Consider the following 115343-nt stretch of genomic DNA (forward strand, 5'->3'; position numbering starts at 1 on the left):
CTGCCACCGAATTCTCCACTTGGGGCTTTGAGTTTGACTGGCATGGGAGCGGGTTCTGGGGACCTGGCTGGCAGGACGCCTGTGTCTACGGCATCGCGCGCGGGAAAAATCTCTGGATGAAAGGCACTCCTTGCGAAGCCTATGCGGAGGTGCGGGAATATTGGAGTGACTGGGTGCAAAAATGTGTCGAGATGGGATACGACGGCGTGGACATTCGCCTGCAAAATCACTCGGGAATGGTCAGTGATTACGCCGACTATGGATACAATGAGCCTCTAGTTGAAGCCTACCAGAAGCTTCATGGTGTGGACATTCTCACCAGCCAGGCCGATCCTCTCGAGCTTATGGCCATTCGCGGTGATTTTTTCACCGAGTTCGTCGTGGAGGCGGCGGAGATCCTTCATGCCGCAGGGCGCCAACTCCAGGTGCACCTCCGGCATTGTCACGAAGCGCCGCGCCTGAGTTCCGATTTCAATGAACTGGGATTTTGGGCCATGCCAAAAGTGTGGCTGAGGGACTGGCGTCGGATTGTCGATCTGGCAGATGAAATCACCCTCAAGGACTACCATTTCAACGTCTACAACCATCAAGTCGCCGCTGGCATCAAAGAGTATGCCCGATCGAAGGGGAAAAGGGTATGGGTGCACTGCTACATTTCACAGGGGCGCGAGTTGAACGAGCCCTTTTTGCGCAAGGTTGAAGCGGACGCCAACGTGTCGGGAGTGCTGCTTTACGAAGTCGCCCATTCCGATAACAATGAAGTCAATTTCGGCTTGATCGAACAACATGGTCCCGTCGGCTATAACGTTCCGGCGGCGACTGAATTGAAACGGCTTCTTGAGCTTTTCGGATATCGCTGAACTCCCTATGGCACGTCCACGATTGGAGCGCTCTGAAGGCGCAGCTCTTCAATTCCCTGTCGACAAAGCGAAGCGCGAGACCGCAGCGGACATCTTCGGCCAGTCGCGGTGGATATGGCCAAATCGCCATCACTGGGATATCGCTAATAGCTACGCCCTTTTTCGGAAGTCATTTCAACTCGGGGCGCTCCCACTTCAAGCACCCCTTTTCATCACGGCGGATCAGTCCTACCGCCTGTTTGTGAATGGGCAATTCGTCGCTCGCGGGCCTGCTCGCGGCGTGCAAAGTCACTGGCCTTACGACGAGATCGACATCCGCAAGTACTTGAAGAAAGGGCGCAACGTCCTCGCGATCCGCGCCTACAACCCGGGAAGGAGCACCTATCAATATCTCTCAGCCGGATTTGCAGGGCTTCTCGTAGCCGCCTCGTGGGGGAAAAATCACATTGTCAGCGATGCGACCTGGAAGTCCATCCGCCAGACAAGCGCCCGTCGGGACACGATTCAGGCGAGCATGCAGCTCTTCAATCAGGAGCATGTGGATCTGCGCCTGGAAACAGGGGATTGGACCGCAGTTGATTTCGATGACAGTTCGTGGGAGGAGCCGACTTCGGATAGGGTTTGGAACGGTGGGCCTTGGTATTCCCTGGAGCCACGAGAGATGCCGATGTTGAGGGAGGAAGAGATTCCGCCAGGGAAACTGATCGGTTCAGGCCAGGGTCCATGCGCAGCTGGCTATCGCGACGTGCGGGATGTGGTGGCCTTGCGTTACCAGGAGGACCGAAGTCACTCGGCAACGTCTTCTCCGGCGGAGTTGATAAAGATATCGCCTGTCCCTGCCGGCGAATTCCGGAGTTATCTCATCGATCTCGGAAAGACGGTCGTGGGTAACTTCACTTTTGAGATTCATAACTGCCGGGGCGGGGAGATTATTGACACTCACTACTCCGAGACGATTGACCAGAATACGCTGACTCCGGATCTCGTGCTGTTGAATCACTGCCGGAACTCCATTGGGGACAGACTGGTCTGCCGCCCAGGTGACGCGGTACATGTGTTTTATCACCACTACGGATTTCGCTATCTCGCGATTACCGTCAGGGACAGCGCGGTCGATTTTCAAATCGCACTCCGCTTTCGTCGGGTCGGATATCCGCTTCAGCGAAATGGAAGTTTCCTGAGTTCAGACTCCGATTTGAATAGGATCTGGGAGACATGCGCCTGGACCCAGCAGTGTTGCTCTCTCGATGCCTATGTTGACACCCCATGGCGTGAGCAAGCTCAATGGTGGGGCGATGCGCGGGTCCAGGCATGGAACACTTTCCATCTCGACGGGGATACCCGGCTTTTTCGCCGGGGCATCCGCCAGATCGCCGAACAAACGACACCAGATGGTCTGACCTACGGCCATGCGCCCACCATGGCGCACGAGTGCGTGCTGCCGGACTTTACCTTGATCTGGATGCTCACGATCTGGGACTTTTACTGGCAGACCGGATCGACAGAGCCATTTCTTTCCCACGAAGCCCAGATACAGAGAGCGTTAGCTTACTTCCGCGGCCGGGTGGACGAGAGAACCGGCCTGATCACTTATGATGAACGTTATTGGCTGTTCCTCGACTGGACCGATATTTACCGGGAGGGATCTTCATCTGTCTACAATCTCTGGCTTCTCCTCGCTCTTGAAAAGATGGCGTTGCTCTATCGCAAGACTGGCCAGCGGCAGAAGGCGGCTGCTTTGGAGAGCTGGGCGGGGGAGCTGCGGCTGTCTCTGAGTCGCTTGATTAACGACAGGGGGTTTCTTTGCGATGGAATTGACCGCGACGGGGAATTGATCCGGAAAAGCGGCATTCACGCCCAAACGCTTGCCTTGATGGTCAAACTCAAGGGGATCAATCAGAAAAGCGTGATCTCCGATCTTCTTCTCCCGTTTATTCAGGGTAATTCGGCACCGGCATCAAAGCCTTCGGCGTATTGGATCACCTATTGTTTCTCGCTGCTGTCCGAGATGGGCTGCGGAGCCGAGATCGTCGAGTTCATCAGGAAGCACTGGCTGCCCATGGCCGACCACGGAACGACTTGGGAAGACTTCCAGCCGTGTCGTGGGGAACAAAGTTTCTCTCATGCCTGGTCAGCTCATCCTCTCTATCATCTGATGCAAACCGTGGGAGGTATCACCCAAAGCGCGCCGGCCTGGAGGGAGGTTATCTTTCGCCCACTATTTCATGACAAAAGCTGCCGTACGACCATCCCCACTCCTCACGGCAACATTCACTCCCATTGGCAAAAATGCGGAGATTTGGTTGAGGTGGAGCTGGTTCTTCCCGAAGGAATTTCTGCTCGCGTCGTCCTGCCGGGAGTAAAGAGGCAGATCAGCAAAGGAACCTCCCGCTGGCAAATTTCAGGCCGGAAACAAGCATCTCATGGCTGCAAATAGAGTCTCCACGATGAGTGTGATTTCCTGGGAGCTTGAAGGCTCATAAAGCACGTCGGGGCGATCCAATCATGTCTTGTCATTTTCAAACCCTCTTCCAGCGATATCCGGCTCTCGACTGCTGTCGGAAAGACATCCTGCAGGCATATGACCTTCTGTCCTCCTCGTTTAAGAAGGGGGGAAAGCTCATGCTTTGCGGCAATGGCGGCAGCGCGGCGGATTCGGACCACTGGGCCGGAGAGATGCTGAAAGGGTTCGGTCATCCCAGACCCCTGGCTGAGTCGGCCAGGCAAGGGATGCCGCCAGCGACGGCCGCGAACCTCCAGTGGGCATTTCCGGTGATTCCTCTCACTTCCTTTCCGGCCTTCTCCACTGCCTTTTGCAACGACGTGAACCCTGCTTATGTCTTCGCTCAACTGGTGTTGGCTCTCGGTCGGGAGGGCGATGTGCTGGCAGCTTTGAGCACCTCTGGAAATTCCGCCAACGTATGCCGTGCAGCTGAAGTTGCACGCGCACGAAAACTACCCGTCCTTGCGCTGACCGGCCAGACCGTCGGCCAGCTCCAGGAACTGGCCGACGTCTGCATCTGCGTGCCGGCAACGATTACTCCGCACGTCCAGGAGTTTCATCTGCCGATTTATCATTGCCTCTCGCTCATGCTGGAGGAGGACTTTGTGGGATTTTGGAAATAGCTCAACTGGAGGGGCAGATCCCCGCCAGGGCTTCAGCTCCGGGGTGTTTCAGAGAGAGCCTTGAAGACCCCATCAAACAACGCCACGTCGATGACCTTGTCTTGTGCCGTCCGGACGATGACCAACTGCCACTCCGGGACGATGATGCAGATATTGTTGTTGTTTCCCTGTGCGGCGAAGGTGTTGTCCGGTGCGCTGGGCCATAGCCTCCGGCCGGTCGAGTCCACGCCGTTGGTCCACCAGCTTAGCCCATAGCGTCCCGGGAGTTGGTGATACCAGTCGGCCGGGTCGTGCATGGGAGTGTGCGGCGAAACGCGCGCCACGCAGGCATGCTCGATGTACCGCTTGCTGATCAGTTCGCGACCATCCCATTTCCCGTTATTGGCAAAGAGCCAGCCCAGACGGGCGAGGTTTTCCGCTGTCATGTACATGCCGTTTTCCGGCATGCCTGCACCTCCATTGATGGGTAGTCCATCCCGGGTGTTGACGCTTTTCCATTCCCAGCCTGCGGGAGACATGCCGATGGGATCGGCGATGCGCCGCCGGAAGAGCTCGCTGAGCGGTTCGCCCGCAATCCGTGTCAGGATGTAGGCGAGGAGATCGAGCTCCTGGGAGTAATGCATCGCGGCGCCGACGGCGAAATTCGGAGGACCGGGATCGAGTGAAAGCGCCTCGAGGTGGATTCCACTGGTGAAGGTCGCCATGTGTCGCAGAGTGACCTCGGGGTAATCCCTCGCAAGGCTGGGAAGATAGCGAGCTGCCAGATCATCCGGGGAGCACCTGCCGTCGTCCCAGAGCAGGCCGAGACAGATGCTGTTTATGGACTTGGTGCAGGACCAGACATGCCCCTTGTGGCTGACGTTTTCTCCCGCCCACAGGAGATAGCCGCGGTGAACGATCATCGTCCCGGAGTTGCCTTCCGCGCCGACCACGCTCTGCAGGACTTCCAAAGCCTTCCGGACTATCTCTGGCGGAATGACGGGGGCGTCGGGCGTCGGGGTGATCCATCGTCCGGCGGGAAAGACAGGGTTGGATTGTCTGGCTGCAAGGTAGGACGGGAGAGGGCGCATGAGCGGAGGCAGAGCGGAAGCGGCGACGGTATCAGGCGAGTCCGGGAGGCGTGATGACATCATGGGGGACGGGCCGTTGGAATGATGTGGTTCTTTCAACTTCGGAAAATAACTTGCAATACATCAAACCATTGATAACAGGTAAAGGCAAGCTGGAACTCCGGTCTGGCTGACGGCGAATTTCACTTAATGAACCTCTCCTTCCAGTCCCCCCTCATCTCTCCAGCCAGCCGCCGAAGAGAGAAGCAGGCAATACTATCGTGCCTGATTGGTGCTGCGATCGGAGGCTTCGTGGACGGGAAGATGGCAGTCGGCAGATTGTCGATGTAGATGGCGGGCGAACCCAAAACGATGCTGCCGCCGGATGAGGCCGCGGCCCCGGACAAAGGGGCGAAGCTCTGGCGCGTAGGCACCCTGGTCTACACCACCGGGGGGCTCGTCGTCCTCTTTATCTGGCTGCTGGGCGGTGACTTTGCCTGGGCGATCAAGGATCGCTCGGCGAGTCAGATGGTGCTCCTGATGCTGAAGAAATTCGAGGCGTCGGACTTCCTTGCCGGGCTGCTGGTGGGTTCCCTGCCGCCTGCGATCGCGATCATCCTCGGGCCGATCATCAGCTACAAATCCGACCGCCATCGGGGGCGCTGGGGACGGCGCATTCCGTTCCTGCTCATCCCGACGCCGATCGCGGTCATCTCCATGGCGGGCCTTGCCTTCAGCCCGATGATCGGCACGCATCTCCATGAGATCCTGGGAGCGCGGTCCCCCGGGGCCAATACGCTCGTGCTGCTTTCCTTTGCCGTGTTCTGGATGCTCTTCGATTTTGCCAGCATCACGGCCAACTCGATTTTCGGAGCCCTGATCAACGACGTGGTGCCCGTCGCTGTACTCGGCCGCTTTTTCGGGGCGTTTCGCGCCCTGAGCCTGATCGCGGCCATCATTTTCAACTACTGGCTGCTGGGGAAGGTCGAGGCCTATCATGTCTGGATTTTCCTCGGGATCGGCATCCTGTTCGGGATCGGCTTTACCCTGATGTGCGTGAATGTGAAGGAGGGGGAGTATCCCCCCGTCCCGGAGGTGCCCGAGGGAGGCGCCACGGGATTTCTGGCAGCGTCCCTGGAGTTTCTGCGCGATTGTTTCGGGAAACCCTACTATCTGCTGGCCTTTGTCACCATCGCGGTCCCGGCCATCGCCTTTTTGCCCGCCAATCTGTTCAATATCTTCTTTGCCAAGAGTCTGAACATTCCCATGGATGACTTGGGCAAGTGGTCGGCGGTGATGTATTTTGTGTCCTTTGTGATGTCCTATCCCCTCGGCGTCTTGGCCGACCGCATCCACCCGCTGAAGCTCGCTCTCGCCACCCTCGTGATCTACGGGCTGGTTTCTCTCTGGGGCGGATTTTTTATCACCAATCAGACGACCTTTTTTGTCGCTTACCTGGCCTGTGGGATATTGGGCGGAGTGTGGGGGACCACCACGGCGTCGCTCGCGCAGCGGCTCTTTCCGCGAGACAAGTTTGCTCAGTTTCTCTCTGCGGCAGGTATCGTCACCTGCGTCAGCCAGATCCTGATCGGCCCGGCGCTCGGGGTGTTTCTCGATCTTTCCGGCCATGTCTACCGCCATACCTATCTGGTCGGCTTCGGCCTTACGGTGCTGTGCCTGCTGTGTGCGCTGAGGTTGTTCTCCATGTTCCAGGCGCTCGGTGGCCCGGCAAACTATCAACCTCCCCGCTGACCCCGTAGCGGCGAATTCCGCCTTACGATGCACGCTGAACGTGTCTTTCTCCCCCATGGCACCCACCTGGCCGATGCCAACGCCATCGCGTGGCACCCCGCTGAAAAGACCCCGGGGGGAATCGCTTTCGAGCCTCAACCCCGGAAAGCACTGCGTAAAAGGATGATATGCATCTGACTCCCAGTGCGGATCGTTACTTTTGAGAACATCAAACCTTTTCCCTTGACCTTCCTTTTCTCGACATCTAACCTTTGATCTCGACAGCGAGATTTCACCCCCACCGCTTATTACGATGACCACAAAATCACACTTCCCCCGCTTCGCTCGAGTGAACCAGTTGCACTCGGCGATCGTTGAGCGAATCTCAAAAGGCGTTCTTCTGGCCTGCCTGCCCCTCGGGCTAGTGGCGCAGGCCCAGGCCACTGAGATTCAGAAGGCTAATAATAGCAATGCTCTTAATCTCACTAGCTCGTGGGTTGGAGGAGTCGTTCCCGGTGCTTCGGATATCGCCTTGTTTGACAGTACAATGACGTCCACACGGTATACGGCCATCGGCGGAAATGTGAGCTTTGGCGGTATCAAGGTGACTAACCTTGGGTCGGAACAATACCTTAACGCCACTGCTGGAGCCGCGATGACGCTGGGTTCCTCCGGTATTGATATGAGCGCGGCTACGGCAAACCTGACGATAGGTGCCGTCATGGACCTGAGCGCAAGCCAGACGTGGACTGTCGCTTCAGGCCGGACTCTCTCTCTCGGCGGCGCGAGCGTAGGCGCAGGTACGATCACCCTGACCGGTTCGGGTACTTATTCCTTTACTGGGACTAGCACGGTTACTTCCGGCACTTTTGTCTCGGGCCCGCTGGGCTTGGGCACGGTCAATCTTGAGAATGGTATCCACCTTTCAGCCACTAACAGTCGGGTGATTGCCAACGCAGTAAATCTCAATGGCAATATCAGCGTGGATATGGCATCGACCAATCTATTGACCTTTAGTGGTGGAATGAATGTCGGGTCCGGCACCAGGACGATCACAATCAGTAACACCAATGGAAGCGCCACGTCCCCATCGCTCGCTTTTGGCGGTGGACTGGGATCAACGTATTCCCAAGTCACCGGAAGCGGCGTGTTGGTCTTCAAAAACGGAAATGCCTCAGAGACCCCGATGGTTTCGGTACGTCTCGGCAGCGGAAGTACCAACGACTATACGGTGATCAGTTCGGATATCACGATCGGCAGTGGGGTTTCGCTAATTACTACTTTGTCCAACACTCTAACCGCGAGCTCGGATGTGACAGTCGAAACGGGGGGAATATTGAACCTGAGCAACAATGGGGGATCGTCAGCGTCTCAAACCATTGGCTCGCTGTCTGGCGGGGGAATGGTTTTCAACGGAACGACCAATACTACAGGGACTCCGTTGGCCACGCTCACGATCGATGGCGGGACTAGCGTATCCCGCACCACGTTTTCCGGCGTGATCCAAAATGGCACCCTTGGCAACGTAGCGGTCGTAAAAACTGGCTCCAACACGCAGGTGTTTTCGGGAGCAAATACCTATCTCGGCGCTACTACGATCAACGGTGGCACTCTGTTGATTGACGGGACGCACATTCAGGCCCAGGCTCCCGCAGCTGGACTTAATATTGTGTCTTCTTATGTTGTCAACTCTGGAGGGACGCTGGGCGGCACGGGGCGTATTTCCATGTTTAACACGACGGCCAATAAAAATGCCGTGGCCGTCGCAACAGGCGGTACCCTGGCTCCGGGTGATGGCGGCACCGGTACGCTCACTCTGGACGGAGCGAATTTTTCCGGATCCGGTTCCCGCGTGCTGAATATGGCCTCCGGAGCCAAGTTCTCCTTTGACCTTGCGGGTGACGGGACGTCGGCGGATCAAGTGGCCTTCTGGAACTACGTGAACGGTGACTTGGGGCTCAACAGTAATGTGATTAATCTCAGCATCACCGGCCCGCTCGTCGAGGGCACCTATACCGTATCGCTCTTCAAGTTCTACAGCGACTCCGGGACGACGCTCACGACCAGCGGCATCACCAGCGGTCTGACCATCGGTACGCTCGACTCCTCTTTCCAGGGTACGCCCACGCTGACCTACAACTCGGCGGGTGGAACGATCGATCTCACGTACACTGTAGTGCCGGAGCCGTCCACCTGGGCGCTGGTTGCTCTGGGTCTTACCTCGATCCTCGTGCTGCGTCGTCGCAAGGCCTGCTAAGGCCGGCGACATCGCTGTCCGGGCTCTTTGGTCCCGACTTCACTCAATATGCAGGCTCTCCGATCCCGCCTCGGGCTCTCGGTGAGCCTGTTTGAGTTTTCGGACCCGCGTCTCCACGCTGGCTCACGATCCTGCATCGCAGAGAACCTGTTCCTGAATGCTTATGAAGATCCTCCCTCTCTTCGCCCTCCTGCTCGTCACCCTTGAAGCTTCTCCTGCGGCGACGATGCGGCGGGAGATCAGTCAATATGGGATCACGTGGACGTTTGACCGGGAGTATCCGGCGGGTCAGTTCGTCACCGGAGACTGGTGGGTGGTGGGGCCGGTGAAAGTGGTGGCTGTCCAGCCGCCACCCGGACCTGTGGAGGCTCATGGAGGGGAGTTCAAAAGCCGTTATGGCGCATCGGCGGTGGTGGATGATACGCGTATGCGCAATGGCTCCATGATCGTGTTGCGGCCAGACAAGGACCAGGGCTTTGATTCGCGGCTGAAAAACTATAACCCGGAGCTGTCGGTCAGTTTTCCGCTCGATCTCGGCGTGAATCGCTCGCTGATCTCCACGATCAGCAATGAGACGCTGCCCGTGCCGGTTCTCCATGAGGCGCTGATGTGGACGAGTGAAAAGCAGTCGGCGCTGGTGTTGAAATCCGCCGCAGTCCTGACCTGCCTGGCCGAGGAGCCGCCGAAGGACGCATTTCGTCCGCCTTATGCCGGCACGGAGAAACCGATCTTTGAGGCCAGCAAGCTCCGATGGGATCGTCTCCCCTCGCTCAAGCCTGTGGGCAATGTCCCGTCGTGGGAGCAGTTTGAAAGATACTTCGCCCGCCCGTGGCTCGATCATCAGGAGAGCTGGCTGTTGCAGCACACGGGGCCGAGTGAGAATCAGGTGAACTACGGACGAGAGTTTTCCCGACTCACCTCGATGGCGAGCCTCATGCTGATGCTTGACGTGCCGCGTGAGCGCAAGGAGAAGCTGCTCATCGGCTTGGTGCAGTTTGGCATCGACCTGCACGGCCTGGCGGAGACGGGGAGAAAGTGGTCCGCCGATGGCGGGCACTGGAATGGTCGCAAGTGGCCCATCCTTTTTGCCGGGCTCATGCTGGACGATCCACGGCTGGCCAAGCTTCCCGAGGGTGTTGTCTTCTCCGAGGATCAGCAGATGTATTACGGCACGGGCTGGTGCGGCCAGACGGCGCTCTACCAGATCGTCTATCACACCGGCGCGAAGCCGCCTCATGAAGAAAAAGCCCCGGAGACCTGGGACAAGGTCGACAAATTAGGCGAGGGCTATCGCATCACGGTCTCCAGCGGATTGCCGGGCACTGCGCTCGCTGTGCAGCTCATGGGGGCGAAGGCGCTTTGGAACCACGATGCGTTCTTTGATTACTACGACCGCTGGATGTCTGCCGACGATCCCTATGCGGCCAAGCGCAATGGCATTCCCCGGCCCAAGGAGGAGGGGCGTTCGCTGGACCCCTTTGTCAATGCGATGTGGACGGCCTACCGGGATAAGGTTCCTGTGCAAGGCGGAGGAAAGGATAACCTGCGCTGGGTCTGGCAGGATGGCGGGCGGCAGGGCGGTTTCGTTCCGAATCCGAAAGGTGAGAGTGCCGGTCGCTGAGGCGGAGGGCGTCCGATCCATCCGGAATCCGCCATCGTCCCGACCGATCCGGGGCTGATGCTCAGGCCAGCCCGGTTCGGTCAATACACCGGCGGAGAAGCCGGTGCTCATTCCCGGGACGGATCTGGCTGCCGGCGTAGTTGAGCAGGTTGCGCAGGAGCTGCCGGGAGAGCGGTGATGTTTCCAGGGTCTGGAGCAGGTTGAGGTGGGAGATAAAAAGCGTGCCCCGACCGATCGGAAGGCGATAAACGGCGGCTCCCCAGAAATACGTCGCCGGGCGAGTCCACATATTCATCGAGAATGCACCGATCTCCACCGTGCCACCTGCGGCGGTGACGTCATCTGCATTGTCCCAGCGGTCGCCGAGGATTTCCGAGTAGAGGCGGCCGGCCACGCAGGGTTCCCCCAGGCCGTCGAGAAGCGGGGAGCGCTTCAGGTAGGTGCTGGTGCGCATGACGGGCTGGACTCCGACGAACTGCGGCAGGAGCCAGCGGTAAAGCATCGGGGTGTCGGGGTTGAGAATCACGGCGGCCCCTCCGGTCTCGACGATGTTGCGGAGCTGGCCGAGCAACTCCCAATGGGAGTTTGCCGATGAGGCGATGGCGTTCCACTCCAGGAGCACGACTTTGCTCTTGTCGCGATGGTTGTTCCCAAACGGCTCGCACTGCACCTTGCAGGCGCGGAGCAGGTCCTCCGTGGCTGGACTGGCGAGGCGTCCCGAGATCTCGATCTCCGGGCGATCTGTTTCGTTGATCACGCCGATTTCCCGCGTCTGGCTGGAAATGGTCCGGTCGCCACAGCGCAGGGTGGCTTCCAGCCGATAGATGCCCGCCTCCTGCATGGGCTGGAGGATTTCCACCCGCGCCGTGCTTCCCGGAGGAAGGACCGTGCGATGCGATTGCGCTTTCCCGGATGGCCGGTGGAGAGTGATTTCCAGCTCTCCGCCTGGGACGGGTTTGTCGTCGCTTACGATCCGGACGGTTGCATTGAGTCCCTGCCCGGTGGCCAGCCAGGTCGGAGAAGCCTCGATCCCGATGGCGGGATCGGCGATGGCGGAGGAGAGTGCTTTGAGCAGCGGCTTGGGGCGGCGCCAGAAGTCCAGGACGCCAAAAAGCTCACCGCTGGCATCGGCCAGCTGGCATAGGCAGAAGCCCGCCACGTTGGGGTTGTTTCGGATGGCGATCGTGATGTCCGCCACCTCTCCGGCCCGGGCATGATTGACGGCGGTGATCCAGTTTTCAACGGAGCCAAACTCCTCTGCCAGTCCCGCCGCTTCAAAGCGCTGGCGGAGGGAAGCATAAAAATCGCGATGGAGACGCCAGTCCTCCAGGCCGGTTTCCTGCTCCTGCCGGGTGTAGGCATCGAGCACGCGCGGAAAATCCGGCGGCGTCTCAGCGGCGCCGTACTCGGCCAGGAAGAGCAACTGATCGCCGGAGTCGAGCCGGCCGTAATGTTCCACCGTGTCATTCGTCGGCGGCAGACTGCAGTAAACGTGGACATCCGTGAGCTTCTCGACGACATCGGACTGCGGCGAAAGGAAGCGGGATGAGTCCATGCGCGAGGTGTCATGGATCATGGTCTCGGCTCCCTGCACGGAGGCTCTCGCATAGCCGCCGGAGGTGTCTATGACGAGGCGGCTGGGATCGCTGGCGCGGGCGACATGGAGCATTCGCTCGGCGAGATCCCTCATCTCGCCCGGGGCATAGCCGAGGAGATGAAAGGATTCGTTGAACAGCCCCCACATCACGATGCAAGTCCGGGAGCGGTGCGCGGAGATCAACGCCCGGATTTCCCGGGCGATACGGCTTTCGGTCCGGGGGCCGTTGGCGATCCATCCGATGGGCGGCTCCATCATTACGAGGATGCCGAGGCGATCCGCGATATCGAGATACCACGGTTCCGCAGGCCCGAGATGGATGCGGAGAAAGTTGAGGCCCGCCCGCTTCAGGGTGATGAGTTCACGCGCGGCCAGCCGCCATGAGGCGGGTCCGGCGAGTCTTCGCGGGTAGGCGCGCTGCTGGAGGATGCCCTTGAGAACGATCGGCCGGCCATTCAGGTGAAACTGGCGGTCCCGGATGGTGAACTCACGAATGCCGAATCGCCGATGCACGATATGGGTCGAGTGCCGGGTGGAGATCGAGGCCCGGAGATCGTAAAGCACCGGGGTGTCGGGAGTCCACTCTGCCAGGCCGTCGATACGCAGGGAGAACTCTCCGGAATCCGCTGCGTCGCCAGAGAGCACTCGCTGGCCGATTTTCAAAGTGCGCCCGGATTTCGGTTCGATGACTTCAAAGAAGAGAGAGACATCCTCGGATTCCTCCCCCTTGCCAGCAGTCCATGAAATATCCAGGCGGCTGTTTTCAAAAGACGGGGTGACCGCAAGGTCGGTGAAATGCACGGGCGGCAGTATCTCCAGCCAGACCTTTCCCCACAGGCCGCCGTAATTGTAATACCAGCCTGCTTTTCCGACCGGAAGGTCGCTTTGGTTGAGGGGAGCGCCGCTCCGCAATCCATCCACCTCGTGGTTTTGCGGGGGATTGATCACCCGGACGACCAGGTGATTTTTTCTTCCGGGGAGGAGCACGTCGCTGACGTCGAAGGAAAAGGAATCGCTCATGCCCTCGTGCTCGCCGATCTTGCGACCGTTCAGCCAGCACTCGCACCAGTAGCTCACCGCTTCAAAGGTCAGCATGGAGACACTGTTCTCCGTCGCAGCCGGGGCGGTGAATTCCTTCCAGTACCATCCGGCTCCGTCATAGCCCGGCTCCCAGTATTCCCACGGCATCCCTGTGGTGACCCGGCGGGTTTCCGCAGGCGGGGCCTCCGTCCAGCCGCGCTGCCCTCCTTGATTTTCCGGATCAACCGCAAAATCCCAGAGCCCGCCAATCTCCCGTTTCAGGGCGTGAAGTTTTTCCGACGATTTCGGACTCGAGGAGAGAACTGAGGTCACTGGCGACATGGGAAGCCTGAATGTAATCACACGTGTGATGATTTTCAATGCATTTTTCCCGTAGAAGAGGGCGCTCATCTTGTGTTTGACCTATCCCCGCCGGACACCAGAACATGACCGCATGGTTTCGCTGAAACGCATTGCGGCTGAGTTGGATGTTTCCTACAGCCTCGTCTCCAAGGTGCTCAATGGCAGGCTCGGCACGACGGGGGTGAGCGCGGCCACGCGCGATGCGATCCAGAAGAAAGCGAAAGAGCTTAACTACGTACCCAACCGTCTGGCGGTGGCGCTGAAGGCGGGACGCCGGGGAGTGGTCGGGATTTTTTTCCACCACATGGGAATCCCGGGGAGTGATCTGAGCGATCGCTTGCTCAAGGGCCTAGTCGACGGACTCGAGCAGGGTTCATCCCGTATGTGGCTCCGGTACTTTACCACCGACTGCGAATTCCTCGATGCCTGTGACTCCCGGCTCAGGAATGAGGTGGACGGGCTGATCGTCGCCGGGGTGTATCACGCGGGGCTGACGGAGCGCCTGCGCGAGCTCGAGCGCCTGGGCGTTCCCGTGGTGACGATGTTTGACAACGAGCCTGCCCCCTCTGCGGACAATCCGGTCACGCGGGTGCAGGTTTCCTATTTCTCCCATGGCTATGTGCCGACCAGGCATCTGCTGGACCTGGGCTGCCGGCGGCTCGCCTGCCTGGATACGGACCAGAGCCGGACGAAGGGATTTTTGCAGGCTCACAAGGATGCCAAGGTGCGGGTCGACCGGTCCCTTGTCATTCCGTCGAAGAAATTCCTGAAAGAGGACGGGCGCAAAGCGGCCAAGGCCCTCCTTGCGGCGGGCCTGCCCGTGGATGGCATTGTGTGCCAGTCCGATGCGCAGGCCAATGGTGTGATCTGCGAGTTGATCCTGAAAGGCGTCAAGGTGCCCGAGCAGGTCAAGGTGACGGGGGTGGATAATTCCCCGCTCGCCGAGGAATGCATCGTGCCGATCACGTCGATGACATCGGAGGTTCGCAAGGCTGGCTTGAAGTCCGTGGAGCTCCTCTTTCAGCGTATCGAGGGCGTCAAAGTAAAGTCTGTCCTGATCGAGCCGAAGCTGGTGGCGAGAAACTCCACCGGGGAAACTCCCGCCAGGTCGCTGAATCGGGCTGAGTTGGAATAAGCGCTCCCGGGATGTGAATCCGCCGGGAAGCGGATGCTAGTCGACCGGGAAGGTGTCGAAGCGATACTCCGGGAGCCAGGATAGCTCGGCTTCCGTGCGGGCAACATCGGTGCGATCCTTCGCGCCCGGGCCGGCCACGAGGTAGTAGGACTCGCAGCCCGCCTGTCCGGCCTCGAAGGCGGCGAGGGCGGCTCGCCCGATGTCGCGCGGGTCGATGAACTGCCAGTTCACGCTCGGGCGACGCACGCCGTATTTGTCCTCGAGATTATCCCCGAGGCAGATGTAGGCGGGACGGAGGATGGTGATCTCAAGGCCGGCGCGGGAGTGGTAATACTGCGCGGACTGCTCCTGCAGGACCTTGGTGAGCCCGTAGATGGAGTCGGGTGCGAAGGGGGTGTCGCGTTCCAGGAACGTTCCTGCCGCGAGAGATTCCTGCACCACCGAGATGCTGGAGATGAGCACGACGCGCCTGACGCCGTGGCGCGCGGCGGCGTCGAGAAGCATTGCGGCGCCCTGCACATTGATGGCGAAGGGCAGTTCCGGGCTGTCATAGACCCCGGGTTGGCGCGGAGCCATGTGCCCGATCACGAGACCGGATACGCCCTCCATGGCGGCATCCACCGCCTTCGCATCCGTGACGGAACCCTGGATGGCGGTGGGATCGGTGTCGGGTACCCGCACGTCGAAGGGAACGGCCTCGTAGCGGGAACGCAGGACATTCACCAGGTGATGGCCGAGAAAGCCGCAGCCCCCCGTGACGAGGACGCGGGAGCCGGAGGAGAGGGAGGGCATGGACCCAAAATCTCACGCGAAAATCCGTGGAGTCAATTTTAAAATATCAAACATGTGATTAAACGGCGCGCGGCATCTCGATTGACCGGAAAAAACAAATTTATCCGGTGCGCAGATGACTTCGTTTGAGGGAAGAACGGCAAGCCGGACTCGAGTGCATCTTCGGCGCATGAGCCGGACTCCGTGACTCCCGGCAGAAGGGTGTTGTCGCCGGGAGCATGGAACCCATTTCATGCTAGCAATCCGCCATGGTTTGCGAGGGTGCAGCCGACCGAAAATCGAAAGATGGCAATTCCCCTGCGGAGGGCTTATTCTTGGACCGGAGAGCCGCGCAAATGAAGACAGTGGCAAGTGAGGCCCCGAGGGAACATTTTCTTGACAATGCTTACATGGTAAATACGTTCACCCTTAAATCACATGTTTGATATGGGGCTTCCGAGCCCCTTTCGTTTATGACGGTTTTCCCCCAGTTTCCATATCACGGACGCAAAAGCTGTCTCCACATGGTGATCGCCCGGCGGGCGTTTTCGCTCGTCGAGGTGGTGCTCGCCACGGGGCTGGTGATGTTTGCGCTCCTGGTGATTTTTTCGCTAATGCCAGCGGGTCTGGCCAGCCTTCAGGAGGCGAATCGCCAGATCGTGGAGACCGAGGTATTTGCCTCGCTCGGTGCTGAGCTAACGTCCACTCCGTTTGCCACGCTGGACTCGTATGTGACGAAGAGATTTCCCCTCTATTATGATCGCGAGGGTGCGGAGCTGACGAGCTCCAGCAACGCGGTGTTCACCGTGCGGTGCGATTTGAAAAACTCTGCCAACCCCGGGGCGGGCGATTTGCGCTGGGCCACGGTGTCGATCGGCTTTCATCGTGATCCCAGCGACACCACGGTCAAGGCAGACCGGCGGACTTTTCTGCTGGTCAACCGGGGATTCTAGAGATGAGACATCGGTGGTTCATGGCCCGAGCAGCGCGAGCGTTTACGTTCATTGAACTTTTGGTGGCGATCGCAGTGCTTATGATCGTCATGGTGGTCTTGTTGCAGATCACGGGAAAGGTGGGGGAAATCTGGCGATCGAGCAGCGGCAAGATATCAGCGTTCCAAAACGCCCGCGCGGCCTTCTCGACCCTGAATCTCCAGATCTCCCGAGCCACCCTCAACGCTTACAATGACTATGTGGACTCGTCCGGCCAGGGGAGGACGGAGGCCAATGCCGGGACATTCGTTCCCACGCGATTTGCCCGCGCCTCCGATCTCCATTTTCTCTCCGGGCCTGCGGCGCAGATCGTTCCGGGAGCCGATGCGGCCGGGAATCCCGGGGATGCGATATTTTTCCAGGCTCCGCTGGGAGAGACGGACGATACCCAGCTTGCCAGCCTGAATCGCGCGCTAAACTCGACGGGCTTCTACATCCAGTATGGCGAGGCGGATGCCTCGCTGCTTCCGAACTGGCTGAAATCGCTCTTTCCCTCAGACAAGCGGTTCCGGCTGGTGCAGTTTGTCCAGCCCACCCAGGAGCTCGGCATCTACACGGCGACAGCGGCTGGCTCGTATCCCGCCGCGCCCTCCAGCACATCAAGCTGGCTGTCGGCTTTCAAAACCCCGGTGACCGCGCAGCAGCCGCGAGCCCGCGTGCTGGCCGAGGACGTGGCGCTCCTGATCATCCGGCCCCGCCTGTCCCCCGGGGAAGAGGAGGCTGTCGCCGGATCGCTGGGCTCCACCTACAATAACACGACGCGCGGCTCGATCCTCTCGCCCAACTATCATTATGATTCCCGCGCCTGGCAGAGCGGGTATCCCTCCGGTCGGGTGCCGTCGACCGGGTCGACATTGACTCGTCCCCAGCTCATGCGCAATCAACTGCCGCCCATCGTCGATGTGGCGATGGTCTGCGTGGACCGGAGATCTGTTGCCCGGCTGGGCAACTCCTCGTCCACTCCCCCGGCGGAGTTGAAGGTGCCGTCCACCCTGTTCACCGACAGTTCCAGGCTCGACGCCGATCTCGCGGCCTATAGCCAGCAGCTGTCGAATGCCAACATCCGTCACCGGGTTTTCCGCAGCGCGGTCGAGATCCAGGGCGCCAAGTGGTCCAATAACTGATATGAAACATCTTCCAAGGCAACGTGCGTTTGCGCTCGTACTCGTCCTGATCGTCATCGTGCTGGCTGCGACCATGGCGGTGTTCTTCCTGGCGAGCGCGGGCCAGGAGCGCCGGGGAGTCGACCTGTACGGTCGGGGCAGCCAGGCGAGGCATCTTGCCGGGATGGCGGTGAGCCGGGTGATGGGGCAGATCGGCGCGGCGACAAAGGAAGGCAGCGCATCTGATCCGGTGGCCTGGGCATCGCAGCCGGGGATGGTCCGCACCTACGGAAAGAATGGAAATCCCAAGAGCATCTATAAACTCTATTCATGGGATACCGATCTGCTCAAGGCGGGGACGGGTTACAATCCCTTTACCAGCTCGGAGATGCCTCCGGCCGGGTGGAAGAACCAGCCCCAGATGTATACCGACCTGAACCAGGCGATCAATGGCGTGTATCCGATCGTCGACCCCGGGGCGCTCAATATGGTCGAGGGATTCAGTATCGACTCATCCAATGCAGCGGTGGCCGGGTCTGGATCGCAGGCGCCCATGCCGGTGAAGTGGCTGTACGTCCTCGAGGATGGCCAGATGGTGGCGGGCAGCGGCGCCTCGGGTTCCTCCGTGACGGTGACGGGTGCCTCGCCGACCAACCCCATCGTGGGGCGCGTGGCGTTCTGGACGGATGACGAGACGTCCAAGGTAAATGTCAATACAGCCAGCGAGGGAGAGTTTTGGGATACGCCGAAGTCGGCGACGCGGGACGAGATGCAGTTCGCGGCCAATCCTCCGGTGCGCTATGAGTTTCAGCGCACGCCGGGCCATCCTGCCATGACCTCGCTGAGCGCGGTTTTTCCCGAGTTGATGACGGGGAGCCGCTGGGGCAGCACCTCGACCTACCGGCAGGAGTTGCGACGTTTGTACACGCTGACCCCCAGGGTGTCGGGCGGGGTGATCGGCGGGAGTGGTGATGGCGGATCGGAGGGCGGCACGCTGCCGGTGGCATCCTATACCACTGATTACTCCCTCACGACGCTTCCGACGATTCCGTCCAAGATCACCCTGGATTCGGATCGCCTTTACGCGACGGTGGATGACTTCTGGTTCAGGCCCGATCGGAGCGCGCAGAGCGCCTTTACCAGCGCTTCATCGCCGGTCAGTGTTTCCTCCTTCGAGAAGCGCCAGTTTTTCCTGACGGCCAACAGCCGCGCTCCCGAGACCACGCTCTTCGAGACGCCGCGCGTGAGCCTCTGGCCCGTCACCTGGCCGTGGCCCTCCTCGTATTTTCGCCAGATGAAAAATCCCGCGACCTTCCGGGGCCGCAACTCGGGAGCCGCACCTTCCTCTGTCGATCCTGCGAGCCCGATCGACCAGAACCCGTGGATGACCGCGGAGGAGAGATTGCTGGCGTTCTGCGCCACGCTCAATGCGACGTCGAGTGCGCCCCTGCGCTATTATTTCCAACGGCAGAATCCCGACAGCCCGTCCCATGACTGGACAAACATCCAGCGCAATCAGCAGCTGGTGAATTACCTCCGGACGACATTCGACCGTGACATCCCGGGTTTTGGCGGAAATCTCGCCTCTCATTGGGGCTCCGGTGCGGCCGATGCCATCGCTCTGGGAACATTTGATTTCAGCCGCTCGATGATCAACCAGGTGACGATGGCGTCGACCGCCGCCAACACGGTGACGCCGGGAGCCAACGAGGTCGGCTATTCCTTCACGGGACTGGCGTCTCGCGATATCTGGATCAACGGAACTCGCAGACAAACCTACGCCGAGCCCAATGCCTACACGGTGGCTCCGCTCCATGCCACGGTGAACGGGTCGACCTACACCACCCAGGGCAGTTATCCCCGACTGACCGGCGTCTCCGTGCTCTTTTATGCCACGGCGAGGCGGTTGCCCGTGCCTCCCGCCCCGGCACCCCCGGCGCGGGCAACGGGCGGCAATCCGGAGAACGATTACTACAACCCCTTCAACTGGCAGTATCTTATCAATGCCGGTCCGACCTATGGTGGTTCCGGGGACTATCCTGTCGGCAGTCAGACGACGCAGATGCGAGCGGTGATGCTTTTCAACTTTGCGGGTCTGGCCAGCGGGGTCGTCCCTGCCGCGCCGTTTTTCTGGATCAAAGTCAAAGGGGAGTCATTCAAGGTCAATGGCAGCGCGATCAATCTGCCGTCTGCCACCGGCAGGCAGGTGCAGTGGTCGGCATGGTTGCCAAATGCGACCATGAACCCGCTTTTCTACCCCCTGTTTGACAAGGAGCGGAACACGCCGAAGGTCTTCGAGAATACGAGTTCCGCCGCGGGCTATTGGTCGCTGGTGAGTGACCCCATCACGGTCTCGCCCGACAGCCTGCAATTCACCTTCAGTGGCGAGCCGATCACCGTTGAGATTTACGCCCCGTTTTCCGACAACCTGGAGACGGATCCGACGGGCACGGCGTCCCAGCTCGTATCCTCCCAGGTGATTGATTTTGCGCAGTGGTCCCAGACGCTGCCCGTCCCGATCGCTCCGCGCTGGAATGTCCGGGACGAAGGCTCCTCGCCATCGACGCTCCGCCCGGATCCCCGGGTCACCAACTTCCAGACTCCCGAGGCGAGATCAATGAGCTGGGCGTTTACGGAGATCGCGCCAAACATTACGAATCCGACCCTGCCGATCTCGCCCGAGCAGATGCGCGATACCACCGTAGCGATGAACACCCGCACGATTCCCTATGCCTACATGGGCTCGACGGGTCTGGTGTCGCCCATTTTTGAAAACCGGGTGAAAGCTCTCTCCGGGCGAAACGCCGGGGTCTTCTTTGCCGAGAATACCTCCACGAGCCTCGACAATACGACCGTTGACGCTCCGCCCCTGGAGGGCGTGCCGCTGATTACGCCCTTTGACACGGTGATCAGCATGGTTGCCGATCCGGCCGGAGCGGGAAATGGAGATCCCAGGCTCGGCTCATCGGTGGCGTTCAAGCGCATTGACCAGGTGCTTTCCGGTTATCAACCGGACCTGGTTTTTCGAACCTCCCCCGCGGCTCCCAAGGGACCGGCCTATCCTCGTGCGACCGCCCGCGCCCAGTGGCATCAACTCGGGACGCCGGGTGCGGCGGGTCCCATGAGCACAGGCTATCGGCAGAACCAGCTCACATGGGCGGGCCCCTCCCCGGCACTCATGGCGCAAACCGGGCGCAACGGATTTCTTTCCGGGCAGTTGGGCAACCCGGGCGTGCCGCCGACGACCGAAGCCATCGTCGGAGGGATCTTTACCGCCACCGGACAGGTCAATCCCAGTTGGGACTGGACCATGATGCCGGGCAATCGCATGGATGGCGGCATGCTGGCCCGCCCGGACCAGGACTACCAGACTCTCTTCCTGGATTTCTCTGACAAAGCTTTTGTCGGCACTCCGTATTTCCTGCGCTACAGCGCCTACGGCTCCTCGGGATCGAATTACTTCTCGCCCAACAGGCAGGTGCCTTCGCCTGTCATCCTGGGTACGCTGCCGTCCTCGCTGACGACGGGATGGCAGACGCTGGCCTTTTCTCCCAATCCGGCGGCAGGCAGCAGCCACCCGGGCTTGACCAGCCCGCCGGATCATTTGCTTCTCGATCTGTTCTGGATGCCGGTCGCGGAGCCTTACCCCATCAGCGATCAGTTTTCCACGGCCGGCAAGGTGAACCTCAACTACCAGATCGCTCCGTTCAGCTACATCGTGCGCAAGACGGCGCTCCATGCGCTGCTAAAGTCCACCTGGCTGCCTGCTTTGCCAGAGTCGGCGGCCACGGACTACAAGAGCCACGCCAATATCCGCGGAGCGGTGACCAAGACGCGTTACCCGCTCAATATCAGCGAGACCTTGAAGGATTTCGACACGAGGTTTTCGTCGGGCGATGTCTTTCGCTCCGCCTCCCAGCTCTGTGAGATGTACCTGGTGCCGGAGGGGGAGACTCTCTCATCCACCAAGTCGTCCTTCTGGAATGGCAAGCGCTTCACCGCTGATAACCTTCGCGAGCAGCCGTACGACCACCTTTACTCCCGGGTCACGACGAAATCGAATACCTTCACCGTCCACTGGCGCGTGCAGTCCCTGCGGAAGTCGCCGGGGTCCGCCGCGACGGTGTGGGATGAATCCAAGGATCGCGTGGCGGCGGAACTGCGTGGGTCGACCCTTATCGAGCGCTACATCGATCCCAATGCGACGAACATCCCCGACTACGCCACCTCGACCTCGGCACAGCCCCTGGGCAACTTCTATCGCTGGCGCGTGGTTTCCGAGACCTTCTTCCAGCCCTGAAAACGCCCCATTTTCCTCTCTCGGCAGGAATTTTCCTTGCAAAATCACACGATTGATTATCTATTGCAATCAAGCACTTGGTGAGCGATGCTTTCTTCCCCCCACATGTCTTCTTCTCTTTCCAAATCGGCGGTTTTCCGTCGGCGAGCGGCAGGCTTCACATTGATCGAACTGCTGTCGGTGATGGCGATCATTTCGATCCTTGCGGTAACGACGCTGCCTGCGATCCGTGGCACGCTCGATGGCGTAACGATCAGCGGAGCAGCTGGGGTGGTCGAATCAGAGCTCTCCTATGCCCGGCAGGTCGCCATGAGTCGGAATCTCCCTGTCGAGGTTCGGTTTTATAAGCACGATGACGGCAATGGCCTGGCCTGGCGTGCCGTGGCCTCGGTGATACCATCCTCTGTCAGCGGTGCGACCGGGGACGAGTGGCTGAGCCGGGGCAAGGTGCTTCCGGGAAATGTCATTGCTGACGATGCCCAGGAATATTCCACCCTTATCTCGCTGGCTGGCTCGGCGTCGACGAACGCAGGTCCCTGGACGGCGACGGAGTCGGCCTCCGCGCCTGGCATCCTGCGCGGCAAGTCCTATGTGGGATTCCGGTTCCGCCCGGATGGCTCGATCAATCTGCCCAATGGCCAGCCATGGTGCCTGACGCTGCGCAGCTCCACCAGCCGCCAGTCCGGATCTGCCCCGGCTGACAACTACGTATCCATCGTCCTCGATTCTCTGACCGGGCGCACGATGTCCTACCAACCCTGAAGCGGGTGAGGGCTGGCCCTCGCAAATCTCATGAAGAAATCGCTAGTGATCTGCTGCGGAGCCATGCTCGCGCTTGGCAGCCCGATGAGCCGGGCGCAGGGAGGCGCGCCGGTCCAACAAGGCAGCGAACTCGTGCGGGGGGTGAACTGCGGGTTGCCGGCGGACGCGGTGCTGGAAAAGGCGACAGAGACGGTTTTCAAAGAGCCGGTTGTCATTACTGGAAAGCTACTGGGACCAGTCAAAACAACGCACAGCGAAGGCGTCGTGAAGTTTGTGAAGTGCCGTTTTGTCAATACGGGCTATGTGCCTCTCTCCGAAGGGGACAAGGCCTCGCCGGGGACGGCCTACTTTACTGTGCAGCGGGCAGGGAAGGGATCGGTCGAACTGGAGGATTGTGAAGTGCTGGGAGGCAAGAGCGTGGCGATCATGGGCGTCGACAAGATCACGCGGACCTATGTGGCCGGAGGCAACGACCTGTTCCGCCCCCCCGAGGGAGAATCGTTTTACACAGAGGTGCTGGGGGAGGGGCTCATCATGGACAGCCCTGCGTCGCATAGCGACATCCTGCAGGTCACCTTTGGCAAGGACCGCACGCCGGATAACCCGGCGGTCGCAACCATCCATCTGCTGCGCTGCAAGTTTGACGCCCGGGGCCGCGCGGGTGGGGATGGCAGGTCTCTGGATGCCGTGAACGGCGCCATTCAGCTTGGGAGTTTTGGGCCAAACACGGGAGTGACGGGTGAGATCACCGACTGCTATTTCGACGGGGGCGCGTTTTCGCTCGCCGGGGGAGATCACGGTGATGCCGGGAAGCCGATTGTCCTGCGGGGTAATAAATTCGGGCGGCTTTCCAAGTACGGCCCCATCAATCCCCGCTGGCGGGAAAATCAGGATATTGACGACTCCAATGTCTGGGCCGACACCGGCGAGCCGGTCAAGGGCAGGCAGTAGGTATTTTCGCACGCATCGATTTCATGAAAACCAAACGACACATTCTTTCTCTTTGTCTGGCGCTGCCGCTGGTGCTGCAGGCGGCCACGGCTGATCCCAAAAAAGCTGGAGAGCGATTCAAGGCCGGGGAGATTACCTGGCCGTCATCGCCGGGCGACGCCGAGATCTGCATGTGGAAGGATGACAAGATCGCGCCCGTGAGCGTGACCGTGGATGACAACTGGGCCTCCGAGGTGCCGTGGTGGCTGGAGCAAAGCGCGAAGTACGGGAACTTTCCCGTCACGTGGTTCATCATCTCGCATAAAGTCGGAGGCCGCAGCGATGGCGGCACCTGGGCTCTTTGGAGTGACGTGGTCGCCAAGGGTCACGATGTCCAGTCCCATACCCACACCCACCTCCAGACGGAAGATCCCGCCTGGCTGGGCATGGAGGGGGAATACTCGGAATCCAAAAAGATCATCGAGGCAAACATCCCCGGGCATCGCGTGCGGATGCTCGCCTATCCCGGGGGGAAAGGCATGGAGATGAACAGCGAGGAACTCGCGGCCAAGTATTATGCCGGGGCGCGGTGGGCCACTGGCACTCTGGTACCTGCGGGCGCCATCCCATTCATGGGCATACGCGCGGTCACGGAAAGCTCCTTCAACAACCCCGCGGCAAATTGGGCTGATCCCAAGCGCATCCTCGATCCCTCCGACAAGATGTATCGCACCTGGTGCGTGATGATCTACCACGGCGCCGGGGACAAGGTGGCGGATCGCCCCTTCTTCCACTGGCTGGCGGACAACCAGGATAAGCTTTGGCTCTCCCGGTTTTGCGATGCCTCCCTGTACGGGCAGGAGCGCGAAGCTGCAGCTGTGAAGGTGACGGAAAATGGACCGTCGAAGATCGAGTTTGAGCTTACGGATACCCTCGATAATGCGGTTTACGATCAGCCTCTGACGGTCAAGGTCCGCTTGCCGGACGGCTGGAAGGCCGTCGCGGCCACCCAGGGCGACCAGCCTGTGGAGGCGAAGTTTATCACCAAGGACGGCAGCCCGTACGCGCTGGTGGACGCCGTCCCCGACAAGGGCAAGGTCTCCCTGGTCTCCCGGTAAGGCAGTCTTTGGAGGTCTCGCTCATCGGCCTGAGAGAGGCTTCCTTTGCCGCAACCCGGAATTGGCCGCCTGGAAAGTGCATTGCCCAGTCCTTGGATTCCATGCGATCTCATAAATTCAGTTCTCCCGCAGGCCTTGTAGTAACACGTTTGATTTGACCTTTGAGGCCTTCCGGATGCACATTTGTCCCAACTCCATGGTTTCACTGAAACGCATCGCGGCGGAACTCGATGTTTCCTACAGCCTGGTTTCCAAGGTGCTGAACGGGCGGCTGGGAACGACGGGAGTAAGTGCCAAGACCCAGGACGCAATCCGGAAAAAGGCGCGCCAGTTGAACTACGTACCCAACCGGCTTGCCGTCGCGTTGAAGGCGGGGCGCAAGGGCGCGATCGGCGTCTTTTTTCATCACCTCGGCACGCCGGGCAGCGACCTGAGTGATCGCCTGCTCAAGGGGCTGGCGGAGGAACTCGACAAGATCGCCGTCCGCATGTGGCTGCGCTTCTTCTTTACCGATGAGGAATTTGCCGAGGCCTGCGACTCGCGGCTCAAGAGCGAAGTCGACGGTCTCATCGTTACAGGAGTGTATCACCCGGGGCTCTGGAAAAAACTGCGGGAGCTGGAGGAGAGCGGGTTGCCGGTGCTCACGCTGTTCAACGATGTGCCGGAGGGCTCGTCCGACGAGCGCGTGACGAGCGTGAGGGTCTGCTATGAGACGCATGGGTATCTCCCGACCCGGCATCTGCTGGAGCTCGGGCATCGCAGGCTGGCCTGCGTGGCTACGTTCGAAAGCCGCACCGCCGGGTTTGAGCGTGCTCATCGGGAGGCGGGCGTGCCGATCGATCGACGGATGATTATCCCGACGAAGGGATTTCTCATGGAGGATGGCCGCTTCGCCGTGGAGAGGCTCTGCAAACTCGGCCAGATGCCGGAGGGAATCGTCTGCCAGTCCGATGCCCAGGCCAATGGCGTGATCAACGAACTCATGATCCGGGGACTGAGGGTGCCTGATGATGTCAAGGTCACCGGCGTCGATAACTCGCCGCTGGCTGAAGACAGCATCGTCCCGATCACATCGATGACCTCTGAGATGCGCCGGGCTGGTCACAGGGCCGTAAAGCTCCTCATGCAAAAGATCGAGGGAAAGGCGGTCGAATCCGTCGTCTACCAGCCAAAGCTGGTGGGCCGCACCTCCACCGGCATGCCCGTACTCCGCGGAGTCGATCGCAGCCTGCTCGAATAAAATCGGCGCTTAATATCTCTCTCTCCATGGACTTGGAAAATCAGGTTGCAGTGAATCACACGATTGATTAAGGTAAGAAAATCACCCGCTTCCGGCGGGCTGGCCGCGGAGCCGAGACATCCCGCGCGCAACATCCCTCCCCCCTATGCAGACTTCCCGAACGAGCATCTTTCTGGCCGTGATCGCGGCAGGTGTGACCTGTGCCATGGCGCAATCGTTGACCTACACGCCGCAGATGAGCCCCGCGAACATCGCGCCGACCCCCGCCACGACCGCGGGGAGTGCCGCGAAAGTCTCCGGCGAGCCTCGCATGACCAAGGGGCATCCCTGCACGCTCTGGGACCAGCAGGATATCGATGATCTGAAAGGCCGGCTGGCCGACAGCAAGGAGATGCAGGACAGCCTCGCCAGGCTGAAGCGGGACCTGGACAAGTCTCTTGGCCAGGCCATCACGCCGGTCGCGCAGGGCGGCGAGCCGCCGACCAAGGAGGACTACCGCAGGCATCGGGACAGCTCCGCGACCATCTCCGACATGGGGATCGGCTATGTGATGACGGGGAATGAAGAGTATGGGGAGTACGCGAAGAAGCTCCTTCTCGAATATGCCCGGGGCTACAAGAACATGCCTCATCCCAAGGACTGGACGGAGAAGCGTTATCGCAGCGCCCAGGATGGACGTCTCACCGGGCAGTTCCTTGAGGATGGATTCTGGCTGGCTCGCGCTGCCTTCGGAGCGGACCTCATTTACAACCTGAAATCGTGGACGCCGGAGGAGCGCCAACAGGTGAAGGACTTTTTCGCCGATGTAGCCTCCCAGTTTTATCACCCTGTGATGACGGGAAACACCTACATCAACGCGACCCATAATCGCGCGGCGCTGTGCACATCGGCGGTGCTGATGGCAGGATACGCGACGGATAATGAGGATCTCGTCCATATCGCGCTCTATGGAGAGGGCGGCACGAAGGAAGCGCCGACCGGAGGCGTGCTCGGCACGCATTTCACCTCGAAGTGCATCCGCCCCGACGGGCTGTGGGTCGAGGGGGCTCCGGCCTATCAAGCGGGAATCGCCTCGTGCGGACTGCTCAACGATGCGGAGACGCTCTGGCATCACGGTATTGACCTCTACCGCTACGACAATGGTGCGTTGAAGCGGTTGCTCGATTCCGCCATCGTACTGGCATACCCCACGCCCAGGCTCGACATCCCGGCCCTGCACGACTCCGCTCCGTTTGAACTGCTCCCCGAGGCCGACTGGCAGAGCAATGAGGTGGGCATGCCGTACATGTACGGCTATCGGCGCTATCAGGATCCCGCCTACATCCCGATCGTGAAAAACGCCTCCAAGCAGCTTTCGATGACGATTCACGCCGGTCCTCCGTCGCTCTTTCCGGAGCTGGCAGATTCCTCGGCAGCGGTAAAGCGCAGCGCCGAGAGCGCCAACTATTTTGCGGTGGGTTATGGAGTGCTGCGAGTGCCGACACCCGAGAATTGGAACCAGGTGCTGATGGAGTACGGGGAAAGCGGGAGCCACGGCCATCCCTCGAAACTCGCCATCGACATCTTCGCGATGAACGAGGTGCTGTCACCTTTCCCCGGCGTGATCTTTCCGTACAACGACCCGATGGACCCGAAGTGGTACTGGACCACTCTGGCAAACTGTGCGCTCACGGTGGACGAGAAATCGCAAGTCTTCTCGGGCAATATCTACAAGCAGCCCAAGGGGACGCCGCTACCCGTGGCGGAGCAGATGGTCTTTGCCCCGGCGGAAACCATGGGAATGCAGCGGGCGTGGTCCGATACGCTCGCGGTGGACAAGATCTCTCAAGACCGGGCCCTTTTCATCACGCCGAACTACCTCGCCGATCTCTTCGCCGCAGCCGGTGACAAGGAGCACAAGTACGATCTGGCCTGGCATTTCCGGGGCAAGCTCGACGTGGGGCTCAAGATGTCGCCCTTTACTTTTCCGGAGCCGGTCAACGACGGATACAATGCCCTGGGAAACCCCACCCGTTCGGAGGTGACCGATCAGGCGTGGACGGCGAATATCACGACTCCGGGCGGCAAGGCGGCGCGGTTCTTTGCCGCGGGTGGCGCTCCCACCGAGGTGGTGGCGGCCGATGGGCACTTCCGGGTCAAGGGCAAGGATGAGTTTCCTCCGACCCTGCTGGAGCGGCGTTCCGGAGCGAAGGATGTCCTGTTCGGAAGTGTTATTGACTTTTCCTGCGGAGCTTCCGCCAGCGTCAAGGAGGTGAAGCAAAGCGGTGGTATCGCCGAGGGGTATGGCGCTCTGGAGATTCAGACCGCGACGGGGAATGACGTTTGCTTCGTTTCCTACCGTCCTGCCGGTGTTCTCAAGGCGGCTGGCATCGAGACGGATGCCGTGCAGGCCTACTCACGCATCGAGGCGGGAGCCGTTACCGCGCTTTACCTGGCCGGAGGAAAATCCCTCAAGAGCGGAGACGGTCAGATCTCCCGGAGCGAACCCGGCCTCGCCTACGTGGAGAAGGATGCGTCGGGACAGTTTATCGTGGGAAATCCTTCGCCGACAGATGCGGTCGTGACCGTCACCCTGCCTGCTCTGGCGGGACTCGTGGCGCATGAACTTCATCCCGATGGAACGACGGGAGCCTCGGTCGAAACGGGAAGCGGCAGCGGGGGCATCGAGCTCAAGCTCAAGGCCGGAGCCCGGGTGCGGTTCGCCAAAGGCTAGGTCGGCGACCAGACCCATCCGCAGATATGCGCCTCACCGGCAGGCTATCCGGACCTTGCCGGGGCGGACGATTCAGCGCGCTCTCCCCGGTTTTTCCTGCCAGGGCCAGCGACCGCTGACCTCCATCTCGAGAGAGAAACTCAGGAACGTCCGGATCACGACGATGAGGCCGAGCACGGCGAGATTTTGCAGCGTCGGGGCCACGGCCACGGTGCGGATGATGTCGCCGGCTACGAGGAGCTCCAGGCCCAGGAGGATGGCTCGTCCCAGCCGCTGCCGGTAGATCGTATAACGATCCGCTCCCTTTGGGCCGGGAGAGGGGAGGATCGCCTTCAGCGAAGCCACCAGGATTCCGACGACGATGACCAGGACGCCTGCCGCGTCGACAGCCATGCCGACTTGCTCGACGATCGATTGAAAATGCTCCATGCGGTTTCCTTAGCGAAAATCCGGGCGTCGGCACAGCTTCTCCTTCCCGGCAGGGAGCGCCATTTCGCGATGGCGGCCGTTTCCGGCCTGGAGAATTTCCGGTTGCTTCCAACCCGGGGTTGACAGGATTCCGCTTTTAATCAAACATTTGATATTGCTGTGATTGCCCAGATGCCGTGATAGAGGTATCTGAGGTTCTGGCGAAAAACTATCCCCTGGATGAAAGTCTCTCTTGCACTTCTTTGCGCGGCGGTCGTTTCGCTTCATGCGGAAACGGTGGCTGATTTGCAGCATTGGAATCTCACCGGCGGAGTGGAGATGGATTCCGCCCGCCCCGGTCCCTCCGGTGGGCCGTCGATGAAGATCCCGCCGCGCTCGACAGCATCCCTCAAGCTCCGGGACTCCGACGGGTCCGGCAAAGTCAGCTTCCTGGTTTATGACGATGGCACGATCGCGAGCCCGGGAAAGGCGCGCGCGGTGGGGCCGCGATGGGGCACGGGGGAGGCGAATGGCCGCATCTGCGTCGGGGCGATCATGTATGCCGGCTTCCTTCAGCCCGAGGGGTCGTATTGCCTGATCGATTGTCTGCCCTCCGATCGCATGGCGTGGCAGGCCATGAAGTTCCTCGGAGCGCGCGGGTCCGCTGGCTGGAAAAAATGGGAGTTCGACTTTGACCCGGCGAAAGGACTGACGGTCTCCATCGATGGGAAGGAAGTCCCGAAGCGATATTTCGATTGGAACTCGTCGCAGATCACCGGGTTCAACGCGCTCACGTTCTGGGGGGATGATTCTCCCGCGGGATCGGCCCAGACCATCTGGATCGCGGATATCAGCTATGATCTGGGGCCACCCATGACGGTGAAGCCGGGGGACGTTCCCCAGCCCAAGCCCCCTCTGCCGGTGGCCAAAGGCCCTGCGCCCGAGGAAGAGACGGAGAAATCCTCCGAGCCTCCTGTGATGGCGCGGATGGACGGTTATGCTCCGGCGACCACCCTGCTTGGAGATCTCAAGGGGCTGAAGGTCGCTCTTGCCGAGGGCTATGCCGCCCGCCATCCGCGGCTGCTGTTCTTTTCCGATGACCGGGAAGCCCTCCAGAAAAGAGCGCTCGAGCGCCCGGATCTCTGGAACGCCGTATTGGCCAACGCCGAGGGAGTGAGAGCAGAGCAGGGAACGCCCAACTCCGATCAGGTGCGCGGCGGGGCGAAATACTGGCGTGTCGAACGGATTGAATCAGCCGCCCTCGCCTGGTTTGTGACCGGTGATGCATCCTATGCCGAGGGAGCGATCCGCTGGATGGTGGCGCATTGCAAGGAGGATACGTGGGGCATTCACTACCGCCCCAACCTCGATCTCGAAGCCTCGTGGTATCTCTATCATATCGCGGTCGGCTACGACATCCTGCGCGACCAGATGAGCGAGGCGGACCGCGCCATCGTGCGCAATGGCCTGATCGAGCACGCCCGGTATGTCTACCTCGACCATGACCCGAACAAGACGGAAAAGGTCCCCTTTGATCAGAATCACACGTACATCCCGGCTGTCGCCTTGATGGCTACGGCGCTGGCCCTGATCGACGATGTGCCGGAGGCAAAATACTGGCTCACCCGCAGCTACGCGATCCTCCGCCGCTCCCGATACGTGCAGAGCGAGGATGGCTACTACTATGAGGGCTTTGGCTACTGGACCTACGCGCTGAACTGGCAGGCTCGCGGAGCGGAACTCCTGGCGCGTGCGACCGGGGAGAATCTCTTTCAGATTCCCGTCCTGCGGGACTCCTGGCTCTTCGGCCTGCACCTGAGTCTGCCCGGTACGCCGGGCGCATTCGGCATCGGGGACTCCGTAGGCTGGACCGAGGGCAAGCTGGGGCCGCGCAAGACCAACAACCACGCCATGCTCTGGGAGATCGCTGCCCAGGCGGGATCGCCCGAGAGCCGTACCGTGGGAGATCTCTACCAGCGCCGCACTCCGGAGCAGGATTATCCAGCCACCGCCTTTCTGTGGTTCAATCCCACGCCCGAGCCCAAGCCTCTCGACCAGATACCGCCCTACCATTACTTCCCCGACCACGATGTCGTGGCGTGGAGATCAGGGTGGGGGGATGATGCCACCAGCTACATTTTCCGCTGCGGCCCGCCGCTGGGGCACAAGGCGGCGGACAAGATGAAGCAGATGACCGACTGGGTGCTCAACTGCGGGCACGTCCATCCCGATATCGGCAGCTTCTGGATGTTTGCCAAGGGAGCCTATCTCGCCATCGATACCGGATACACGGCGGCAAAGTGGACCCGCGATCACAATACGCTCCTCGTCGATGGCAAGGGACAGGGACAGGACGGGACGTACTGGAACGAAAAAGGCATCCCCTACAAGGACTTCGATGAGGCGCGGATCATCAGTCAATACCTGGGCGCTGACTACGGCTTCGCCCGTGGCTCCTTCGGTTCCGCCTACCGGCGCAATGCGCCCGGCGTGGACCTGACTCGGAGCCTCGTCATGACCAAACGCTGGCTGCTTGTCGTCGACGACATGGCGGCCGACAAGGCCCGCTCGCTCACCTGGCTCTGCCATTCCATTGGGGAGTTCTCGAGGGACGGAGCCTCCTATCTCTCCCGGCAGGCGGGTGCCGCCCTCGCGGTGCTGCCCTTGTTCCCCGTGGATGCGGCTGCCGTTTCACAGCCGACCATCGTGGCGGCCGGTAATGCGCCCGGGCCGGGAAAACAGGAGCAGCGCGGCTATCAGCTCGCGATCAGCACCTCCGCACCGACGGACCGCACCCGATTTGTGAACCTGCTCGTTCCGCTCGGCCCGGATGAGCATCCCCCGGTGGCGAAGTTGCTGAAGAACGACGGTGATCTCCTGGAATGGGAGGTCCTCTGGAGCGACGGAAAGACGGAACACATCGCAGTCGATCTGGGATGGAAACAGGGAGCGACACCCGGCCCGGTCACCATCACGTCTCGCCAATGAGCGCTTCCCGCCGCCAGGGAGGGATCTTGTCTCACTCCCTGAAAACGACCATGATTTCTCAACCCCCAGCAACCAGTAACCCCGAAAGCGCGAGATGAAGACGAAGCGAACCCCACGGAAAATAGTTTCAGCCACAAGCCTCCTGCACACTGTATCCCGGATGCGAACACTGCGACTCGCATTGCTCGCGGGGATGCTGAGCCTGGGAGCAGGCCGCCTGGCCGCCCAGACTCCCATCGAGGGGGAGGACTTCGAAAACGTGAAAGCTCAGTTGGTCGACTGGAGTGCAACCTGGCAACCGGCGGGTGAACCGGCGGTCTATCGTCCGGCAGCCAAGTGGGACAGCCCCTTTACCATCGTGGCCGACTCGGCTGACGCCCATTCCGGAAACCAGGCGCTCAAATGGGAGTTCTCGGGGGAAATCCAGGGGATGGTGTTGCTGAATTTCCCGCCCTTGCAGGTCAATGCCACCGAGCTGGAACTGCGGTTTTTTGTCAAGACCCGGGGCATCGACAAGGCCGGGCGTCTGGCGGTGGACGAGGCGGACTCCTCCGGAAAGCGTCTGAAGAGCAACTGGGCCGCAGTGCTGGTGCAACCCTCCGATTCCTGGACGGAGGTCGTCTGGCGTGGGAAGGTGGGTGGAGACACCAGCCGGCTCCGGGTCTTTCTCGCCTATGACGGCATGCCCGCAGGAGCCACCGTCTGGATCGACGACATCACGGTCAAGCCGGTCCCGGGCAACTGACGTCCGACGTGTTCCCAGGGTGTCTGGGCCTGATCGGAAAGTGCGGACTTTTCCGGTCCAGCCTTTGGCGGACGGCGCACTCGAGCATGGCGTGCCTCGCGGCTAGCCGCGGGTATCCAGGGCGACAAAGCCCAGTCCCGGAATCGGGATGGAGCTCGGGCCAAAAAAGCGCGTCGCCCGGCGCGAAGGCCGTATCACATTCCCATGCGGATCAAACCCGCATCGCCTGGGTTGGCGATGGAGGTTCCTTTTGCGAAAGGCCGGTGGATGTTACAGCTTAGCCAGGAATGTCCTGCGCGCGTATCGGGTCGTCGCAGTCGCGTCGCCGGCTGCGATCAGATCGCGGAGTTCAGATTGGCGGGTTTCCGTCAGGAGGGCTTCCACGTTCTGAAGGAATGCCACGCTTTCCCGCACGGCGGCAGCACCGTCCTCCCGATAGGGATATTGATCCATCGAGTACCAGCCTGCATAGCCGGTCTCTCGCAACCAATGCAGCAGCTCGACGTATTCAACCCAATGTACCGATCCCACGATCATATCGTCGTCCCATGACCGATAGTTATCATTGAAGTGCATGTGGAAGAGCTTCTCTCCGTGATGCTGGAGCAGGACCGCGGATTCCGCCACGTTCTCCCCGGCCATGAAAGCGTGGCCGACGTCAATACATACTCCCACATTGGCGAGACCGGTTTCCTTCGCCATCAGCAGGGTATCGGCTGCCCGGGCCTGGAAGGAGAAGTTTCGGGGTTCCTTGGGCTTGTATTCCAAGGCGAAGCGAATCTCCGGGAATTCGGAGGCGATCAAGTGAATGTTTTCCGCGAGATAGGCGCGTTGGGAGCGGTAATCCGCCGTGAGCGGGTAGTCGTAACCGTCCTGCCCGAGCCAGAGATTAATCAAGGGGCAACCAATCTGCCTCGCGATGCGAGCCACCGACCGGCACTCCTCCAGCGCCGCGCGGCGGGTCTCGGCGGATTTGGCCGAGAGGCTCCCCAAACCCCATCGTCTTTGTGAAAACAGATCCGGGATGATCGAGACGCACGCCAGACCGGCGTCGTTGAGCCAGCCATCGATCTCACCGGCGTTGGCCTCGGTGATATCCCAGGTGCCGACGAGTTCTATCCCCTCGATGCCGGGTATCGCCGCAGCCTGATGGATCATTTCCAATTTGGGAACGACTTCCTTGTAGCCGCTGGGTAGAAAGCGATCACAGGTATTGCCGAGATTTCCCAGGATGACGGAATAACGATTTTTCATGAAAGTTGCCTCACTCCCTTGGGAGCTTCGATGGAAGAAAGAACCTTGCGACCATCCCTGTGCCAACTGATGCGGATCGGGCCGTCCGCTGTGGGCAGCGCACCATCAACCTTGCGCACCATGGAGGGCGGCTGAGGGTGAAAGCGGAACTCTTTCATTCCGACTCCCACCGGAACGATTCCCAGGAGGTACTTGCGGAAATACTTGAGGATGTAAGTGGAGAATGGATGGCATCGACTCCGGGTGGGGAATCGCTTGTTTTCATGTTCAGGAAAGTGTTCCCAAGCCGTCTTGTCCCCGGCCTCGATCATCTGGCTCCATTTCCGAAGGATCGTCGTAAAGATCGCCTCTGTCTCGCCATGGAGGTCGAGGAACTCGAGGACGTAAAACAGGCCCATGGGACTCCCGATGGGGAGTAAGTCGCCTTCCTCCTTTGTCAGACGCTGGAGCAGACGTTTTCTCCATGCCTGTGATCCGACCCCGTAATAAGCCAGAGCAGCATTACTGGCCGCGCTGCTAACCCTTGAGATCGAACCATCCTGATGGATGCTGTCGGCGTAGGCATCCCGCTGCGGGACCCAAAATCTGCGATGAATGGACTCCCTCAACCGACGTGCCGCATCGAGCCAGAGCCGAGCTTGTGCCGGGCTGCCAGCCAACGCCGCGCCTGCCTCCAGGGCCCCGACAAAGAGTGCCTGCTCGGCGGAGACAAAGGGACGCCCGATATCATCACGGTCCGGGTGCCAGTCAATAATATGCCAGGGTTCCTCATCCGCTGGCCAAAGCATCAAACCTCCCGGCTCGATCATCTGTAATGACTCATCCAGCCCTCGCGCAACCTGGGGAAAGACGGTCTCAAGAAATCCCTGGTCGCCCGTATGCTCGTAGAATTCCCGACAAAGCAGAATCCAGTGAAAACTGAATGCAGGGATGCGGTTATCCCATGCGCTCGGAGTATGCGAGCGGACCAGGCCCGGGTACTGTGGATCGCGGCCATATTGCTCGATCGTATTCCGCAGCAGCGGGATGTTTCGCATGGTGACGAGATCCGACATGGCGCCCAGGCGATTGTCGAAATTCCAGTTCACCGCCTCATATGTCGGACAATCGGTCAGCGTGTCGTCGGTCGATGAAATCAGTGTCTGCTCGCAGAGCGCGTAAATCGCATTGAGCATGCTGTTGTCGGACCGAAACGCCCCCTGGGGAAGGTTGCCGCAGTTGGCGGACAGCATCTCCACAGACGCGAGAGCGACGGAGTGCTCCCCTTGATGGTGAATGATCAGGTACCTGCCGCCATAGGCGAAAAAGCTCTCAAAGGATTGCCACCCATCGTGAAGCTCGTAGCGCAGCGAGTTGTTAACCGGACCGGGCCAGTTCAACGTCAAAGGAGCTCCTTGATCGATCGCCTCAACCAAGGAAAAGATCAGCGTGCTGCCTTTGTGTCCGAAGCACTTGAATGCGAGCCATCCGTTTTGCACGGCACCCAGGTCCACGATCAGGCGGATGGCGGTATTGCCGACAGCCGGAAGCAGTTTCCATCCGAGGTTGGTCCGCAGAAAGGAGTTGCTCTTCTTTTCCAATGTCTCTGCGTTGGCAACCAGATCATGAAAGTTCGCCCCCGGGGAGGTGTGCCGTGAATCCATCCTGGGAAGCGCCCCTGCGGCTATTCTCCTGGAAAGATCCTTCCCAAGACGCTTGCCGCATCTTTCGACTTCCTCCCGCGTCGTAGGGATCACCTGAAAGCCTCCGGCTCCAAACGGGTTCCGGACCGAGAGAGGTTTCGGAGCAAACGCTGCGAGGTGAGTTTCGGAAAAGTGATCATTCCCATGCACGCCCACGAGGCGGTTGGCGCCTTTCTTCAGGTTCAGCAATACCTTGGGGACGCCCGGCTCATCGCGAGTCCATCCAGAGGAAACTCCGATCAACCGGTCCTCAAGATACCACCTCGCTCCACCCGGAGCGGCCAGCCAGGCGATTGTCTGGTCTTCCTCCGAGATCAGGTCGGTCACAATGTACGCAGGAGTATCGAAGATATTGCAACGGCGCGCTTGATCCGGCGGCACCAGATAGGGCTTGGTGAGGAAACTGCAGATAAACTCCGGCAGCTTCACGACCTCGTGCGCCACGATCCTCTGCGGAACGAGAGGATACCGCGACGCCTGACGCACGGGGCGAGGAATCAGCCTGCACTCTTTGGAAACAACCTGGGCCGCCTCCCATCGGGAGCTCCCACGCTGTTGGGAGATGTCCTCGATGTTCGGCATGATCCAGCGTCGTACGGTTCGGCGTTTACGGCGGGCATCTCTCTGCACCAGAGTCTTTTCATCGCTCGCGATGTTTGCTTCGGGCAGTTGAACCTCAAATATCAGTCCCGCCTCGCCAAGGCTGTAGTTCATCGTGCCCGAGCCGAGGCTCAACACCAGAATCTCGAGCATGTTCTCTCCCGCCACCAACCACTGGCCGATATCGTAGGCGTCCACCATTCTCTCTCCCGGCGGAGATTTGGCCGGACCATGACCGAGGACGACGCCATTGAGCCAGACCTGATAATAGGCGTCGGCGGTGATCTTCAACGATGATGCACCGGGGATCTGGGCGCGAAGCCATTCCTTCGCCCCCAGTCGGAAAGCTCTTTTTGCCCGGAGATAATAATGATCGGAGAGACGGTCGCTGGTATCCCATATCCACCGCGCAGCTTTTGAGAACAGCTCCGGCGTCTCCTTGACGAGTGCTTCCTTCATCGAGCTATGGTTCCTCACCTTTTCGCAGCTTCCCCCGAGATGCAGGAAAGCAGGGCATCCGCGTAAAGCTTGTGCCCAAAATCATTGGGATGATTGACCCCGTTTCCCGTCAAGCTCCAGAATCCCTTGCGGTCCACCAGGAAGGTCCACGTCGTACGCACATCGCAGACGGCAACGCCTTTTCCCTTCAGCCGCTGCAAGGCTTTCGGATAAGTCTCCCGGATCTCGGGATTGCTCAGATTCCAGTCGGGGTTCGGAGTCATGCCATTGATGATGACAAATTCCGTTTCCGGAGAATCACGGCGGATCGTGCTGATGATGGAATGGATATTCTGGCTGAAATCCTCGGCCTTCAGGCTGGCGGAGCCGTCGTTCATGCCGAAGCCGATGATCACCAGGTCCGGCTTTTCCGCTGCCACGGAGGCCGCCTGCGCCACCCCATAGGGCGTCGACTCGCCACCCTTGGAGTGATTGGTCACACTCACGGTCGAGCCTGTTTTGTGCCCGAGCATGTCGGCGAGGCGGGTGAAATAGGGAGGTTCCCGGAAGGCATCCGACCCGGCGGAAATGCTATCACCGAGAATGGCGAGGGATACCGGCTTCCCCGCCTTGAGCTTCTCCTGCAGTTTTGGCAAAAGCGCGCTCTGATCTTCCGGCGGAGCCGGCGACCACGTCTCGTCTGTCTGGTAATCGAAACAAAGCTGCCTCTCGGGGAGGAACGCCCCGGGGGCATAGAGGAGATACTTTTTTCCATCCTTGTACCATCCGATGGCATTGCCGTTATTGGACTCGGGAAACAGCTCGGCCTCCTCCAGGCAAGGAAGACTCTCGGAACCGATGTACTCGACTCGATTTCCCGAAATCTGAAAATCCGAGACGGAATAGTCGCGGCTGCCATCGCCGGAATAAATCCGGAGCACTTTCTTTCCCGAGAGAGCCAGCATTCCGACCGGATGTCCTCCACCCGTGGGCCGGACAAAGGCCACGGGCTCTCCACGTCTCTGGCCTCCTTGCTTCCACACGGCCTCAACCACTTCGTCGGCGGCGTGTGCCACGCCTCCAACATTCACGCCCGCCGCCAAAATGACGGCGAATGACATAGATCTCAACATGCCTGGATTCATACTAGGGTTCCCAATAGGTCGGACGGTTGCTCAGGTTCTCGCCGCTGGCCTCGACATGGCCGTCTGCGAAAAGAAAATTCGAGAATACTCCATGAGCGTGATGGGCAAACTCTGGCATCCACGGCGTCTTTCCTGTTCCTGAAGCGGATATGCTGGCGATCGGCCATTCACAATAAACATGCACCTCGTAAAGCAGGATCTTTTTGGAGGGATTATTGACTTGGGCCATCTTCAGGCCACCAGTTTCTGGAGCTTTCAATAACTCGCTGTTACCGCGATAGCTGAAGGAACCCGGGGCTTCGGTGTGATTCGGGCAGTGCATGATGGTATGCGCCGCCAGGGAGGCCCGATCCGATCCCTGCTGCCAGTTCACGTAAGGAGCGACCTGGCTCCAGAACGAGGAGCTTACATTGCCGTCGACACCAATGTCATGAGTGGGCAGGCGGCCATCATTGTCAGCCGCATAGAGACCGAAACCGACTCCGGCCTGCTTGAGGTTATTCGCACAGGCAGCGGCCCGTGCATTGTCCCTGACCTTGAAAGCAACAGGAATGATCAGAATGGAAAGCGCGCCAATAATGCCGAGAGTCACGAGCAACTCGATCAGCGTAAAGGCCGATGACCTGGGGGAGGCACCCATAAGGTGGAAATATTAGTGATTTACTACGACGGAAATGAACGAGTCTGGAGAGGGGCCGCCTTGGGGATCTGTGCTCGTGAGCACCGCCCAATAGCCGCTGTCGCTCTGGATGTCCGTGCCCTCGGCGTGGCCGATGCGTAGATAGAACTCCTCCACTCCTGCTCCATCGATCTCCTTCTCACAGACAAATTTCGAAATGATTTTCGCGTCCGTCCTGGTGCCAAGGTTTTCGATCTCTTCGATCGGAGTCCAGGTTTGTCCATCCAGGCTAAAAGAAACGGCGACCTTGTCGTCACCTTCCCCGCTCTTCGCTCCGTCGAGGATGATCTGAGCCAGGCCCAGCGTGACCTTTTTGGCGCTGTACCCCGGCGGCAGAGCCACTTTCCAGATCACCCAGCTGTCGGTGGATCCGGCATCGGTCATGCACAGGCGATTGCCGTAGAGCAGGCTTACGCCCATGGCATCCCAGGCCAGGGTGTCGGGAGCGGTCGGTTCCGCGGAATAGATGGCGAGGGGCTTGGTGGCTGTACCCGACGACAACTCATCGCTGGAAAACTTGAGCTCCCGATCCAGGGTCAGGCCGCCGGCATATGCGCCGGGCAGCCCCAGGATGGCGGCCATGCAAACTGTCTGAAAATATCTGGGCATATCTTTATTTGGTTTCGAGGGGTTTCAAATCGATCGTGAGGAAAGCCACGCTGCATTTGGGAAGGAGGAGGGAATACTTATTGCCGCTCCCCGACAGGGATTTTTCCTCAACAGTCTGGAGACGGCTGCCTTTATCGACGTTTGCGGTCTTTTGGTAGATCGTCCAGGAGTTCGAGAGATTCTCACTGACCATCTGGGTCGAGACCTTGTCGGCCGCCATTCTCCCGCCGGGGCGGGATATCAGTTGGTCGAAATCCAGCTCCACCCGCAGGTCCTTCCCCAGATTTTCCGGGGGGCTCGTTTCCGGGATCTCAGCGGCATAGTTCCACAGCATGATCGTCAGCTTGTTCCTGTCGAGAGACGCGACGCCGTCGATCGCCTTGTTGGCGCTCGTCAAGGTGACACGTTCTCCAGACAACCGGGCTGCCATGTCCAGGATGTGAGCCGGGGTTTTGGGCCACGGCTGGCCGAAGACCTGAGGATTCACAAACAAGGAAGGCCAGCCCCACCCATTCGCCGCCAAGCCCGACGTGTTGGCGAGTTGCAGATCCGTAGTGACGAGGAAGATCGCTTCGTCGATCTCCTGCTCAGCCATCAGCTTGAGAAACGCAGCGCTCCATGCCGAGGCGATATTCGTGGCGTTCACATATCCGCAGGGGTCATTCTGCGTGTGATAGCTCGCCCCCCACTCCGTGATTTGAAACGGAATTCCCGGGAACGTCGCATCTCTCACGGACTTTGCCGCCTTCAGCATTTTGACAAAGGACGGGAAATTCATCGGATACTCGCCATTCAGGGACGATACGTTTCCATAGTAATGCACCCCAATGAAGTCGACGCGCAGCTTGTCCTTTGCCGCGTCTTTCAGGAACCGGTCCAGCCATTTGAAATCGCCGTACTTTTGAGTGAAAGCCCAGGCCAGAGCTGGGCCGCCGATCACGACGCGCAAACCTGGATACTCCTTTTCAAACTGCTCCGCCGCTTTCACGACGTTGGTATAGGTTTCGTAGTAGAGGCCGTAGAGCGCGGCGCTTCCCGCAGGCGTCTTCTCCGGAGTCAGTCGGCGTGCGAAGACGCCGCCGATGTCCGGTTCGTTGCCGATCTCGAAACGGGCGTTGAGGAAACCTTGATCCAGGAGGATGTACTTATAAAGCGCCCGCCAGTAAGCCCTCAGTTTTTGCCAGTCTCCGTTGAAATAAACGACCTGCCCCTCCTGCTGACCCAGGACAGAGACTCGCTCCTCGACATCCTTCGCTGTCGCCTGAAGTTCGCCAGGTACGCTTTGTCCGAAAATGATATGCGGTACGGCGCCCAGCTCCTTGCAGGTATTAAGATTCTGGTCGAGCCTCTCTGTTCCACCAGTGATGCGAAAGGTTCCATCCGGCTCAAAGATGCCGGTGACGCCATCCACATTGATACAGCGTATCGTCTTGACCCCAAATCGCTTGAGTTCCGCCGTCGTTTCAGCATTCGGATCGAACTCCCATCCGACGGCACCGGCAAGCTTCTTGAAGTGACTTAGCGAGTCATACTTTCCATTATACTCGCGGTCTTTCAAAATCGTGACCTGGACCGTTTTGCCCGCACCCTGAGGGGCTACCTCAGAGTGCGCAATGAAGCTCAGATTCATCATCGTCAAGAGAGCGCCCAGACAAAGGCTCCTGGCCATTTTCTTCATATCGCGCCGGAAAATGATCAACTCAAAGGCTCCGCTCGCACGAAGGACGCCGGAATCGACGACGCATGATGACTACGGAAAGGAGACTCAATCCCAGCAATACGGAAGTCCCGGGTTCCGGCACGGCCGTCACATCGACCACGATGTTGTCGAATCTCGCATGACCGTTCAGCCCGACCTGCTGGAGAACAAGCTGGTTGAAGGTATCATACTGCAGCCCGGGGCTGGTGCTGATGACGAGATCGCCGCCCTGATAGCCTCGCAAGGTCGTTCCATCCCAGGTCAGGGAAGCTCCCACCAGAGGCTGGCCTCCCGACTCTGAAGGCGCGTTGCCGCTCACCAGCAGCGATGTGTCCGCTCCCCCGGTGACGGTGAACAGTTCATATTTATATCCGGCAGCGGCCTGGCGAATGGTGTAGGCATATCCGTTTCCGCCATTGTCGAGCAGCTTGACTCCGAGCTGAAGAGTGAAGTCGTTCACACCCCATTCCCATCCGTAATCAAAATTGATCGTGAATGCGCTCACGATGGATGAGGAAAAGACAGTCTGGAGCTGGCTGTTTCCGCTGGTTGCCTCGGCCACATTGGAACCGTTAAAGTCTATGACGCTCCAGCTTCCTGAAACCACATTCCAGCCATCGAGGGTTCCGCTTGAGAAGTCGTCATTAACGACGACTGCGGCCTGTGCTGCGCCAGAGAAGGCAAGGACGGTTCCGCTTACGAAGCAGGCGATGGTTTTTACATAAGTACGCGTTTTCATATAGTTATTATTGGAGGGTATTTTGTTTGGAGGACTTTATGAAATCTGGCTTGTCTTTCGCCCGGACCAGCTCCCAGGCGGCTATCTCATGCGGCAGCATTTTCGTGAGTTCAAAATCCGCCCCGAAGCACCGCCCCGTAATGCGGGAGATGGGTGCATCCGACAGATTTTGCAGCCTGATGATCACAGTGCTTCCGCTTCCCTTTGTGACTCCCAGGAGCCGGATGCAGGGCTGATCGAGGTGGAACATGGAGTCCCTCGCCGGGAGCTCGGCTTCAGCGCGGGCCGCAAATGCCGGCACTGTAAGGGAAACAAGCGGGGTCTGCAGCTCGTCGGACCATCGTGCCAGTGAGTCCACGGTTGGCGTCAGCATGGCGCGAAAGACGTGCTCCCCGAGATCGGCGCACGGCTGCCATGGGCGCTCATGCCGGGCATAGTGGACATCGCTCGCGTACCGCGAAGTGCGTGCGATGGTGGCTCGGAGTTCGTCTTTCGTGGTATCAAAGCCGTAGAGAACATCGCTGGCGAAACCGATCCGGTTCTCGCCACTCCCGGCGCGCACCCACAGATTCCCGGAAACTTCCCCGCAAGCAGCACGAGCCACCTCGCCGCCCGGCACGGCATACTCTGCCCAGCCGTTGGCACCGGTCGCAGGCACGACCAGCTTCATGCGCACGCCGCGGTCGGCCAGGAGAGCCCGTCCGCTGATCTGAATGGCATCAGTCCTACCGTCGATCTGAATGGTGAGTTCGATCGTGGATCGGACATCCTTGCCCGCAAAACGAACCCACGTGGCAAACCGAAGAGGGCCGCTCTCCACCACCTCCGTCTCAACGATCGTCAGTCGCTCGATCTCTTTGGTGAGAAGCCAGGAGTCCTGCTCCTCATTCATCCCGCCCCATGCACCCCAGGTATCCTCGTAAAGACGGATCTGCATTCCCCCCGGCAGCCAGGCATTTCCCTCCCGCGTGAAATGGACGGCATCTTCACCGACGACGGCATCGCAGCGGAAACGAGGGGCTGCGGGACTCATCTCCGGCGCTTCCACGTTCGCACCCGGATCGATACCCATCTGCAGCAGTGTCCAGCCAAGGGGAGGGACGTCCACCGGCACCACGACCCGGCGTCTCCACGGGATATGGCGGAAGGAATCATGCTCCTCAGCGATGATCTGATGCGGCAGGGCCTTTCCTTGCGCGGCGTCGACGACGACGAGGGGAATTTCCTCGGTCCTGCCCTCGTAGGGCCAGAGCGGTCGATGGTCGAGGGAAACCTCCACCTCGACCTGAGAGCGGATCGCCCAGGGGTGGGGGTTCCATACGATCACTGGCTGCGGCTGGGCATGATCGGGGGGAACAGTCCATGCTCCGCTCCTGGTGTCGATGCGCCTCGCGAGTTGAAGAAGCGCGGATGTCTCCTCATCCTGCGCCTTCGTCGCGGCAAAACCAAGCTGAGCGAGTTGATCAGCATAGGCTCGTTCAATGCTGCTCCCCGGCAGGATGTCATGAAAGGCGTTGAAAAGCACAGCGTCCCAGGCATCCTTCAACCCCGTGAATCCGTCCGATGCCTCATCCGGGAGCCCGCAAAATGTCGAGGCGCGTTCGGCCCGCATGAGCTGCGCCTCGGTACGGCGGTAGGCGTATTTAAAACGAGCTACAGAAGCACTGCAGCCACGCAGGCAGAAGTTTAGCTCCCCTTCCACCGTCGGGATGGAATCTTCACCTCGCCTGTCCAGTTCCGCTCTTAACTCTCCAAAAAAGCTGTGCAGGCCGGAATGCCTTACCTCCACCTCGGGATGTTGACTGATCCACTCACGTATCTCCCGCAAGTGCCGCCGGGATGGGCCGCCCCCGTGATTGCCCAATCCGTAGAACAGCGCCGCCGTCTCGGCACCCTCCTCCTCCGCCCGCTCCAGGCAGGCATCGAGCCGCTCCCCAATGCCGGCTCGCTCGCTCGCATACCAGCCATCATGAGGACGGTAAGCCAGGATGCGCGCTCCACTGCGGGACCTCCACCAAAAGGCCTGTGAAGGAAGAGGGAATATCGCGGCTTGGGGCCGGGTGAATGCAAAGTTCTCCATGCCAGCGGCCTTCAATATCTCGGGAAGACCGGCGGAATGCCCGAAAGAGTCCGCCGCCCACGCCGTCCTCACCTCGACTCCAAAGGTCCGTCGAAAGTACTCCTTGCCGCGAATAAACTGACGAAGCATGGCCTCGGTGGAGGGGAGATTCGTATCGGGTTGAATCCAGTTGCCGCCGACAACATCCCACCGCCCCTCCTGAATCAGCCCGGCGATATCTGCGAAGAGATCCGGGGCATGCTGCTCGATGTAGCTGTAGATCGCAGCCTCCCCGCGAATAAAACGAAACTCCGGAAATTCCCTCAACAGCCCAACCATCGCCCGGCAGGTTGCGATTCCTTCATTCATTCCCTCGCGCCGATCCCACAGCCAGACGGGATCGAGATGCGCGTTGCCGATGAGGTGCAGCGTCAGCTTCACCGGAGACGCATCTTCGCAATCCGTCGTCGCGAGAGAATCGCACGATGAAGACACGTCGTTGACGGCCAGGGGGGAGGACAACATGGAGCGAATGCTGATCTATTTTGGTATTATTGTAAATACCAAAATCCAATTGAATGAAATTTCCTGCGGAACGCAAGGAATCGGCGGCCATCGTCTTCATCACACGCGATGCCAATGGATCACCATGGCATTCTTGCGATCTCTTCAGACTTCGGTTCCTCACGAAATCCCTCTTCTTGGTCTTTTTATCATGACAATGATGAGAAGCATTTATAGAGTTCCGACGATCCTGCGCTCATAGCCTCGCGTCCCACCACCTCATGCCCTTCAACGATCAAAGTCTGCTGCCCGCCTACGCACGGGTGTCCAAAGAGCTGCAGTCGCGGCTTTCCCGGATGGCCGTCGGGGCTCGAATGCCATCGGAGAGAGAACTTTGCATCGAGATGGGCGTCAGCCGAGTGACCTTGCGCAAGGCCATGGAACCATTTCACCGGGGTGGCTTCCTGGAAACCCGCCGGGGCGGCGGCACCTGGCTCGCCAAGGAGGTCACCGCTCCGCGCAACGACGCGGAGACTCCGGCGAGGCTCATCGGACTCGTCGTTCCGTCTGTAGCCATCAGCCTGCCAGCCCGCATTGTCCAAGGCGCGGAAGCCCTGGCCGCAGAGCGGGATTTTCACGTGGCACTGGCCCATGACCACGGCGACATGGACTACCAGATCAAGCAGCTCGCCCGCATGGTCGACGGCAATCTCGCAGGGATCGCGGTATTCCCCGATGTGGCAAATCTCGAGCGTCCGGTATTTCGGGACCTGATCAAGCGCATCAAGGCAAAGTCGATCCCTCTCGTCATGATCGATCGTTATCTGCCCGATATCGACACACCCAGCGTCCTTTCCGACAACGTCGCGGGGGCCTACGCGGCCACCGAGCACATGATTCTCAAGGGCCATCGCCGCCTGGCCCTCCTCTCCTTTGGCGAACGTTCCGGCGTGAGTGATTATGAGCGTCGCAAAGGATTCCTCAATGCCCTGCAGGATTATGGGATCAGGGCAAACCCCATTCATGAAGCCGCGCTAGGTGGAGTCAACCACGAGGAACTGGCCAGGAAGGTCGTCGGCGAATGGCTTGCAGCCGATGCCGCCCGAGGCGCGGTCCGCCCGCAGTTCGACGGGATATTCTGCATGCAGGATAACATGGCCTACGGAGCCTTCCTGGCGCTGCGAGAGGCGGGATTCTCCGTACCCAAGGACGTCGCCCTGGTGGGGTATGACAATCTTAACCGCGAGATTTTCCAGGCTGCCGGGCTGAATCTCACGAGCATCGATCAGCCGGCGGAAAAAATCGGTCGCCGGGCGGCAGCCCTCCTGATTGATCAGATCGAGGAACGCTCTGCAGCCCCCAAGCCCCGCCACATTTTGCTGCGACCGCAGTTGATCGTCCGGGACACCTGAGCGCCTTTCCACTGTCCTCATACGAGTACGCCCACACCAGCCCGAATCCGAAGTGCAACATTTCTTCGACCGCATCCAGGAAAAATCCCGAGACTTCTCGAAGCCGACGGTACGTATCGTCGCCTTTGGCGACAGCGTCACACAAGGCGTGATGGAACAACATGTCCTCGACAGCTCCAGTGTCTATCACCGGCAGGTGCAGATGAAGCTGGAGGATATTTACCCGACCGCCAGCTTTTCAACCTTCAACGCGGGAGTCTCCGGTGACAATGTGACGAATGCTCTCAAGCGCCTGGAGCGGGATGTCTTGAGCCAGAGGCCCGACCTTGTCCTGATTGCCTTTGGACTAAACGACTCCCTCAAGGGAGAACCGGGACTCGCCGAGTTTTCAGCAGGTTTGTCCGAGATGGTCCGCACCATTCGCAAGGAGACCGAGGCCGACATCATGCTATTGACTCCTCCTTTCATGGCCCGGAAGCCGAGCTTCCGCATCCATCCGGACCATCTCGGCATGGCGGATGCGATCATCACAATCCAGAGCACAGGCGTGCTGGAGCGGTATGCAGATGTCATTCGCGCCATCGCCCGCGAGCACAACATTCCGCTGGCAGATATTCACAAGGAATGGGCGCGGTTGGCGGCCAGCGGGCTGGACACCGACGTGTGGCTCATCAATGGACTCAACCATCCCGATCACCGGGGGCATCGACTTGCCGCCCATCTGGTGTTTCATCACCTGCTCGCCTGCCGCCCCTGAAGATCCGCACTATCCAGGCATGGGACGCTCGACGTGAGTCGCCTGGGCGAAGCTGGCCTCGATGGCAGTTTCATTTTACCTGGATAGGCGGCAATGCCATGTTGAAAATCCGCGTCGGCCCGGCGGCTTTTTGTTTTTCGGAGCGACTGCGCTGCTTGGGGCGACAAGAGGGCGATGTCAAGGAAGGTCATCCCAGGAAGAACCTCCGTGCTACCTCCAGCGGAAATCGGCTTTTTGCTTACTCAAAGGTCACGCCATGGGCGTGGCGGGTGACAAGATCGAGCTGATCCGCGTTTTGGACCCGGCGGCCGCCCAGCACGAAGTTCTGAAAGCGCACGTTTTCGATGGCATGGTCCGCGTCGTATCCCGCGATCACGCTGAGCGTGTAGCCGACGTTGGGCGCGATCTGCGTGACCGTGATGTTTCGCAGGAGGAGGTTGCGGGCGTGTCCTCGCTCGGCATCCCGGTTCCAGCGGGACCAGACCAGCCGGAAGTCTACGAGCTTGTCGTAGTGGTGCTCGACGCGGATGTTCTCCCACGTGATGTTTTCCACCAGGGCGCGGTCGCCGCTGTGAATGCCGAAGACCGAGCCGAAGTTGTGCACCGCGAGGACGTCGATGTCGTCAAACCGGACATTGCGTATGGACTCGGTACTCGTCTCGTAGCCGATCTCCATGGCGGACCCGCCGTGAATGTTGTAAAACGCACAGGAGGACACGACGACATCCTCCACGGGGTTGTTCCAGTTTTCGTGATTCTGCCCCGGGTTGTCCTTCAGGGCCTTGATGGCGATGTTGTCGTCGCCGTTGTGCAGCATGCAGCCCGAGATGCGGACTTCCCGGGAGCCGACGATGTCGATGCCGTCGGAGCTCACATCGTCGGCGATCTGCCGGACGCCGCGAACTCTTGCGTTTTCGCAATTGGCGAGCACGACCATCCAACTCGTCGGCCCCAGCATCAGCAGGTTCTCCACGGAGCAATCGCGGCAGTTTTCGAAGACGATCGACTTTAGCCGCCTGCCCTCGTGCCGGGGCCAGAAGCTGCCCTCGAAAATACCGTAGCCGCCAACGCGCACGCCCGAGCAGCCCTGCGCCCGTATCGCCCCGCTCACCACCGCTCCGGGCTCGATCCAGCAGATCTCTCCATCATTGAGGGTGATCATTCCCGCCTCATGGATGCGCCCGGCCTCAAACCTCTTCACATGGGCTCCGGCAGGTGCTTCCTGTGCCGGAGGGAGAGCGTAAAGATACAGCAGGGGAAGACCTGCGACCTCCACTTGCAGGAGTGTCGGGCCGGGGATCTCAAAACGCGCTTTCCGGTCCGTGATCTCGACGGTGATTCCGTGGCGGAGCGGACGCACCAGGACGCTCTTTACCGGCTGGGCAAAGGTGATCTCGATGGCGACGGAGCCATCGCATTCGAACGACGCATGGTGCGCCGCCGTGTGGTGCAGGACATCCAGCGATTCGCCGGAGGTCGTGATTTGAAAGACATCGGAACGAGGAAGTTCCTTGGGGTAGCGGTGAGGGAGCGGGGTCATACAGGGATTAGTTCTCGGGAAAGCGGTGAGAGGGACGTGAGGGTGAGCGTTTCCCCCGCGGGGATCTGGAGTTCCCGGGAGAAGTCAAAACAGAGAAACCCGTCCCTCAGGGTGCCGGGGTGCTCCTCGCTCCCGGCGGCCAGCACCTGGTTCTCTCCGCTCCAGGCCTCGGCCGGGTGCGCGCGCAGGCGCAGCGACCGCACCTTCAGCACGCCGGAGACAACCTCGATGGAGGCAGACCTCCCGGTCCGGCGGAACAGACCATACGACTCGCTCGTGGTGAAAAAGAGGCGGCAGTCGCCCGAGGCATCCGTGATCCTGGGGGCGATCGTCATCACGCCGTTGACCAGCGTGAAGCCCAGCGCGGCCGGAATGATGGCCCACGCCGACATGGGGCGGAAGTAGTGGCCGCCAAATTCCTGGTGATCCCAGTAGATGCCCCATCGGCGGTAGCGTTCGTCGATGTTGCGTACGATGTCGAGGCCCTCGGCGGTCATGCCTTCGTAGATGAGGAGTGAGGCAAACGCCAGTTCGACTCCGCTCCAGCATGTGTTTGCCTGGTCGACCCAGCAATCCTCCGGTACGTCGTGGAGAAAGGTGTCGCCGGGCCACTGGCAGTTGCGCAACCCCTGGTCGGGAGCGTAGTTGTGGCGCAGGATCGCCTGCAGCGACGACCGCACCCGCTCGGGTTTGAGAAAGCCGGGCAGATTGAGCAGCAGCGCCGCCCAGTGGCCGATGATCTGGTCGGTCATGCAGCCTGGGTCGGATTTGTCACCATCCACGTAAAGATCGTAGTACGTCCCGTTCCATGCGTGATCCTCGACCACCCGGGAGGCCTGCTGGAGGACGGAGCGATACCGTCGGGCGGATGCCTCGTCGCCGACGAGCGGGGCCGCAGTGGCGGCGGCGGCATAAGCAGCGAGCCACTGTGTCGCCACATAAGGGGCCACCCCGTACATGGGAAAATTATCGTACGAGCACATAATGCCCTCCATGTCCGGCAGCCCGTCGCCATTCTTGTCGCGTCGGGCGAGTCCATACTCCAGCGCCTTGACCACGGATGGCCATACCTCGGCGAGGAACTCCGCATCGTCGGCCCAGAGACCGGCGCGCAGCGCCATATAGGCGTGCTGTGCGGGCATGTCGAGCCGCAGGCCCGACGCCTCCAGCGGACTCTTCATCTGGAAGTTTTGCCGGATGGAATGAACCACCGAGCCATCGTCGTTCTGGAACCGCACGTGGGAGCGGATGACAGCGCGCTCCAGCTCGGGAAAGAGCAGCGCCGTGGCGATGCCGCCATACATCGCGACATCCATGGTCGACAGCCCCGCGTAGGCGCGGGTCGGCCCGAGCCCTTCCAGCAGCCCGAAATCGCCCCGGGAGGTGAACCAGCTGCTCGTGCGAAAGGTGTTGAGATGGGAGTTGATCTGGTCGAGCGCAAACCCCGGGAGCGTCGAGGCAAAGAAGGTGTCGTGAAAAAGGCGCGACTCGTCCCGCAGCCGCGTGATCTCCTCGGCGCAGTAGCCAGCGACTTCGGCGGCGGACCCAAAGAAGTTGCTGTAGTAGTGCCCCTCGATGAGTTCGCTCTCCGCGCCATCAGGCTGCGCTTCCGTGCCCGAGGCAGCCGCCTCCAGGTAGCCAGCGGGGCCGATGCCGGGACACCGCGCCGGGATGGCATGGCGGTTCGGGAAATCCCAGGTGGCGAGAAAGGTGTGGTCCGCTTTCTGCCCACGCTTCTCCAGGCGGAAGGCACGGCCGATGCTATTGAAGCAGTTATGGATGGCCCGCAGCTTTCCTGTCCTGGGATCGATCGCGTTGCGGGCGTCGGTATCGTCCAGATCGGGGAGGTCGGGCTGTCGCAGGAGGCGCTCGTAGTAGGGATGGGGATGCCCCCAGCCGCAGTAGTACCGCGACTCCGGGTGCAGGGAGGACAGCCCCATGCTGCCGAAGGATTCGCGGGTGCGATCCATGCCGTCGCATGACATCTCGCACGTTCTTCCCCAGGGTGCGTCGACGATCCGATTCCTCCACGTCTTGTCCGGCTCGTCGTAGCCGACCCAGTTTCTCATCGAGGAGAGCAGCAGCACGTCGACCGGCTTGCCGCAGGTGGAGCGGAGGGAAAAGTCAAAGAACGCGGCGGGCAGCGCCGAGTCCTTTGCATTGCGGGGAATGAAGGGAGACCATGCGCGCAGGGTCACCTCCAGGGGCATGTTCGCGGCGGAGTACTTCAGGTCCGCAAAGGGGAACGAGGCTTCGTAATGAATCGCATCCACTCCGCTCAGCCAGGGGAAGATGTATTGGAACTCATGCTCCTCCAGCCCTGCGACCCCATGGCTCTCCTCGATCTGCAGCAGGCACAGGCGCGGCGTTTCTCCCTCGACCTGGTATCGAATGACGAAGAATAGAGCCGATTGGGAATTCTCAAGAAAATAGGAGCCCTGGGCGATGGGGCGGTTATTAAAGATCCGCCAGTTGTAAAATTGCCCATCCTGCCGCAACTCGAACCATCCGCAGCCCAAGCCGCCCATCGCGATGCCGCTGCGGGGCTTTTGCGCGCGGGTCATTGTTACTGAATAGGCCATTTGGGTTGTTAACTATCCTTCGCCAACCAGGCAGAACCAGTGCGACGTCACGCATATTGATGCAGTGCGGAACTTTCTTTCCGGCAGGGAAAACAGAGCTTCCGCGCGGGAGGATGGGCGGCCGGGGCGGGCTGATCTTCAGGGCCGCCACGTTGTGACGTTGCCGTTCACGGCATCCATCACAAGGGTGACATAATTTGCCGGCGGCTTGGCCAGGTTGTCTCCGTCGCGTACGTCATGCAGCGTGAGAAACCAGGGGGTGCCGGGGAAGGGGGGGACATTGGCGCTCCCGTCGGGCCGGAACCGGAAAGACCACGCCTCGTACGAGGTGCCGACGCCGGAGACCGGCGGTTTCGTTTCGGAGCCCCAGGCCTTTTTCAGCGAGGGATCGGCGAGGGTGGAGAGGGTCGTGCCGGAGTCGATGAGGATCTGGGAGGGGAGTTTTTTGAGGCGGCTGACTGCGATGGCCTGGCCGTCCGTGTTATAAGTGAAAAGCTGAAATGCGCCGAGCCGCTCCTCGGTGCCCGGCGCGGAGGGGTCTTTGAAGCGGATGAGCCGTACCTCGACCTCCTGGTTCTGCGCGATGGCGGTTTGCCGGGCCAGCGAGAGCATGGAGGTGAGTTCGTTTTCAGCCGAGGAGAGAGCCGATGCTCGCTGGATGGAGCTGATCGCGGGGACGGCCAGGGTGGCCAGCAGGCCGATGAGCGCCATGACGACGAGCAACTCGATGAGGCTGAAGGCTCGGCTTCTCATGGGGTGAACCGTTTCACGTTGGCCACTCGCCAGCGGTAGAGTCCTTCCACGCTCTGGCTGCTTTGCGTTGCAAAATCCACAATCGCCGGGTCCTCGGGATCGATGTAGCGCTCGATCATCGCGGACCCCCGGTACTCGCCTGCGACGATGTCCTTGCCCTCGACCCATTGATCGACCGGCGTCGAGGGAATCTTCTTAAGGTTCTGCACGATGAAGTGCACGGTGAAGACATTCGACTTGGTCGTCACTCGCGGGTAGATCGTTGTGTAAGGCCGCTCGCGCACGTTGTCCCCGGTGAGCATGTGGTTTTCCCAGTAGGTCTTCATCGTGCCTGATGTCGCGGAGGAGTCCGTCGTATCGCCGGGCACGAGGTCGATCGAGCAGATTTCGCTCGCGGACCGGAAGATGTCACCCGCGGTGAAACGCTTGGAGAATCCCTTCAAGGTCTCGTCGGCGTTGATCTTGAAACGCTGGTCGGGATTGGTGGCTGCGTTCCAACTGCTTTTGCTGGTCGTCTTTGCGCCGCTCTTTCCGGTGATGGCGAGCATGCGCTCGGAGGCGAGCACGGCGCGCATACCGGTTTCCCTCGTGATGTAGGAGAAGGGCATGATCTGGTAGTTCATGTTAATCTTGCCCGCGGTGGAAAAGGGTTCGCTGATGGCGTAGGGCTCGACGATTGGCATCCAGAAGAGATCAAGCAGCAGATGATCGGCGGGGCTTTGCGCTCCGAAATGTTTCCCGGTGGGATCGGGCCGGAAGAGCAGGGTCTGCCACGATGCCCCTTTGGTGGTGCCCGTCGGCAGCGAGCCAAACATGCCCGGCGAAGGCAGCTGTTTGTTGGGTGAGGTGATGTTCTTGTCGGGGGGGTAGCCGTCCCAGTCGAAATACGGCACACCGCCGCCGGCGGAGGAATACGCCAGCCCCTCGTCGGCTTTGTTCAGGTACGCGCCATCGGGCGACCGGCCGAAGCCATTGTTCCAATCTCCCGGGGCATCGGAGGGGGAGCCTGTGGTCGAAGCGTAGACTCCGTTGATCTCGCCGCGGACGAAGGGATAGTAGCTCGGCTCGTTGTTCCAGACGTTCGGCGGGCTGTCGACGGCCCAGTTGATGTTTGGCACGAGGTTCCCCCCGCGGGTGGCGTCGGGCATCGGATTGCCGTTGCCGTCGCGCAGTCCATGGGCGCGTCGTGCCTCGCCATCGTAGTCTTTGTGCTTGGAGAACCAGCTCGCGGGGACATTGGCCATGTAGGAGAGGCGGCGGAAATCCCCGCCCACGTAATCGCCCGAGGACGTTTTGTCGACCAGTTGGACCGACCGCACGACATCGCCGTAGTCCGTGCTGGTAACGGTCTTGAGCGGGTCTGTCGGGTTGACATCCCGGTTGTCGATCAGGAGCACGCCGTTGTTTTGCGCCTTGCCGCCCGCTCCGTCGATGTCGGGAGCCGCCTGTTGATAGCCCAGGAGCGTGCCTTGGGCGTTGTAGTTTCCGCGCACGACGGGCCTGGGGATCGGCAGTTTCGCGACGTCGGGAAAGTTGAAGGTGTAGGTCTGGATGGTCTCGCCATCGGCAGAGCGCAAGGTCACATCAAAGGTTCCCCCCTTGAGGTTCCAGCGCGCCTTCACGGGATCGCCCCTGATCACAGGTGTGGCGGCCGAGACGAGTTCGAAGCGCCTCCGGGCATCGGACTCGCTGATGGCGTGATCCGCCAGCGCTGAGTACGAGTGGTTGCCGCCGAAGTTTCGCCGGTTGCCCTGTCCCATGGCGCGCTCGTTGGCATTGGCCCATTGCGTCACGGTGGATCCGTTCTTGAAGAAGTTGAACGGCTCGTTGGGCTGGCCGCTGACCAGCGATGCGGACTTGGCGGGATCGGCATCGGCCACGGGGAAGCAGGTGAACGTATTGGTGGCGGTGACGGTCAGCTGCAAGTTGGTAAAGCTCACCATGAAGCCCTGCATGGCGTTCATGAAGTTGAAATAAAGCGCCGCACGGAACTTGGTCTCGGTGTCCTTCGCCTGGCCGCTGGGCGGCGTCGTCGGGATGCCGACGCAGTAAAAGACGAGGAAGGCCTGGTCGATGACGGGGAATCTCCCCGCGCCCTTGGTGTCACTGATCTTGATGGGGACGACGAGGCCTGGCGAGCGGTAGGGCGAGGTGGAGGGGCTGTACCATGTGCCGCCGATCTTGTACGAGTCCGAGTAGGTGCCGCTGGTCGGCAGGTTGGGATCGTTGAGATTGCATGAGCGGATGTAGTCAAAGATTTCCGTGAGGATCTGGTCCCGCTCTCCCGAGCCGTATTTGCTGGCAAAGTTTCCGCCGAAGCCCGGGATGTTTCGCGACGTGATATCCTGGAGGTAGGAATAGAGGCGCTGGTTGCGGGGGATGCCCTGGTAGTCGTTGGACGTGCTCTTGGAGTCGTAACGCTGGAAGTAAAACGGATAGGAGTTTGATGATCCGGAGGCGCTGCCGAGGGTGGCGCACCGGGCGATGAGCCGGTCCTGGGCGGTGCGGTGATCGGAGTCGTCGGTCTTGTGAATCGGCCAGATGGCCACTCGCGGCAACCCAAAGAGATTGACCTCCGGCGCGCGATTGTTGGCCGTGAGAAAGAAGCGGGCCCGCTCCAGCACGTCGTTGGTGATCGAAGGGTCCGATCCGGCGAGATCCGGCGCGTAAAGCATCTCGTCCACGCTGCTGTAGAGGCGCTCGGTTTTCTGCGCCAGCGGAGCCACCGCGCCCGAGGTCATGGTCGTGATGACGGTGCCTCCCTCGGTGCCGCCGAAGCGGTAGCGCGGGGTGAGCTTGAGGTAACGCTTCAGCCGCGTGCTGATCTCGTCGGCTGCACTCGGGGCGATGCGCGTGGTGGCGGCGGACATTCCCGCTGGCTTGTAGTTGGTGTCGTAGGTGATGGGCACGTCGTTGATCGACGGGATCCAGGGCTTGAGCACCGTGCTGAGCGCGGTGTTTGAGGGGTGCCCCGGGTAGCGTTGAAACTCGTTCACGGTGGGGGAGAACATCGACAGCACGAAGTCCGGCGCTCCGGAGTAGTGTGGGAGGTCGTAATACGTCGCCTCCGATGCCGTGTTAATGTTTACCTTGGAGGACTCGTCATCGACCCAGTAGGCGATGCGGCCCACGATGGGATTGCTCTTGGAGGGCTGGACCGGTCCGGTGAAGGTGATCGTCCCGCTCGTGCTGTCGTCGGGATGAAGGAGCTGGCCGTTGGCCAGCACATACAGCCACCGCACCGGCATCGGAAGACGCTGGTCGTTTGGCGAACCGCCCGGGCCGACGATGCCATTGATCGTCCCGCTGGTGTAGTTGAACCCCTCGATGCTGGTGGCGGCCGCGCCTGTCTGGGCGCGAGGGTCCACGATGGGAAACTCCAGCGATTGATTCCCTCCGGATTCGGTGCGGATCACGGGGCTGTTGAGATCGACATAGACGCCTTTTTGCTTGTTCCAGTTGACCGGCGGCAGTTCATCCCCCGGCTTGAATGAGCTGCCGGGCACGGAATCCGAAGACGCCGAGTAAAGCCGGTAAAATGTGCCGGGCGAGCCTGTCGACGTGTAGGTGCGGATCATGCCCGGCTGCGACGCCCAGGATACCGCAGGAGAACCCGGGTCGCTCGGATCTGTCAGCCCCGATGTGGCCTCGCGGATGCGCGAGATGGCGATCTGCGGCACGGAGTCCGCCAACTGCCGGACGTTTACGGAATTGGCCTGGGCCGAGGACGAAAAGGTCTCGCCGGAGATACTGCTCAGGAATGAAACGGCCAGCGCGGTGACGATGAGCAGAAAGGCCAGCGCAATGATCAATGCCGCGCCCTTGCTTTGGCGGGGCCTGCGAGGAAATGTATGGGCCATATCAGTTCGACTGTTCGGTGCTCCAGCGTGCGGCTCGCACGACGACATTGGCGGTGAAGACGCGGAAATTGATGTTTTGTTTCGCGAGGTGATCCTGGAGATCCTGGAGGTCCTGCTCGACCTTGGCGGCGGCTCCGGAGCCGAAGGCGAACTTCCCGGCGAGCCCGAAGTCGGGAGGCGAGGTGCCTGTGGTCAGGCGGGCCGCGGAGTTTTCGTCGATGGCGATCATCGTCACCTGCACCACGGGGGGCAGCTGATTCTTCGGATTGATCGAGGCGTCGGTCCTGGCGTCGGTGGAGTCGTAGAGCAGCTCCGGCGCCAGACGGCTCTCCGTTTGGTCATCCTGGGACGACAACTTGGGGACAAAGACCAGGGCGATGATGTTGTCGGCCAGGATGTGGACCGGGCGCGTCGACCCGGCCAGGCTGGAGGTGAACCAGTTTCGTCCCGTGTACGACGGCTGGCCGGAGGTCTCCTTGTAGATGCTCAGGTCGTCCCGGGGTTGGATCAGCTCGTAGAGCCTGCTGCGGAACCGGGGCTGTGAGAAGGGCGGGCGCGCGGCGGTGTTGTCTCCAAACTCCACGAAGTAGCCGCAGGTATTGAGGAGGTTGTTGAGGCCTCCTCCATCCACGGTCGCATTCGGGTTTACCAACCCCGCCGGGGACTGGAAAAATATGCCGTGCGTGGACCATGTTTTTCCCGATGGCGCCGCGCCTGCGATCTTGTCCATCGGCCCCGAGAGGAAGCGTAGTTCCGACTGCCGGATGTAGCGCTGTGGGTTGGCCGGGTTGTCGTAATCCCAATAGGTGTTGAGCGTAGCTTCCGCGAGGCGGCGCGTGATGGTGTCAAATGCCTCCCGCGCGGCGCGGAATTGCTCGACCTTGGCCGACGTGCGGAGCCACACCTTGCGGGTCAGGTCGGTGATCGATGCCAGGATCACCACCAGCAGCGAGATCACCGCGACGGAGATGAGCACTTCCATCAGGCTGAAGCCTGTGGCTCTCCTCGCGTGATGCCTGCGGCAGCCGCTATCTCGTCCGCGCCACATAGAACGTGCGGCGAATGCAGGTCGCGGCTGATTTCTCGGGAGCCATAAACCCCCCGGTGGCGGGGTCCCGGCTCAGGGTGCCGGTGCCGGGTGTCTTCACGATGTCAACCACCACGGTGGCAAGGCTCGACGATGCATTGAGCTTTGCGCCCACCGCGACCTGAAATACCGGATTGTCCGCGCTCGTGCACTCGAGGCCCTGCTCGCTAAAGTAGCGGACGGGCAACTGGGTCGTTCCCGGGTGGGACGAGGTGAGCGTCGAAAAATCCGCCTGCCCCGCGTCGGCAGCTGCTCGCTGATAGATCTGCGACGTCACCGAGGTGTCCATCGCATGCTGGAAGCTGGAAAGGCCAACCGGCAGCAAACCCATGATCGGCAGCACTGCGACAGCCGTGACGGCCAGAGCAATCATGACCTCAACGAGACTGAACGCGTCGGGCGTTGGAATTCTTCTGGGGGGGCGATTCATTCTGGGGTGAATGTCACGTGCTCTCTTATCATAAACAAGGGGAGATGCACGCATATTGATGCGCTCTTTTCCTAGGCATATATGCGGGGCTCGCTGGCAGGCGGCCGACGCGGGAGAGGCTAAGTCAATATTCCCTTGCGTAAGGCGGCATGATGCTCGCGGGGCGACGGGGGGTTATTAATATATGTGTCCGGGCGAGGAATAACGCAAAGGGAGACGCTCGATGTTTGTTATTAGCTCTTGGGTGATGTCTAGCGGAATGGCGGTCGCTTTTCTTATGTCCCGGGATCGGCCGGTCTGATCGGGTCACGCCTGCCAGATTCATGCAGGGAGGTCAAAAAATGACGTCAATGCCACTGTCGCATTGTCTTGAACAGCTCCCTGCATCAATATGCGTGCACACCCGCTTGCGATCGACGGCAGGCGTTCGGATGATGTGGCGGTATGCTTATTTCCCTCAGCAGCTCTATCCTGCATGTGTTTCCCGCGAGGTGCATTCGCCCCGGCCTTGCGGCGGCCTGCCTCTTCGGTCTTGGAGCAGGCCATACCGCTGCGGCGGCTGATCTTTCCGCGGAGTATGAGTGGAAGCCCGTGCGGATCGGTGCGGGAGGATTTGTCACCGGGCTGGTCCTGCATCCGGAAGACCCCGCCATTCGGTATTGTCGCACGGATGTCGGCAACGCCTACCGGTGGGACGAGCAGGCCCAGGAGTGGTTTCCCATGGTGATCCGGACCGCCTCGGGTGGGCTGCCGGAGTCGGCCGCCGTCGCGCCGAGTCGCGGGGGCGTCACCGCCCTCGCCACCGATCCCAACGACAAAAAAGTGGTGCTCATGGCCCGACCATTCAAATTCAGCGGGGACCTGAAACTCGACGCAATCAAGGGAACCGTTTTTCGCAGTGACGACGGTGGGCGTTCCTTCGTCGGGAGCGACCTGAATGTGCCGATGAACTCCAACGGCAGCGGGCGCAACGTCGGCGAGCGGCTGGCTGTCGATCCGAACGACGGCAGGATCGTTTTCTTCGGCTCGCAAGGCGCGGGACTCTGGAAAAGCGTCAACGGCGGCCTGGCCTGGACGCAGGTGACGGGCGGCGGCGCGCCGGAGGCCAGTGCCGACATCCTCGGCGTTCGCTATGACAAGGTCGATACCCAGAAATCGATCATCTATGTCGTTCTCGCGGGCAAGGGGATTCTCCAGTCCCTCGACGGAGGGGTGAACTGGGAGGATATCACTGCGGGCAGGGACGGTGCCGACAAGATCGCGAATGTCACCGTCGACGCGCTGGGAAATCTCTACGTGCCCGTCGCGAAAAGACCGTCGGAGATGTGGAAGAAGACGCGGGCCGGGGAGTGGACATCGAGCCCGGTGAGCCTCGGCTCCTCGGGCAATTCCCTTTTGTCCGTGGCCGTGGACCCGGCCAACCCGGAGCGCCTCTTTGCCATCGGCAGCGGCGGCGCGCAGTCGAGATCCCTCGATGGCGGGAAGACCTGGGAGTTCCTGGGGAATACGTTTGTGTTTGCAAATTCCGTGGGCTGGATGCCGCAGCACGTCAATGGCTCGCCGCTCGGCTGGCGCTCCAACGGCGGCATCTATTTCGATGCCCGCGGAAATCTCTGGGCTCCGCAGGGCAACGAGGGCGTGCTCACCACGCGGCCCTCGGCTGACAACTCCGAGTCCAGGGAGCACCCGCTCCAGTGGACGATCTCGAGCAAGGGCATCGAGGAGTTTGTGGTCCAGGATGTCGTGATTCCGCCCGGCGGCGGGGATCGGGCGGTGGTGTCGACCGAGGACGCCACGGCGATCTTTGTCGATAATCCCGATGAGTTCACCGCCAGGAAGGCCACGTTGCAGGATCAGCTCATTTCGAACGGACTGGGGCTGGCTGTCTGCCCGAACGACGGCAAGTTCGTAGCGGTCGCCTCGGCGGACGTGAATCATACAAAATCGGGCAAGGATTACTCCGGATACTCGACCGATGGCGGACGCACGTGGACGCACTTTGCCTCCTGCCCGCCCGGGGCGAAGTCCGGCAATCTCGCGATCAGCCGTCGCGAGGGATGGGGCGAGGGGGAGGACCACATCGTGTGGTATCCTACCCAGAGCAAGCCGCCCTACTGGTCTCACGATGGCGGAAAGACGTGGACCATGGGCCAGGGGTTTCCCCTCAAGGAAAACGGCGCGATGGACAAGATCGCGGGCTACTGGGTCTTTGCCCTCAAGCAGCGCACGCTGGTGGCCGATCCCGCCATCGCTGACCGCTTTCTTTTGTACTTCCCGTGGAAGGGTTACTACCTCTCCGAGGATGGCGGAAAAAACTGGGCTCCCGTCCCCGATTCCAATCTGCCTGACGGCGGACATCACGCCCAGATCGCGGCCAATCCTCATGTGCGCGGCGAGTTCTGGTTTGCCGATGGCTGGGAGGGCGGGATGAAGCACGGGCTGTGGCTTTCCAGCGATGGTGGACTCACCTACAGCCGCGTGGAGGGTGTGGACAATGCCGTGACCCTCGCCGTGGGCAAGGGGCCGAACGTTCCCGGAGCGATCTATTTCTATGGCCGCCTCGCCAATGACCCGGCATGGGGTGTGTTCCGTAGCGAGGACAAGGGGCGCACCTGGGACCGCATCAGCTATTACCCCACCGGTTTGCTGGATGTCCCCTCCCGCATGGCGGCGAGCCAGGACACGGCGGGCCTGGTCTATATCGGCTTCAACGGCAACACCTGTGTCTATGGCAAGCCTCGAGGCGCGACCACCGGCAAGGGCGACTAGGCTGGCAACCTGGCGGCCCTGCGCCGTCCTCGCCACCTGTTTGATCCTGGCTGCGCCGCTCCTCGCGGAGGACAGCCCGGGGGCGCTGTATGAGGAGTCGCTACGCCCGCGATTTCACATCACCGGCCGGCAATGGGAGACGCCCCGGCTTAATCCCGCGCGGGGCGAGGAAGGGTGGCTGAATGATCCCAACGGGCTGGTCTATTACGATGGAGAGTATCATCTCTTTGCCCAGCGCTGGGCGAGGGCGTGGCTGCACTGGGTGAGCCGCGACCTTGTGCATTGGGAGGAGATAAGCCCTGCCTTCACTGAAGCCTATCGGTGGGATGGCGTGCAATCGGGCAGCGTTGTCATCGATGGGGAGAATGACTCAGGCCTGGGTCGGGGCGATGGCGTGGCGCCCATGCTTGCCTTTTACAGCAGCGGTCCGCGAGTGCAGCCCGACGGCACGCGGCATGCCACGCAATGCCTGGCTTTCAGCAACGACCGGGGCCGGACCTGGACCAAGTATGAGAAAAATCCCGTCCTGGCCGATGCTGAGCGCGACCCGAAGGTGTTTCGCTACGAACCGGAGAAAAAGTGGATCATGGTGCTCTACGCTCCGCCGGGAGGCTATGCTTGGTACTCATCGAGGAATCTGCTCGATTGGGAAAAGATGAGCTTCCTGCCGGGATTTTATGAGTGTCCCGATATGTTTGAACTCCCGGTCGATGGGGACCCCGGCCGCAAGAAATGGGTGGTGGTCAATGGCGATGGGTCCTGTTTCGTTGGTTCGTTTGACGGCACGAGATTTACGGCCGAGTCCGGGAAGCAGCGGGCGTGCTTCGGGCCGGACTTTTATGCCACGCAGACGTTTGGTGGCATGGATGACGGTCGTCGCGTGCAAATGGCCTGGCTGCGGCGTGGCTGGTATCCGGAGGAGTTTCTGTACCACCCGGAGATGCCGTTCAGCCAGCAGATGACTTTTCCATGCGAGCTCTCGCTCCGGACTCAGCACGGGACGATACAGGTATTTCGCACACCGATCCGCGAGGTCGCGCAGCTTCATCGCTCGGAGAGGACCTGGGAAGCGCGGGAGATGGCCGCCGGGCAGGAGGTGGTGCTGGCGGAGGGGCGGGCCTTTCATCTGAAGATGGAGCTGGAGATGGCCGCCCAGGCCGAGGGGGAGATACGCTTCCGCGGGCAGACGCTCCGCTTTGCGAATGGGAAGATCGGAGTGCGCGACAAGACCTTCACCTTTTTCGGCCCGGACCGGAAACCCCAGCCGCTGACTGCGCTGGAACTCCTTCTCGACACGACCTCGATGGAGGCCTTTGCCAATGAAGGCGAGGCCACCGTCGCCGCGGCTTTTGTTCCCGAGGGCGATACCCTCGCTCTTGCCTGCACCCGGGGCCGGCTGACCATCCGAAAGCTTATACTTTGGGAGATGGGTTCCATCTGGAAAAGGGCCTCCGCCCCGGCGCCGGCGGAGTGATTCCGAGCCAGATGGCACGGGCAAATACTTAGGCATCGCCCGCCGGGAATTTGGCAGCCAGGGCGCTTTCCCAAACTGGGTTCCGGTGGCCTCGCGCAATGCTATTGACTCCCGGGGAAAGTCGCTTAAGGCTGCTCGGATGGATTCCCCCAGCAGGACAGTCACGACCCGGGATGTTGCGGTCGCGGCGGGAGTGTCACAGTCCACGGTGTCCCGGGCTCTGCGCAACGATCCCCAGGTCAGCAAGGAGCAGCGCAAGCGCATCCAGGCCATCGCCAAGGAGATCGGCTATCGCCCAAATCCCTTCGTCGCGGCGTTTACCGCCCAGGTCATGCATTACCGGCGATCCCCGCGGCGTGCCGTCATCGCCTGCGTGACGTTTCATGAGAGCAGCAGCATGCCCAGCCACGTGAAGACATACCTGGAGGGGGCCAAGCAACGCGCGATCCAGCTTGGCTTCACACCCGAGGTTTTCCTTTTCGCCGATGGCGGCTACTCCGCCGCCCGCCTCGCCAAAGTCCTGCGCGCCCGCGCCATCTCCGGAGTGCTTTTCCTCAGCACGCCGTTTCTCTCCCACCTGGATATCACGGGCTTTTCCTTCGAGAATTTCGCCTGCGCGGCGGTCGATCCCACCCTGCATTTCCCGGCGATGAGCCGCGTGCAGCCCGACTATTTCCACAGTGTGCAACTGGCTCTTGAGGTGGCCGTTTCGCGCGGCTATCGCCGCATCGCCCTGACGACCACCAAGGAGGAAATCGACCACCTGGGAGACGAGTGGCTCGGTGGCTTCTCCGCCTGGAAGGAGCAGTTGTCCACGCGGCAGCCGGACTGCCGGGGCATGCTTTGCCTCGACGAGTGGGGCGAACGAAAATTTACGCGCTGGATCAAGGCCCACCGTCCCGACGCCCTGGTCAGCAACAACGGTGATTTCTTTGGCTGGGCCGAGGCTGCCGGTTTCCGCCCGCCGGATGTCGCCCACATCTCGCTCAGCGCCGATCCCAACAATACCCGGCTGGCCGGGATCAACCAGAACCACCATATGGTCGGGAGCTTCGCTGTGGACAGCATCATCGCGCAGATTCACCGCAACGAATACGGCATCCCTCTTTTCCCCATGCTCATGCTCGTGCCGGGCACCTGGCGCGAGGGAGTGACGATCCGCAAACCCTAGGCGGCATCTGCCCTCCCGGGCGGAAAGGCGGGTGCAGGGAAAACGTTGCCGGGCGCAATCACGCGGCGGAGGAGGAGTCGATATGGTCCTGGGTGGAACGGCTCGCGGAGCGCATCAATATGCGTGAGGCGGAGGTGGCGCGGGCGCGCGGGCGGGGCATATTCAGGACCCACTCCCCATGTTCCCGCGATCAACCATCGGTCTCGCTTTTGTCCTCCTTGCCGCGACGACGCGGCTGACTGCCGGGGAGCCTGCTCCGCCCGTCGTCCTCGCGAAGATTGATCCCACTTTCCGGGATGTCGAGTTTCTCGCTGCCGATCGCGCGGAGAAGATGGACGTCTATCTGCCTGCCGACGGCAAGGAACTGCGCCCCGCCGTGGTGGTGATCCATGGCGGAGGATGGTCCGGCGGCAAAAAGATCTGGGGCTATCCCGTGGAATTCGCCAAGCGCGCCGTCCCGGCCGGATACGCCGTCTTCTGTCCCGACTATCAGCTCAACGTGTTTGAGGAGGTCGAGGGCAAGAAGGTCTCCAAGCTCAAGGGGGCACCCCGGAACATCCAGGACTGCATGGACGCCGTCAGTTTCGTTCGCCTCAACGCGGCGAAATACGGAGTGGACCCCGACCGCATCGCCCTCGCGGGAGATTCCGCCGGCGGGCACCTCGCGATGCTGACCGCCTACGGGGCTGGATCGGATTCGCTCGGGCAGGGCCGCCGCTATTCCGAGATCAAACCGACCGTTCGTTGCATCGTTGATTTCTACGGCATCTCGGACCTCGAGACGTTTCCCTCCTGGGGAGCCTGGACCTTTGTCCGCAATGAAAAGGACCCGGAGGAGGTGAAGAAACCGCTCCTCCAGCTTTACAGCCCCGTCACCTATATCGGGGCAGGTTCGCCGCCCACGCTGATCGTGCATGGCAAAAATGACCCCGGGGTGACTTGGAAACAGTCGGAGGAGCTCGCCGGGCGGCTCACCGCGGCCTCCGTGCCCTTTGAGTTCATCACCCTGGAGCGCGCCACGAAGCACGCCTTCAATTTTGACTCCGACGAGGTGGACCTCACCCGCCGGACGCTCGACTTTCTCGACCGGTACCTGAAGGAGGGAGGGAAACCTTCCGCTCCCGGTCCGGCGGAGAAGGGCGGCAGCACGTCTGCTGGCGGAGGGAGCGCGCCGTGACTGCAAGGGAAATTTCCCGTCATCCGCAGCAGGTCGCTCCCCGCACGTGGCATTGCGGCACGCTTACTTACACGAAGGCGACGCTCGTTTCCCTCTTTGTCTTCCTCCTTGTCGGGAGCCTTTCGTTCAACCTGATGATGATGGTCATCCCGAGCATCCTGCCGCTCAAGCTGAAGGCGCTGGGCGCTTCGGATGTGCTCATCGGCCTGCTGCTCACCAGCATTTTCCCGATGTTCGGGATGTTCATCTCGCCCTATCTCAGCTTCAAGAGCGACTATCTGCGAACGCGCTGGGGCAGGCGCAAGCCGTTCTTCTTCGTCACGCTTCCGTTCGTCACTCTGAGCATCGTGCTGCTGGCGTTTTCGGAGGACATCGCGCGATACCTGCACGTGAGCGGCGTCCTGGCCGCACTCACCCCGGCGGGAGCCGCCGTGTTGCTGGTCAGCACCTGCATCGTGCTCTTCCAGTTCTCCGATGTCGTGATCGCGTCGGTCTATATCTACATCTTCAACGACACCGTGCCGGTCGCGCTCTCGGGTCGCTTTTTCGGGCTGATGCAGATGGTGACGGCATCGCTCGGGTTTCTCTACAACTACTTCATCTTCCAGTACGCGGAGAGCCACATGCGGGAGATTTTTCTTGGCGTTGCCGCAGTGTATTTTGTTGGCATCGGGCTGCTCTGCATCTTTGTACGCGAGGGAGAGTATCCGCCCGTCACCGGGGAGGATGAGCAGAAGACGCGCGGCTTTGCCGGTCTCAAGACGTTCTTCCGGGAGAGCTTTTCCCACAAGTTCTACTGGACGAAGTTTGCCTATGCCATCAGCCCGGCGCTGGCTGCAGCGATGTGGCCGTTCGAGATTTTCTTTTACCGGGAGATGGGGCTCACGCTCGACTATGTCGGCAAGACTGGAGCCATTGTCGCGCTGGCCGCCATGGTGGCGGCCTATTTCGCCTCCATCTTCATCGATCGCTGGCATCCCTTGAGAATCCTCGCCTACTCGGCGGTCTTCGCCGCGCTGCTCTCGCTGGGCAACTGGGTGTGGCTCTTTGTCACGCTGCCGCCCAAGGCGTTTTTCTGGCTCCAGATGCTCGGCGGCGCGCTCATCGGCGTCTTCCACGCCGCCCTGTGCAACGTGGCCACAGTGCCGCTCGACATGCGGCTGCTCCCCCGCTCGCGCTACGGTCAGTTTTGCTCCGCCCAGTCGATCGTAACGAATGTGATGAAGATGATCGCGGGCGTTCTGGTCGGCGGCTTTTTCTATATCCTCAAGACCCTCTTTTTCAACGGGTCGGATTTCGCCTACCGGCTGAACTTTCTCTGGACCGCCACGGCGAGCATCGCGATGGGGTGCGTCATCGTCAGCCTGTACCGCCAGTGGCTCGCGCTCGGGGGGGATAGGCAATTCAGCCCGCCTGCGCCGTGGTCCGAGGAGGGGCGTGAGGAGATGGACCGCCCGGGATTTGTAGGCACGCAGGTGCGCTGGCTCAAGTACGCCCTCGCCATGATCAGCGTGGTGATGGTGTGCGACGCCGTGCTCGTCGTGAGCGTCGCCGCCTGGCTGTGGGTCCATGGCTGGTCCGACGCCCTCCGGGTCTACCTGCTGGCGCTCATCCCGTTTTCCGCGCTCCTCATCTTCTGCTGGTTCCGGCTGCGCCGACGGATTCTCCTGAGTGTCGGGGACTCTCTGGCCGGGCGTACACCCCGCGATGGCATTCCGCACCATGGTGTGTTGTTTGTGAAGTCATGCGTCCTGCTGCTCGGCGTCCTGGTGAAGGTCGGGTTCGTCGTGGTGGCCATTCACAACGGCCTGCACACCGGCGTGATCGTCTTCGGCCTTAGCGCCCTCATCATCGACCTCGGCGTGATTGCGGCAGTCGCCATCCTCTGCCGCATCGAGCGAGGCTATGATCCACTGCTGGATTACGATGGCCGCAAAACGGCAGCGGAGTCGGCCGCCAACGTCATCGAGGAGCCGGTCGCGCAGCCTGTGTGAAACAATGAAAATCCTCCACGTCCTGTCATTTGCCTGTCTGCTTTCCCTCCGCGCGGCGTGGGCGTCGGACATCGTGTCCCTCCAGCCGCTCACCGACTCCATCCTCATGCTGGAGCTCAAGGACGGGCATGTGCAGTATCACCAGCGGGGCCAGCCGGTCTCCGCGGACAAGGTAATCACTGATCCCCTCGATGTCGCGCGGGCGGCGCAGCCCGGCAGCTATCGGATCACCAGCCCGGACGATCCCGCCTACAAGGATAGCGTGTCGCCGGCCGCCATCGGGCGAAAGAGCAAGGGCGTCGAGTTTGCCTGGATACGCAACGGCTGGGCCAACAACCGCGTAGTGAACACCGAGCCGGACCATGTGAAGGAACACTGGATCTATCTTCATCTGCCCACCCCGATGAAGCCCGGCATGACCTATGAAGTGGAAACCGGCGATCTGGCGAAGAACGCCAGGGTGTCGAAGCTGACCTACGATCCTGAAAAAGCCCGCTCGGAGGCGGTACATGTCAATACGCTCGGCTACGTGCCGGGCGCGCCGGAAAAATATGCCTATGTTTATCACTGGATGGGCGACCGGGGGGCGCTGACCGTGGCGGATGCGGAGAAGCGCGCCTTTCATCTCATCGACATTTCGACGGGCAAAAGCGTCTTTGACGGGACGCTGAAATACCGCAAGGGCCGCGACAACCCGGAGACCTATCAGGTCAACGACTCGCCGCCGTTCGGCAATTTCCTCAAGGCTGACGTGTGGGAGTGCGATTTCTCTACCGTCACCACGCCGGGGACCTACGTGGTCTCGGTCGACGGGGTGGGGTGTTCGTGGCCGTTCCGGATCGATGCGGATGTCTACCGGCAGGCGTTTCGCCCGGTCGCTCGCGCCCTCTATCACAACCGCTCCGGCATCGCACTCACCCGGCCCTACACCGAGTTTGAGCGTCCGGCTCCGCATCACCCGGGGCTGACCCCGGGCTTCGCGGGCAGGCTGTTTTACACGACGTCGCGATTCGCTGACTGGAGCGGAGAGAATGCCAAGCCCGCCGAGCTCAAGGCGGCCGCGAAGGGACCGCTCGACGCCTGGGGCTGGTATCAGGACGCCGGGGACTGGGATGGCTACTACTCGCACATGCGGGTGCCGCAGGAGCTGCTCATGGTTTATGAGATGGCCCCGGGCAAATTCACTGACGGCGAGCTGAACATCCCGGAAAGCGGCAACGGCGTACCCGACATCGTGGACGAGGCGGCCTGGCTGCCCCGGTACGGGCACCGCCTGCGGCAGGAGCTCATGGCCAAGGGCTATGGCACCGGCGGCCTGGGCTTGCGCGTGAGTGGAGATGGCTTTGGAAAAGATACGAAAACCCTCCCCGATGGCACCCAGGTGGGCCAGGGTTCCTGGGAGGATGTCAATCGAGAGTGGGCTGTGTCGGGAGAGGACCCGTGGTCGACCTACCGGTATGCCGGGGCGGCGGCCCAGCTCGCCTTTGCCCTCAAGCTGGCAAAGGCTCCGGACCCGGAGGGTGTGGATTGGGAAAAGGAGGCACGCGAGGCCTACGACTGGGCGGAGAAAAACACCCGTCCCGGCGATGAGGAGCCGCGCCGGCTATTTGATTCCTCCACCATCGTGCTGGCCGAGCCGCGCTCCTATGCGGCGGCGGCGCTCTTCCGCCTCACTGGGGAGAGGCGCTACGAGGAACGTTTCCTCGCCGACACCGCCGGCATCAAGTCGGGAGCGATCCTCTCCGGCGAGCGTGCCTACGGCCCCTGGGTCTATGCCCTCGGGGGCGGTCCCTCGCCCGCCGATCCCGCCACGCTCGAGCGCATCCGGGCGGCGATTTTCAAGACAGCCGACGAGAACATCCTGAATACCTCCTCGAAGCGGGCGCTGCGTTGGGGGGGCAACTTCGGCATGCCCATGCTCATCGGGCAGCAGACCACGCCGTGGGTACTCGACGGCGCTGTCGCCTATACGCTGGCCAGGGACTCGGACCCCGAAAAAGCCCGCCGTTATCTCGCCGGGCTCTACACGACGTGCGACTACTTCCTCGGAACGAACTCGCTGAACCAGACGTGGATCACCGGCGTCGGGCCGCGCTATCCCACCCAGATCTTTCACCTCGACGCGTGGTATAATGGCAAGGGGCGTTTCCAGGAGGGCCTCATACCCTACAGCCCGTGGCGCAAGGGCAAGGACCTCGGCCAGGGACCCTGGGATTCCGACTGGGCCAACAGCTCGGTTTATCCCGCGATCGACGAATGGCCGGGGAACGAGCGCTGGTTCAGCAACCGATGCTCGCCCATGGGCAGTGAATTCACCATACACCAGAACCTCGCCCCGGCCGCCGCCATCTACGGCTTTCTCTGCGAGGACAAAACCTCGGGAGGCGGGTCCCGATGAAGACACTTTCTCCCGGGAGAGGAGTTTCGCGACGAAAGTCCGCGATCTCTGCTGCCTGCCTCCTCTTCCCGGGAGGATGCCGGGCTTTTGCGGCGGTGCGACGAGCGTTGTGTCTCGGCTTGCTCGCTGCCTCGCCGCTCTGCGCTCGGGCGGAGGCGGGGCTGGATGCGGCCCCTTCGTCCGTCTGGTTTCCCATCGTGGCTCCCACCCGCATCTCGGCCAATATCACCGCGACAGAGGAGCCTGCGCTGGGCGGGCCGCCACGTGCCGCCCAGACCATCGTCAAGCATGGCGACGGCTACAGCCAGTTCTCCTGGAGCGGGTTGAATCTCGCGATACCCAAGGATCGCCTGCTCTGCGTGCCGGTTTATCTCGGGGACTTCGAGGGGCCGGGAGGCTTCGCGCTGTCGCTCACGATCCAGCTGAAGAACGAGTCCGGAGCAATCAGCTACAACTTTTCCGCCGGAGCCTTCCGGGCCAACCGGTGGAGCTATCTGCCTCTGTGGGACCCGGCCTCTCCGGCCAGCGCGGCATTCAGCAAGCCGGGGACTTCCGTCGTGGCGGCCGACACGGGCTTTGATTTCTCCAGGCCGGTGACGGAGATCACCATGGCGCCCAACAACCTGCCGGTTGGTGCAAAGCTCTCCATTGGCTCCCTCGAGACGGCGGCCAGGACGCGTCCAGTCCTCGTCGTCACGGATGACATCACGGACGACTCCACCTACACGCATATCGTTCCGATCATGGAGGCGGCCGGGTTTCGCGGGGGGCTGAGAATCGGGGGCTTCAAGGACGCGTCGTACTCTCCGGGCATCGTGGCCAAGCTTCGCGGCGCTTACGACAAGGGCTGGGATGTCTACAACGGCTCCTGGTCGCGCACCGGGCTGAACACCGCCACCACGAGCGGGTTCTTTGAGGAGGAGATCGTCGCCTGCAAAACGCGCGCCGCGGAGCAGGGATTTACCCGGGGCATGACGTGGTTCAGCAGCGCGGGGAATTCCCTCCCGAAGCAGGCGATCTGCCGGGAGATCGGCGCCAAGACCGGCATGACGATCTTTAAAAGCGGCGGGGGCGTCGGCAACGTCAATCTCCTCCCGCCCGGAGGGATCGAATTGCCCGCCATCGTCACCTCCGTGGGCATGGGCGGCTACCGGGAACTACAGGCCACCGGCAAGGCCGGGTCATCTACCCTCGTGGTCTCTCCCCATGCTGTCGGGCTGCGGGAGGGTTGCGCCGTCTCCGGGCCGGGCATTGCCCCTGGCACCACCATCGCCCGTGACGGCATCCGGGGCGCGACGGTCACTCTTTCCATCCCGCTGGTTGCCGATGTCTCCGGTCCCGTGACCTTCACGGACTCGTACGAGGCTCATCAAGCCCTGGCCGATGGCCTCGTTTTCACCGGAGGCGTGCTCGTTTATTTTCTGCATGATCTCCAGCCCGAGGGAAGGCCCCCGTCCCGCATCTCTTTTCCTGCGGAAGACTTTGCACGGGTCGTCGCGTACTGGAAGGCCCGGAAGGATGCCGGGCTATTGGAAGTCCTCACGCCATCCGAGCTGGACGCCCGTCTCCGGGGCTCGGCGCAATGACCGCACACCCCACCCGAGCGGGAAAAATGACTGCATCAATATGCGTGACGTTTCAGTTGGCGGGGGCAGGTCTGCGCAATAGGTAGATTTTCAGACTAAAGTTTATGAAACACTCCCCCTCGCCATCACGCTGGTACGGATATTCCCGGAATCGCCTCGGGCTCTTTTGCCTTGCGGCTCTGTCCCTTGTCGTGGGGCGGACCCAGGCTGCGACAGACCTCACCTGGGATACCGGATCCGGTGGAGGCATCCAGACTGCAAACGGAAACTGGGATCTCACCACGACAAACTGGACCAGCGACGGGGGCGCCTCGCGGGTGGCGTGGGTCAACGCCAATCTCGACAATGCCATTTTTACCACCATCGCGAGCGCTTATAATGTGACGCTAACAACCCCGATCGTTGCTAATAATATCTCGTTCTCCAGCAACGGAGCCGGCAAGGTCACGCTCCAATCCTCGCAGTTGACTTTTGGCGGTACGATCAACGTGGCAACGGGCAATGTCGTGGCCATCGGCAGCCAGCTCTCCGGCGCGGGGTCGATCGTCAGCGCGGGTACTCTCACCCTGAGCGGAGCAACGAATAACTTCACCGGCGGAGTGACACTCAACACCGGGTCCAACCTGATTCTCAGCGGTGCGGGACTCGGAAACGATGTGCTCGGAACTGGTCTGCTGACCCTGAACGGGGGTATGCTGAGCACCAACTTGTTTACCTCGGAGACCTCGCTGGTAAATAACATGCTCTTCGGAGGCGACTTTACGTTCAATCATACGACCGGAGGTCTTTCGGGCGCGGTTGATCTCGGCGGGGCCACCCGCACCATCTCGGGGGTCGGCACCAACAGTGCGACATTCTCCGGTGTCGTCACCAATGGAGGTATTATCATTTCCGGGGCGGCCGGTCTTGGCCTCAGCAATGTCGCCAATACCTTCTCGGGAGGTGTCACGATCGCTTCTGGTTCGAAGCTGTCCTACACGGGAACAAGTTACAGCGGAAGCGCCGGGGCGGTCACGGCGGGCTCCCTGGGCACGGGAACGCTCGTTTTTGAGAACGGCTCGACCTTCGTTAATACTGGTAGCAATTCCAAGCTGGGAAACAACATGGTGGCCAATGGAAATCTGTCGCTTAATACGAATCTCATGAGGTTCGAGGGAGCGTTTGATCTGGGCGGAGCCACCCGTACGATCACGATGCTAAGCACCACCGGCGTGACTTTCGCCGGCAAGATCTCCAATGGCGGCATCATTTTCGCCGGCACCTCCGGAGCAATTTCATTGACGAATACCGAAAGCGATTTCGCGGGAGGCGTCACCGTTGGCCCCAATACCAATCTGAGCATTACGGGCAACTCGGTCGGGACGCCCGGTGCCGTGACCAAAGGTCCGCTGGGAACCGGCGTACTGACGATCAATGGCGGCAAGATCAGCACGAACTACACCTCCAACATCTATAACAACACGACCGTGGGCGGGGACTTCACCATCGTTCCCGATGCCAGCTCCTACTTCTACGGCGACTGGGACCTGGGGGCCTCCGTTCGTACGGTGGACGTTCGCTCCGAGTTTACGAATAGAAGCCTACAACTCGGCAATGTCATCAAGGGCTCCGGCGGGCTCACCTTTACGACATCAACGAATTCGTCTTACGTCAGCAGCATCGTCATGAGCGGCTCGGCCTCCAATACCTACACCGGTGTGACGACGATGAACGGAGCGGCCTCCACGGCCTCCCTCACCCTGAACAAAAGCGGCGGGGCCACCGCGATCGCCGGGGATCTGACCATTACCAGCGGCACGGTGAAGTATTCCTCCAACAACAACCAGATCGCCGACACCAGCAAGGTGACCGTCAATGGAGCCAGTGCGATCCTCGACCTGGCCGCCAATCGCTCCGATACCGTGGGCACGGTCGTCCTCGACGGCGGCGGCAGCATCACGGGTACCGGTACCTCCACGCTGACCAGTACGGGATCGTTCGATTTCCGCAGTGGCTCGGTCACGGCCATCCTCGCCGGAAGCGGCATCACACTGACCAAGACCACCGCGGACTCTGTGACACTTTCCGGGGTAAATACCTATACCGGCGCCACCACGATCACCCAGGGAACCCTCGTGCTGGGAACCACGGGAAGCATCGCCAGCTCGACCATCGGGTTTGGCGTGACGGATTCCGCCAGCGGCCTGCTGACCGCGCAGAACACGCTCTTCGCCTTCAGCGGCACACTCACCCTGGATCTGACCTCGGTGACCCTGACCCAGGCCTCATGGACTTTGTTCAACGGCTCGGCCTTTGGCATTGGCGACCTCAATCTCGGGAACGTGACCTCGAATCTCGCCGCACTCACCTTCGTCAACGACGGTTCAGGCAACTGGAGCGGCACGGACGCGAGCAGCCGTACATGGACCTTCTCGGAGGATCTGGGTACCCTTTCCGTGGTGCCGGAGCCCGCCACCTGGGCGCTTCTCGGAGCGGGTGTGCTGATGCTGGTGATCGTCCGCCGTCGCCGCATCGTCTGAAGGCAGTCCCCTTGGCAATGGAGGCGTGGCGCTCGACGCCTCCGATGCCTTCTCATTCCCCCGGCGAGTTGTAAAGTCATGAGCCGGGGATGTCTTGCGGCCGGGCGTCACCCGTGATCCGCCGGAGCTTTTATGAGATCTTTCCTTCCTTGGTTTCGCGCTGGAGTTCGCAGCGCGGGTGTCGCGCTTTTGTTGACTCCGGCAGCTTCTTTGCTCCGGGCGGAGGTCGTTCCTGCGCAGATGTTTCAGGATCACGCCGTGCTGCAGAGATCGGAGCACACTCCGATCTGGGGTCGCGCGGAGCCGGGCGAGCGGGTGCATGTGAGGATTGCCGGTCTTGAGGGGGAAACCCGGGCCGATGACGAGGGACGCTGGAGGGTCGACCTGGATCTCTCCTCTGCCCCGGCGGGGCCTTTTAACCTCACCATCGCGGGTGCCAACCAGATCGTGCTGCGCGACATCCTCGTGGGTGAGGTGTGGCTTTGCTCCGGCCAGTCCAACATGGAGTGGACCGTCCGGGATTCCATCCCGGAGGAGGACGTGACAGGGAATCCCAGCTCCACCCTGCGGCTGTTCAACGCGCGATCGCCCGGAAGCACGAGCCCCCAGGCCGGCCTGCTTGGCCGCCCGGGTGCGCCGGGACCGCAGAATGCCTGGAGTGTTGACTCGTCCGGGAGCGCGGCGGGTTTTTCGGCGGTTGCGTACTTCTTCGGCAAAAAGCTCAATCGCGAGCTGGGCGTGCCGGTGGGATTGATCAACGCGTCGTGGGGAGGCACTCCCATCGAGGCCTGGCTGAGCGCCGGGGCGATGGAGAGCGACCCCGATCTGCGGGAGCCGAAGAACAACCTGCTCGCTGCTGTGGCAAGCTATCCCACGCGTCTCGACGCCTATCGCCGGGACTACCCCGCATGGGAGGAGAAGCACCAGCGGCGTGACGTGCCGGCGCAGGATGCCGCCGCCTTTGCCTCACCCGGATCGCCCGGAGACGGATGGACGCCCGTGGAATTTCCTGATCCCGCGCTGGCGAAGCTCCTGCCCGATGGCGGAGCGGTCTGGCTGCGGTCCACCGTCCGCATTCCCAAGGACCTCGAGGGGAAGCCCCTCACGATCGTGCCGGGTGTGATCGCGGGCTTTGACCAGGTTTACTGGAATGGCCGCAAGGTGGGCGAGACAACCGCCCGCTCGGAAGGGGTGGCCAATGACCGCGTCTACCGGATTCCGCCCGAGCTGGTCCAGGCCGGGGAAGCGACCGTGGCCATCCGTATCTTTGCGCCTGCGGGCGGCGCGGGGATCGATCTCAGCTCGCTCCCCCAGTGGAGGAGTCCGCTGCATTTGTTTGAGGGTGCCTGGGAGGCGCAGGTGGAGTATCGACTGCCTCCGCTGTCTCCGGCAGCGCGCGGGGAGCTCCCGGGCGCTCCGGTCAAGCCCGCCGAGATGCAGAATGTCGCCACCGCGCTGTTCAACGGCGTCATCCATCCGCTGATTCCCTACGGCATACGGGGAGCCATCTGGTACCAGGGGGAAACCAATGTCGGCCTCTCGCACCAGTATCGCTCCACCCTGGCGCTGCTCATCCGGGACTGGCGGAGCCATTGGGATCGCGGGACTTTTCCCTTCTACCTTTGCCAGCTCGCGGGGCAGGGGCCGAAGCAGGACCGGCCAGGGCCGTCGATGTGGGCCGAGATCCGCGAGTCGCAGTTGAAGTCCCTCGACCAACCCGAGACCGGCGTGGCCGTGACCATCGATCTCACGGAAAACAACGTGCATTTCCGCCGAAAGCGTCCCGCCGCAATCGCCCTCGCCCAGACCTACGGCAGAGGCGGTGCTTTCTCGGGTCCGATCTACGATTCCTTTCAAAAGGCGGGTCGGGAGATCCGGGTGAAGTTCCGCCATGCCGACGGCGGCCTCGTCGCGAGGGAGTTGCCCGATGTCTATGTTCCGGATACGGCCAATCCCGGGAAAACCCTGCCCCTGGTCCAGCCCACCCCTGGCAGCGAGTTGCAGGGATTTCTCATCTGCGGAGCGGACCGGAACTGGCAATGGGCCAGCGCACGGATCGATGGCGACGAAGTCGTCGTCTGGTCAACGAACGTGGCCGATCCTGTCGCCGTTCGCTATGCCTGGTCGGACAACCCGGTCTGCAATCTCTTCAATGGAGCCGGTTTCCCTGCATCGCCCTTCCGCACGGACGACTTTCCCGGCGTGAACGACAGCGCGCGCTACAACGGCAGGCCGTATTGACTCTCCTTAATGCGGGTCACCCGCATCGCAGAGTCCGCGGTGGAGATGAGCGGGATCGGTAGAGATCCCGATGCAGCCGCTGAATAATGAACGCCAGGGCGGTCTCGCCGCATCCTGGCGTTGGCTGTATCGGGAACTGCTCCGGGTCTGACCGGCTTTCCGGGGAGGGAGCGAGGACGGCGTGTTTTTACTGCTTCGCGGGTTCCCAGCCGAGGTCCTGCTTGATGGCGGCGACGAACTTGTCGGCCATCTTGCGGTGGGTCACGAGGTTGGGGTGGTAGTCGGCACCCACGCCGTCGGTGGCGATGTTTTGCGTGGGAAACTCCAGGTAATGGACCTTGGCGTCACCGGCATCGTTGCACTCCTTGACGATGCGCTGGATGTACAGCCGGGACTTGGTTCCAGCCTGGCCCCCGGCGGGATACCCGTCGTTGATCATCGGTCCCTGGGCGCAGTAGATCGTGGCATCTGGAGCCTCCTTGCGGAGCTGGGCGAGGAAGGCGTGATAGGCCGCGACCCAGGCTTCCTCCTCCGGCGCACCCTTGGAGAAATCGTTGGTGCAGAGGTTCACCAGGATGACGTCGGGTTTCTTTGCGTCTCCGGCCCAGACTGAGGCCGCGTCGCGGGGGAGCGTGCGACCGTAAACCTCGGGCAGCGTGAACTTTGGCCACATCGTCCGTCCCGACCACGCCTGGCAGGTGTAGTCGGCGCCGAAGGCGCGGGCCGCCATCGCTCCATAGGTGAGATACGCGTTCTGGGTCTCGGCGGAAAAGTGCTCCTTCTGGCTGGCGGCTTCATTTCCATATCCGGCGCTGATGGAGTCCCCGATCACCTGGATCTTGCGCTCGGGAGCGGGAGATTCCTTGGCGGCAGCGCCCTCCGGGAGCTGGAAGCCAGAGAAGGCCACGTTCCCCAGGTTGGCTTCCGTGATCTTGACCAGCGTGATCGTGTGCTCCCCGGCGGGCAGGCCCTCGGCCAGGGAGTAAAGCCTGACGGTCGGCACGACCTTGCCGACCTCCTGAGAGTTGCCAGTCAATACCTTGACCGGCTTGCCGTCCACCACGACGAGGACGCGGTTGCCACCGATGCCGAGATTGGCCACCGCCCCGGTGCCCTGAAAGCGCAGAGTGACCGCGCTGGCGGGCCAGGCGCACACCATGGCGGCATCCTCCTTTTTCTCAAACCGGCCGGAGTATCGGACAGCAGCGTGATCCGCGGGGATGGCGACCGGCAGCGGCGAGGCCTTCGATGGCTGCACCTTGGTGACGACCGTGGTGATGGATGAGCCGTCGTCCGAGGGAAGCGGTTCCTGGGCGGAAACAGTGGCGGCGACGAGGGAAAGACCGAGGGCGGGAAGGAGGAATGAGAGTTTCATGAGGGAATCACTGCAGGGAACGCCGGGAGAGGACTCCTGCGATCACTCCTCGCGTAACGCAAGCGGGGCCTTCCCGGCAAGATTTCCGTCACGCATATGGATGCGGAAGGACGAGTCAATCCACTCGCCGCCCGCCCTGCAGGTAGGCGGTGATGGAGCGCAGGACCTCGCGGATTCGCTCCAGCTCGGAGGGCTTGTTTCGCATGGCCCAGACGCGCGCCAGCTCGAGGTCAAAGCCCTGAAACTCCGCTGCGAGCTGCGCGGCATCCACTGGTGGCCGCCGGAGGTTCCCAGCGTGATGATGGCAGACGAGAGCGAGCTTTTCCATCAGCCGCAGGCCGTGAAGGCCGAGGCGTATCTCGGGGGTCAGCACAGGGTCGCCGGGCCGGGCCGAGTCCAGGAGCCGGTCGATCGCCAGCGTCAGCGCCTCGAGCCTCCGGAGGGCGGAGCGATGGGCGCGCGGCGTGAATTTCAGGAGGTCGCAGAAAAGCCCCGTGCGGGCATCGAACCAGTCGGCCGGCATGTTGGGCGAGCGCGGCTGCCAGTTGCGGGAGATCGCTGTCCACTCCGCCTTCGCGGTCGAGGCGGCCTGGCCGAGCAGGAGCGCGAGTTCTCCGCTGTCGTCGCCGAGAAGCAGTCGCGAGGCGCGGCGGTAGAAGGTACGATAGCCGAGCGAGGAGGAGCGTGCATTCCATGCGCTGGCCCCTGCGAGCGCGATTTCCGGAAAGGTCGGCCCCAGGCAGTTGATATGGCCGCAGTCGCCCCAGTCCGTCGTGATCGAGCCGAGCGCTCCGTGGGTGAGGCCCTGGCGCGCGAGCGTGACGATGTTGGCATGGGCTGTCCTGCGATCGGGTAGCCAGCGGTTCCAGCCGGACGCGCCGGAGCAGACGCAGAATGGACGCCGTGCTGCCTTGAGCTTTGCCGCCATCGTTTCGGCAGGCCGCCGCGAGTAGTCCCAGTGCAGCAGTACGGCATCGGAGGCGATTTCTCCCAGCAAGCCGGGGTGATCCCGCACGATGTCTCCCCAGAACATGGGCGTTCGTCCCGCCTCATGGACGACGCGGATGATTGCGTTCAGGAAATCCACATAGAGCCGGTCCTTGCCGAGCCTCTCTGCTGCTTCCCGGTTCTTTCCGGTTCCCAGGTCAAAGGTTTCATCACAGCAGATGTTGAAATAGCGGGAGCGGAAAAGAGGCGCGACCTCCCGGATGATCCCGGCGACGAGATCGAGGCTGCGCGGGTCGCGGCAGTCCAGCGTGTAGTGCGCCATCCGGTCCCACCACGTGAAGGGATCGCCCGAGACATCGCGCTCGAGTTCGTTCAGCTCCGGGAACTTTCGGTGAATCCACGTGTAGAAATGCCCGAAGGTGGAAAAGGACGGCACGAGGTCGATATGCAGCTCGGCGCACCGGGCATCGAGCTGGCGGATCTCCCGGGCGGTGAGAGGCGATGCGCCCTGCCACACCTCGTGGTGCTCGCGGAATGCATAGGTGTGCTCGATGTAGAGCTGGAGGTGGTTCAGGCGATGGGCCGCGCATCGCTCTGCCAGGGCGAGGAGAGTGTCGAGGGTCGGCACCTTGCCGCGGGTGACATCGTGGTAAAATCCCCGGATCGGGAAATCCGGCCAGTCCGAGAGTTCCACCGCGGGCAGGCGGTCTCCGTGGCGGGTGCGCAATTCCTCGAGGGCCTGCCGGGCGTAAAGGAACCCGGCTGCGTCCCGCGCCCGCAGCTCGATGCGATCCGGAGAGATGCCCACCTCGAAGGCCCCGGCCTCCGGGCGCGGATTCCTCGGCGGAGTCTGGATGACGGGGGAGTCGCCCCGGCTCCAGCCCGGGAGCAGGCGCAGTCTCCGGGGCGGTATCAGCAGCGCGGGGCCGCTGGCGGAGGAGTTTGCAGCGCGGGGTGTCATGGAGGGAGTGGGAAGATGTGGAGACCGGTGCGCTTCAGGCGGCAGGGGCGGCCCCGAAGACGGTATCCAGGTAGAGCTGCCGCACCTCTTCCTGCCGGATACCGGTGGTCACTTCGATCTTCGGCCCTGAGGGATGCACGATGGTCATCCCGGCGGTGAACTCGCCGCGTGTTTCGATCCGCACCGGCAGGGTCTCCGTCTGGTAGAGATCGCGGCGGAACGCCCATAGGATCGGGAAAAGGTCATACATCACGGGGCCGGGCTTCCAGTTTTGCACCGGGTGCCATGCGTCGATGGCGCGGCCGAGCGCCTGGTGCAGGGGCGACGCGGACTGGCGGAAACGGTCGCAATCTTCCGCCGTGAGAACGAAGCGCCGCGTGATGTCCCATGTCCCCATGGCGATCGGGATGCCGGAGGACAGCACGATATCGGCCGCCACGGGGTCAAACGCCATGTTGTGTTCGCGGCGGTTGAGGGCGGTTTCCCCGCCCATCAGCGCAAGGGAGCGGATTTTTTTCGCGATCCCGGGGCGGCGCTGCAGGGCGCTGGCGATATTGGTCAAGGGAGCGAGGGAGGCGATCATCAGCTCGCCCGGGTGAGCCTCGGCCATCCGGATGATCAGCCCCGCGGCATCGTGATCCTCGACCTCGTCGCGCGGGTCCCAGGGTTCCGCGAAGCACGCGTGATTTATCGAGACGGCGGGATCTTCCAGGCGGGCGGTTTCCGCCGGGCTCATGGACCGGGTCGGGTACTCAAGGCCGGCCGCCACCGGGATGTGCCCGAGGTTGAGCCAGCGAAGCAGCCGCTTGACCAGGCGAGCCCTCGCTGCCGAGGGATACGTGACCGTGGTGATGGCGCGGACCGCGATCTCATCACGCTGCAGAGCGAAGAGCACGGCCAGGAGATCGTCGATATCCTGGCCAGGGTCGGTGTCGATGAGGAGGCTTTGAGGGCTCACTGGGCCGGGGCGTCCGAGATCGTGACATTCCCGACTTCAAATGGCTGGTTTGGCTTGGGGGCAAACTGCACGAAGATGCCTTCGATATACTCGGCTTCGTCGGAGGGTTCCAGGCGCTTGAGGAAACTTTGCATGGGTACCCGCACGGTCTCCCACGTCGCGGTGTCGGCGTCGAGGGTTGCATGAGTCAGGCCGATGAGTTCCTCGCCCGCGATCTGGAGCGTTCTGCTCCCTCCCGCGGCCAGGCGGACCAGCATGCTGATCTGAAGCCTTGCGGCGGCGGTTGGCGCCGGGGTCCCCTCTGGAGGTTTCGGGGTGTTCAGCTCAATGCTGACGTTGGCGTTTTTCATTTCGCCGGTCAGCGCTATGGCATCGCCACCGCTGCTGCTGTTGGCACCGCCATAGCGGAGGGTTATCCCGGAATAATCCGCCGCGTCGGGTGCGACCGTGGTCGTGATCACCATTCCGCCCTCGGCATCCTCGACTCTGGCAGTGATGCCTCCAAATCCGCTGACGCGCCACCCTGGAAGGAAATCATTCTGGCGGGAAAAAATCTCGATGTTCTCTCCGAAGACCGCAGGCGCGCTGCATGCGATCGCGCCGACACAGAGGAATAATAAATTCCTGGCTATCATGCGGGTGACTCTGGTGCGCGACACTCGTGACGAGCAAACTCTATTCAACGCATTTTGATGCGGATCGCGGTGGCAAACGACGGGGCGGGGGGAGTCTGGAGGCATGGCGTTATGGGGGAGGACCCAGGTATTCTTTTGCATCAATATGCGAGATGCGGCGCTTGTACCGGGTGTGATGATTGGGAAAATCACCCGCATGTTCAACAGGCATTGTTCCCCCCTCCGTATTTTTGCGGGTTCTCTTTTCGCGTTCGTTGCCTTGGGAACCACCGGCTTCGCCGAGGATACCCTGGTCACTTTTGGATCGTCCTCCTCTCTCGCCGGCAAGGCCGTCCTCATGGGTCCGGGCGCTTCCAAGAGCGAAATGACGGAAACTGCGGAGGCTCTCGTCGTCAAGGAGCCCGATCCCTGGTCGATGAACATGCAGATCAAGGATGTCACTGGCGTCTCCCTGGAGAGTGTCGGGCAGGACGATTACTTTACCCTTACGATCAAAGGCCGCGCGCAGGGCGAGGGCCAGGTGGTGCGAGTCCAGTTTGTGGCTACAGGCTGGCAGACCTGGGCGATGTATGAGTTCGATATTTCCGGCATCTCGCAGGATGAGTTCACCACTGTGAAGGCCCTCACGCCGGTGAAGCAGCCGTTCAAGTCGCAGGGCACGCTGCCGTTTACCACCGTGGAGGCTCTTCAGCTTTTCACCTGGGGAAAGATGCCCGCCACCTGGGAGCTTGAGTTCAAGTCGATCGGGTTTGAGAAATCCAAGTAGCCGTCAGGCTTCCGGGGGGCGACTGGTCCCGGGAGGCTGGTCCGGAGCCTTTTCTTCCCTTATACAGAGAGATGCAGGAGCTTGTGCCGCAGGACTTCCGATGCGCCGGGATATTCGGCGACCATATGATTTTGCAGCGAGGAGGACCTCATCGCCTTTGGGGATGGGGACCGCCACACGGTCGCGTCGCCGTGTTTGTCGATGGCGAGCCAGCGGGAGAAGCCGCGAGTGATGCGCTAGGGAGGTGGATCGTCGAGATCCCAGAGATCGCCCCCGCCGGGGCGCACGACCTGGAGGTGCGCGGGAGCGGCTCGATTCATTTGCGCGATGTCTGGTCCGGCGATGTCTGGATTTGTGCCGGGCAGTCCAACATGGAGTTTCCCCTCTCGCGTGCTGTGCCCGGACCGGGAATCACCGAGGATGTGTCGCGGTTGCGGTGTTTTCTGGCCGAGAAGAGGGTCGCGTCGGGTCCTGGCGAGGACATCGCGGGCGCGTGGAGTGTCGGCGGCGGAGAGGAGTCGGCAGCGTGGTCGGCGATCGCCTACGCCTTTGGGGAACATCTGCTGCGGGAAACCGGTGTGCCGGTGGGGCTTATCCAGCTCGCCTGGGGCGGCTCGCCCATCGAAGCCTGGATGCCGATCGAGGCGATCGGCGAGATTCCGTCCCTGGAGGCCCACGCGGAGCGGTGCCGGAAGGCTGCCCTCGGGGAAACCCGGGACGCCATGGAAGCCTGGAACAGTCATCGCCAGGAAGCCTTCACCAGCACGGCTGGGCGCGATCGCGGCTGGGCGTCGCCGGAGTTTGACGACTCGATGTGGGCGGCCTGCCCGGTGCCGGGCGTCTTTGACGAAGTCACCGGGGATTTCGATGGCGCGGTGTGGTATCGGCGGAGCATTGAGATTCCCGAGGAGTGGGTGGGACGTGACCTCTGCCTGCGTCTCGGCGTCATCGACGATCTCGATCACACGTATTGGAATGGCGTGCTGGTCGGCACGACCGGCACGGATACTCCAGACTACTACAAGCACTCGCGGGTCTACACCGTTCCCGGCCAGCTCGTGCGTGCGGGCTCGACTACTCTCTGCGTCCGCGTTTTTGATGAATACCTGAGCGGGGGATTTCTGAGCCCCGAAGAGATGCTCTGCGTCGGCCCGGCGGATGATCCCGGGGCGGCCGTCCCGCTTGCCGGGACGTGGCGGATCGCCATCGAGCAGGGCATCGAGGAAAAGCCGCCCACCGTGGGAAATGCCCAGGAGACTCCCGCGGGCATCTTTCACGCGATGGTGGAGCCGCTTCTCCCGCTCCCGTTTTGCGGCGTGCTGTGGTACCAGGGCGAAAACAACCTCGGCAACGCAGCGCGGTACCGGCTCCTTTTCCCGGCGATGATTGAGTATTGGCGCTTCCGCGGAGGACGCGATTTTCCGTTTTTCTTCGTTCAGCTCGCCGCCTTCGGGGTGCCGCGTCGGAGCGCGGCGGGAAGTGCCTGGGCGGAATTGCGGGCGGCGCAGATGGCCGCGCTCGCCCTCCCGCATACCGCCGCCGTTTCGGCCATCGACCTCGGCGACGCCGCAGACATTCACCCGAAGAACAAGCTCCCTGTCGGCCGTCGCCTGGCGGACTGCGCCTTGCAAGGCATACACCGTCGCGCGGATCTCTGCGCGAGCGGACCCGAGGCGGAGGAGGTCGCGCTGGATTCCGGTCGCCTGGCTGTTCGCTTCCGGCACGCCGAGGGCTTGCATACGACGGACGGACGGACTCCGGCGGAATTCTACGCAGAGCTGGAGAGCGGCGAAATCGTTCCGCTGGATGGAGTGATCGCAGGCGACAGCGTGGTTTTTGCCGTGCCGGCCGGGAATCGCGTGCGCGGCCTGCGTTACGCCTGGGCCGATAATCCATCGGTGAATCTTGTCAACGCCGCCGGGCTGCCCGCCTGGCCCTTCCGGCGGGAGATCCCATGATCCAGTACCTCGCCCTCCTGCTCGCGCTGGCCCTCGGCGCCTTGCCGGGATTCGCGGCCGATGCCTGGTCGCCGACGAAATGGCAAAACACGCCCGCCTGGCAGTCGCGCTCGGGAGGCTGGCTCGCCGTCGTCTCGGAATCCCGCGCCCGCCTGATATACCTCGGCCCGGCAGAGGGAAGAGTCAATTTGCTCTACGCCCCGCCTGCTCCCGCGCCGCTCCGGCCTCGTGGGGGGCACATCGCCTGGCTGGGACCGCAGGCGGAGTGGTACGGTGGCAGGGAGGTCTGGCCGCCGCCGGGTGGGTGGGAGTCCGCCGGGAGCGCCTCGGTTTCCTCCTCAGGGGATACGCTCACCATGGTGCTCCCGCGCGTGGCGAATCTGCCCGTGCTTTCGCGGTCCTATTTCTGGAAAGACAGGGCCCTGCATTGCCAGGTGGCATGGTCGGGCGGGAAGGGGAGTTATCAGGTAATACAAATCGTACAACTGCCTCCCCAGGCCATGGTGACGGCCCGGCCGGGCGGAGCCTCCGGGGGTGGATTTATCCGTATCTCCGTGGATGGGAGGAATCGGCGCGAGTCACCGGCTGGCAGCCCGGAGATCGCCATGCGGGCGGATGGCGCGGTCCAGATTCGCTCGCGGGAGGGCCGCGCAAAGTTCGGCTTCCCGCCGCAGCCGCTCCGCGCCGTGATCGGAAGATATTCGCTCGTGATGGAGCGCGGGGAGACGCTGGGGCGCGTCCTGGACTCTCCGGATGCTGGTTTTGACACTCAGGTTTACGTGGGGGGCAAGGTCCACCCATTTGTCGAGATCGAGCAACTGAGCCCCCGGTTGAAGAACGCCGGGAAGGCGGAGAATGCCTTCACCGTGATCCTCAAGCCGGGTATGCGCGATTTTCTGCCCTGAGCGAGGTTTTCTCCTCCCCGGAAAAGTCCCATCAAAATTCCCATGCCATGAAGAGGTTGTTCCCCTGTCTTGCCGCCGTCGTCTTGCTGCCCGCCGCTCTCCCTGCCGCCGAGCTGAAGCTGGCAGGCATCTTTACGGACAACGCCATCCTTCAGCGCGACAAGCCGGTGTCCATCTGGGGCCGAGCCACCCCCGGAGACACTGTCACCGCCGATATAAACGGGCAGACCCGCTCGGCCGTGACGGGAGCGGACGGGCGCTGGCAGGTGATGCTCGAGCCGATGAGCGCCTCGGCGACGCCGGTGCCATTCCGGGTTTCCTCCGGCGCGTCGAGCGTCGCGCTCCAAAACGTGCTGGTGGGCGAGGTCTGGTTCGCCGCCGGCCAGTCCAACATGACCATGCCGGTGCGCGAAACCCGTGACGCTGCCGCCGAAATGGCTGCGGCGGGCAATCCCGCCATCCGCGAGTTTTGCGTGATCCAGCGCGCACCCTTCGCCCAGCCTCGCGAGACGACCGACCGCATGGGTTCGTGGGTTCCCGCGACTCCCGCATCCGTTGGCGCATTTTCCGCCACCGGCTACTATTTTGCGAGGGAGCTGGCGCGGGCGCTCGAGGTTCCCGTCGGCATCATCCATGCCTCCGCCGGCGGCATCGCGGCCGAGACGCTCACTCCGCCCGATGCGATCAAGGACATCCCGCCCCTGCGCCATCTGCTGGATGAGCGCGGCATCGGCTACGGGAAGGACGTGACCGAGGAGGAGTGGGACCGCCGCAAGAAGGCCAAGGCCGAGTACGTTCTCACCATGGAGTCACCGGATACTGACGACAGCACGTGGGAGCGGGTTTCCACCCTGACGACCAATCCTCGCGACCGCACAGCCACGTGGTTCCGCTATCACTTTGACGCCGCCGAGGCCTGGACCCGCCAGCCGTCGGTGCTGCGCATAACCAAGGTCGCCGGACTCGGAACCATCGCCATGAATGGGCGGCGGCTGTATCCCGTAAACAACAACGCTATCGACATGCTCGAGTACCGCATCGATCCCGGCGTGCTCCGGGTGGGAGCAAACACCCTCGCCTTTTGCGTGAGAGGATACTCTCTCAATGACCGGCCGGCGGAGGTTTGCAGCTTTGCAGACCCGGCGGATGCCGGACGGGAGCTGCCCGTCCCCGGCCCGGCCTTGCGCAAATCGGAGTCCGAGGGACCCACCCCGGCGGAGAATCTCGGCCTGCTCGGCAATCTCTTCAACGGGATGGTCGCCCCGCAGATTCCGTATCAGGTACGCGGCATCATCTGGTACCAGGGCGAGGCCAATGTCGGCCGGCCGGGCGAATACCGGCTCCTTTTCCCCGCGATCATCCGCGGCTGGAGGGAGCTGTGGCGCCAGCCGGATCTGCCCTTTCTTTTTGTCCAGCTCGCCGGGTTCATGAAGCAGTCGGCCCAGCCGACGCCGAACTCCGGCTGGGCCGAGCTTCGCGATGCCCAGGCTTCCGCGCTGGCGCTGCCGGGGACCGCCATGGCTGTCGCGCTGGACCTCGGCGACGCCCAGCAGATTCATCCAAAGAACAAGCAGGAGGTGGGCCGCCGCCTCTCCGTGGCGGCGCTTGCCGGTGTCTATGGCCGCAAGGATGTCGCAGCCAGCGGACCGGTTTTCGCCACCTGCTCGGTCGCGGATGGCAGGATGCGTATTTCCTTCTCCTCGGCTGACGACGGTCTGGTCTCCCGTGATGGCCGCCCGCTGACCGGCTTTGCCATTGCCGGAGCAGACGGGAGCTATGCCTGGGCCGAAGCCCGCATCGTGGATGGAAACACGGTGGAGGTATCCAGTCCGCAAGTACCTGATCCTGCCCGGGTGCTTTACGCCTGGGCCGACAACCCCGATGCCAATCTCGCGAGCAAGGCCGGACTCCCCGCGGTGCCTTTCCGGGCTTCCGTCAACGATGTATCACTCTCCAATACGGAGTCGCCCCGACCAGGCGCGGCGAAAACGCCTGGAGGGGCTGTATCGAAGGATTGAAAAGTTTCTCCCCTATGAGTCACGCCCATGCCTGGATGAGGAAACCTATCCATCTACGTCAAACGCGGCGAAGTGCACGTGGCCTTTGCCGGGGGGATTTTGTTGTTTAACGAGAAAAACGTCCGCCAGAAACTTCCCGTGATCGTCATCCTGCTCGTTGGGATTGTCATCACCATGCTCGGGTGAAGCGTTTTCGCGGAATTTCGCTTAATACATCGGTTTCTCCGCTCCGGCGCGGCGGTTTTCCGGAGTCGGCGGAGTCATGCGTTCAGGAGGTTTGGTCTTCCGTTTCCATCAGGAGAGCGAGGACGTTCCAACTGATGAAGCCCGAGTTGAAGTTCGGCTGGGCCGAGTCGGGGTGATAGCACTCGTGAAGGGTCCCGGTGGCTGCCAGGTCGTTTTCCAGCAAGGCGCGTGTCTTGCGGGCGAGGGTGGCGGCATCGGAATGATATCCGTAGTTTCGCAGCCCTTCGTAGATCATGTAATTGGCCACGATCCAGATCGGGCCGAGCCAGTTGCTGGGATTTGCGCTGTTCGTTCCGGGGCTGTACATGCGCTCGGTTTTTGAGAGGCTCCGGATACCCCAGTTTGCGGAGAAGGAGCGTTCGTCGCGCAAATGAGAGTTCACCAGGATCGCAGCCTGCTCAGGTGTCGCAACGCCGCTCCACAGGGGCAGGAAGCCGGTAAACATGCGAACTTTCAGCGGAAGCGAGCGCCAGCCCATGTCCATCCCCTTCTGAATGCCGGGAAGATAGTGATCGCGGTGATCCGCGCATTGCACATCGACCGTATAGAAGAAGCCGTCGAGATCGTCCCAGCATTCGCGAATGATCGCCGCAGCCAGATCCTGCGCACGCTGCGTCAGCGCGATGGCATCGGACGTGCGGCCGAGCTCCCTGGCGAGCTTTGCGGCAGCCAGGAGGTCTTTGTGGAAAAGGCAATTCAGAAGAAGATTCGCTGAGGAGAACTCCGGGCGCCCGTAGGTGGTCGGGTCGCAATCCACCCCGATGGCCACATCGGAACCCCATACAAAAAGGCCGCAGGGGGACTGATAGCGGGACTCCCAGCGCTGGTAGAAAAGGAGCAGACTGTCGAAATACGGGGCGACCCAGTCGTAGTCTCCCGTTGCCTCGGAGATATCGAGAGCGAACTGGGCAAAGACGGGCTTTGCCTGGTTGTTCTCTCGCTGGTCATCGTTGCGGCAGGAGAAGAAGTCGACATTGTCGGACTTTATCATGATCGAAACGGTGCCGTTGGGCGCCTGGCTTTCGAAGAAATTTCGCCAACTGCCCACGGCATGCGCCGCCCAGGTCGCGCGCGATTCGTGACTGAAGAAAGCCGGGCAGAGCAGGAGTCCCTTTGCGATCCAGAAGCTATCCCAATCCCAAAGCTCATCGTGAAAGATGCCCCCGGGGACGATAAAGGGGTGCTCCAGGATGCCCATGGGGTTTCGGAGCGTGGTGCCGATCTGCGAGGCGATGTAATCTTCGATCTTCATTTGGGAAAATTGAGCGCGGAGCAGGCTTCCGCCAGGGCCTGGGAAAAGGTCTGCGACATCCGACGAGTATCGTCTTGTCCGCCAGCCCAGAAGCCGTGGTCGTCATCCGGACCGTCAAAGACGTGTAGAGCGGCCCTCGCACCGGCCCGCTGCCAGGCCGCGACCGCGTCGCGCGAATGGGTGAGGGGGACCAGCCTGTCATTGACGCTGTGCACGCAGGTCAGGTCTGGCGGGATGTTCTCGTGCCGGAGCGCGGAGGCGGAATCCAAATGAGCCGGAGTGATGGATTCCGCACCAAAGAAGCGCTGGTGAAAGGAGGGGCTGAACAGAAAGGCATGGGAGGTCCCGCGTTTGGCGTCGACGGCCACAGGGCCGGCGAGGGAAAGAATGTGCGCCACCCGGGATCGGCCGATGGCACGGCCAGCCATCAGGGCCAGATGGCCGCCAGCCGAGGCTCCGGCAATACCGATGCGGGACGGTGCGGGGCAGATTTCTCCACGCTGGAGGAAATCCGCTGCGGTGAGGCAATCCTCGAGAGCCGCGGGCCACGGGGCGTGCTGGAGCAGGCGATAGTTAATGCCAAAGACCGCAGCGCCTCGCTCCTGGAGAAAGAGCGCCACGGGGTCCAGCGCCTCCTTGCTCATGGCGTCCCAGCCGCCGCCATGGATCAAGAGCCAGAGCGGAGATGTCTGGAGCGGGCCGGGAAAGTAGTCGCCGCGATGTCGCTGATGCGCATCTCCCGAGCGGTAGGCGATGTCGCGCAGGATGGTCATGTGACCACGGCGTGCTCCACCCCGAGGATGCGGGCGATTTCCACCAGCTCCGAGGCATGATGGCCGATGCCGAGTGCAAAATGGTGGGTGGGACCCTCGGCCACCCACCGCTTCAGGAACGTGCGCACATCGGGCTTGAAGACGCCGTGCGTATTGGTGTTGCCGGTGGGCGGAATGGGGCGGCGTATGGACTCGCCCTCCGCGATCACGAACTTGAATCCTCCCCGGGCGGTCTGGCCGATGCTGAGCATGGTGATCGGGCCTTCCTTGATCTGAAACTCCACGCCTGCGCCTGCGCCCGGCTTGCCGTGGTATTTTTTCAGACTGCGAATGACCGGCTTGCTTGCGGCGATATTGATATGATGCGGGCCGTCGTGTCCGACCAGCACGCTGTCGAGCTTGAAGTCGATGGGATGGAATTCGGCGAAGCTGCCGCCGATGTCCAGGCGATCCATGATCATCATGGCGATGCAGGTTTTCAGATCAAACTCCCCGCACATCGGGAAGCCTGCCCCGGTGAGCAGGGAGTTTCCCACGATGAAGTTCGTGACCAGCGTACGCAGCTCGGAACCGGGTTCGCCTTCGTAATAATACGCGAAGCCATCGAGCTGCTTGTCCGCGATCAGGGCCTCCAGCGCCACGGCGGCCTTCGCTGCGGTTTCCAGGTCGGCCTCGGTGAGCTTTTCTGTGAGAGGGTCGCTTACCGGGTCGGGCGTGTCGAAAAACTCAAGGATGCGCGATTTCCAGCCCTCGACCGCCTCAGGCGCGGCGGTGCGGTAGTGACGATGCACATCGCCCGGCTCGACCATCACGACATGAGGACCAAAGGCGGCGGTGATCGCGGTCGGGTCGGTGTGCATGTCGAGCATGGCCTCGAGGACATGGCCCATCAGGCCGATGCGAGCCGTGCGCAACGAGCGGAGCACCTTGGCGATGCCGCACCAGGAAGCCAGCTCCGCATCCACGACCGGGTCGCCGTCTTCGTGGCCCAGGATGACCGGGGGCGGTCGGCGACCGAAGCGGATGGCGACGCCGGTGAACTCCGGCACCGAGCAGAAGTCGTCATTGCAAAGCTGCATGAAGGTCGTGCCATTGGGATAATCCATCGCCGCCAGCGGCTGGATCGCCACGAGCACCATCGGCGCCTGGATTTCCCGGCAGAGGATTCCAAAGGTGGACGACGTGCCGTAGGTGGCCATGTCCACGAAGAGGACATCGATGTCGGCGGCTTTGATCCGCGAGACGGCATCGTAGGCCGCCTGGGCGTGGTCGAGCATGCCAAAGTCGGCCACCTCCAGGCCGCGCGCCTCGAGGCGGGATTTCACATGCAGCCGCTTGCGGGTCATCTCGTCGAGCAGGCCGGGGAATTGAGGCCAGTAGACGTGGTGGCCGATGGCGAGGAGGCCGGCGCGGGCGGAAAGTGGCTTGAGTCGATCGATTTTTTTAGGTGCGTCCATAGGGCAGGGAGAGTGAGTGTTTACCAGGAGATCAGGAGATCCCCGGTGACATGGTGCGCGACGATGCCGGGGCCGGATTTTTCCGAAGGCACTGGGGTGCCGAGGCCAAGGTAGGCGTCATTCAGGGTAAAGGCGGGCGAGGTGCCCACCTGGGGGAGGAAGGTCACCCGGGCATCCTTCAGGCCGGTGACAAGGAGGCGGCGGCTGATTCCGATTTCCCCCGAGTATTGCTCGCGGCACGAGACCTCTCCACTCTCCGGCTGGGTGACGAAGACGCGGCATTCCCTGTGCCAGGCTTTTGGCAGATGCATCTGGCCGGAGCCATCGCCGGTGAAGAGGACGTCGCAACCCACGGGGATGGGCACGCCCTCGGGAAATCTCCAGCCGAGCCGCACCGAGGTCGACGGCCAGTAGCCGGAGAAGAACCAGCCATTGTCCCGCCGCGCAGCGAGCAGCAGCGGGTCAATCAATTTTCCGGCAGGCTTCACGTAGGTAATCTCGTAGCCAAAGACTTGAAGCATCCAGCGCATGAGACGTTCGGCCGGGAACCACTCGGCGGGATCGTCGGCTTCCGGCAGGCGGGCCGTAATGGCTTTCACATCCGCGCAGAATGCTCCGCGCACCCAGGCCACGGTGCCTCCTGCGGGCAGGCGGCGGGCCAGGGCAAAGCTCCGGGTTTCGCCGTCCCTCTCCACGGTGGCGAGCACCTCGACATCGTCGCGCGCAGGCAGCGCCACGCCGACGCCTCCGCCGGAGGTGAGCTCGCGCACCAGCATTTTTCCCGGCACCTGTTCGCCCGCATCGGGGCGCAGCGTGGTGGTGAAATGGACTTCTCCTGCGATGGCGGGAGCGGGTCGCGCATCGAGCCACTTTGCGATGCGGGCGTCGAGGTGGTCCAGTGGACCGTACAGCAGGAGCCGGCCACCGGATTCCACATGCTGCACGAGAGTATCCGCCCAGGCGGAATCCTCGGGCGGGGCCGGGCTGACGAGGATGGTGCCGGCAAAGGGAGAGGTTCCTGACGAGACGAGGTTGCGCGTCGAGACGACGGTGTTGAGAGGGAATCCCGCGTTCACCGCGCCGCGAATGAACCAGTCGCCGAAAAAGACCTCGGAGATGCGGGTGGGGTTGCCCAGCGTCCAGTCATGGTACTCATCAAATGGATAAACCCAGGTGACGAGGCCCGGCTGGTCGGGGAAGTCCGCGAGCGCCCGCAGGAGATGCGGCGTGATTTCGCCCGGCACCTCGTCGGGCATCCTGCCATAGGAATCGTCGATGGTCAGCAGAGCCACGGAATCCGGCTGACGCGGCGTGCCGTCGGCCTCGAGACGGCTGCAAGCCAGCGGCAGATAGATATCGTGGGGTTCGCGACCGTAGCGGTCGAGCCATGGGCTGTTCAGCCACCAGGGATCATGGATGTAGTAGCGGAAGGGTACGGCGCTGCCCTCGGGCAATTCCGCGATGTGGGAGAGCCAGCCGACGATCTCCAGGCCATAGTCGCCATTCAGCGCCGCCCATGGGGAATTCACCGGAGCCGTCACCCCGTAACCCCCGCGAAAGATCTCCCGGACGGGTGCGGCGTCCGAGGCGAGGTCCATGCCCGTCGACAAATTGCTGCCCCGGGTTTCGATCGGGACCGAGGGACATTCGCGGCGGAAGTCCTCCCAGAATCGGAGGATCGAAGCATTCACGCCTTCGACATTGGCAAGGTCAAAGCGGTCACCGTCAAAGACCTCGCCCGTGACATTCCAGGAATCGAGCGAATAGCCGAAGCCATTGGAAAGCCATAGATAGTCAATACCCAGGTCGCGGAAGAAGTGGTCGCTTTGCCGGCCGAGGAAGGTTCCCAGGGTGGTGCCATCGGGAATGCCCTGTGGAAATCCGGCATACGACCCGGCATCGCCCCGGAGTGTGGCGGCGCAGTGCACCCACTGGCACGCGCCCATGATGTCGCCCTTGTTGATCTCGGGATGGCGTTCGTACTTGAAGGAAGACTCGGCAAACTCCGGACCCGGATCAAAGATCGTGCCGACCGTGACGGGGAGGCCGGTCACTTCCTGCCCGATGGTCTTCAAGCTCGCGACGAGATCGCGCAGGCGCGCATAGGTCCAGACCGACGCGTCCTCCCGGTAGAGCCAGCGGCTCGAGTGGAGCGTGCGGCGCCCGGGGTCCCAGGAATGGGCAGGGCTGTCATTCGCGATGCCGATCCATTTTGCCCATTGGATCTCGTCGTCCATTCGGCCCTTGTAATCCAGGATCTCGCTGCCCTCGGCGGTCCAGAGAAGGAAGGAGATTTTTTCCGCGGAGCGAATGAGCCGGTCCCACTGCCGGAGGATGCCGCGGATGACATCCGCCATGGCGGCGGGAGAGCTGTCGTGAAAAGGCTTGAGAGAGATCTCGAGGATGAGTCGTTTCATGATGATGGATGAAGTCTGGAATCCGCCGCCGATCCGCGCGCATGAAGAAGGGGGCTGGGGCAATCTGGTTTCATAAGCAGGCAATACATGCGGTCTTCCTCACTAAACAACGCCCCGCCGGGCCTCCAGCCGGGAGCGAATCTCGGCCATCCCTGCCCGATCGAGGGGATACCAATAGGTGAGCAGCAGGGCGAGAGCCCAGAGCACCGCGGGAAAGAGGATATAAATCCCGATCATGCGGGAGATGACTCCGTCCACCTGCTCCGCGTGCTTCACGGAAAACCCGGAAAGCTCGAGGAGCAGGCCGCTTGCGCCGGTCGCGCAACTGAGCGAGGCCTTGAAGAACCAGGAGAAGAAGGCGTTCAGCGAACCTTCCCGCCGCCGGCCGGTCTGCAGCTCGTCGTAATCCGCCGTGTCCGCCTTCATGGAGGGAATGAGGAGCCACACCGCCGAGATGGCGCTGGACTCGAAGACGCCGGGGATAAGGGTGAGATAGGGATTCGCGGGATCGAGGAAGAAGTATCCCATCACATGCCCGACAAGGGTGAAGCCGATCATGCAGAAGAGAACGTTCCTTTTATCGAATCTCACCGCGAGCCAGGACCAGGCAGGAATGAGCAGGATGCCTGTGACGACGATGACGCTGCCCTTCCAGCCGCTCACGACCGCCGCCGCGGCGAGATCGCCATGGAAAAGATAGTAGATGCCGACGTATTGACCCAGCCCGGTGACGGCGACCGATCCGAAAACCATGAGGAAGGTGATGCCGATCAAGGACCACAAGGGCTTGCAACTGGCGGACTCCCTGATGCTTTGCCAGAGCGGCTCCCGAGGCTTGAGCGAGTTCTCAGACTCAAAATGACGCTCCTTGACGAAGAAGGCCGGAAGCAGGCCGCAGACCAGAATGAGGCCCGCAATGATCCAGCAGGCGGTCTTCATGCCGATGACGATGTCTCCCTTGCCCGTCGCAGGGTTGATAAACCAGCTGCCGGTGAGAAAGGCGAGGAGCCAGCTGCCAAGGAGGGCGGAGACCTTGCCGAAGAAGGTCATCCAGCTGGCGAGGCGGGTGCGTTCATCGTAGTTGGGAGTCAGCTCCAGCTGGAGGGCGTAGTACGGCATGGCCCATAGCGAGAAGCAGGTGAAAAACACGATCCCCACGCCGATGAGATACAGGATCCTGGGAAACTCGCCGAGAGTAGCCGGCATGTTCCAGAACAGCGGATACACGCAGGCGGTCAGGATGGCTCCGGCGATGAGGAAGGGCTTGCGGCGACCCCAGCGGGTGCGGGCGTTGTCTGAGATGTTTCCCACAAAGGGATCGATGAAGGCATTCCAGATCAGGAGAATCATGAGCACGATCCCCAGCAGTGTCGGGCTGATCCCCAGGCCGATATTGAAATACGGCATCCAGAGCGCGCCGGTGAGGAAGCCTACGGCGACATTCTCCGTGCTTACGCCCACGCTGAAGGTTACCTTTTGCAGGAGCGGAATGCGCTCGAGCACGGCAGTCTGCGGGCAGGTGACCTGAGGATCAGGAGCGATGACCTGAGACATGTCAGGAATGTGGATTTCGGAGGTTCACGCGATCTGCCCGCACGGGTTTCATTGTTTTCCGAGGCTGGTGCGACAGGCATCGCGCAGCGCCTCCAGATACCGCATGCCGTGGCGCGTGTCGGGTTCCAGATAGCTTCCTTCCGTCCATTCGTTCCATGCGTTGATGGTGAGGGCGGGCAGACATCCTGGGCTGCGGCGCACGCGGTCGAGGGCGCGAGCCACCTGCTCGCCAAATCGCTCCGGGGTGTTGTCCCGGATCACAGACATGAAGGGGTAGCCAATGGGGCGGAAGACATCGGATGCCACGGTGCGTGGACTCGGGTCCCAGCCCATCGTCACATTGGAAAGATAGGGAAGAGTCAATTCCGATGTGATGCGATCCCAGTACGCATGGTATTGGGCGGCCACGTCCTCGTAGGGCGTGGCGGGGAACTTGCCGAGCGTCGCGTGATGGATCCAGACGTAGGAGGAAAAGCTGTCAAAGCCCAGTTCGGCGAGGACCTGGGCGGGTTCGGTCACCTGCTTCTCGCCCGGGAGGATGGTCTCGCCCCAGAGCACGGCATTGAGATGGAGATCGGGAAAGCCGGCGCGGCGCGCGAGGGTGCGAAATTCCTCCAGGGCCTGCCGGGCGGCCGCCAGACTGCCGAGGCCCTCCACGAACCGGCTGAGTTCATAGATGGAGAAGTAGGGGCGGCCATCGATTTTCCAGTAGTTTGGCTGCTGAAAGTAGCGTTCGATGACCTGCTCGCAGATCGCCCGGAAGCCTTTGGCGGAAACCTCGCCCCGGTAAAGCACTGGGGTGTCGCGGTGCATGTCGGCCATCGCCTTGGCGGGATGAATGTCCACCCAGGTGTGGTTGGCCCACATGAGGGCAAACTTCAGCCGGTCGCGATTCGGCGCCTGGAGAAAACCCTCGTCGAGCGCACGTCCCAGAAACGGCCCGTCCTCATAGTGATACCAGTCGAAAAGGAAGACATCGATGGCGTGGTCTGCGGCGGCGTCGATCTTTCGCCCCATCACGGCAGGGTCGGCCTCATCCTCGTATCCCCAGGCAGGCACCAGCGGCTGGGTGTGGCCCTCAAAGCGCGGGCGGGCGGTTTTCAAAAGCTCCCACTCCGTCCAGCCCGGGCCGTGCAGCGCCTCGTTGCGGGTGTCGGCGTGGTAGTTAGGAAAGTAATAGGCGGCGATCTCCACCGGAGTATGGCTTGCGGACTTATTCATAAGTTTCCCGGAGATGACGAATGGTGAGAGCTTTGCGGAATGCTGCCAGGGTGGGCTTGTTGCGCTTGGGGGTAAACTGAATGACCCGGGGCAAGCCGGGCAGAAGCGTGAAGGCGTTGTCGTCAAACTCGCCGGGGATGTCATCCGCATTCAGCGAGACCCAGAAGGCCGGGTGATTGGTCGACAGGGTTACGGCAAATCCGCCGGGGATGGCTTCGATCTTCCGGGTAATCTCGGCCTGGGGCAGATCGCATTTCTTGTAGGTCGCAAAGAAAAACGTATTGCGAACCACACGACCGCCGACAGTTCCCTCCACCTGGAGGAAGAGCTTCTCCGGTCGGTCCGGGATTTGAGAGGCCGTGATGGTGCGAAGCAAAGCGGCGGCCCCAGCCGGGATCGCTTCGCGCCAGGAGAACTTTTTCCGGACGGCACCTGAGAAGTCGCGAATGCTGATTTCCACCCGGCCGCTGGCGGGGTCGGGCAGGTCATTCGTTCCCCAGATCTCGACTGCTCCGTCTTTGCCAGGGTGGATCGAAACCAGGACGGGATCGAAGAACCGCCGGGCGGCGTGGTGCAGGAGCTTCCACTTTCCGCCGTACTCCAGCGAGGACCAGGAGCAAACCGGCCAGAGGTCGTTCAACTGCCAGTAGAGCGCGCCCATGCAGAGCGGTCGCAGCCGACGCCAGTGCTCCACTGCGATCTGGATCGCGATGGCCTGCTGGACCTGGCTGAGATAGACAAAGTTCTCAAATCCCTGGGGGATGCGAAAATACCGGGCAAAGTTTTCGGTGATACGGGTATTGCCTCCCGGATTGCGCTGGTGGTGCTCCATGACGGGAGCGGTAACATTCCACTGGTCCCGCGGAGCATAGGTCTTGACCACATCCAGGGAAGGAAAGGACTGGTAGCCAAACTCGGAGCAAAAGCGCGGGCGCACGTTCAGATACTCCTCGAAGGGCTTGCCCTCGTGCCAGACGCTCCAGAAATGCATGTCGCCCCGGCCGTCGGAGTGCCAGCAATCCGAGTAATCCCCCGGCCCGCCGCACGGGCTGCTGGGCCAATAGACCCGCCGGGGGTCGAGCTCGCGGACAATGCGGCCCACCACGCCTTCATTCAGCCGGTCGTAGTCGATCAGATAACGATCGCGGTTTTTCCTCGGTTCCTCGAACCACGACAACGCGCCGACGTTTTCGTTGTTCCCGCACCAAAGGGCGAGCGAGGCGTGATGCCGGAGGCGCTTGACCTGATGAACGATCTCCGGCTCCACCTCGGCGAGGAACTCCGGCGTGCCGGGATAGAGTGCACAGGAAAACATGAAGTCCTGCCACACGAGCAGGCCCTTTTCATCGCAGAGATCATAGAAACAGTCGGACTCATACTGCCCGCCGCCCCAGACGCGGATCATGTTCATGTGCACGGCGGCTGCGCTGGAGAGCAGATCGTCCATCACCTCGCGGGTGATGCGCTGCGGCAAGGCATCCGTGGGAATCCAGTTGGCACCCTTGCAGAAAATCGGCCGTCCATTGACTACGAAGGTGAGTGAGACGCCATCGGCATCCTCTGAATTCACCACCTCCACGGTGCGCAGGCCGATGCGCTTGCGAGTGGAATCTCCCGCCACGCTCACCTGGAGATCGTACAGGGGCTGATCGCCGTGACCATTTGGCCACCAGAGGCGGGGGCGACGGATCACGACTTTTTCCTGTAGAATATTGAGGCCGGGACGCAGCGTGACCGGGCGTGCGATTCGCTGGCCGTCCAGGGTGATTTCCAGCATGGTTTCGCCACCCTCGGGAGATGTCACCTCGCAGTGAATGGAAACCTCGACCAGTCCCTTGCGGTGGGTCTGCTCGGTCCAGACGTACTCGATGCGGCCCAGCGAGGTGGCGCCGAGATAGAGTGGGCCGCCGATGGCGGCGACCATGAGACACGGACCCCAGTCCCAGCCGGCATGGCACTGCGGTTTGCGAAGGAGGTTGCGGTGCGGCGACTGGACGGGGAACTGAGTGTAGGGGACGGGATATTTCAACGCCCTGGCCCGCTCCTCGGCCTCACGCTCCGCCGAGGCCAGCACGATACGGATGTGGTTTTCCCCGATCCGCAGGAAGGGTTTGACCTCCACGCGCTGCCGGACGAATGCGTTGCAAGTCGTGCTGACCTTGTGGCCGTTGACAAAGATGGCGGCCACCGTGTCGAGGCTCTCGGCATGGAGAAAGACCGACTTCTCGGCGAGGTAGTCCGCAGTCAGCGAAAACGTGCGCTCGTACGTCCAGTCCTCCCTCCCGACCCACTGCGCGGCCAGCTCTTCCTCGGCCCAGTAGGGATCGGAGATCTTTCCGGCTGCGATCAGCGCGCTATGTGTGTCGCCCGGTACTTCCGCAGGGCATGTCACGCCGGATGGAGAGGACGACAGCGTCCATGCGCCTTCGAGAGAGCAGATTTTCATTGAGAGTTTGGCGGGAGAGAGGGGACTATGGATAGCCGCTGTGGTTCAGGAAATCCCGGAGGATGCGGGCGGCGGGTTCATTCAGGCCGACCTCGCGGTATTGCTCGATCAAGCCGTAGTTGATCTCGTTCGTCTCGGAGTGCGCGACCTCGTAGATGAGGATGCCCGAGACGTTGGGATCGGCATCCACGGCGTTGAGGTACTCGTCATTGAGCTCGCGCCCTTGGGAGACATAGCAATGTGCCCAGACCCGCTTGCCCGCCTCGGTGGCGTACTCCTTGATTTCGCGGGCGAGGACGGGATCGTAGGCATTGAAGTGATAGTCTTTCAACGTCACCTCATCAGCCAGGTCGACGAGAGCTTTCCAGTCCTGGAACCAGATCTTGGGCATCGCCCAAAAGCCGAGTTCATTGATGTCCGCGCTGAGCCGAGGTCGTGCGTGGCAGTGGCGCAGGTGAATCTGCAGCTTCCGACCGGCACGGTGCAGTTCGCGGGCTGCTTCCTGGACAAAACCGACGAAGAACTCTCCGCGTAATGCCATGAGCTTCAGCGGATCATGAGGCTCGGTGAGAATGTCCACGCCATGCCTGGCCTTGTACGCCTGAACGAGCGGGGCATTGAACCCGTAGTTCACATAATCGCTCACCATGCCGGAGTGGTTCTGCAGCCGGATGTCCACGCCATCAAAACCCATCTCGATGCAGGTTTTCACCCAGTCGAGCCAGTAGGCCCGCACCTCGGGATAAGCCTCGCAGGGCGTGCCCTTCATCGTCGCGAGGTGGCCGCGAGCGATGCCGTAGGCACCTGCTGATTTCCAACCCGAGCCGCGAAAGCCCGAGCCGTACCACTCGAATTCAAAGCCCCATTCCCGCAGTTCCGCCTCCGCCGCAGCCGGATCATCGATGGGGCGGGCGATTTGCTCCATGCCCCATGTGCGCTCGGCGGCGGGCTTGAGGTTTTCCACCGTATTGCCGCCCCTTCGAATGTAGGAGGTCACGGTGGCGGGGAGTGGACCGTCCGGCCCCTCCAGAGTGATCATGGATTGAGGGAGAGTGTGGAGGCGGTTTGCCGAGTTTACCAGCACGGCGAAATAGCGGATGGAGGGCGGGATATTCAGACCCGAGAGCGTGAAGACACGGCATCGGGCCGGGCGTTCCTGCAAGGGAAACCCGTTGGAATCGCGAACGATCTCCTCGCGGATTTCCTCCGCGACAGTCAGCGGGCCCTCATAAGGTCGGTAGGTGCCGTTGTCTGCGCTGGTCAGCAGGCGGAGGTTACACGGTGACGTGTCGCACCCGATGAAGGGCCCCTCCAGATCGGCCACTGCCTCGAGGCAAAATCGGACTGTGATCGTATGGACGGGCTTTGTCGCCTGCGCAGCGGCGGCCGGATCGGGTTTGCGCTGTACGGCGAGGCCGGGATGCCGGCTGAGAAGGGCATCGAACCCGATGCGCTCGCCGCCGATCGTCTCGCAGCGAGGCATGTCGTAGACGACCTTTGCCCCGTGCGGCACGGTGGACCCTCCGCCGCCTTCGTACGGCTTGATGATGGCAAATGCCTCCATGCCGAGCTTGTGGCACTCATGCACATAGGCAAAGTTGGGGTCTCCCAGCGCGACGAGTGACTTGAAGGAATAGTTTTCAAACCCCGGCACGTCGGGCGGCTGAATGCTCAGGATGGGATTGGAAAACGTCGGGTAGCCGGGATTGCAAAGGACGAAGTACACCCGGTCAAACCCGAAGCTCTTCAGCAGCCGCAGCTCCTCGGCGACGCGCTCCTGGTCATGGAAACCGACGGCCAGTTGCGGAAAGATATCCACCACCGGCGCGATCGCCTTGCCCTTTTTGGTTGTCTTCATGGAGCGCGACTCAGGGAGTGGGCTTGAGGGTGCCAAAGAGCGACGGGTCCTTCTCACCGGCCCCGAGACCGGAACCCCACTCCAGGTATCCTGCGCGGCCCGAGCCGTCGTTGTTATTCACCAGCAGCGAGATCTTCAGCGGAGTGCCGGGATTGTAGGCCATCGGATTGAGCTCGGACCAGTCGAGATGAATGCGGTAGGTCGTCACATCTCCCTCATGCTTGATCTCACATTTGCCAAACTCCACCGTGTCACCCACGGCGGAACGCCGGGCCGGGAGATCGGCTTCCACGTTGGCATTGGAGATCTTGCGGAAGACGACACCGGCCGGGGTCAGGGCACAGACGACCTCGGTGTTCGATCCGAACATGCCATTGCCTTCGCAATCGATGCCGACCTGCACGCTGTCGCCGTTCCACCAGCCACTGGTTTCCTTCTGCTCGTGGGTTGCGTCCTTGACCGCGATGAGGATATCGACGCCGCTTTCCGTGGCACCGACGGCTGCGCGTGCGGAGATCCTGGGCTCCTTGTCCTGGTAGGGAACCCAGTTCCAGTCCTTCGTGATCCAGAGCGGATCGGAGGCAGGCAGCTCGGCAGGCAGGCCCGCCTTGGCATACGTCGCCGATGGGGACGCGGCAGATGACCGCTTCTGGCGATTTATGGGCTGCAAGCGGTCCGAAGGGGCGGCCTTGGCCAGGGCGGCGGCATCCGGGGAGGAGAGGTAATACAGGATGCCCGGCTTGAGTTCCGTCGCGGCATTGAGCGCGACCTCGCGGCCCTCCCAGTCGTGCAGTTTGGATGAGGGCGACTGAAACGCCTTCAGGTCCTTCGCGGAGAGTTCCCCCTGCTCAGTCCAGACCACGAGCATGTCGCCGTGATTGGTCTTGAGCAGGATGCCCGTGCCGTTGTCACCGAGGGAGATTTCCTTTTCGAAGGTGGCCTTTTTCCCGGTGAGGGTGAGAAAGACCGCCTTTACCACGGCAGCATGGCGCGGCTCGATGCGCGGGCTTTGACGGAAGAGGCCGGCGCTGTGAGTGAACCATTTGTTGGCTGCGGCAAAGCCGACGACCTCCTTTTCGACCTGGTTGGTCATTTCAAAGATGACGGTGCGGACCACACCCTGTTTGATCTGGTTCAGGAGATCCTTCATCATGCGTAGCGACAGCGCGCTTTCCGACGCGGGCGGACCGGAGAGAACGCCGCTGCCGATCAGGATCGCGTGCCACTCGGAGACGACCGGAGCCTTCTCCGGGGCATCATATCGACGCTCCACCTCGCGGAACTGTCCGACATCCGTGGAGATGGCGTGCAGGGAGAGCTTGTCATAGTAAGGAGCCACGCCGCCCTTGAGGATCTTGTCATAGAACGAAACGTAGGATACGCGCATGCCGAGGCCGCCATTCCATACCTCCGCCTCGGGCTGGAGGCGCTTGATGGTTTCGTATCCGGCACGCTGGAGGCGTACAAAGTTGGCTGGTGTGTCGTTCCAGAAGCAGCTGGAACCTGGCAGGTTCGGCTCGTTCCAGATCTCCCAGATGCGGATGTGATCCTTGTAGCGCTCGACTGTCTTTTCCACGAAGTTCGTGAAGTCGCTCATGTCTTTGGGCGCGTAGGCGGCGGATTCCCGGACGCAGATGTTGATCTTGTCCTCCTTCTCGGGGTAAGGCGAGGCCCAGGTGGGAGTGTAGCAAAACTGGCCGCCGATTTCGAAACCGGCATCGGCCAGCGCCTTGACGGAGCTGTCGAGCTTGTCCCACCGATACTCGTCCCTGGCGGGCTGGATGGCGTCGGCCAGGTTGGTAAAGTTTGCCCCCCACGGGATCGAGTGGATCATGGTGAACTCATAGCCGACGAGTTGAGCCAGCGGGATCTCCCGCTCGTTCAGATGGTACTGCCAGCCGAATTGACCGACCCGGGCTGCGCCGGGTTCCGGCCTGGCCACGACGGCCACGCTGTATTTCTTTCGCTCGAAGCGAGCCTCTTTTCCATTCGGCGCGCGGCGCGTGAAGCTGTCAGTAACCTGCGCCTTGGACCCATCGGCAAAGGTGACAAAGAACTCGATGTCGTAAAAACCCGGTTCGGCGTCCTTCCAGACCCAGCCGTTCGTTTGGAAGTCGTCCTTGGAGACCTCGACCTGGGCGACGGGAAGGCCGTCGACGCCATAGACATTGCCTTGCAGGCTCGCGAGATCCTTGGGCAGAAAGCCACCGGGTTTGAAGACGATCGGCTCGCCCGGCGTCCACCAGGCATATGGGGCCGAGGGTTTCAGGGGCAGGCGGATATCATCCCTGGCCGGGAGCGAGGGCGTCGCTATCCAGAGGGTCGCGGCACAGAGCAGGAGAGGGAAATACTTCATCGGGCGACAATCTGATGCTACTGAACCACCGAGACGGAGAAGCCGCCGATGCTGCGTGCTTCGGAAACCTGCGAGTACCCGGAAAAGCCGCCGTAGCGAGCGTCGAGCCGGATGTTCTTCTCCTTGATGTTGAAGGCATCCACTGCGAGGTCGTCGTTGATCGTGAGGTCGATCGTGCCCTCGTCCTGATGATAGGTCAGCTTGACGGTGTTCAGGTTATCCGGGTCGAACACATTGGCCCGGCCTCGCACAAGCGTCTTGGCCGTCTTGGAGGTGGCGTCGGCCGGATCGGGGTTGAACATCAGGGCGAAGTTTCCCGTGGAATAGATGATGACATACAATCCTCCAAAGGTGGGATTGCTTGCCTGCTCGGCATTGCCTAATCCCAAGGCCATCCAGCCGGGATTTTCAACCGCGGGAACGGGCTGGATCTTGGCCTCGAGCGTCACGGACTTGAAACCTTCCGGGAGCTCGATCCGCGCACCATATCCGGTCGCATCCTTTACCCGGAGACCGCCGGCGGGGGCGAAAACGACGTTGGGGCTGGCCTCCCAGATGGTACCGCTGGTGCCGACTGGCTGGCGGTTGAGCGGGGCGCCGGGCGACCTGCCCTCGAGTTCGAATTTGTCTTCGAGAGTGATTTCAGCCTGCACCGAGACAGCGCAGAGAGCCAGGAGAGAGAGGGTGAGCAGGGCGGACTTTTTCATGAGATATCGAGGGGTGGGAGCTAAGGGGGATTTCACTGGAATCTCTCGCCCCCCCGGGAACGGAGGCGCGAGGAGAAGCTGGCTGGAACAGGTATGGGATGATTTCCGAAGAGACTATGCTACTAGGCGCGGGTCTGCCGGGCGCGGCGGCGCAGCATGACAAAGGCCATTCCCAAGCCGAGGAGCGCAACGGTGGTCGGCTCCGGCACGGCGACGATCAGGTTGACGGCCCCATTGGTCGAAGTGTCGATCTGGTATTCATACCCGACAGGGGTGGTTCCGATGGTGAGGCCGTTGTTGGTGAACGTGCCGCCGCTGTAGGTGAAGAGCGTGTAGGTGCCGACACCGAACCCACCGAGGTTGGTGATGTTCAGTACACCATCGAGGGTGAAGTTGCCGACCACGGCCACCTCGTCATCGGCCAGGCTGCCCGGGGCCGCGAGATCGAAGCGCAGGGCGGTGGAGTCGTTAAGGATCAAGCCTGCGCCAAAGCTCAGCTTGCCGCCCAGATCGGCCCCTGCCGCGCTGATGTCGCCAGCCGCGAGGGTGGAGTTGTTGGCAAAGGTGGTGAGACGATTCACGTTGCCCACGCCGCCGAGGACGGCATTGGCATTGACGTTCACGCCACCCACGGCGGCACCGCTGGTGCTGGTGCTTGCGATGGTGCCATTGACCAGGAGGGTTCCCGCCGAGACGGTGGTGGTTCCAGCATAGGTCGACGTGCCGCCGGCAGCCAGTGCGACAATGCCGTTGCCGATCTTGGTGATGTTATCTCCCGCACCGAGCGATGAGGAGGTTCCCGACCGCTGGCGGATTGCGGTAATGTTCACCCGCCCGCCCGTTGCCGCGGTCACCGAGAGAGCCTGCACCTGCTTGACGTTCGTTTCGTTGGTCAGGATGTTTCCCGTGTAGTTCGAGATATGCGCGGAGTTTCCGCCGATGGTATACCCCGAGGTGCCGGAAGCTGGAGCAGCGAGTTGGATGTCCTGTCCGATGGTTACAGCGGCACCGGTAACCAGAGTCGGAGATGTCGCGGAGCCTCCGGTCACACCGAGTTGTACCACGCCAGACGAGTTGGAGCCAAATGCTCCAGCCGAGCCTTTGAGCGAGTCGGTATTCACCTGGACCGTTCCGTTCCACACGTAGACCGATGCCCAGGAGACGGTATTGGCGCCGTTGATGATCGTGAGGCCCTGGCCGTTAAACGCAGTCGTTCCCGCCGTGCCGGAGATCACGCCATTCAGAGTGAGGGTGCGGCCCACTCCCGGATTGAAGCGCGCTCCCTGGCCATTCATGTTGATGTTTCCGTTGATGGTAAGGTTGCCGGAAACGGGAGCGAATCCCACTCCGCCCAACAACGTGAGATTGGACGAGATGGTCTGGAGGGATGACGAGTTATTAGTGATCGCCGCCGTGTCGGCATTACCAGCTCCCTGGATCGAAATGGTATTGCCTGTGACATTGAATGCCCCCGCGCCGCTATTGAATGTTAGCGTGCGGATGGTGAACGCCGTGTCGACATTGGATGCAGTCCCCGTTGATCCCGCGAGCTGGATGTTGGTCGTGGTAGCGCTGGTCGGGGCGACATCGCCGACCCAGTTGGCGGCATCGGACCAGTTGTAAAGACCGCCGGAAGGAGTGCCTCCGCCATCCCACACGGATTGCGCCCGTACGAGAGCGGGTGAGGTGGAGAGTATGGCCAGGAGCGCCAGCTGTGTTCCCGACAGGTTGCGGAGTTTTCGTTTCATAGGTTTTTCAGTGGGTTGGAGGAGTTTCCTAACAGGTTAAAAATTGTCGTAGAGGCACTGGGGATCACCGAAGGGGTGATCGACGAGGTCCTTCTGCAGATCGAGGGTGGCGGCATGGCCGTCGTAGAAAAGGACGTTGATTTTTCCTCCCGCATGGCGCGGATACATGGCCCAGTCTCCCGAGGTCCAGTTGGACGGAGTTCCGGCATAGCCGAAGTTGGCCGAGGTCAGCTTATAGGTGGACTCGGTCCAGTTCTTTAGTGGCGCGGTGACGGAATCCGGTCGTCCGATATCACTGACAAAGATGGTCGAGGCGGGTTTTTTTACCGCGGTGATCTTAAAGCTGGCGGGATAGGATGCTTCGCTCGTCGGTGCATAGGCATGGAAGCCCGGGTACGGGAGCGACTCGCCGTTGATTCCATAATAATAGATGCTGGTGATCCCATAGGATGCGGGCGTCAAGCCGGTGTTCAGGGCATCTCCGTAGTCCTGGCGCTTGGAGGCGGTCTTGTCCGACGGGCAGGCAAAGACGCGGATCGCGGCCTTGTCCCCGCCGAGATAGGGAGCGAGATAGGCACGGAATCCCTTGGCATTGCCGATCGCCGGGGAAGAGTTGGAACAGCGCGGCACGAGTGTGCCGTCGTTGTCTGCGATATATCCTGCGGCCGCCACTCCGATCTGCCGGAGATTGCTCAGGCACTTGGCGCTGCGTGACATCTCCAGCATGCGGCTTCCCAAGGGGAAGATGAGGGCGCCGAGCGTGAGCAGGATGCCCATGACGACGACCATCTCCACGAGGCTGAAGGCGCGGCCTCGCAGGAGGGATTTGCCAAGCTCACTATTTTCGGGGGAAAACATTTAATGAGGGAAGGGGAAAACGTTAGGGATCGAAACAAACTCAGGCGCTTTGCCGGATGACGATTTCGCCGCGGAGCTGGCGTTCCTCGGGCGCGACGATCTGACCACGGATCACGCGGTCGAGCAGGTCAAAGGACTTGCAGCCCATTTCTTCATAGGGAATGCGATAAGTCGTGAGGGGGACTCCGTGCGACGCGGCGAGTACACTATAATCATCCACCCCGCTGACGAGCAAGTCATCCGGCACCCGCCAGCCGCGCTGCTGGGCGGCTGCGATGCAGCCCATGGCGAGGAAGTCGCCGGCGCAGACCACGGCGTCGATTTTTCCCGCGCGATCCAGGAAGGCGTTTGCCATCGCAGTGGGTTCCGCCAGCGGGTCTTGAAAGTCGGGATGCATGGCCGGGTCGAGATAGACGCCGCCCGCAGGTTCTCCGATGCCGGCCTCCTCCAAAGCCCAGCGATAGCCCTGGTAACGGTCGCGCATGAACGGCGCCCAGGCGAAGTTGGAAAAGAAGCCGATCTTCCTCGCGCCGCGCTGGATCATGTGCCGGGCCATGGTGTACCCGGCGTGAAAGCCATCGATCACCACGGTCGAGCAACCCAGGCCGGGGAGACTGATCTCCGCCAGTACGACGGGAAACCGCGACTCGACCAGGAGCTGGGAAAAATGCACCTGGTCCTGCGGCGTGGGGATGACCGGATAGATCACGGCGCCGCGCACATCAAACTCGGAGAGGCGCGACACAAACTCGGTCTCCTTTTGGTAATCCACCCCGGTGGTGAGCATCACCACGCGACGACCGGCCTCGCGCGCCGCATCCTGGAAGCCCCTGACCGCACGCCAGACGCCCTCGTGCTGTTCGCTGGGATAGATGAAGGCATAGGCATCGAGCTGGCTGGCGACGGAATCGGGCGATCCGTAGATCACCGTCGTCCCGGCCCGCGCCCGGCGCTCGACGAATCCCTCATGCACGAGGAGGGCCAGCGCCTTGCTCACGGTCCCCAGACTGCAATCAAACCGCTGGGCCAGCTCGCTCTCGTTCGGGAGCTTGGCTCCGGCCTTCCATGCCCCCGCGACAATCTCCTCCCGGAGTGCGGTGTAGATGGATTGAACTTTCTTCGGGGGACGGACCATGGCCGGATCATTCTCATTAAATGCATTTAAGTCAATAAAATGATTTTATTTTATAAAAATCACTCTATGTTGCCCGCATGCCTCAGACACTTCCTTCCAAATGCGATCTCATCTCTCGAATCCAGGGCTGCTGGTTGGGGAAATCCATCGGCGGGACGTTGGGGTTGCCGGCAGAGGGGAGGATGGAGAGGCTGAATTTTTCCTTTTACGACCCGGTTCCAACGATCGCGCCCCCGAATGATGATCTCGAGCTGCAGCTCGTGTGGCTGCATATGGTCGAGCAGGGTGGGGATACTCTTACGCGGGCGGATTTTGCCCGGGCGTGGCTCGAGAGCATTCACTACATGTGGGACGAGTATGGAGTTTGCCGGTGGAATCTGCGGCGGGGGGTGCCAGCGGAATCCACCGGAACCTTTGAGAATCACTTTCACGCGGGCATGGGGTCGCCCATCCGCTCGGAGATCTGGGCGTGCCTATTTCCAGGGGACCCGGAAAGCACGGCATACCATGCCGCTCTGGATGCCTCGCTCGATCATGGCCGCGAGGGGATCGCCGGCGAGGTCCTGGTGGCGGTCATGCAAAGCCTGGTCGCCGGGGGGGCGGGGCTCGACGAGGCGATCACCGCGAGCCTGGGATACCTGCCCGCAGGCACCGAGACGCTTTCCGCCGTGCAGTTTGTGCGCAGGGCGTTCGTCGAGAATGTCCCGGCCTGGGAGTGCTGGAAGGAGCTGCTCGTGCGCCACGGGAATGAGAATTTCACCCACGCTCCGCTCAACGTGGCGTTGACGATCTGGGCCCTCCTTTACGGAGAGGAGGATTTTGAGGCCAGTGTGCTGCTTGCTGCCAACGGGGGATACGATACGGACTGCACGGCAGCCTCCGTGGGGGCCACGCTCGGTCTGCTCAATGGCGTGGAGAGCATCCCGGCGCGCTGGAGCGAGCCAATCGGGGACGGCGTGTTTGTCGGGCCGGGCATTCTTGGTATCGACGTTCCGCCCACCCTGGACGAGCTCAGCCGGCGTACCGAGCGCTTGATCGGGAAGCTGAAACCCCGGCGGTGGAATCGCTCCGAGTGGGACCGCAGCCTTCCCGCCGTGCATCTCCGCGATCTGCCTGGAACCATCGAGTTGCACCCGGCGGGGTCGGCTCAGTCCATCCCATGGGCAAACGGCGAGCTCCCGGTGGAGATCAAAAAGGCCGGCGGTGGGACATGGACGTGGGAGTGCCTGACCGACGAGTCCCGCCATATCATTTGTCTCGCCCGGGAAGGCGCGAGACTCTTCATCGATGGCGAGTTGGCGATCGAGTGTCCGCCACATCTACCGTACGTGCCGGCCACGCATCGGAGCTCGGATCTTTCTCGCGTCGCGGTCACGGTCGGCTCCGGCGTGCATGCGATCCGGTTGGAGCTGAACTCCTCATCCGCAGAACAGGAGGCCTCCGTGATCCTGGCCTATCCCAACCTGCACATCGCGCCATGGACGGCGCAGGAACTGCCTCATCCTGCCCTGCTCCCGGCTCAGTGAACTCTCCCGGCCGCCCGGCACGGGCGGACAATTCGCCAGCGATTCCCTTTCGCCGCTGTCCGACGAGAGGTGCGGGCCGTGCGTCCTGATGCCTCTCGATCGGCGAGGGTTTTCCTGCTCCGTACCGCGCTAAATGCGGTGTAGCGCGTATCTGTATTTGACAATCACATCCGGATGTGATTTTGTGAGGAAACACTGCCGATGGACACCAAATCCACGGCTTTCCACGAAACACCGCCATGTTGCCCCCAAGCATCGCCAAGCGCCCCGAGCGGGCCTCCTGCAAAACGTCACCCGCCTTTTCCCTGGTCGAGGTGGTCACGGCTCTCGGGATCGTGAGTTTCGGCCTTGTGTCGATGATGGGGCTGCTGGTGGCGGGGATCGGGACGTTCCGCGAGGCGGTGAATGCGACCACGGAGGCGCAGATCGCGCAGCAGCTGGCGAACAAGATGTCGCTGGCGGATTATTCCGCGATCGTGACGAACTCGGAAAAGGTCTATCACTTCACGCAGGAAGGTCTGCCGGTGCAGAATGCCGGGGAGGCGATATATTCCGCGAAAGTGAGTGCGCCGACGAAGCTCCTGGTCCCCGGGGCGACCTCCTCCGGCGTGAGCAATACGTCCACCGTGGTGATCTCCATCTGGAGCAAAACATCGCCGGAAAGCACCAATGCGATTCCCCTGCAAATCGCCAATAACGGCTCCTAGGCTATCGGGTGGCGGGCGAGCCGGGCGGGCGGCGGGTTTCACCCTGGTGGAGCTGCTGGTGGCGTCGGCGGTCTTCATGCTCATCCTCGTGCTGGTGCTCTCGATTACGAGCCAGACCAGCCAGGTGTGGAAGCGTTCGGCGGCGAAGATTGAGGCCTTCCAGGGCGCGCGGGCGGCCTATGAGACGATCACCTCGCGGCTGCGGCAGGCCACGTTGAATACCTACCTGGACTATTATGACAACAGCAGTCCTGCGCAGCCTCGTACGCCGGCAAATGCCGATACGTTCCAACCCTCTGTCTACGGACGCAACTCCGACCTGCACTTCGTCGTCGACCGGACGTCGAGCCTGCTTGCCGGCAGCGCGGATACGCATCCCGGCCAGGCAGTGTTTTTCCTCGCACCGCTCGCCTTTACCCTTACCACGGCCAATTCCGGCAAGGTGGCCAGTCTCGTGAACGCCTGCGGATTCTACACGGAGTTCAACTCCGACAAGCCGTACTTCCCCCCATTCCTGAGTGGTTCGGGAGCAGTCAACGAACGCTATCGCTACCGGCTGATGGAGTTTCTTCAGCCCGCCGAGGACCTCGAGATTTACAAGCTGCCGTCGGACGGATCGGCGACGCAGTACGACCAGTGGTTCACGAAATTCCTGCCCCCGACGGTGGCGATCGCCGACGCCCCGGTGCGCGTCCTGGCTGAGAATATCATCGCCTTCATCGTCCTGCCGGAGTTGTCGCCGCACGATGCAGACGCGGCGACGGACCCGATCGCGCCGCATTTTCAATACGACTCGCGGGCCGGGGACATCACCTCCCGGACGAAGCACCAGCTGCCGCCGCTGCTGAGGGTGGTCATGGTGGCCATCGACGAGCCATCCGCCGCCCGGTTGAATCCTCCCGGCCGCACGACTCCGCCTGCGGCCCTGAGCGTCCTGGGGACACTCTTTCAGGATGCGGCCAGCCTGGATGACGACCTGGGCAAGCTTTCCGCCGTGCTGATCGACAACAATATCAACTACCGGATCTTTGACACCGAGGTCGGACTGAGAGGGGCAAAATGGAGCGGACAGTGAAATATCTTTCCCCAAGGCGGTCGCATACCACGCGCGGGGCGGCTCTTCTCATCGTCCTCGGCTGCCTCGTGCTGCTCTCGATCCTGATCGTGGCCTTTTTTTCCAGCGTGACCACGGAGCGAAAGTCGGCGCAATCCTACTCGGCCAGCTCCGCCGTGAAGCTGCTCGCGGAATCCACGGTGAACGTGGTGATGGGGCAGATCAAGGAGGCGACCCGGGGTGTTGACTCCTCCGGGCGTCCGCTTGCATGGGCTTCGCAGCCAGGAATGATCCGCACGTACAACTCCGGTGGGCAGGCGGAGGCCTATTACAAGCTGTACTCCTGGAGCGAGATGATCGGCTCGGGAGCGTTCAACCCCTTTGCCAGCGGGCAGTCGCCCCCGGCAGACTGGATGTCCCAGCCTGCACGCTACACGGATCTTAACAGCCCGGTGGGCGGGGTTTATCCGATCCTCGATCCGGCGGCCGCTGGCAAGGTGCAGGGATTCTCCATCGCGAGCACGGCACCCGCCTCCGGTACCGATGCAGCGCCGATGCCGGTGCAGTGGCTCTATGTCCTGAAGGACGGCACCATGGCGGTCGGTACCGGCACGGGATCGACTGTCACCGTGGCGGGGGCATCAAAGGACAATCCCATCGTGTCCCGCATCGCCTTCTGGACCGATGACGATACGGCAAAGATCAACATCAACACCGCGGCGGGAGACGTCTGGGCCGAGGGAGCCAACCCGCCGTCGGCGGGGAATCCCGGTTCCTTTTGGGACATCCCGAGGACAGGGACCGTGTTTGACCGCATCTGCCTGGCGAAAAACCAGCCGGCGCAAAATGAATTTCAGCGGTATCCCGGCCACCCGGCCACGACGTACCTGAGCGCAGTCTTTCCCTCGCTCACAGCGGAGAACATCGCCGACATCGCGACGCGGATAAAGTACGGCGGGTCCCGGGGCGGGACGACCGTGGCGACGGCCTCGATCCCGCTCGATGCCGACCGGCTTTACGCCTCGGTGGACGAACTGCTTTACACGAAGGACCGCACGGCGAGTGCGGTATTGACACCCGACGATGTGGAAAAAGCCCGGTTCTTTCTGAGCGCCCACAGCCGCGCTCCGGAGGTGAACTTGTTCAACCAGCCCCGCATCGTCACGTGGCCGCTCAATGCGGGCACGGCCGCGACGGACCGGACGGCATTTGACCGGCTGATCGCGCATTGCGGCACGCTCAACGGGCGACCGTATTACTTCCAGCGCAAGGACTCGACCTCCTCGACGGTTGATCTGCCGTCGACCGCCGCCGCGACCGGCCTGGGCCGCAATCGCGCCCTCATCAGCTATCTGCGTAATCTCACGAGCAGCCCGATTCCCGGATTCAGCTCCGGAGGGGGGCAGACCTTTCTCGCCAAGTACCCCAAGGATCGCGATCAGATCCTCACCGAGATCTTTGACTACATCCGGGCGCTCAACGCGCAGGACCGGTCCAATGCTTCGATCGTCTCGTTCACTCCCTCCGCGCCGGGCAGCGCCACTCTGGGCAAGGGGCAGATCGTGCCTATCGTCGACAACTCCCACGCTGACGCAAACTCCAATCCGCTTCGTGGGTTTGGACGGTTCCCGACCGTGCGCGAGGCCGGGTTGATCTTCATCGGTGTCGGGCAGACCGCAGGAACGGCCAAGAGCCTTCCGCCCTCGGCCACGCAGGGCATGGGGGTTCCCATCGCGGATGGAAGGACTCGGGTGCAGGCGGTGTTTTACCTCAATCTCTTCGATCCCAGCATGGGCTTTGGGGCGTACTCGCCGAATTTCCAGATCCGCGTGAGCGGACTCCAATCCTTCACCTGGACGGATGCGAGTGGAGCGGTGGTGACGATGGGCTTCCCGGCCAGCACGACAGTCGCGGTGAAGCGCGCGTACAACTCGGGCATCTATGGCGGCTATATCGGGGCGGCCTCTTTCATTGGCGTGACACCGGCCCTGGTCAGCACGTACGTCGATCTGCCGACGACGAGCAGCAGCACGGTGACGAGTTTCGGATTTGGCGGCGGCACGGTGAAGGTCGAGATCCTCAATGCTGCGACCGCCGGAAGCGATGTGCTGCAAACCCTCTCGGTGCCATTTCCCTCGGCCACCTTCCCTGTCCCTGCGCTGGCGCCCTTGCTGAAGGACACGAATGTGTGGATCGACTACCGGGATACACGGGCGGGTTCCTTTGCGGCGCCGCCTGCGGTCGGAGCGCGATTCTCCGGCGCGGCCAACCCGGCGGCCAATACCGCAGGCTCGGCCAGCGCGAAGATGTTTATCTGCGGGCGGGATGTGGTGCGCAGCGTGCAGGCGGTCACCGATCCGCGACTGATCGCGGCGATGAGCGACGTGCCCGCGGGTTACTTCCAGCCGCCGACGGATTATTTCTCACCCTCCGTGCGCAGCGTGCATGGCGTGGCGGAGGCCGCAAACGGGGCGACGCTTTATCCCGCCACCGGGGGGCTTTCGGCGAAGTTTGTCCGGGGAGCGAGCTATGGAAATCCCGCCGCGCCGGCGGTGAGCACGGCAGACCTGACCTACTCCGCGCCGTCGGGTTCGGACCCCTTGCAGCCCACGGCGGCAGCCTCCGGGTCGGTGCTGGGATATCCCGCGCCGGTTGCCTTTGGGGTGAATGGCGCAGGCAATGCGGAACCAATGGATGGCGTCTACGCCGGAACCAACAAGACGGGCAACCCGCCCGCCGGCTTTGCCCTCGGGGATTGGGACAATGGGTTCTCCATCGTTCCCGATGGCGCGTATATCAACAAGGCCGACGAGGGGACGACCGTCGGGCTTTCCGATGGCTCCCAGACGCCGTACTTCACCGCACTGACGAACTATGCCAATGCGGGCTCGACCTTTTTCTCGCCCAACCGGCAGATGCCCTCCGCGGTGATGTTTGGCTCACTGCCGACCGGGGTCTTTGAGGATCGCCCGTGGCAGACGCTGCTCTTCCGGCCCGATCCGGATGGAAACAAGAACCATCGCGGAGCGCAAAGTCCGCCGGATCACCTGCTGCTCGATCTCTTCAACATGCCGGTCGTCGAGCCCTACGCAATCAGCGACCCGTTTTCCACCGCCGGGAAGATCAACATGAATTCGCAGATCGTCCCCTTCACCTATATCACGCGAGATACGGGCGTAAGGGCGGTGCTGCGGCCCGAGCAGCTCCTGGTGCTTGGCTCGGCCGACGCGACCAACTACAAGCAGCAGTCGAGCACGGTCGCGACGAAGCGGAGCTTCCTCGACCTGGATGAAACGATGAAGGGCTTCCAGCAGCGCTTTGCCTCGGGGGAGATCTTTCGCTCCGCGACGGAGATTTGCGATCTCTGGCTGGTGCCGCGCGGGCAGACCTATGCCGGGATGCAGGCGTTTTGGAATGCCAACCAGCTCGTCGGGGACAACTCCCGCGAGCGGCCCTACGCGGACATCTATCCCCGCCTGACCACGAAATCGAACACCTACACCGTACACTATCGTGTGCAGACCCTGGGCAAGTCGCGCTCGACCGCCGCCAATCAATGGGTCGAGGGCAAGGATATGGTCACCGGTGAGTATCGAGGCTCGTCCACCATCGAGCGGTATCTCGACACGAGCGACACGACCATCCCCGATTACGCCACGGCATCCAACCCGCAGCCGATCGACCATTTCTATAAATTCCGGGTGCTGGAGACCAGGCAGTTCGCGCCATGAAACACAGGATTCCCTGCCGACTCCCATCACGCCGGGCCTTCAGTCTGGTGGAACTGCTCGTGGTCATCTGCATCATCATCGTGCTGGCGGTATTGACAGTTCCAGCCTTTTCCAACATCTCACGCGGGTCGAATCTCACCACGGGCGGCACGCGTCTGGTCGACCAGCTCGAGCTGGCCCGACAGGCCGCCATGACGCGAAACTGCCCGGTCGAGTTTCGCATCTATCAACTTCCCAAGGCGGGCGATCCGCCGAACGGGAGCCCGGCGGTTTATCGAGCCTTCCAGGTCTTCTCTCTCGATGCCGATGGCACGCAGACGAATGCGCTCACCCGCGTCACCATGCTGCCCGACAATGTTTACATCGTGCCGGGCGTGGCGGTTTCCTCGCTCCTCGACACCCAACAAGGCACCTCGCCCAGCCTGGTCACGGCACCGGCCAAGCCGCTCGGCGATTATCCGGCAGGCTCCTACCGGTACGTGGCCTTTCGCTTCAAGCCCAACGGCGGCACCGATCTCAACGCCGCCCCGGCCAAGTCGTGGCATCTCAGCCTGGCCCTCACGGGCGATGCCATGGGCAGCCTCGGAGTGCCTGATAATTTCTTCACCGTCCAGCTCAACGCCCTCACGGGCCGCACCCGGTTGTTCCGTCCTTAACGGCGAGCGAATCCCATGGTCATGACCCTCCTTGAAAACCAAAAAGACATTGCAATATCACATCCGGATGTGATTTATTGGAACTGAAACCTGGAGCACCCTTTTATGCCATCGAAGAAGATCACATTTATTGGGGGAGGTAGTTACCAGTGGGTGCCCGTGCTGTTCCGGGATATCGCCGTGAACCCCTTCCTGAAAGACGCAACGTTTGTCCTCCACGACATCGATCTGGAGCGCAACGACGAGCTGGCGCATGCCTGCCGGGCCATCGCTCGCAAGACCGGTACAAACATCCGCGTGGAGACGGAGAGCAACCTGAATCGCGCTCTCACCGGAGCCGCGGCGGTCGTGTTGTGCATTTCCACGGGAGGGCTGGATGCGATGGAGATCGACCTGGAAATTCCCAAGCGGCATGGAATTTATCAATCCGTCGGGGACTCCACGGGACCGGGAGGGATTTTCCGCACGCTGCGCAACATCCCGATCGTGGTCGATCTCGTGCGGCGGATGGAGGATTACTGCCCGAGTGCGTGGCTGCTCAACCTGACCAATCCGATGAACCAGATCGTGCGTGCCGTGCAGCAGACGAGCCGCATCCGGGTGGTGGGGCTTTGTCACGAGTACAAGAGCTTCATGACCACGCTGGAGAAGGTGCTCGGCCTGAAGGACTGGCATGACTCGGTGTCGGCGAAGATATCGGGCATCAATCATTTTGCCTGGATCACCGACCTGCGCATCGATGGGCAGGATGGGCTGGAGATGCTGCGTGCCCGGCTGGAGAATGGCGAGGCGACGGAGGTCGCGGGGGCGGGCAATGACGTCAATCCCAGCCACAGCCTGAGCGGCAACCAGATCAAGTTTGCCCTCTTTGAGCGCTACGGCGCGGTGCCTTATCCGGGCGACCGGCATCTGGCGGAGTTCTTTCCGTATTTCCTCTCGGAGAAAACGGGCTATGGCCAGGCCTTTGGGGTAAAGCTGACGGAAATCTCCGACCGGCGCGGGTGGATCACGTGGTACAAGGAACGCATCGCCGAGTGGTCGAATGATGATCCGGATTCCGTACCGCTGGAGCCATCCGAGGAGTCGCTCGCTCCGATCCTCGCGGCCTTGATCGGGGGAGGCCCGGCGACGATTCAGCCCGCGACGCTGCCAAACGAAGGCCAGGTCGCAAACCTTCCGCTGGGCACCTCGGTGGAGACGCTGGCGACCTTTCATGGAGACAGCGTGTTTCCCCACGCGGGGGGTGAACTGCCGCTCGCGATCACGGCGATCCTCGAGAAGCACTCGCACATCCAGGACCTGACCGTCGAGGCGGCGCTGGAGGGTGATCGGGAAAAGGCGCTGCAGGCCATGCTGGCCGACCCGCTGAACAACTCCAACGACTACCGCGATATCATTGCGATGTTTGACGAGATGATGGAGGCTCATGCTCCGCTCCTGCCGCAGTTTTATCCGGGCGAGGCGCGGTCCCTCCCATCGGCAGAGAAGCTTGAAATTGCTCCCGGTCTGGTTGCCGTCTAGGCTGCGGCTCCTACTTTAACGCCCGCCTTTCTCCGAACCCCCGCCAAACCCGACGGGGGCCGGAGTGCCCCTGCTTTACCCATGAAACGTTCTCGCCCGGAGCCAGCCTGGCTCGATCACGCCGTCTTTTACGAAGTCTATCCCCAGAGCTTTTACGACTCGAATGGCGATGGCATCGGTGACATCCGCGGCATCATTGAAAAACTCGACCACATCGCGTCCCTCGGCTGCAACGCCATATGGCTGAATCCCTGCTTTGAGTCCCCCTTTGGCGATGCGGGTTATGATGTGAGCGATTTCTACAAGGTCGCGCCGCGTTATGGGACCAATGAGGATCTGTATGAGCTCTTCCGGCTGGCGCATGAAAAAGGGATGCGTGTGGTGCTGGACCTCGTGGCGGGCCACACCTCGATCGAGCATCCGTGGTTCAAAGCCTCCGCCGAGGAGCGGCCCAACCGCCACACGAACTGGTACATCTGGACCTCGAGCGTGTGGGAGTGGGCGCCGTATCCGCTCCAGCAGATCAACGGCTACTCGACGCGGGACGGCAACTACGTCACGAACTTCTTCCATTTCCAGCCTGCGCTGAATTATGGCTTTGCCCACCCCGATCCGGACAAGCCCTGGCAACTGCCGGTGGATCATCCCGACGTGCAGGCGGTGCATGCGGAACTGCGGGCGATCATGGAGTTCTGGCTCGACCGTGGGGCCGACGGGTTCCGTGTCGACATGGCCTCGTCGCTGATCCGCAATGATGAGAGCAAGGAGGCGATCGTCGCCTTCTGGCAGGAGATTCGCGGGTGGTTTGACCGGAGGTTTCCGGAGGCTGTGCTGATCGCCGAGTGGTCGATGCCGGAGATCGCGATCCGGGCGGGATTTCACATCGATTTCATGATCCACTTTGGCACCGCGGCCTACACAGAGTTGTTTCGCTCCGAGACGACGAATGACATGCGGCCGCAGGTCGAGCGCAGCGGACACAGCTATTTTCACTCCGAGGGGCAGGGCGACATCCGGCGCTTCCTGGAGCCCTTTCTCCAGCATTACGAGGCGACGAGGGAGATCGGCTACATCTCGATCCCGACGGGGAATCACGACATCTCCCGGCTGCGCGCCCGCCGCACGGACGCGGAACTGAAAGTGATCTACGCCTTTCTCCTCACCCTGCCGGGCATCCCCTTCATCTATCAGGGCGATGAGATCGGGCAATACAACGTCGACGGCCTGCCGAGCAAGGAGGGCGGGTACGTGCGCACGGGAGCGAGGACGCCGATGCAGTGGGACGACTCGGCCAATGCGGGGTTCTCCACCGCTCCCGCCGAATGGCTTTATCTGCCGGTCGACCCGAATCCCTCACGGCCCACGATCTCCGCGCAGGAGAGCGATCCCGATTCGCTGCTGCAGGCGGTGCGAAGCCTTGCGCGATTGCGGGGCGAGCATCCGGCGCTTCAGGGCGCGGGTGATTTTGAGCCGGTGCAGACCGGGGCGGGAGGTTATCCATTCGTGTACCGGCGGTCGCGTGATGGCAAAAGCGTGCTGGTCGCGCTCAATCCCTCCGGTCGTGCGGTCGAGGCGGCGGTGAACAACGTCACCCCCCGCCGGCTGCTGG

The 115343-nt window shown here is 61.7% G+C and carries 74 protein-coding genes (2 of these 74 only partly in view); 39 read left to right on the top strand and 35 right to left on the bottom strand.

What is annotated here, in order from left to right; genetic code table 11:
* The 3 genes from TSACC_RS03835 to TSACC_RS03845 all read left to right on the top strand — a co-directional run.
* Positions 1-860: the 3' end of a hypothetical protein gene (locus TSACC_RS03835; protein ID WP_075078066.1), read on the top strand. 982 nt of this gene lie to the left of the window's left edge; the window shows 860 of its 1842 coding nt (coding positions 983-1842); its start codon lies beyond the left edge, outside the window; the stop codon is at positions 858-860.
* 91 nt (positions 861-951) lie between these two features.
* On the top strand, positions 952-3297 hold the full coding sequence (locus TSACC_RS03840; RefSeq protein WP_439959641.1) for a family 78 glycoside hydrolase catalytic domain: 2346 nt from the start codon (positions 952-954) through the stop codon (positions 3295-3297).
* 68 nt (positions 3298-3365) lie between these two features.
* Positions 3366-3986: a D-sedoheptulose-7-phosphate isomerase gene (locus TSACC_RS03845; protein ID WP_075078068.1), complete on the top strand. Its 621-nt coding sequence runs from the start codon at positions 3366-3368 to the stop codon at positions 3984-3986.
* A gap of 32 nt (positions 3987-4018) precedes the next feature.
* Here TSACC_RS03845 and TSACC_RS03850 read toward each other — a convergent pair whose 3' ends face one another.
* Positions 4019-5119, bottom strand: a complete 1101-nt coding sequence (locus TSACC_RS03850) for a serine hydrolase domain-containing protein (protein WP_084400163.1) — start codon at positions 5117-5119, stop codon at positions 4019-4021.
* A 267-nt stretch (positions 5120-5386) separates the two neighbouring features.
* Here TSACC_RS03850 and TSACC_RS03855 point away from each other — a divergent pair, with 267 nt between their 5' ends.
* From TSACC_RS03855 to TSACC_RS03865, 3 genes are all read left to right on the top strand, one after another.
* On the top strand, positions 5387-6787 hold the full coding sequence (locus TSACC_RS03855) for an MFS transporter (RefSeq protein WP_084400164.1): 1401 nt from the start codon (positions 5387-5389) through the stop codon (positions 6785-6787).
* A gap of 292 nt (positions 6788-7079) precedes the next feature.
* Entirely contained in the window at positions 7080-9023 is a 1944-nt protein-coding gene (locus TSACC_RS03860) for a beta strand repeat-containing protein (protein WP_084400165.1), read from the top strand.
* A gap of 163 nt (positions 9024-9186) precedes the next feature.
* Positions 9187-10644 carry a hypothetical protein gene (locus TSACC_RS03865; RefSeq protein ID WP_075078071.1) on the top strand — a complete coding sequence of 486 codons (1458 nt, stop codon included), beginning with the start codon at positions 9187-9189 and terminating at the stop codon, positions 10642-10644.
* A gap of 61 nt (positions 10645-10705) precedes the next feature.
* Here the strand turns inward: TSACC_RS03865 and TSACC_RS03870 are convergent, their stop codons facing one another.
* The gene (locus tag TSACC_RS03870; RefSeq protein ID WP_237763895.1) at positions 10706-13603 is read right to left on the bottom strand and encodes a glycoside hydrolase family 2 TIM barrel-domain containing protein; all 2898 of its coding nucleotides are present in this window, start codon (positions 13601-13603) and stop codon (positions 10706-10708) included.
* Between the two features lie 112 nt (positions 13604-13715).
* Here TSACC_RS03870 and TSACC_RS03875 point away from each other — a divergent pair, with 112 nt between their 5' ends.
* On the top strand, positions 13716-14759 hold the full coding sequence (locus tag TSACC_RS03875) for a LacI family DNA-binding transcriptional regulator (RefSeq protein WP_075078073.1): 1044 nt from the start codon (positions 13716-13718) through the stop codon (positions 14757-14759).
* 36 nt (positions 14760-14795) lie between these two features.
* On the opposite strand, the gene TSACC_RS03880 is transcribed toward TSACC_RS03875, so the two are convergent.
* Positions 14796-15551, bottom strand: a complete 756-nt coding sequence (locus tag TSACC_RS03880; protein ID WP_075078074.1) for an NAD-dependent epimerase/dehydratase family protein — start codon at positions 15549-15551, stop codon at positions 14796-14798.
* Between the two features lie 503 nt (positions 15552-16054).
* On the opposite strand from TSACC_RS03880, the gene TSACC_RS03885 reads away from it, so the two are divergent.
* The 8 genes from TSACC_RS03885 (at position 16055) to TSACC_RS03920 (ending at position 28688) form a co-directional block, all read left to right on the top strand.
* A complete protein-coding gene (locus TSACC_RS03885) occupies positions 16055-16483 on the top strand; it encodes a hypothetical protein (RefSeq protein WP_075078075.1) in 429 nt (142 codons plus the stop codon).
* A gap of 20 nt (positions 16484-16503) precedes the next feature.
* Entirely contained in the window at positions 16504-17646 is a 1143-nt protein-coding gene (gene vccC, locus TSACC_RS03890) for a Verru_Chthon cassette protein C (RefSeq protein WP_075078076.1), read from the top strand.
* 1 nt (position 17647) lies between these two features.
* Complete coding sequence (gene vccA / locus TSACC_RS03895; protein WP_075078077.1) at positions 17648-21925, top strand: Verru_Chthon cassette protein A; 4278 nt, start codon at positions 17648-17650, stop codon at positions 21923-21925.
* Positions 21926-22030: 105 nt separating this feature from the next.
* Positions 22031-22687, top strand: coding sequence for a Verru_Chthon cassette protein D (vccD, locus tag TSACC_RS03900; protein WP_075078078.1), 657 nt, complete (start codon positions 22031-22033; stop codon positions 22685-22687).
* A gap of 30 nt (positions 22688-22717) precedes the next feature.
* Entirely contained in the window at positions 22718-23638 is a 921-nt protein-coding gene (locus TSACC_RS03905; RefSeq protein WP_075078079.1) for a hypothetical protein, read from the top strand.
* A gap of 23 nt (positions 23639-23661) precedes the next feature.
* The gene (locus TSACC_RS03910; protein WP_075078080.1) at positions 23662-24735 is read left to right on the top strand and encodes a polysaccharide deacetylase family protein; all 1074 of its coding nucleotides are present in this window, start codon (positions 23662-23664) and stop codon (positions 24733-24735) included.
* A 196-nt stretch (positions 24736-24931) separates the two neighbouring features.
* A complete protein-coding gene (locus TSACC_RS03915; RefSeq protein ID WP_169809525.1) occupies positions 24932-25975 on the top strand; it encodes a LacI family DNA-binding transcriptional regulator in 1044 nt (347 codons plus the stop codon).
* A 145-nt stretch (positions 25976-26120) separates the two neighbouring features.
* Positions 26121-28688 (top strand): alginate lyase family protein, encoded by a 2568-nt coding sequence (locus TSACC_RS03920; RefSeq protein ID WP_075078082.1) that lies wholly within the window; start codon positions 26121-26123, stop codon positions 28686-28688.
* A gap of 72 nt (positions 28689-28760) precedes the next feature.
* Here the strand turns inward: TSACC_RS03920 and TSACC_RS03925 are convergent, their stop codons facing one another.
* Complete coding sequence (locus TSACC_RS03925; RefSeq protein ID WP_075078083.1) at positions 28761-29117, bottom strand: DUF1622 domain-containing protein; 357 nt, start codon at positions 29115-29117, stop codon at positions 28761-28763.
* A gap of 219 nt (positions 29118-29336) precedes the next feature.
* On the opposite strand from TSACC_RS03925, the gene TSACC_RS03930 reads away from it, so the two are divergent.
* On the top strand, positions 29337-32084 hold the full coding sequence (locus tag TSACC_RS03930) for a DUF4962 domain-containing protein (protein WP_075078084.1): 2748 nt from the start codon (positions 29337-29339) through the stop codon (positions 32082-32084).
* 160 nt (positions 32085-32244) lie between these two features.
* Positions 32245-32829, top strand: a complete 585-nt coding sequence (locus tag TSACC_RS03935; RefSeq protein ID WP_153811244.1) for a hypothetical protein — start codon at positions 32245-32247, stop codon at positions 32827-32829.
* A 270-nt stretch (positions 32830-33099) separates the two neighbouring features.
* Here the strand turns inward: TSACC_RS03935 and TSACC_RS03940 are convergent, their stop codons facing one another.
* From TSACC_RS03940 to TSACC_RS03975, 8 genes are read right to left on the bottom strand one after another with little or no spacing between them, the layout of a single operon-like run.
* Positions 33100-34083: a sugar phosphate isomerase/epimerase family protein gene (locus TSACC_RS03940; protein WP_075078086.1), complete on the bottom strand. Its 984-nt coding sequence runs from the start codon at positions 34081-34083 to the stop codon at positions 33100-33102.
* Positions 34080-36824, bottom strand: a complete 2745-nt coding sequence (locus tag TSACC_RS03945; RefSeq protein ID WP_075078087.1) for an alpha-L-rhamnosidase-related protein — start codon at positions 36822-36824, stop codon at positions 34080-34082. Before TSACC_RS03945 ends, TSACC_RS03940 begins: the two co-directional genes overlap by 4 nt.
* Positions 36825-36838: 14 nt before the next feature.
* Entirely contained in the window at positions 36839-37924 is a 1086-nt protein-coding gene (locus TSACC_RS03950) for an SGNH/GDSL hydrolase family protein (protein WP_075078088.1), read from the bottom strand.
* Between the two features lie 25 nt (positions 37925-37949).
* Positions 37950-38588 (bottom strand): type II secretion system protein, encoded by a 639-nt coding sequence (locus TSACC_RS22065; protein WP_075078089.1) that lies wholly within the window; start codon positions 38586-38588, stop codon positions 37950-37952.
* 12 nt (positions 38589-38600) lie between these two features.
* Positions 38601-39209, bottom strand: a complete 609-nt coding sequence (locus TSACC_RS03960; RefSeq protein WP_075078090.1) for a hypothetical protein — start codon at positions 39207-39209, stop codon at positions 38601-38603.
* Between the two features lie 31 nt (positions 39210-39240).
* Entirely contained in the window at positions 39241-40905 is a 1665-nt protein-coding gene (locus tag TSACC_RS03965) for a glycoside hydrolase family protein (RefSeq protein ID WP_237763896.1), read from the bottom strand.
* A gap of 31 nt (positions 40906-40936) precedes the next feature.
* A complete protein-coding gene (locus TSACC_RS03970; RefSeq protein ID WP_075078092.1) occupies positions 40937-41674 on the bottom strand; it encodes a PEP-CTERM sorting domain-containing protein in 738 nt (245 codons plus the stop codon).
* 7 nt (positions 41675-41681) lie between these two features.
* Complete coding sequence (locus tag TSACC_RS03975) at positions 41682-44258, bottom strand: glycoside hydrolase family 38 N-terminal domain-containing protein (RefSeq protein ID WP_075078093.1); 2577 nt, start codon at positions 44256-44258, stop codon at positions 41682-41684.
* Positions 44259-44518: 260 nt separating this feature from the next.
* On the opposite strand from TSACC_RS03975, the gene TSACC_RS03980 reads away from it, so the two are divergent.
* Positions 44519-45649, top strand: coding sequence for a substrate-binding domain-containing protein (locus TSACC_RS03980; RefSeq protein ID WP_075078094.1), 1131 nt, complete (start codon positions 44519-44521; stop codon positions 45647-45649).
* A 52-nt stretch (positions 45650-45701) separates the two neighbouring features.
* Positions 45702-46406 (top strand): SGNH/GDSL hydrolase family protein, encoded by a 705-nt coding sequence (locus TSACC_RS03985; RefSeq protein WP_075078095.1) that lies wholly within the window; start codon positions 45702-45704, stop codon positions 46404-46406.
* A 238-nt stretch (positions 46407-46644) separates the two neighbouring features.
* Here TSACC_RS03985 and TSACC_RS03990 read toward each other — a convergent pair whose 3' ends face one another.
* From TSACC_RS03990 to TSACC_RS04015, 6 genes are all read right to left on the bottom strand, one after another.
* A complete protein-coding gene (locus TSACC_RS03990; protein ID WP_075078096.1) occupies positions 46645-47946 on the bottom strand; it encodes a glycosyl hydrolase family 28 protein in 1302 nt (433 codons plus the stop codon).
* Positions 47943-50528, bottom strand: coding sequence for a GH116 family glycosyl hydrolase (locus TSACC_RS03995; protein ID WP_084400170.1), 2586 nt, complete (start codon positions 50526-50528; stop codon positions 47943-47945). Before TSACC_RS03995 ends, TSACC_RS03990 begins: the two co-directional genes overlap by 4 nt.
* Positions 50529-50666: 138 nt before the next feature.
* Complete coding sequence (vccD, locus tag TSACC_RS04000) at positions 50667-51281, bottom strand: Verru_Chthon cassette protein D (RefSeq protein ID WP_075078098.1); 615 nt, start codon at positions 51279-51281, stop codon at positions 50667-50669.
* Entirely contained in the window at positions 51278-55141 is a 3864-nt protein-coding gene (vccA, locus tag TSACC_RS04005; RefSeq protein WP_075078099.1) for a Verru_Chthon cassette protein A, read from the bottom strand. Before vccA (TSACC_RS04005) ends, vccD (TSACC_RS04000) begins: the two co-directional genes overlap by 4 nt.
* A 1-nt stretch (position 55142) precedes the next feature.
* Positions 55143-56123 (bottom strand): Verru_Chthon cassette protein C, encoded by a 981-nt coding sequence (gene vccC, locus TSACC_RS04010; RefSeq protein ID WP_169809526.1) that lies wholly within the window; start codon positions 56121-56123, stop codon positions 55143-55145.
* Between the two features lie 46 nt (positions 56124-56169).
* Complete coding sequence (locus tag TSACC_RS04015; protein ID WP_075078101.1) at positions 56170-56601, bottom strand: hypothetical protein; 432 nt, start codon at positions 56599-56601, stop codon at positions 56170-56172.
* A 501-nt stretch (positions 56602-57102) separates the two neighbouring features.
* Between TSACC_RS04015 and TSACC_RS21630 the strand changes: the two genes are divergently transcribed.
* The 9 genes from TSACC_RS21630 to TSACC_RS04060 all read left to right on the top strand — a co-directional run bounded on the left by TSACC_RS21630 (position 57103) and on the right by TSACC_RS04060 (position 73987).
* Positions 57103-59427: a beta propeller repeat protein gene (locus TSACC_RS21630; RefSeq protein ID WP_075078102.1), complete on the top strand. Its 2325-nt coding sequence runs from the start codon at positions 57103-57105 to the stop codon at positions 59425-59427.
* Entirely contained in the window at positions 59387-60901 is a 1515-nt protein-coding gene (locus tag TSACC_RS04025) for a glycoside hydrolase family 32 protein (RefSeq protein ID WP_169809527.1), read from the top strand. Before TSACC_RS21630 ends, TSACC_RS04025 begins: the two co-directional genes overlap by 41 nt.
* 139 nt (positions 60902-61040) lie before the next feature.
* Positions 61041-62072: a LacI family DNA-binding transcriptional regulator gene (locus TSACC_RS04030; protein WP_075078104.1), complete on the top strand. Its 1032-nt coding sequence runs from the start codon at positions 61041-61043 to the stop codon at positions 62070-62072.
* A 178-nt stretch (positions 62073-62250) separates the two neighbouring features.
* The gene (locus TSACC_RS04035; RefSeq protein ID WP_075078105.1) at positions 62251-63249 is read left to right on the top strand and encodes an alpha/beta hydrolase; all 999 of its coding nucleotides are present in this window, start codon (positions 62251-62253) and stop codon (positions 63247-63249) included.
* Positions 63246-65243: an MFS transporter gene (locus tag TSACC_RS04040; RefSeq protein ID WP_075078106.1), complete on the top strand. Its 1998-nt coding sequence runs from the start codon at positions 63246-63248 to the stop codon at positions 65241-65243. Before TSACC_RS04035 ends, TSACC_RS04040 begins: the two co-directional genes overlap by 4 nt.
* Before the next feature lie 4 nt (positions 65244-65247).
* Positions 65248-67641, top strand: a complete 2394-nt coding sequence (locus tag TSACC_RS04045; RefSeq protein ID WP_075078107.1) for a glycoside hydrolase family 9 protein — start codon at positions 65248-65250, stop codon at positions 67639-67641.
* Complete coding sequence (locus TSACC_RS04050; protein WP_153811248.1) at positions 67638-69227, top strand: hypothetical protein; 1590 nt, start codon at positions 67638-67640, stop codon at positions 69225-69227. The genes TSACC_RS04045 and TSACC_RS04050 overlap by 4 nt, the downstream gene beginning before the upstream one ends.
* A 104-nt stretch (positions 69228-69331) precedes the next feature.
* Positions 69332-71746, top strand: coding sequence for a beta strand repeat-containing protein (locus TSACC_RS04055; protein WP_075078109.1), 2415 nt, complete (start codon positions 69332-69334; stop codon positions 71744-71746).
* 132 nt (positions 71747-71878) lie between these two features.
* The gene (locus tag TSACC_RS04060) at positions 71879-73987 is read left to right on the top strand and encodes a sialate O-acetylesterase (RefSeq protein ID WP_075078110.1); all 2109 of its coding nucleotides are present in this window, start codon (positions 71879-71881) and stop codon (positions 73985-73987) included.
* Positions 73988-74174: 187 nt separating this feature from the next.
* On the opposite strand, the gene TSACC_RS04065 is transcribed toward TSACC_RS04060, so the two are convergent.
* The 4 genes from TSACC_RS04065 to TSACC_RS04080 form a co-directional block, all read right to left on the bottom strand.
* Positions 74175-75362, bottom strand: coding sequence for an SGNH/GDSL hydrolase family protein (locus TSACC_RS04065; RefSeq protein WP_075078111.1), 1188 nt, complete (start codon positions 75360-75362; stop codon positions 74175-74177).
* Between the two features lie 115 nt (positions 75363-75477).
* Positions 75478-77271, bottom strand: a complete 1794-nt coding sequence (locus TSACC_RS04070; RefSeq protein WP_075078112.1) for a family 20 glycosylhydrolase — start codon at positions 77269-77271, stop codon at positions 75478-75480.
* Between the two features lie 34 nt (positions 77272-77305).
* The gene (locus TSACC_RS04075) at positions 77306-78229 is read right to left on the bottom strand and encodes a nucleoside hydrolase (RefSeq protein ID WP_075078113.1); all 924 of its coding nucleotides are present in this window, start codon (positions 78227-78229) and stop codon (positions 77306-77308) included.
* A complete protein-coding gene (locus TSACC_RS04080) occupies positions 78226-78888 on the bottom strand; it encodes a hypothetical protein (protein ID WP_075078114.1) in 663 nt (220 codons plus the stop codon). The genes TSACC_RS04075 and TSACC_RS04080 overlap by 4 nt, the downstream gene beginning before the upstream one ends.
* A gap of 172 nt (positions 78889-79060) precedes the next feature.
* Between TSACC_RS04080 and TSACC_RS04085 the strand changes: the two genes are divergently transcribed.
* From TSACC_RS04085 to TSACC_RS04100, 4 genes are all read left to right on the top strand, one after another.
* Positions 79061-79630, top strand: a complete 570-nt coding sequence (locus tag TSACC_RS04085) for a hypothetical protein (RefSeq protein WP_075078115.1) — start codon at positions 79061-79063, stop codon at positions 79628-79630.
* A 125-nt stretch (positions 79631-79755) separates the two neighbouring features.
* Positions 79756-81588 carry a sialate O-acetylesterase gene (locus tag TSACC_RS04090; RefSeq protein ID WP_169809528.1) on the top strand — a complete coding sequence of 611 codons (1833 nt, stop codon included), beginning with the start codon at positions 79756-79758 and terminating at the stop codon, positions 81586-81588.
* Complete coding sequence (locus tag TSACC_RS04095; RefSeq protein WP_075078117.1) at positions 81585-82493, top strand: hypothetical protein; 909 nt, start codon at positions 81585-81587, stop codon at positions 82491-82493. The genes TSACC_RS04090 and TSACC_RS04095 overlap by 4 nt, the downstream gene beginning before the upstream one ends.
* Before the next feature lie 47 nt (positions 82494-82540).
* Positions 82541-84511, top strand: a complete 1971-nt coding sequence (locus tag TSACC_RS04100; protein WP_075078118.1) for a sialate O-acetylesterase — start codon at positions 82541-82543, stop codon at positions 84509-84511.
* Positions 84512-84779: 268 nt separating this feature from the next.
* Here the strand turns inward: TSACC_RS04100 and TSACC_RS04105 are convergent, their stop codons facing one another.
* The 13 genes from TSACC_RS04105 to TSACC_RS04165 all read right to left on the bottom strand — a co-directional run bounded on the left by TSACC_RS04105 (position 84780) and on the right by TSACC_RS04165 (position 104539).
* Positions 84780-86009: an MGH1-like glycoside hydrolase domain-containing protein gene (locus TSACC_RS04105; protein ID WP_075078119.1), complete on the bottom strand. Its 1230-nt coding sequence runs from the start codon at positions 86007-86009 to the stop codon at positions 84780-84782.
* The gene (locus TSACC_RS04110) at positions 86006-86782 is read right to left on the bottom strand and encodes an alpha/beta hydrolase (protein WP_075078120.1); all 777 of its coding nucleotides are present in this window, start codon (positions 86780-86782) and stop codon (positions 86006-86008) included. The genes TSACC_RS04105 and TSACC_RS04110 overlap by 4 nt, the downstream gene beginning before the upstream one ends.
* A complete protein-coding gene (locus TSACC_RS04115) occupies positions 86779-88239 on the bottom strand; it encodes an L-fucose/L-arabinose isomerase family protein (RefSeq protein ID WP_075078121.1) in 1461 nt (486 codons plus the stop codon). Before TSACC_RS04115 ends, TSACC_RS04110 begins: the two co-directional genes overlap by 4 nt.
* A gap of 20 nt (positions 88240-88259) precedes the next feature.
* Positions 88260-90656: a hypothetical protein gene (locus tag TSACC_RS04120; protein WP_075078122.1), complete on the bottom strand. Its 2397-nt coding sequence runs from the start codon at positions 90654-90656 to the stop codon at positions 88260-88262.
* 102 nt (positions 90657-90758) lie between these two features.
* Positions 90759-92210 carry an MFS transporter gene (locus tag TSACC_RS04125; protein ID WP_075078123.1) on the bottom strand — a complete coding sequence of 484 codons (1452 nt, stop codon included), beginning with the start codon at positions 92208-92210 and terminating at the stop codon, positions 90759-90761.
* A 48-nt stretch (positions 92211-92258) separates the two neighbouring features.
* Positions 92259-93431 (bottom strand): glycosyltransferase WbsX family protein, encoded by a 1173-nt coding sequence (locus tag TSACC_RS04130; RefSeq protein WP_075078124.1) that lies wholly within the window; start codon positions 93429-93431, stop codon positions 92259-92261.
* Positions 93424-95877, bottom strand: a complete 2454-nt coding sequence (locus tag TSACC_RS04135) for a beta-mannosidase (protein ID WP_075078125.1) — start codon at positions 95875-95877, stop codon at positions 93424-93426. Before TSACC_RS04135 ends, TSACC_RS04130 begins: the two co-directional genes overlap by 8 nt.
* A gap of 25 nt (positions 95878-95902) precedes the next feature.
* Positions 95903-97735: a hypothetical protein gene (locus TSACC_RS04140; protein WP_075078126.1), complete on the bottom strand. Its 1833-nt coding sequence runs from the start codon at positions 97733-97735 to the stop codon at positions 95903-95905.
* Positions 97736-97745: 10 nt separating this feature from the next.
* On the bottom strand, positions 97746-100091 hold the full coding sequence (locus tag TSACC_RS04145; protein ID WP_075078127.1) for a beta-galactosidase: 2346 nt from the start codon (positions 100089-100091) through the stop codon (positions 97746-97748).
* A 17-nt stretch (positions 100092-100108) separates the two neighbouring features.
* Positions 100109-100798, bottom strand: a complete 690-nt coding sequence (locus TSACC_RS04150) for a hypothetical protein (RefSeq protein ID WP_075078128.1) — start codon at positions 100796-100798, stop codon at positions 100109-100111.
* Positions 100799-100920: 122 nt separating this feature from the next.
* Positions 100921-102546 (bottom strand): PEP-CTERM sorting domain-containing protein, encoded by a 1626-nt coding sequence (locus tag TSACC_RS04155; protein ID WP_075078129.1) that lies wholly within the window; start codon positions 102544-102546, stop codon positions 100921-100923.
* Between the two features lie 36 nt (positions 102547-102582).
* Complete coding sequence (locus TSACC_RS04160; RefSeq protein WP_075078130.1) at positions 102583-103404, bottom strand: hypothetical protein; 822 nt, start codon at positions 103402-103404, stop codon at positions 102583-102585.
* A 40-nt stretch (positions 103405-103444) separates the two neighbouring features.
* Positions 103445-104539, bottom strand: coding sequence for a LacI family DNA-binding transcriptional regulator (locus TSACC_RS04165; protein ID WP_075078131.1), 1095 nt, complete (start codon positions 104537-104539; stop codon positions 103445-103447).
* Between the two features lie 77 nt (positions 104540-104616).
* Between TSACC_RS04165 and TSACC_RS04170 the strand changes: the two genes are divergently transcribed.
* The 7 genes from TSACC_RS04170 to TSACC_RS04200 all read left to right on the top strand — a co-directional run.
* Positions 104617-106065 (top strand): ADP-ribosylglycohydrolase family protein, encoded by a 1449-nt coding sequence (locus tag TSACC_RS04170; RefSeq protein ID WP_075078132.1) that lies wholly within the window; start codon positions 104617-104619, stop codon positions 106063-106065.
* A gap of 239 nt (positions 106066-106304) precedes the next feature.
* Entirely contained in the window at positions 106305-106772 is a 468-nt protein-coding gene (gene vccB, locus TSACC_RS21185; RefSeq protein WP_084400585.1) for a Verru_Chthon cassette protein B, read from the top strand.
* Entirely contained in the window at positions 106735-107847 is a 1113-nt protein-coding gene (vccC, locus tag TSACC_RS04180) for a Verru_Chthon cassette protein C (protein WP_084400175.1), read from the top strand. The genes vccB and vccC (TSACC_RS04180) overlap by 38 nt, the downstream gene beginning before the upstream one ends.
* Positions 107844-111557, top strand: coding sequence for a Verru_Chthon cassette protein A (gene vccA / locus TSACC_RS04185; RefSeq protein WP_075078133.1), 3714 nt, complete (start codon positions 107844-107846; stop codon positions 111555-111557). Before vccC (TSACC_RS04180) ends, vccA (TSACC_RS04185) begins: the two co-directional genes overlap by 4 nt.
* Positions 111554-112213 (top strand): Verru_Chthon cassette protein D, encoded by a 660-nt coding sequence (gene vccD / locus TSACC_RS04190; RefSeq protein ID WP_075078134.1) that lies wholly within the window; start codon positions 111554-111556, stop codon positions 112211-112213. Before vccA (TSACC_RS04185) ends, vccD (TSACC_RS04190) begins: the two co-directional genes overlap by 4 nt.
* Before the next feature lie 105 nt (positions 112214-112318).
* Positions 112319-113734 carry a family 4 glycosyl hydrolase gene (locus tag TSACC_RS04195; RefSeq protein WP_075078135.1) on the top strand — a complete coding sequence of 472 codons (1416 nt, stop codon included), beginning with the start codon at positions 112319-112321 and terminating at the stop codon, positions 113732-113734.
* An 81-nt stretch (positions 113735-113815) separates the two neighbouring features.
* Positions 113816-115343, top strand: partial view of an alpha-amylase family glycosyl hydrolase gene (locus TSACC_RS04200; RefSeq protein WP_075078136.1) — the 5' portion only. Its footprint extends 89 nt past the window's final position; only the first 1528 of its 1617 coding nucleotides appear in the window; its start codon is at positions 113816-113818; its stop codon lies beyond the right edge, outside the window.

Source organism: Terrimicrobium sacchariphilum (genome assembly GCF_001613545.1).
GTDB lineage: Bacteria > Verrucomicrobiota > Verrucomicrobiia > Chthoniobacterales > Terrimicrobiaceae > Terrimicrobium > Terrimicrobium sacchariphilum.

Bases quoted from the DNA above. Each gene is read 5' to 3' on its own strand.
- vccC (WP_084400175.1), top strand. From the start codon at position 106,735: ATGCGATTCCCCTGCAAATCGCCAATAACGGCTCCTAGGCTATCGGGT.
- TSACC_RS03845 (WP_075078068.1), top strand. From the start codon at position 3,366: ATGTCTTGTCATTTTCAAACCCTCTTCCAGCGATATCCGGCTCTCGAC.
- TSACC_RS03905 (WP_075078079.1), top strand. From the start codon at position 22,718: ATGAAGAAATCGCTAGTGATCTGCTGCGGAGCCATGCTCGCGCTTGGC.
- TSACC_RS03920 (WP_075078082.1), top strand. From the start codon at position 26,121: ATGCAGACTTCCCGAACGAGCATCTTTCTGGCCGTGATCGCGGCAGGT.
- TSACC_RS03950 (WP_075078088.1), bottom strand. From the start codon at position 37,924: ATGTCATTCGCCGTCATTTTGGCGGCGGGCGTGAATGTTGGAGGCGTG.
- TSACC_RS03865 (WP_075078071.1), top strand. From the start codon at position 9,187: ATGAAGATCCTCCCTCTCTTCGCCCTCCTGCTCGTCACCCTTGAAGCT.
- vccD (WP_075078098.1), bottom strand. From the start codon at position 51,281: ATGAGAAGCCGAGCCTTCAGCCTCATCGAGTTGCTCGTCGTCATGGCG.
- TSACC_RS03870 (WP_237763895.1), bottom strand. From the start codon at position 13,603: ATGTCGCCAGTGACCTCAGTTCTCTCCTCGAGTCCGAAATCGTCGGAA.
- TSACC_RS04030 (WP_075078104.1), top strand. From the start codon at position 61,041: ATGGATTCCCCCAGCAGGACAGTCACGACCCGGGATGTTGCGGTCGCG.
- TSACC_RS04110 (WP_075078120.1), bottom strand. From the start codon at position 86,782: ATGACCATCCTGCGCGACATCGCCTACCGCTCGGGAGATGCGCATCAG.
- TSACC_RS03980 (WP_075078094.1), top strand. From the start codon at position 44,519: ATGCCCTTCAACGATCAAAGTCTGCTGCCCGCCTACGCACGGGTGTCC.
- TSACC_RS04145 (WP_075078127.1), bottom strand. From the start codon at position 100,091: ATGAAGTATTTCCCTCTCCTGCTCTGTGCCGCGACCCTCTGGATAGCG.
- TSACC_RS04195 (WP_075078135.1), top strand. From the start codon at position 112,319: ATGCCATCGAAGAAGATCACATTTATTGGGGGAGGTAGTTACCAGTGG.
- TSACC_RS04085 (WP_075078115.1), top strand. From the start codon at position 79,061: ATGTTCAACAGGCATTGTTCCCCCCTCCGTATTTTTGCGGGTTCTCTT.
- TSACC_RS04015 (WP_075078101.1), bottom strand. From the start codon at position 56,601: ATGATTGCTCTGGCCGTCACGGCTGTCGCAGTGCTGCCGATCATGGGT.
- TSACC_RS04090 (WP_169809528.1), top strand. From the start codon at position 79,756: ATGATTTTGCAGCGAGGAGGACCTCATCGCCTTTGGGGATGGGGACCG.
- TSACC_RS04165 (WP_075078131.1), bottom strand. From the start codon at position 104,539: ATGGTCCGTCCCCCGAAGAAAGTTCAATCCATCTACACCGCACTCCGG.
- TSACC_RS03850 (WP_084400163.1), bottom strand. From the start codon at position 5,119: ATGATGTCATCACGCCTCCCGGACTCGCCTGATACCGTCGCCGCTTCC.
- TSACC_RS03995 (WP_084400170.1), bottom strand. From the start codon at position 50,528: ATGGCCTATTCAGTAACAATGACCCGCGCGCAAAAGCCCCGCAGCGGC.
- TSACC_RS04100 (WP_075078118.1), top strand. From the start codon at position 82,541: ATGAAGAGGTTGTTCCCCTGTCTTGCCGCCGTCGTCTTGCTGCCCGCC.
- TSACC_RS04045 (WP_075078107.1), top strand. From the start codon at position 65,248: ATGAAAATCCTCCACGTCCTGTCATTTGCCTGTCTGCTTTCCCTCCGC.
- TSACC_RS04105 (WP_075078119.1), bottom strand. From the start codon at position 86,009: ATGAAGATCGAAGATTACATCGCCTCGCAGATCGGCACCACGCTCCGA.
- TSACC_RS03875 (WP_075078073.1), top strand. From the start codon at position 13,716: ATGGTTTCGCTGAAACGCATTGCGGCTGAGTTGGATGTTTCCTACAGC.
- TSACC_RS03860 (WP_084400165.1), top strand. From the start codon at position 7,080: ATGACCACAAAATCACACTTCCCCCGCTTCGCTCGAGTGAACCAGTTG.
- TSACC_RS04135 (WP_075078125.1), bottom strand. From the start codon at position 95,877: ATGAAAATCTGCTCTCTCGAAGGCGCATGGACGCTGTCGTCCTCTCCA.
- TSACC_RS03965 (WP_237763896.1), bottom strand. From the start codon at position 40,905: ATGGCCAGGAGCCTTTGTCTGGGCGCTCTCTTGACGATGATGAATCTG.
- TSACC_RS03970 (WP_075078092.1), bottom strand. From the start codon at position 41,674: ATGAAAACGCGTACTTATGTAAAAACCATCGCCTGCTTCGTAAGCGGA.
- TSACC_RS22065 (WP_075078089.1), bottom strand. From the start codon at position 38,588: ATGGGTGCCTCCCCCAGGTCATCGGCCTTTACGCTGATCGAGTTGCTC.
- vccC (WP_075078076.1), top strand. From the start codon at position 16,504: ATGGCCCGAGCAGCGCGAGCGTTTACGTTCATTGAACTTTTGGTGGCG.
- TSACC_RS04125 (WP_075078123.1), bottom strand. From the start codon at position 92,210: ATGTCTCAGGTCATCGCTCCTGATCCTCAGGTCACCTGCCCGCAGACT.
- TSACC_RS21630 (WP_075078102.1), top strand. From the start codon at position 57,103: ATGCTTATTTCCCTCAGCAGCTCTATCCTGCATGTGTTTCCCGCGAGG.
- TSACC_RS03935 (WP_153811244.1), top strand. From the start codon at position 32,245: ATGCGAACACTGCGACTCGCATTGCTCGCGGGGATGCTGAGCCTGGGA.
- TSACC_RS04055 (WP_075078109.1), top strand. From the start codon at position 69,332: ATGAAACACTCCCCCTCGCCATCACGCTGGTACGGATATTCCCGGAAT.
- TSACC_RS03990 (WP_075078096.1), bottom strand. From the start codon at position 47,946: ATGACCCCGCTCCCTCACCGCTACCCCAAGGAACTTCCTCGTTCCGAT.
- vccD (WP_075078078.1), top strand. From the start codon at position 22,031: ATGTCTTCTTCTCTTTCCAAATCGGCGGTTTTCCGTCGGCGAGCGGCA.
- TSACC_RS04155 (WP_075078129.1), bottom strand. From the start codon at position 102,546: ATGAAACGAAAACTCCGCAACCTGTCGGGAACACAGCTGGCGCTCCTG.
- vccA (WP_075078077.1), top strand. From the start codon at position 17,648: ATGAAACATCTTCCAAGGCAACGTGCGTTTGCGCTCGTACTCGTCCTG.
- TSACC_RS04065 (WP_075078111.1), bottom strand. From the start codon at position 75,362: ATGAAACTCTCATTCCTCCTTCCCGCCCTCGGTCTTTCCCTCGTCGCC.
- vccA (WP_075078099.1), bottom strand. From the start codon at position 55,141: ATGGCCCATACATTTCCTCGCAGGCCCCGCCAAAGCAAGGGCGCGGCA.
- TSACC_RS04115 (WP_075078121.1), bottom strand. From the start codon at position 88,239: ATGGACGCACCTAAAAAAATCGATCGACTCAAGCCACTTTCCGCCCGC.
- TSACC_RS03880 (WP_075078074.1), bottom strand. From the start codon at position 15,551: ATGCCCTCCCTCTCCTCCGGCTCCCGCGTCCTCGTCACGGGGGGCTGC.
- TSACC_RS04150 (WP_075078128.1), bottom strand. From the start codon at position 100,798: ATGAAAAAGTCCGCCCTGCTCACCCTCTCTCTCCTGGCTCTCTGCGCT.
- TSACC_RS03960 (WP_075078090.1), bottom strand. From the start codon at position 39,209: ATGGCCGCCATCCTGGGGCTGCCCGGCGCATATGCCGGCGGCCTGACC.
- TSACC_RS04120 (WP_075078122.1), bottom strand. From the start codon at position 90,656: ATGAAACGACTCATCCTCGAGATCTCTCTCAAGCCTTTTCACGACAGC.
- TSACC_RS04160 (WP_075078130.1), bottom strand. From the start codon at position 103,404: ATGTTTTCCCCCGAAAATAGTGAGCTTGGCAAATCCCTCCTGCGAGGC.
- TSACC_RS04140 (WP_075078126.1), bottom strand. From the start codon at position 97,735: ATGAAGACAACCAAAAAGGGCAAGGCGATCGCGCCGGTGGTGGATATC.
- TSACC_RS04025 (WP_169809527.1), top strand. From the start codon at position 59,387: ATGGCAAGCCTCGAGGCGCGACCACCGGCAAGGGCGACTAGGCTGGCA.
- TSACC_RS03975 (WP_075078093.1), bottom strand. From the start codon at position 44,258: ATGTTGTCCTCCCCCCTGGCCGTCAACGACGTGTCTTCATCGTGCGAT.
- TSACC_RS04035 (WP_075078105.1), top strand. From the start codon at position 62,251: ATGTTCCCGCGATCAACCATCGGTCTCGCTTTTGTCCTCCTTGCCGCG.
- TSACC_RS03940 (WP_075078086.1), bottom strand. From the start codon at position 34,083: ATGAAAAATCGTTATTCCGTCATCCTGGGAAATCTCGGCAATACCTGT.
- TSACC_RS03945 (WP_075078087.1), bottom strand. From the start codon at position 36,824: ATGAAGGAAGCACTCGTCAAGGAGACGCCGGAGCTGTTCTCAAAAGCT.
- vccB (WP_084400585.1), top strand. From the start codon at position 106,305: ATGTTGCCCCCAAGCATCGCCAAGCGCCCCGAGCGGGCCTCCTGCAAA.
- TSACC_RS03855 (WP_084400164.1), top strand. From the start codon at position 5,387: ATGGCGGGCGAACCCAAAACGATGCTGCCGCCGGATGAGGCCGCGGCC.
- TSACC_RS04130 (WP_075078124.1), bottom strand. From the start codon at position 93,431: ATGAATAAGTCCGCAAGCCATACTCCGGTGGAGATCGCCGCCTATTAC.
- vccC (WP_169809526.1), bottom strand. From the start codon at position 56,123: ATGGAAGTGCTCATCTCCGTCGCGGTGATCTCGCTGCTGGTGGTGATC.
- TSACC_RS04170 (WP_075078132.1), top strand. From the start codon at position 104,617: ATGCCTCAGACACTTCCTTCCAAATGCGATCTCATCTCTCGAATCCAG.
- TSACC_RS03925 (WP_075078083.1), bottom strand. From the start codon at position 29,117: ATGGAGCATTTTCAATCGATCGTCGAGCAAGTCGGCATGGCTGTCGAC.
- TSACC_RS03910 (WP_075078080.1), top strand. From the start codon at position 23,662: ATGAAAACCAAACGACACATTCTTTCTCTTTGTCTGGCGCTGCCGCTG.
- TSACC_RS03915 (WP_169809525.1), top strand. From the start codon at position 24,932: ATGGTTTCACTGAAACGCATCGCGGCGGAACTCGATGTTTCCTACAGC.
- TSACC_RS03885 (WP_075078075.1), top strand. From the start codon at position 16,055: ATGGTGATCGCCCGGCGGGCGTTTTCGCTCGTCGAGGTGGTGCTCGCC.
- TSACC_RS04070 (WP_075078112.1), bottom strand. From the start codon at position 77,271: ATGACACCCCGCGCTGCAAACTCCTCCGCCAGCGGCCCCGCGCTGCTG.
- TSACC_RS04095 (WP_075078117.1), top strand. From the start codon at position 81,585: ATGATCCAGTACCTCGCCCTCCTGCTCGCGCTGGCCCTCGGCGCCTTG.
- TSACC_RS04050 (WP_153811248.1), top strand. From the start codon at position 67,638: ATGAAGACACTTTCTCCCGGGAGAGGAGTTTCGCGACGAAAGTCCGCG.
- TSACC_RS03930 (WP_075078084.1), top strand. From the start codon at position 29,337: ATGAAAGTCTCTCTTGCACTTCTTTGCGCGGCGGTCGTTTCGCTTCAT.
- TSACC_RS04060 (WP_075078110.1), top strand. From the start codon at position 71,879: ATGAGATCTTTCCTTCCTTGGTTTCGCGCTGGAGTTCGCAGCGCGGGT.
- vccD (WP_075078134.1), top strand. From the start codon at position 111,554: ATGAAACACAGGATTCCCTGCCGACTCCCATCACGCCGGGCCTTCAGT.